This window comes from Kitasatospora sp. NPDC030952, from assembly GCF_055571335.1.
The window spans coordinates 110643-223743 of record NZ_JBVIFM010000009.1 but is presented as its reverse complement, the minus strand read 5'-3'; the positions used below and the strand labels follow the sequence as shown (position 1 = coordinate 223743).

The 113101-nt window shown below is 72.7% G+C and carries 103 protein-coding genes and 1 tRNA gene (2 of these 104 only partly in view); 37 read left to right on the top strand and 67 right to left on the bottom strand.

Annotation, left to right across the window (positions count from 1 at the left end):
• From sepX to ACZ47G_RS18405, 7 genes are all read right to left on the bottom strand, one after another.
• On the bottom strand, window positions 1-156 hold the start of the coding sequence (gene sepX, locus ACZ47G_RS18435) for a divisome protein SepX/GlpR (protein WP_465743856.1). It extends 858 nt beyond the left edge of the window; the window shows 156 of its 1014 coding nt (coding positions 1-156); it begins with the start codon at window positions 154-156; its stop codon lies off the left edge, out of view.
• 150 nt (window positions 157-306) lie between these two features.
• A complete protein-coding gene (locus ACZ47G_RS18430; RefSeq protein ID WP_380457173.1) occupies window positions 307-891 on the bottom strand; it encodes a GNAT family N-acetyltransferase in 585 nt (194 codons plus the stop codon).
• A 38-nt stretch (window positions 892-929) separates the two neighbouring features.
• Window positions 930-1463 carry a MogA/MoaB family molybdenum cofactor biosynthesis protein gene (locus ACZ47G_RS18425; protein WP_380457171.1) on the bottom strand — a complete coding sequence of 178 codons (534 nt, stop codon included), beginning with the start codon at window positions 1461-1463 and terminating at the stop codon, window positions 930-932.
• On the bottom strand, window positions 1460-1960 hold the full coding sequence (moaC, locus tag ACZ47G_RS18420; protein WP_465743853.1) for a cyclic pyranopterin monophosphate synthase MoaC: 501 nt from the start codon (window positions 1958-1960) through the stop codon (window positions 1460-1462). Before moaC ends, ACZ47G_RS18425 begins: the two co-directional genes overlap by 4 nt.
• A 178-nt stretch (window positions 1961-2138) precedes the next feature.
• A complete protein-coding gene (gene glp, locus ACZ47G_RS18415) occupies window positions 2139-3500 on the bottom strand; it encodes a molybdotransferase-like divisome protein Glp (RefSeq protein ID WP_465743851.1) in 1362 nt (453 codons plus the stop codon).
• 79 nt (window positions 3501-3579) lie between these two features.
• Window positions 3580-4500, bottom strand: coding sequence for a UTP--glucose-1-phosphate uridylyltransferase GalU (gene galU, locus ACZ47G_RS18410; RefSeq protein WP_465743849.1), 921 nt, complete (start codon window positions 4498-4500; stop codon window positions 3580-3582).
• A 51-nt stretch (window positions 4501-4551) separates the two neighbouring features.
• A complete protein-coding gene (locus tag ACZ47G_RS18405) occupies window positions 4552-5448 on the bottom strand; it encodes a GGDEF domain-containing protein (RefSeq protein WP_465743847.1) in 897 nt (298 codons plus the stop codon).
• A gap of 60 nt (window positions 5449-5508) precedes the next feature.
• Between ACZ47G_RS18405 and ACZ47G_RS18400 the strand changes: the two genes are divergently transcribed.
• A complete protein-coding gene (locus tag ACZ47G_RS18400; protein WP_465743845.1) occupies window positions 5509-6084 on the top strand; it encodes a 5-formyltetrahydrofolate cyclo-ligase in 576 nt (191 codons plus the stop codon).
• Between the two features lie 90 nt (window positions 6085-6174).
• On the opposite strand, the gene ACZ47G_RS18395 is transcribed toward ACZ47G_RS18400, so the two are convergent.
• Complete coding sequence (locus ACZ47G_RS18395) at window positions 6175-8895, bottom strand: penicillin acylase family protein (protein WP_465743843.1); 2721 nt, start codon at window positions 8893-8895, stop codon at window positions 6175-6177.
• 330 nt (window positions 8896-9225) lie between these two features.
• On the opposite strand from ACZ47G_RS18395, the gene ACZ47G_RS18390 reads away from it, so the two are divergent.
• The 4 genes from ACZ47G_RS18390 (at window position 9226) to mscL (ending at window position 13948) form a co-directional block, all read left to right on the top strand.
• Entirely contained in the window at window positions 9226-10716 is a 1491-nt protein-coding gene (locus ACZ47G_RS18390) for a potassium/proton antiporter (protein ID WP_465743841.1), read from the top strand.
• Between the two features lie 559 nt (window positions 10717-11275).
• Entirely contained in the window at window positions 11276-12535 is a 1260-nt protein-coding gene (locus tag ACZ47G_RS18385; RefSeq protein ID WP_465743985.1) for an MFS transporter, read from the top strand.
• 126 nt (window positions 12536-12661) lie between these two features.
• A complete protein-coding gene (locus ACZ47G_RS18380) occupies window positions 12662-12994 on the top strand; it encodes an FmdB family zinc ribbon protein (RefSeq protein ID WP_465743839.1) in 333 nt (110 codons plus the stop codon).
• A gap of 537 nt (window positions 12995-13531) precedes the next feature.
• Window positions 13532-13948 carry a large conductance mechanosensitive channel protein MscL gene (mscL, locus tag ACZ47G_RS18375; protein ID WP_465743837.1) on the top strand — a complete coding sequence of 139 codons (417 nt, stop codon included), beginning with the start codon at window positions 13532-13534 and terminating at the stop codon, window positions 13946-13948.
• 9 nt (window positions 13949-13957) lie between these two features.
• Here mscL and ACZ47G_RS18370 read toward each other — a convergent pair whose 3' ends face one another.
• On the bottom strand, window positions 13958-14272 hold the full coding sequence (locus ACZ47G_RS18370) for a hypothetical protein (RefSeq protein ID WP_465743835.1): 315 nt from the start codon (window positions 14270-14272) through the stop codon (window positions 13958-13960).
• 136 nt (window positions 14273-14408) lie between these two features.
• Window positions 14409-15395 (bottom strand): sigma-70 family RNA polymerase sigma factor, encoded by a 987-nt coding sequence (locus ACZ47G_RS18365; RefSeq protein ID WP_465743833.1) that lies wholly within the window; start codon window positions 15393-15395, stop codon window positions 14409-14411.
• A 426-nt stretch (window positions 15396-15821) separates the two neighbouring features.
• Between ACZ47G_RS18365 and ACZ47G_RS18360 the strand changes: the two genes are divergently transcribed.
• Entirely contained in the window at window positions 15822-16649 is an 828-nt protein-coding gene (locus tag ACZ47G_RS18360; protein ID WP_465743831.1) for a phosphatase PAP2 family protein, read from the top strand.
• A 64-nt stretch (window positions 16650-16713) separates the two neighbouring features.
• Here the strand turns inward: ACZ47G_RS18360 and ACZ47G_RS18355 are convergent, their stop codons facing one another.
• The 3 genes from ACZ47G_RS18355 to ACZ47G_RS18345 form a co-directional block, all read right to left on the bottom strand.
• Window positions 16714-16974: a hypothetical protein gene (locus tag ACZ47G_RS18355; protein ID WP_465743829.1), complete on the bottom strand. Its 261-nt coding sequence runs from the start codon at window positions 16972-16974 to the stop codon at window positions 16714-16716.
• A gap of 200 nt (window positions 16975-17174) precedes the next feature.
• Window positions 17175-17247: transfer RNA gene (locus ACZ47G_RS18350), tRNA-Arg, on the bottom strand.
• Window positions 17248-17388: 141 nt separating this feature from the next.
• On the bottom strand, window positions 17389-19767 hold the full coding sequence (locus ACZ47G_RS18345; protein WP_465743827.1) for a D-alanyl-D-alanine carboxypeptidase: 2379 nt from the start codon (window positions 19765-19767) through the stop codon (window positions 17389-17391).
• A gap of 297 nt (window positions 19768-20064) precedes the next feature.
• Between ACZ47G_RS18345 and ACZ47G_RS18340 the strand changes: the two genes are divergently transcribed.
• From ACZ47G_RS18340 to ACZ47G_RS18330, 3 genes are all read left to right on the top strand, one after another.
• Window positions 20065-20805 carry a GOLPH3/VPS74 family protein gene (locus tag ACZ47G_RS18340; RefSeq protein ID WP_380456948.1) on the top strand — a complete coding sequence of 247 codons (741 nt, stop codon included), beginning with the start codon at window positions 20065-20067 and terminating at the stop codon, window positions 20803-20805.
• A 581-nt stretch (window positions 20806-21386) separates the two neighbouring features.
• Window positions 21387-22250: a helix-turn-helix domain-containing protein gene (locus ACZ47G_RS18335; RefSeq protein WP_380456950.1), complete on the top strand. Its 864-nt coding sequence runs from the start codon at window positions 21387-21389 to the stop codon at window positions 22248-22250.
• Window positions 22247-22456, top strand: coding sequence for a DUF397 domain-containing protein (locus tag ACZ47G_RS18330; protein ID WP_380456952.1), 210 nt, complete (start codon window positions 22247-22249; stop codon window positions 22454-22456). Before ACZ47G_RS18335 ends, ACZ47G_RS18330 begins: the two co-directional genes overlap by 4 nt.
• Before the next feature lie 152 nt (window positions 22457-22608).
• Here the strand turns inward: ACZ47G_RS18330 and ACZ47G_RS18325 are convergent, their stop codons facing one another.
• Window positions 22609-23724 carry an ADP-ribosylglycohydrolase family protein gene (locus ACZ47G_RS18325; protein WP_380456954.1) on the bottom strand — a complete coding sequence of 372 codons (1116 nt, stop codon included), beginning with the start codon at window positions 23722-23724 and terminating at the stop codon, window positions 22609-22611.
• Between the two features lie 230 nt (window positions 23725-23954).
• Entirely contained in the window at window positions 23955-26543 is a 2589-nt protein-coding gene (locus ACZ47G_RS18320; RefSeq protein ID WP_465743823.1) for a bifunctional FO biosynthesis protein CofGH, read from the bottom strand.
• 182 nt (window positions 26544-26725) lie between these two features.
• Between ACZ47G_RS18320 and ACZ47G_RS18315 the strand changes: the two genes are divergently transcribed.
• Genes ACZ47G_RS18315 through ACZ47G_RS18305 form a run of 3 tightly spaced genes read left to right on the top strand, consistent with a single transcriptional unit; the run spans window position 26726 to window position 30032 of the window.
• The gene (locus ACZ47G_RS18315) at window positions 26726-28000 is read left to right on the top strand and encodes a LolA family protein (RefSeq protein WP_465743821.1); all 1275 of its coding nucleotides are present in this window, start codon (window positions 26726-26728) and stop codon (window positions 27998-28000) included.
• Window positions 28001-28003: 3 nt separating this feature from the next.
• A complete protein-coding gene (locus tag ACZ47G_RS18310) occupies window positions 28004-29086 on the top strand; it encodes an ABC transporter ATP-binding protein (RefSeq protein ID WP_465743819.1) in 1083 nt (360 codons plus the stop codon).
• Window positions 29073-30032 carry an ABC transporter permease gene (locus ACZ47G_RS18305; RefSeq protein ID WP_465743817.1) on the top strand — a complete coding sequence of 320 codons (960 nt, stop codon included), beginning with the start codon at window positions 29073-29075 and terminating at the stop codon, window positions 30030-30032. Before ACZ47G_RS18310 ends, ACZ47G_RS18305 begins: the two co-directional genes overlap by 14 nt.
• A 99-nt stretch (window positions 30033-30131) precedes the next feature.
• Here the strand turns inward: ACZ47G_RS18305 and rarD are convergent, their stop codons facing one another.
• Window positions 30132-31109, bottom strand: a complete 978-nt coding sequence (gene rarD / locus ACZ47G_RS18300) for an EamA family transporter RarD (RefSeq protein ID WP_465743815.1) — start codon at window positions 31107-31109, stop codon at window positions 30132-30134.
• Window positions 31110-31331: 222 nt separating this feature from the next.
• Window positions 31332-32180 carry an SDR family oxidoreductase gene (locus ACZ47G_RS18295; RefSeq protein WP_465743813.1) on the bottom strand — a complete coding sequence of 283 codons (849 nt, stop codon included), beginning with the start codon at window positions 32178-32180 and terminating at the stop codon, window positions 31332-31334.
• A 96-nt stretch (window positions 32181-32276) separates the two neighbouring features.
• Here ACZ47G_RS18295 and ACZ47G_RS18290 point away from each other — a divergent pair, with 96 nt between their 5' ends.
• A complete protein-coding gene (locus ACZ47G_RS18290) occupies window positions 32277-32675 on the top strand; it encodes a winged helix-turn-helix transcriptional regulator (protein ID WP_465743811.1) in 399 nt (132 codons plus the stop codon).
• Between the two features lie 53 nt (window positions 32676-32728).
• Here the strand turns inward: ACZ47G_RS18290 and ACZ47G_RS18285 are convergent, their stop codons facing one another.
• Window positions 32729-33496 carry a TetR/AcrR family transcriptional regulator gene (locus tag ACZ47G_RS18285; protein WP_380456970.1) on the bottom strand — a complete coding sequence of 256 codons (768 nt, stop codon included), beginning with the start codon at window positions 33494-33496 and terminating at the stop codon, window positions 32729-32731.
• Window positions 33497-33538: 42 nt separating this feature from the next.
• On the opposite strand from ACZ47G_RS18285, the gene ACZ47G_RS18280 reads away from it, so the two are divergent.
• Entirely contained in the window at window positions 33539-33730 is a 192-nt protein-coding gene (locus ACZ47G_RS18280) for a DUF6011 domain-containing protein (RefSeq protein WP_465743809.1), read from the top strand.
• A gap of 68 nt (window positions 33731-33798) precedes the next feature.
• Here ACZ47G_RS18280 and ACZ47G_RS18275 read toward each other — a convergent pair whose 3' ends face one another.
• Window positions 33799-35820, bottom strand: coding sequence for a tetratricopeptide repeat protein (locus ACZ47G_RS18275; protein WP_465743807.1), 2022 nt, complete (start codon window positions 35818-35820; stop codon window positions 33799-33801).
• 228 nt (window positions 35821-36048) lie between these two features.
• On the opposite strand from ACZ47G_RS18275, the gene ACZ47G_RS18270 reads away from it, so the two are divergent.
• The 3 genes from ACZ47G_RS18270 (at window position 36049) to ACZ47G_RS18260 (ending at window position 38386) form a co-directional block, all read left to right on the top strand.
• Entirely contained in the window at window positions 36049-36768 is a 720-nt protein-coding gene (locus ACZ47G_RS18270; RefSeq protein ID WP_465743805.1) for a chitinase, read from the top strand.
• Between the two features lie 256 nt (window positions 36769-37024).
• Window positions 37025-37573, top strand: coding sequence for a GNAT family N-acetyltransferase (locus ACZ47G_RS18265; RefSeq protein ID WP_465743803.1), 549 nt, complete (start codon window positions 37025-37027; stop codon window positions 37571-37573).
• Between the two features lie 93 nt (window positions 37574-37666).
• Window positions 37667-38386, top strand: coding sequence for a DsbA family oxidoreductase (locus ACZ47G_RS18260; protein ID WP_465743801.1), 720 nt, complete (start codon window positions 37667-37669; stop codon window positions 38384-38386).
• Between the two features lie 20 nt (window positions 38387-38406).
• Here ACZ47G_RS18260 and ACZ47G_RS18255 read toward each other — a convergent pair whose 3' ends face one another.
• The 6 genes from ACZ47G_RS18255 to ACZ47G_RS18230 form a co-directional block, all read right to left on the bottom strand.
• Window positions 38407-39522, bottom strand: a complete 1116-nt coding sequence (locus ACZ47G_RS18255) for an alpha/beta hydrolase (RefSeq protein ID WP_465743799.1) — start codon at window positions 39520-39522, stop codon at window positions 38407-38409.
• A gap of 138 nt (window positions 39523-39660) precedes the next feature.
• Window positions 39661-40887, bottom strand: a complete 1227-nt coding sequence (locus ACZ47G_RS18250; protein WP_465743797.1) for a serine hydrolase domain-containing protein — start codon at window positions 40885-40887, stop codon at window positions 39661-39663.
• A gap of 195 nt (window positions 40888-41082) precedes the next feature.
• Entirely contained in the window at window positions 41083-41532 is a 450-nt protein-coding gene (locus ACZ47G_RS18245; RefSeq protein WP_465743795.1) for a hypothetical protein, read from the bottom strand.
• Between the two features lie 12 nt (window positions 41533-41544).
• The gene (locus tag ACZ47G_RS18240) at window positions 41545-41838 is read right to left on the bottom strand and encodes a hypothetical protein (RefSeq protein ID WP_465743793.1); all 294 of its coding nucleotides are present in this window, start codon (window positions 41836-41838) and stop codon (window positions 41545-41547) included.
• Window positions 41839-41943: 105 nt separating this feature from the next.
• Window positions 41944-42189 (bottom strand): hypothetical protein, encoded by a 246-nt coding sequence (locus ACZ47G_RS18235; protein WP_465743791.1) that lies wholly within the window; start codon window positions 42187-42189, stop codon window positions 41944-41946.
• Window positions 42190-42203: 14 nt separating this feature from the next.
• Window positions 42204-42575, bottom strand: coding sequence for an ATP-binding protein (locus ACZ47G_RS18230; RefSeq protein ID WP_465743789.1), 372 nt, complete (start codon window positions 42573-42575; stop codon window positions 42204-42206).
• Window positions 42576-42761: 186 nt separating this feature from the next.
• Here ACZ47G_RS18230 and ACZ47G_RS18225 point away from each other — a divergent pair, with 186 nt between their 5' ends.
• The 3 genes from ACZ47G_RS18225 (at window position 42762) to ACZ47G_RS18215 (ending at window position 44442) form a co-directional block, all read left to right on the top strand.
• Complete coding sequence (locus tag ACZ47G_RS18225) at window positions 42762-43646, top strand: helix-turn-helix domain-containing protein (protein WP_465743787.1); 885 nt, start codon at window positions 42762-42764, stop codon at window positions 43644-43646.
• Window positions 43647-43656: 10 nt separating this feature from the next.
• Window positions 43657-43857, top strand: a complete 201-nt coding sequence (locus ACZ47G_RS18220; protein WP_465743785.1) for a DUF397 domain-containing protein — start codon at window positions 43657-43659, stop codon at window positions 43855-43857.
• 120 nt (window positions 43858-43977) lie between these two features.
• The gene (locus ACZ47G_RS18215) at window positions 43978-44442 is read left to right on the top strand and encodes a hypothetical protein (protein WP_465743783.1); all 465 of its coding nucleotides are present in this window, start codon (window positions 43978-43980) and stop codon (window positions 44440-44442) included.
• Window positions 44443-44463: 21 nt separating this feature from the next.
• Here the strand turns inward: ACZ47G_RS18215 and ACZ47G_RS18210 are convergent, their stop codons facing one another.
• On the bottom strand, window positions 44464-45885 hold the full coding sequence (locus tag ACZ47G_RS18210; protein ID WP_465743781.1) for an AfsR/SARP family transcriptional regulator: 1422 nt from the start codon (window positions 45883-45885) through the stop codon (window positions 44464-44466).
• Window positions 45886-46022: 137 nt separating this feature from the next.
• Here ACZ47G_RS18210 and ACZ47G_RS18205 point away from each other — a divergent pair, with 137 nt between their 5' ends.
• The 4 genes from ACZ47G_RS18205 (at window position 46023) to ACZ47G_RS18190 (ending at window position 51278) form a co-directional block, all read left to right on the top strand.
• Window positions 46023-48935, top strand: coding sequence for an AfsR/SARP family transcriptional regulator (locus ACZ47G_RS18205; protein ID WP_465743779.1), 2913 nt, complete (start codon window positions 46023-46025; stop codon window positions 48933-48935).
• Window positions 48936-49051: 116 nt separating this feature from the next.
• Window positions 49052-49501: a CAP domain-containing protein gene (locus ACZ47G_RS18200; protein WP_465743777.1), complete on the top strand. Its 450-nt coding sequence runs from the start codon at window positions 49052-49054 to the stop codon at window positions 49499-49501.
• A 91-nt stretch (window positions 49502-49592) separates the two neighbouring features.
• Window positions 49593-50375, top strand: a complete 783-nt coding sequence (locus ACZ47G_RS18195; RefSeq protein ID WP_465743775.1) for a GNAT family N-acetyltransferase — start codon at window positions 49593-49595, stop codon at window positions 50373-50375.
• Between the two features lie 207 nt (window positions 50376-50582).
• Window positions 50583-51278 carry a hypothetical protein gene (locus tag ACZ47G_RS18190; protein ID WP_465743773.1) on the top strand — a complete coding sequence of 232 codons (696 nt, stop codon included), beginning with the start codon at window positions 50583-50585 and terminating at the stop codon, window positions 51276-51278.
• Window positions 51279-51424: 146 nt separating this feature from the next.
• Here ACZ47G_RS18190 and ACZ47G_RS18185 read toward each other — a convergent pair whose 3' ends face one another.
• Complete coding sequence (locus tag ACZ47G_RS18185; RefSeq protein ID WP_465743771.1) at window positions 51425-52063, bottom strand: TetR/AcrR family transcriptional regulator; 639 nt, start codon at window positions 52061-52063, stop codon at window positions 51425-51427.
• A gap of 417 nt (window positions 52064-52480) precedes the next feature.
• On the opposite strand from ACZ47G_RS18185, the gene ACZ47G_RS18180 reads away from it, so the two are divergent.
• From ACZ47G_RS18180 to ACZ47G_RS18170, 3 genes are all read left to right on the top strand, one after another.
• Entirely contained in the window at window positions 52481-52831 is a 351-nt protein-coding gene (locus ACZ47G_RS18180) for a DUF6542 domain-containing protein (RefSeq protein ID WP_465743769.1), read from the top strand.
• A complete protein-coding gene (locus ACZ47G_RS18175) occupies window positions 52824-54479 on the top strand; it encodes an LCP family protein (protein ID WP_465743767.1) in 1656 nt (551 codons plus the stop codon). Before ACZ47G_RS18180 ends, ACZ47G_RS18175 begins: the two co-directional genes overlap by 8 nt.
• A gap of 143 nt (window positions 54480-54622) precedes the next feature.
• Window positions 54623-55015 carry a VOC family protein gene (locus ACZ47G_RS18170; protein WP_465743765.1) on the top strand — a complete coding sequence of 131 codons (393 nt, stop codon included), beginning with the start codon at window positions 54623-54625 and terminating at the stop codon, window positions 55013-55015.
• 67 nt (window positions 55016-55082) lie between these two features.
• Here ACZ47G_RS18170 and ACZ47G_RS18165 read toward each other — a convergent pair whose 3' ends face one another.
• From ACZ47G_RS18165 to ACZ47G_RS18070, 20 genes are all read right to left on the bottom strand, one after another.
• Window positions 55083-56162, bottom strand: coding sequence for a 2-oxoacid:ferredoxin oxidoreductase subunit beta (locus ACZ47G_RS18165; RefSeq protein ID WP_465743763.1), 1080 nt, complete (start codon window positions 56160-56162; stop codon window positions 55083-55085).
• The gene (locus ACZ47G_RS18160; RefSeq protein WP_465743761.1) at window positions 56159-58156 is read right to left on the bottom strand and encodes a 2-oxoacid:acceptor oxidoreductase subunit alpha; all 1998 of its coding nucleotides are present in this window, start codon (window positions 58154-58156) and stop codon (window positions 56159-56161) included. Before ACZ47G_RS18160 ends, ACZ47G_RS18165 begins: the two co-directional genes overlap by 4 nt.
• 252 nt (window positions 58157-58408) lie before the next feature.
• Window positions 58409-59071 (bottom strand): response regulator, encoded by a 663-nt coding sequence (locus ACZ47G_RS18155; protein ID WP_465743759.1) that lies wholly within the window; start codon window positions 59069-59071, stop codon window positions 58409-58411.
• Between the two features lie 168 nt (window positions 59072-59239).
• Window positions 59240-60250: a polyprenyl synthetase family protein gene (locus tag ACZ47G_RS18150; protein ID WP_465743757.1), complete on the bottom strand. Its 1011-nt coding sequence runs from the start codon at window positions 60248-60250 to the stop codon at window positions 59240-59242.
• A 348-nt stretch (window positions 60251-60598) separates the two neighbouring features.
• Window positions 60599-62236, bottom strand: coding sequence for an NADH-quinone oxidoreductase subunit NuoN (gene nuoN, locus ACZ47G_RS18145; RefSeq protein WP_465743755.1), 1638 nt, complete (start codon window positions 62234-62236; stop codon window positions 60599-60601).
• The gene (locus tag ACZ47G_RS18140; RefSeq protein ID WP_465743753.1) at window positions 62233-63852 is read right to left on the bottom strand and encodes an NADH-quinone oxidoreductase subunit M; all 1620 of its coding nucleotides are present in this window, start codon (window positions 63850-63852) and stop codon (window positions 62233-62235) included. The genes nuoN and ACZ47G_RS18140 overlap by 4 nt, the downstream gene beginning before the upstream one ends.
• A gap of 34 nt (window positions 63853-63886) precedes the next feature.
• Complete coding sequence (gene nuoL, locus ACZ47G_RS18135; protein WP_465743751.1) at window positions 63887-65782, bottom strand: NADH-quinone oxidoreductase subunit L; 1896 nt, start codon at window positions 65780-65782, stop codon at window positions 63887-63889.
• A gap of 14 nt (window positions 65783-65796) precedes the next feature.
• The gene (gene nuoK, locus ACZ47G_RS18130; protein WP_380457019.1) at window positions 65797-66096 is read right to left on the bottom strand and encodes an NADH-quinone oxidoreductase subunit NuoK; all 300 of its coding nucleotides are present in this window, start codon (window positions 66094-66096) and stop codon (window positions 65797-65799) included.
• Window positions 66093-66977, bottom strand: coding sequence for an NADH-quinone oxidoreductase subunit J (locus ACZ47G_RS18125; protein WP_465743983.1), 885 nt, complete (start codon window positions 66975-66977; stop codon window positions 66093-66095). The genes nuoK and ACZ47G_RS18125 overlap by 4 nt, the downstream gene beginning before the upstream one ends.
• Complete coding sequence (gene nuoI, locus ACZ47G_RS18120; RefSeq protein ID WP_380457021.1) at window positions 66977-67579, bottom strand: NADH-quinone oxidoreductase subunit NuoI; 603 nt, start codon at window positions 67577-67579, stop codon at window positions 66977-66979. The genes ACZ47G_RS18125 and nuoI overlap by 1 nt, the downstream gene beginning before the upstream one ends.
• Before the next feature lie 6 nt (window positions 67580-67585).
• Window positions 67586-68914, bottom strand: a complete 1329-nt coding sequence (nuoH, locus tag ACZ47G_RS18115) for an NADH-quinone oxidoreductase subunit NuoH (RefSeq protein ID WP_465743748.1) — start codon at window positions 68912-68914, stop codon at window positions 67586-67588.
• Window positions 68911-71403 (bottom strand): NADH-quinone oxidoreductase subunit G, encoded by a 2493-nt coding sequence (locus ACZ47G_RS18110; protein WP_465743981.1) that lies wholly within the window; start codon window positions 71401-71403, stop codon window positions 68911-68913. Before ACZ47G_RS18110 ends, nuoH begins: the two co-directional genes overlap by 4 nt.
• A gap of 23 nt (window positions 71404-71426) precedes the next feature.
• Window positions 71427-72788, bottom strand: a complete 1362-nt coding sequence (gene nuoF / locus ACZ47G_RS18105) for an NADH-quinone oxidoreductase subunit NuoF (protein ID WP_465743746.1) — start codon at window positions 72786-72788, stop codon at window positions 71427-71429.
• Window positions 72788-73624, bottom strand: coding sequence for an NADH-quinone oxidoreductase subunit NuoE (nuoE, locus tag ACZ47G_RS18100; RefSeq protein WP_465743744.1), 837 nt, complete (start codon window positions 73622-73624; stop codon window positions 72788-72790). Before nuoE ends, nuoF begins: the two co-directional genes overlap by 1 nt.
• Window positions 73621-74985 (bottom strand): NADH-quinone oxidoreductase subunit D, encoded by a 1365-nt coding sequence (locus ACZ47G_RS18095; RefSeq protein WP_465743742.1) that lies wholly within the window; start codon window positions 74983-74985, stop codon window positions 73621-73623. The genes nuoE and ACZ47G_RS18095 overlap by 4 nt, the downstream gene beginning before the upstream one ends.
• Window positions 74985-75698, bottom strand: coding sequence for an NADH-quinone oxidoreductase subunit C (locus ACZ47G_RS18090; protein ID WP_465743740.1), 714 nt, complete (start codon window positions 75696-75698; stop codon window positions 74985-74987). The genes ACZ47G_RS18095 and ACZ47G_RS18090 overlap by 1 nt, the downstream gene beginning before the upstream one ends.
• Window positions 75695-76249 carry a NuoB/complex I 20 kDa subunit family protein gene (locus tag ACZ47G_RS18085; protein WP_030286559.1) on the bottom strand — a complete coding sequence of 185 codons (555 nt, stop codon included), beginning with the start codon at window positions 76247-76249 and terminating at the stop codon, window positions 75695-75697. Before ACZ47G_RS18085 ends, ACZ47G_RS18090 begins: the two co-directional genes overlap by 4 nt.
• A 137-nt stretch (window positions 76250-76386) precedes the next feature.
• Complete coding sequence (locus tag ACZ47G_RS18080) at window positions 76387-76746, bottom strand: NADH-quinone oxidoreductase subunit A (protein WP_188306789.1); 360 nt, start codon at window positions 76744-76746, stop codon at window positions 76387-76389.
• 888 nt (window positions 76747-77634) lie between these two features.
• Window positions 77635-78330 carry a response regulator gene (locus ACZ47G_RS18075; protein ID WP_465743738.1) on the bottom strand — a complete coding sequence of 232 codons (696 nt, stop codon included), beginning with the start codon at window positions 78328-78330 and terminating at the stop codon, window positions 77635-77637.
• Window positions 78327-79448, bottom strand: coding sequence for a sensor histidine kinase (locus ACZ47G_RS18070; protein WP_465743736.1), 1122 nt, complete (start codon window positions 79446-79448; stop codon window positions 78327-78329). The genes ACZ47G_RS18075 and ACZ47G_RS18070 overlap by 4 nt, the downstream gene beginning before the upstream one ends.
• 200 nt (window positions 79449-79648) lie before the next feature.
• On the opposite strand from ACZ47G_RS18070, the gene ACZ47G_RS18065 reads away from it, so the two are divergent.
• Window positions 79649-80224 carry a hypothetical protein gene (locus ACZ47G_RS18065; protein ID WP_465743734.1) on the top strand — a complete coding sequence of 192 codons (576 nt, stop codon included), beginning with the start codon at window positions 79649-79651 and terminating at the stop codon, window positions 80222-80224.
• 13 nt (window positions 80225-80237) lie between these two features.
• Here ACZ47G_RS18065 and ACZ47G_RS18060 read toward each other — a convergent pair whose 3' ends face one another.
• Together ACZ47G_RS18060 and ACZ47G_RS18055 are read right to left on the bottom strand one after the other, a co-directional pair.
• Entirely contained in the window at window positions 80238-81203 is a 966-nt protein-coding gene (locus tag ACZ47G_RS18060; RefSeq protein WP_465743732.1) for a DMT family transporter, read from the bottom strand.
• Between the two features lie 176 nt (window positions 81204-81379).
• A complete protein-coding gene (locus tag ACZ47G_RS18055) occupies window positions 81380-82045 on the bottom strand; it encodes a CatB-related O-acetyltransferase (protein ID WP_465743730.1) in 666 nt (221 codons plus the stop codon).
• Between the two features lie 178 nt (window positions 82046-82223).
• On the opposite strand from ACZ47G_RS18055, the gene ACZ47G_RS18050 reads away from it, so the two are divergent.
• The 3 genes from ACZ47G_RS18050 to ACZ47G_RS18040 all read left to right on the top strand — a co-directional run bounded on the left by ACZ47G_RS18050 (window position 82224) and on the right by ACZ47G_RS18040 (window position 84360).
• Complete coding sequence (locus ACZ47G_RS18050; protein WP_465743728.1) at window positions 82224-82808, top strand: TetR/AcrR family transcriptional regulator; 585 nt, start codon at window positions 82224-82226, stop codon at window positions 82806-82808.
• Between the two features lie 222 nt (window positions 82809-83030).
• Complete coding sequence (locus ACZ47G_RS18045) at window positions 83031-83741, top strand: peptidylprolyl isomerase (protein ID WP_465743726.1); 711 nt, start codon at window positions 83031-83033, stop codon at window positions 83739-83741.
• A 130-nt stretch (window positions 83742-83871) separates the two neighbouring features.
• The gene (locus ACZ47G_RS18040) at window positions 83872-84360 is read left to right on the top strand and encodes a MazG-like family protein (protein WP_465743724.1); all 489 of its coding nucleotides are present in this window, start codon (window positions 83872-83874) and stop codon (window positions 84358-84360) included.
• A gap of 147 nt (window positions 84361-84507) precedes the next feature.
• Here ACZ47G_RS18040 and ACZ47G_RS18035 read toward each other — a convergent pair whose 3' ends face one another.
• The 7 genes from ACZ47G_RS18035 to ACZ47G_RS18005 all read right to left on the bottom strand — a co-directional run bounded on the left by ACZ47G_RS18035 (window position 84508) and on the right by ACZ47G_RS18005 (window position 92807).
• Window positions 84508-85797 carry a geranylgeranyl reductase family protein gene (locus ACZ47G_RS18035; protein WP_380455251.1) on the bottom strand — a complete coding sequence of 430 codons (1290 nt, stop codon included), beginning with the start codon at window positions 85795-85797 and terminating at the stop codon, window positions 84508-84510.
• A gap of 204 nt (window positions 85798-86001) precedes the next feature.
• On the bottom strand, window positions 86002-86697 hold the full coding sequence (locus tag ACZ47G_RS18030) for a demethylmenaquinone methyltransferase (protein ID WP_465743722.1): 696 nt from the start codon (window positions 86695-86697) through the stop codon (window positions 86002-86004).
• Window positions 86698-86815: 118 nt separating this feature from the next.
• Entirely contained in the window at window positions 86816-87403 is a 588-nt protein-coding gene (locus tag ACZ47G_RS18025) for a hypothetical protein (protein WP_465743720.1), read from the bottom strand.
• 261 nt (window positions 87404-87664) lie between these two features.
• A complete protein-coding gene (locus ACZ47G_RS18020) occupies window positions 87665-88393 on the bottom strand; it encodes an amidohydrolase family protein (RefSeq protein ID WP_465743718.1) in 729 nt (242 codons plus the stop codon).
• 19 nt (window positions 88394-88412) lie between these two features.
• On the bottom strand, window positions 88413-89633 hold the full coding sequence (gene mqnC, locus ACZ47G_RS18015; protein WP_380455152.1) for a cyclic dehypoxanthinyl futalosine synthase: 1221 nt from the start codon (window positions 89631-89633) through the stop codon (window positions 88413-88415).
• A gap of 175 nt (window positions 89634-89808) precedes the next feature.
• Window positions 89809-91563 (bottom strand): serine/threonine-protein kinase, encoded by a 1755-nt coding sequence (locus ACZ47G_RS18010; protein ID WP_465743715.1) that lies wholly within the window; start codon window positions 91561-91563, stop codon window positions 89809-89811.
• Window positions 91564-91895: 332 nt separating this feature from the next.
• Entirely contained in the window at window positions 91896-92807 is a 912-nt protein-coding gene (locus ACZ47G_RS18005) for a menaquinone biosynthetic enzyme MqnA/MqnD family protein (RefSeq protein ID WP_465743713.1), read from the bottom strand.
• A gap of 421 nt (window positions 92808-93228) precedes the next feature.
• Between ACZ47G_RS18005 and ACZ47G_RS18000 the strand changes: the two genes are divergently transcribed.
• On the top strand, window positions 93229-93432 hold the full coding sequence (locus ACZ47G_RS18000; RefSeq protein ID WP_030287184.1) for a cold-shock protein: 204 nt from the start codon (window positions 93229-93231) through the stop codon (window positions 93430-93432).
• Between the two features lie 296 nt (window positions 93433-93728).
• On the opposite strand, the gene ACZ47G_RS17995 is transcribed toward ACZ47G_RS18000, so the two are convergent.
• Window positions 93729-95054: a dicarboxylate/amino acid:cation symporter gene (locus tag ACZ47G_RS17995; protein WP_465743711.1), complete on the bottom strand. Its 1326-nt coding sequence runs from the start codon at window positions 95052-95054 to the stop codon at window positions 93729-93731.
• Between the two features lie 473 nt (window positions 95055-95527).
• On the opposite strand from ACZ47G_RS17995, the gene ACZ47G_RS17990 reads away from it, so the two are divergent.
• The gene (locus tag ACZ47G_RS17990; RefSeq protein WP_465743709.1) at window positions 95528-96736 is read left to right on the top strand and encodes an MFS transporter; all 1209 of its coding nucleotides are present in this window, start codon (window positions 95528-95530) and stop codon (window positions 96734-96736) included.
• A 104-nt stretch (window positions 96737-96840) separates the two neighbouring features.
• Here the strand turns inward: ACZ47G_RS17990 and ACZ47G_RS17985 are convergent, their stop codons facing one another.
• The 5 genes from ACZ47G_RS17985 to ACZ47G_RS17965 all read right to left on the bottom strand — a co-directional run bounded on the left by ACZ47G_RS17985 (window position 96841) and on the right by ACZ47G_RS17965 (window position 103930).
• Window positions 96841-100158, bottom strand: a complete 3318-nt coding sequence (locus ACZ47G_RS17985) for an SdrD B-like domain-containing protein (RefSeq protein WP_465743708.1) — start codon at window positions 100156-100158, stop codon at window positions 96841-96843.
• Window positions 100159-100295: 137 nt separating this feature from the next.
• Window positions 100296-101522, bottom strand: coding sequence for a LacI family DNA-binding transcriptional regulator (locus tag ACZ47G_RS17980; protein WP_465743707.1), 1227 nt, complete (start codon window positions 101520-101522; stop codon window positions 100296-100298).
• A 53-nt stretch (window positions 101523-101575) separates the two neighbouring features.
• A complete protein-coding gene (locus ACZ47G_RS17975) occupies window positions 101576-101920 on the bottom strand; it encodes a DUF4229 domain-containing protein (protein ID WP_465743706.1) in 345 nt (114 codons plus the stop codon).
• A gap of 101 nt (window positions 101921-102021) precedes the next feature.
• Entirely contained in the window at window positions 102022-102549 is a 528-nt protein-coding gene (locus tag ACZ47G_RS17970) for a GNAT family N-acetyltransferase (protein ID WP_465743705.1), read from the bottom strand.
• 52 nt (window positions 102550-102601) lie between these two features.
• Window positions 102602-103930: an MFS transporter gene (locus ACZ47G_RS17965; protein WP_465743703.1), complete on the bottom strand. Its 1329-nt coding sequence runs from the start codon at window positions 103928-103930 to the stop codon at window positions 102602-102604.
• 200 nt (window positions 103931-104130) lie between these two features.
• On the opposite strand from ACZ47G_RS17965, the gene ACZ47G_RS17960 reads away from it, so the two are divergent.
• Window positions 104131-105159: a GlxA family transcriptional regulator gene (locus ACZ47G_RS17960; RefSeq protein WP_465743701.1), complete on the top strand. Its 1029-nt coding sequence runs from the start codon at window positions 104131-104133 to the stop codon at window positions 105157-105159.
• A gap of 459 nt (window positions 105160-105618) precedes the next feature.
• Here ACZ47G_RS17960 and ACZ47G_RS17955 read toward each other — a convergent pair whose 3' ends face one another.
• On the bottom strand, window positions 105619-106092 hold the full coding sequence (locus ACZ47G_RS17955; RefSeq protein ID WP_465743699.1) for an ATP-binding protein: 474 nt from the start codon (window positions 106090-106092) through the stop codon (window positions 105619-105621).
• Window positions 106093-106714: 622 nt separating this feature from the next.
• On the opposite strand from ACZ47G_RS17955, the gene ACZ47G_RS17950 reads away from it, so the two are divergent.
• On the top strand, window positions 106715-107293 hold the full coding sequence (locus tag ACZ47G_RS17950; RefSeq protein ID WP_465743697.1) for a sigma-70 family RNA polymerase sigma factor: 579 nt from the start codon (window positions 106715-106717) through the stop codon (window positions 107291-107293).
• Window positions 107294-107330: 37 nt separating this feature from the next.
• Entirely contained in the window at window positions 107331-108518 is a 1188-nt protein-coding gene (locus ACZ47G_RS17945) for a zf-HC2 domain-containing protein (protein ID WP_465743695.1), read from the top strand.
• Between the two features lie 58 nt (window positions 108519-108576).
• Here the strand turns inward: ACZ47G_RS17945 and purU are convergent, their stop codons facing one another.
• Entirely contained in the window at window positions 108577-109443 is an 867-nt protein-coding gene (gene purU, locus ACZ47G_RS17940; protein ID WP_380455182.1) for a formyltetrahydrofolate deformylase, read from the bottom strand.
• Between the two features lie 128 nt (window positions 109444-109571).
• Window positions 109572-110006, bottom strand: coding sequence for an SCO4402 family protein (locus tag ACZ47G_RS17935; protein ID WP_380455184.1), 435 nt, complete (start codon window positions 110004-110006; stop codon window positions 109572-109574).
• A 257-nt stretch (window positions 110007-110263) separates the two neighbouring features.
• Here ACZ47G_RS17935 and ACZ47G_RS17930 point away from each other — a divergent pair, with 257 nt between their 5' ends.
• Window positions 110264-111565 carry an ABC transporter substrate-binding protein gene (locus tag ACZ47G_RS17930; RefSeq protein WP_465743692.1) on the top strand — a complete coding sequence of 434 codons (1302 nt, stop codon included), beginning with the start codon at window positions 110264-110266 and terminating at the stop codon, window positions 111563-111565.
• A gap of 70 nt (window positions 111566-111635) precedes the next feature.
• Here ACZ47G_RS17930 and ACZ47G_RS17925 read toward each other — a convergent pair whose 3' ends face one another.
• Window positions 111636-112832 (bottom strand): hypothetical protein, encoded by a 1197-nt coding sequence (locus ACZ47G_RS17925; RefSeq protein WP_465743690.1) that lies wholly within the window; start codon window positions 112830-112832, stop codon window positions 111636-111638.
• Window positions 112833-113004: 172 nt separating this feature from the next.
• Window positions 113005-113101, bottom strand: partial view of a transcriptional regulator gene (locus ACZ47G_RS17920; protein WP_465743688.1) — the end only. Its footprint extends 1280 nt past the window's final position; 97 of the gene's 1377 nt are visible here — the last part of the coding sequence; the start codon falls outside the window, past its right edge — the gene reads right to left on this strand; the stop codon is at window positions 113005-113007.

The following is a 113101-nucleotide window of genomic DNA, read 5'->3' as shown; positions in this document are numbered from 1 at the left end:
CAGCGCCGAACGCCCGGCCAGCAGGCGGATGGCGGTGCTGAAGCGTTCCGTCGGGCGCGCCTCGTTGAGTTCGTCCTGCCTGCGGAGCCACATCGGCACCAGATAGGCGGCCCAGGCCCCTACGATGACGGCGTAGATAAGGCCGCTACTGCTCACGATTCACACCGTACGGGCGCCGGGGAAGGCCTGGCAGCAATTTGGCGCGGCGTGTCGTGTGATCAAGCTGATTCTCCGACTATTTTGCCGGTGTTTGTGACGGTCCGCCACCGCGTCGATGCCATATCGATATTCTTTTCGAACATATATTCAATTACGCGGCTCGCGCCCCGAACTGATCGCCCGCCAGCGTTCCAGCATCCCCTCCGGAACCTCCTCGGCGGTCAGGACGTAGACCAAGTGGTCCCGCCAGTCCCCGTCGATGTGGAGATAGCGCGGGCGGATTCCCTCCGAGCGGAAGTCGAGCTTTTCCACCACCCGCCGGCTCGGCCCGTTCTCCGGGCGGATGCAGACCTCGATCCGGTGCAGTCCGAGGGTGTGGAAGCAGTAGTCCACCGCGAGCGCCACGGCCGTCGGCATGATGCCCCGGCCGGCCACCGCCTCGTCGATCCAGTAGCCGACGTTGGCCGAGCACATCGAGCCCCAGGTGATCCCGCCGACGGTCAACTGGCCGACCAGCTGGCCCTTGTAGAGCACCACGAAGGGCAGCATCCGGCCGGCCGAGGCCTCCCCGCGCAGGAACCGGACCATCTGCCGGTAGGTCGGCCGGGGCCCGGCCGCCTGGCCCGGCGGGCCGGGCGGCACGGTGGCCTCCCAGCGGCGCAGCCAGTCCCGGTTGCGCCGGCTCACCTCCTGCCAGTCGCGCTGGTCGCGGGCCCGGATCGGGCGCAGCACGACCTCCCCCTCGTGGAGCTCTACCGGCCAGCCGGCGTTCAGTGCGCTCTCCTAGATGCTGGAGCCCCGGAAGCTGGTGCGTCGGGCCGGGGGTGGTCCCCGCCGCCGAGCTGGTCGACGGCGTGGGCGAGCAGCGGCTCCAGCACGGCCAGGCCGTCCTTGACGCCGCCGGTCGAGCCCGGCAGGTTGACGATCAGGGTACGTCCGGCGAGCCCGGCGAGCCCGCGGGAGAGCGCCGCGGTCGGCACCTTGTCGCGGCCGTGGGCGCGGATGGCCTCGGGGATGCCGGGGATCTGCCGGTCGATCACCCGGGCGGTCATCTCGGGGGTGAGGTCCATCGGCGAGATGCCGGTGCCTCCGGTGGTCAGCACCACGTCGTACCCGGCGGCGACGGCCTCGCGCAGGACGGTCTCGACCGGCTCGCCGTCCGGGACGACCCGGGGGCCGTCGGCGGTGAAGCCCATCGCGGTCAGGCCGGCCACCAGCAGCGGGCCGCCCTTGTCCTCGTACACCCCGGCAGAGGCCCGGTTGGAGACGGTGACCGCGAGCGCCGTCATGCGCTGCGCCGTCATGCGCCGGCCTCCGGCGCGAACCAGTCGCCGCTCTTGCCGCCGGTCTTGCTGAGCACCCGGACGGACTCGATGCTCGCACCCTTGTCGACCGCCTTGACCATGTCGATCACGGTCAGCGCGGCGACCGTCACCGAGGTCAGCGCCTCCATCTCGACGCCGGTGCGGTCGGCGGTCCTCACGGTGGCGGTGATCTCGACCGCGCCGTCCACGACGGCGAGGTCGACCTTGACGCCGGAGACGGCGATCGGGTGGCAGAGCGGGATCAGGTCCGGGGTCCGCTTGGCGCCCATGATCCCGGCGATCCGGGCCACGGCGAGGGCGTCGCCCTTGGGCACGCCCTCACCGCGCAGCAGTTCCACGACCTTCGGGGAGACCTTGACCCGCCCGGCCGCGACGGCGGTGCGCGCGGTGGTGGCCTTCTCGGAGACGTCGACCATCCGGGCCGCGCCCTGCTCGTCGACGTGGGTGAGGCGGTCGCCGGGGTTCGGTGTCGTCACGGGTAACTCCAGGGGCGCGCAGGTCGAATACCGCGCTACCGTACCGCTCGGTCACCCGCCCGCTCGCCTCCGGGCGCCCTTGACCCGCCGCCGACGGTCGGCGCTCCGGCGCCCGTGCCGGGCGCTTCTCACCTTCGGCGGCGGCGCGCCCTTCGGCTCGGGCGGGTGCGCCGGCCGCTCAGGCGTCCAGCAGGACCACGTCGACCTCGCTGCCGGCCGGCAGCTCGGTGACCTCCTCGGGGACGGTGATCAGGCAGTTCGCCCGGGCCAGCGCGCCGACCAGGTGGGAGTCGGCGCCGCCCACCGGCTCGACCGTGCCGTCCGCGGCCGAGTAGCGGCCGCGCAGGAACTGCCGTCGCCCGGCCGGGGAGCGCAGCGCGGACGGGCAGAGCGCGCGCACCACCGGGCGGTGGACGTCGGCCGCGCCCAGCATGGTGCGGATCACCGGGCGGACGAAGAGTTCGAAGGAGATGTAGGCGCTCACCGGGTTGCCCGGCAGGGCGAGCAGCGGCACCCCGGCGCCGGCCCCGATCCGGCCGAAGCCCTGCGGCTTGCCGGGCTGCATCCGCAGCTTGCGGAACTCGACGTTGGCGGCTCCGCCGCGGGCCACGCCCCCGTAGGACTCGAAGACCTCCTTGACCACGTCGTACGCGCCGACGCTGACCCCGCCGCTGGTGACGATCAGGTCGGCCCGGCCGATCTGGTCCTCCAGGACGGCGCGCAGCCGGTCGGCGTCGTCCGGGACGGCGCCGACCCGGTAGGCGATGGCGCCGGCCTCCTGGGCGGCCGCGGTGAGGGTGAAGCTGTTGGAGTCGGCGATCTGCCCGGGCCCGATCGGCTCGCCGGGCTGGACCAGCTCGCTGCCGGTGGAGAGCACCACCACCCGGGGGCGCGGGCAGACCTTCACGGTGGCCCGGCCGATCGCGGCCAGCAGGCCGAGCTGGGCGGGACCGAGCCGGGTGCCCGCCGCCAGGACCATGGCGCCGGCCGCGACGTCGCTGCCGGCCCGGCGGATGTGCGCGCCCTCGGCGACCGGGCGCAGCACCCGGACCTCCTCGTCCGCCACCGGCGCGGTCATCGCGGCGGCGGCGACCCCGGTGCCGGTGCCGCCGTCGGTCCACTCGACCGGGGCGACGGCCTGGGCACCGGGCGGCAGCGGGGCGCCGGTCATGATCCGGGCGGCCTGGCCGGGGCCGACCTTCGGCAGTTCGCCCGCGCCGGCGGCGATGTCGCCGACCACGGTGAGCACCGAGGGGTAGGTCTCGGTGGCGCCCCGGGTGTCGGCGGTGCGGACGGCGTAGCCGTCCATCGAGCTGTTGTCGAAGGGCGGCAGGTCGCCGTCGGCGACCACGTCCTCCTCCAGCCGGCAGCCCTGGGCGTCGAGCAGCTGGAGCTCGATGGCGGGCAGCGGGCCGACGGCGGCCAGCACGTCGGCCCGGTGCTCGTCCACCGTCCAGAAGCGAGGAGCCGCCGGCGCCCGGTCCGCGGACCCGTCGCAGCAGGCTGCGGGGGTGGTGCTGTGCTCCGTGGACCCGGTCATCGGCGGCTCGCTCTCTGTGTCGTGGGCCTGTCCCATGGATTTTGTCGGATCAGGCAAGGATCCATGAGACAGGCACTCGTCAGTCCTGCAGCTCGGAGGCGACGAACTCCCGCAGCCAGGAGCGGAACTCCGGGCCCAGGTCCTCGCGCTCGGAGGCCAGTCGGACGATGGCGCGCAGGTAGTCGGCGCGGTCGCCGGTGTCGTAGCGGCGGCCCTTGAAGAGCACGCCGTGGACCTGGCCGCCGGCCTCGGCGTCGCGGTTGGTCAGCTCGCGCAGGGCGTCGGTGAGCTGGATCTCGCCGCCGCGGCCGGGCGGGGTCTCGCGCAGCACGTCGAAGACCAGCGGGTCGAGGACGTAGCGGCCGATGACGGCGTAGTTGGAGGGGGCCTCGCCCGGCTCGGGCTTCTCGACCAGGTCGGTCACCTGGAAGACGTCCTCGCCGAAGCCGTTGGCCTTGACGGCGGCGCAGCCGTAGAGGTGGATCTGGGAGGGGTCGACCTCCATGAGGGCGACGACCGAGCCGCCGAGCTCCTGCTGCACCTCGATCATGCGGGCGAGCAGCGGGTCGCGGGGGTCGATCAGGTCGTCGCCGAGCAGGACGGCGAAGGGCTGGCCGGCGACGTGCTGCTCCGCGACGGAGACGGCGTGGCCGAGGCCCTTGGGGTCGCCCTGGCGGACGTAGTGCATGTTGGCCAGCTCGACGGACTCGCGGACTCGGCGCAGCCGGTCCTCGTCGCCCTTGCGGACGAGCAGCTCCTCCAGCTCGTAGGCGCGGTCGAAGTGGTCCTCCAGCGCGCGCTTGTTACGGCCGGTGACCATCAGTATGTCGGACAGGCCCGCGGACGAGGCCTCCTCGACGACGTACTGGATGGCCGGCTTGTCCACGACGGGCAGCATCTCCTTCGGCGTCGCCTTGGTCGCCGGGAGGAAGCGGGTGCCCAGTCCGGCCGCGGGCACCACAGCCTTGGTCACCGGAATTCGGGGAGTGGTCGTCGTCATGCGTTTACCTTACTCAGGCACGTTTTCGCCCGGCCGAGCGCGTTCGGACGGCTAGGACAGCACGTCGCGGGGCACGGCCACGGTGGCGGGCGGATGGGAAGCGACCGGCTGGGCCGAGGGGCCCCCTCCGGTACAGGCCGACACACTACCCGGCTTTTCCGAACGGTCACGTTCGGCAGCCGGGGCGGGCCGCGGAGCGGAAGCAGGCTGCTCACGGGGCCGGCCCGGCCGGGGCGCGATCCGCCAGCAGTCGCCGCCGGACGCCCGCGCCGCGGCCAGCGCCGCGTCGGCGGAGCGCAGCAGGACGGCGGCGTGGGTGCCGTCCTCGGGCAGCACGGCGATGCCGACGGCGGCGGTCAAGCCGTTGCCCCGGGCCGGGCGGGGCGCCCGGGTGCCGGAGGACCAGTCGAGCAGCAGGTGCCGGCGGACCGACCAGACCAGCCGCTCGGCGACCTGCACGGCGCCGTCGGCCCCGGTGTCCGGCAGCACCACCAGGAACTCCTCGCCGCCGTAGCGGCCCAGGGTGTCCGCGCGGCGGATCTCCATCGCGAGCCGCTGGGCGAGGTCGCGCAGCACCGCGTTGCCGCGGGCGCGGCCGAGCTCGGCGGTGACGGCGTCGAAGCCGGCGATCGCCAGCAGCAGGACGGCCAGCGGGCGCGGGCCGTCGGCCTGGTCGGTGTGCTCGGCGCGGCGGGCCCGTTCGATCTCCCGGTCCAGGGTGAGCTGCAGGTGGCGGTAGTTCCAGACCCCGGTGAGCGGGTCGCAGGAGGCGGTGCGCTCCAGTTCGGCGCAGCGCTCCTCCAACTCGCCGATCCGCCCGGTGAGCCGCTCCCGGTCCTCGGCCGCCTCGGCCCGTTCCCGGCGGCCGCGCAGTCCGAGCACGGTGGCCCCGGCCAGTGCGGGGGCGCTCAGCGCGGCCAGGGCCTGGACCAGCAACGGGGTGGACAATCGGGGGCCCTTTCGCGTGTCAGGCTCTGCGCGTCACGGTTTTCGGACGCGGAGGATCCGGTGCACAACGAGAAGAGCGACCTGAGGACACGGCTGTTGACGCAGCGCCGCGCACTGACCGCCGAGGGGCGCGCGGAGGCGGCGGACGCGCTGGCCGGGCACGCCTGGGAGCTGGCGGCGCGCGGCAGCACGGTGGCCGCCTACGTCTCGGTGGGCGCGGAGCCCGGGACCAGGCCGCTGCTGGACGCGCTGCGGGAGGACGGCGTGCGGGTGCTGCTGCCGGTGCTGCTGCCCGACAACGACCTGGACTGGGCCGAGTACGCGGGGCCCGGGGCGCTGGCCCCGGCCGGGCGCGGGCTGCTGGAGCCGGTCGGGCCGCGGCTCGGGCCGGCGGCCGTCACGGGGGCCTCGATGGTGCTGCTGCCGGGCCTGGCGGTGGACCGGGGCGGGCGGCGGCTGGGCCGCGGCGGCGGCAGTTACGACCGGGTGCTGGCCCGGCTGGAGCGGGCCGGGGTGCGGCCGGTGCTGGCCGTGCTGCTGTACGAGCACGAGCTGCTGGAGCGGGTGCCGGCCGAGCCGCACGACCTGCCGGTGGACCTGGCGGTCACGCCCTCGGGGGTGCGGGCGCTCGGCTGATGCCGCTCGGCCGGGGGCGCTCGGCCGAACCGACGACGGCGGCCCGCCCCCGGTGCGGGGGCGGGCCGCCGTCGGCACGTCGTACGGGCGTCAGCCGGTGGTGAGCACCAGCTTGTGCTTGGTGGCCTTCTCGACCGCGTCCGGGGTGAACGCCCAGGTCAGCAGCTTGCCCTTGAGCCAGAGGTCGGTCTGGTCGTTGTAGTTCTGGTGGAAGGCGTGGCCGGAGGCGCCGCCGACGTTGACCCAGCGCGAGGAGTCCAGGTCGTTCAGGTCGACCACCATCCGCATCGACGGGATCCAGTCGACCTGGTAGCCGGCCGCCGCGTTCCAGCCCGCCGCGTCGACCGCCGCCGAGCCGCCGGAGAGGCGGTAGGGGCCGCGGTTGAGCAGCTTGTGGACGACGCCGGAGGCGATCGAGGAGTTGTCGGTGCCCATGGTCTGCTCGCGCAGCTCCAGCTTGTGCAGGCGGCCCCAGCTCCAGGTGGAGATGTCCTTGCCGAGCAGCGAGGTCAGGTCCTGGCGGGCGTTCTTCATGGCCTCCTTGAGGAGGTTGTCCAGGCCCTTCTGCTCCTTGTGCTGGGAGTCGATGTACGTCCACCACGAGCTGTCGGGCTTGTCCAGCTGGGCGCGCACCACCTCGGTCCAGCGGTCGCCGCCGTCCGGCTGGGCCTTGCCCGGGTCGCGGGTGCCACACTCGGTGACGATCTTGCTGGAGCTGTCCGGCTTGGTCGGGTCGTCCTGCTGGCGGACCAGCAGGCAGTTGTCCTTGGCGCGGATGTCGGCCGGGAACTTCTGCCCGAAGGCGAGGCTCAGCAGGTTGCGCCAGACGCCGTTGTAGTAGGCGGCGGCGGCCGAGTCGGCGTCCTGGTGGAAGTTCCAGTCCTTCAGCAGGTCCTGGGCCTCGCGCACGTACGGGTCGTCGATCTGCTGCTTGAGCAGCAGCGGGACCAGCGTCTTGGCCATGATGCTGGTGTTGTCCAGCTGCAGGGTCTGCATGTCGTCCGGCGAGATCTTGCCGTTGTTCTTGAGCAGGCCCTCGATCTGGTCGGTGATCTCCTTGGCCCGGGTGCCGTACTCCCAGTCCTTGGTGAGGGTGTACTTGTAGCCCGGGTCCACCACGGCCTGGTTGGCGGTGACGATGTAGCCGACGGCCGGGTTGAAGCTGTACGGCAGGGCGGTGAAGGGGACCGGGTCCGGCTTCCACTGGTAGGAGGAGTCCCAGCCCGGGGCCGGCATGGAGCCGTCGCCCTTGCCGCGCACCGGGATGACGCCCGGGGCCTGGTAACCGATGTTCTTGGCGTCGGCGTAGATCAGGTTCTGCGCGGGGACGGCGAAGTCCTTGGCGGCGGCGCGGAACTCGTCCCAGTTGCGGGCCTTGTCCAGCTCGAAGACGGCGTCCATGGTCTTGCCCGGGCTGAGCGCCGTCCACTGCAGGGCGACGCCGTAGCCGCCGGTGCCGCGGTCCGGTGCGGAGCTGCCGTTGGGGGCGTACTTGCCGACGTTCTGCTGCTCGGTGCTCACGTCGGAGATGAGCGGGGCGCCGGTCCGGGTGGTGCGGACGGTGATGGTGCGGTCCTCGCCGCCGGCGACCTTGATGGTCTCCTTGCGGAGGTCGAACTTCTCGTCCTTGCCGTCGACCTGGTAGGTCTCCGGGCCGGTGACCTTCTCCAGGTAGAGGTCGGTCACGTCGGCGCCCAGGTTGGTGAAGCCCCAGGCGATGTCCTTGTTGTGGCCGATCACCACGCCGGGCATGCCGGCGAAGGTGAAGCCGGAGACGTCGAACTGGCAGGCCGAGGAGACCGTCCGGCAGTGCAGGCCCATCTGGTACCAGACCGAGGGCAGGCCGGGGCCGAGGTGCGGGTCGTTGGCCAGCAGCGGCTTGCCGGTGGTGGTGTGCGAGCCGGCGACCACCCAGGAGTTGGAACCGATGCCCTGCCCGGGGCGGCCGAGCAGCTGCGGCATCGCGTCGATCCGGTCGGTGAGGCCCTGCATCAGCGCCTTGGTGGTGGCCGCGCCCTGGGTGGTGCCGCCGCCGGGGGCCGTACCGGGCTGGGTGGAGCCGTCCGCCGGGCGGTAGGTGTCGCCGCTGACGGTGCCGGTCTTCACGATCGTGCCGTTGCGCGAGTACGGGTAGTCCGGGTACAGCTCGGCGATCTTGTCCGGGCCGAAGTCCTGGGCCAGCAGCGAGCGGTCGATCTCCTCCTGGAGGTTCCCGGAGAGGTTCCAGGCCATCGCCTTGAGCCAGGCCACCGAGTCGACCGGGGTCCACTGCTCGGGCTGGTAGCCGCTGTTGACGGCGCCGAGCAGGGCGTACTCCAGCGAGGCCTTCTCGCCGCCGGGGTGCTCGCCGAGCCAGGCGTTCACGCCGTCCGAGTAGGCCTGGAGGTACTTCTTGCTCTCCGGCGAGAGCTTGGTGTCGTACTCCTTCTGCGCCACCTGGCGCCAGCCCATGGTGCGGATGAAGGAGTCGGTGTCGACCTGGCTGTCGCCGAACATCTCGGACAGTCGGCCCGCGGTGATGTGCCGTCGGACGTCCATCTCCCAGAACCGGTCCTGGGCCTGGACGTAGCCCTGGGCGCGGAACAGGTCCTCGGGGGTGTCCGCGTACAGCTGCGGGATGCCGTTGGCGTCCCGCTTGACGTCCACCGGCGCGCTCAGGCCCGCCACCTTGACCGTGCCGTCGACCTCCGGGAAGGAGGCGCGGACCGCGGTGACCCCGCGGTAGCCGCCGTAGCCGACGCCGGCCACCAGCAGCACGACCAGCACGATCACGATCAGACGGGCGCGCCGGAACTTCTTCGAGCGGGGCATCTGGGTCCTTGCGGTCCTGACTTCGGGGCGGGCGGGCGTGTCCGGGGCCTGGGGCCGGGACAGGGCACCACATTAGGCCGAGTCGGCGGAGGGCTGTGAACGGGGGACCGAGCTGGAGCCGATCAGGAGCCGGGCGGGGGCCAAACCGAGAGCCGAGCCAGGAGACAAGCTAAAGGTATGGCAAAATGTTAGACTGAGTAACGATCCGCAACAGGAGTATTGACGACTTCTTAGCGGTCCGGTGCCAGACAGCACCCGCCCTGTACCAACGGACCACCTTCAGCACCACCTGACACCCCGCCCGCCCATGCCTGCCCGAGGTGCCACTGCGTGAACGTCGCCCATCTGAACCAGCTCCTGCTCGAAGCCTCCGTGATCCTGCTCGTCGCGGTAGTCGCCGTCCGGTTCTCGACCCGATCAGGACTGCCCAGTCTGCTGATCTACCTCGGGATCGGCGTGGCACTGGGCCAGAACGGGATCGGCGTCACCTTCAACAACGCCGAACTGACCCAGGTGCTCGGCTACGCGGCACTCGTGGTGATCCTGGCCGAGGGCGGCCTCAAGACCAGCTGGCGCGAGGTCAGGCCGGCGATGCCGGCCGCCACCGTGCTGGCCACCGTCGGCGTCGGGGTCAGCGTCTTCGTCACCGCGGCCGGCGCGCACTGGCTGGTCGGCCTGGACTGGCGGACCTCGCTGCTGCTCGGCGCGATCGTCTCCTCCACCGACGCGGCGGCCGTCTTCTCGGTGCTGCGGATGGTCCCGCTGCCGCACCGGCTCACCGGCCTGCTGGAAGCCGAGTCCGGCTTCAACGACGCCCCCGTGGTCATCCTGGTCGTCGCCTTCGCCTCGGCCGGCGAGCTGGACTCCTGGTACGTGCTGCTCGGCACGATCGCCGCGGAGCTGGCGATCGGCGCGGCGGTCGGCCTGGCCGTCGGCAAGCTCGGCGCCTACGCGGTCAAGCACGTCGCGCTGCCCTCCTCGGGCCTCTACCCGATCGCCGTGGTGGCGCTCACCGTGCTCGCCTACGCCGGCGGCTCGCTGCTGCACGGCTCCGGCTTCCTCGCCGTCTACATCAGCGCGGTGATCCTCGGGAACTCCAAGCTCCCGCACGGACCGGCGGTGCGCGGCTTCGCCGACGGACTGGCCTGGATCGGGCAGATCGGCATGTTCGTGCTGCTCGGCCTGCTGGCCGCGCCCGAGAGCATGGGCGACGCGGTGGTCCCCGCGCTGGTGATAGGCGGGGTGCTGGTCTTCCTGGCCCGGCCGCTGTCCGTGGTGCTCACCCTGACCCCGTTCAAGGTGCCCGCCCGCGAACAGGCGCTGCTGAGCTGGGCCGGCCTGCGCGGGGCGGTGCCCATCGTGCTGGCCACCATCCCGGTGGTCTCCGGCGCGCACAGGGCCGAGGACGTGTTCAACATCGTCTTCATCCTGGTCGTCGTCTTCACCCTGCTCCAGGGCCCGACCCTGCCCTGGATGGCCAAGCGGCTGCGGATCGGCGAGGGCGCGATGGGACAGGACCTCGACATCGAGTCCGCGCCACTGGAGAAGCTGCACGGGCACCTGCTGTCGGTCGCGCTCTCGCCGACCTCGCGGATGTCCGGCGTGGAGATCAGCGAGCTGCGGCTGCCCAAGGGGGCGGCGGTCACCCTGGTCGTGCGGGAGGGGAACTCCTTCGTGCCGGACAAGACGACGATGCTGCGCGGCGGGGACGAGCTGCTGGTGGTCACCACCGACGAGGTCGGCGAGGCGGCCGAGCGGCGGCTGCGGGCCGTGGACAAGGGCGGCAAGCTGGCGGGGTGGCTGAACGGGCGGGGTGGCTGAACGGGCGGGGAGGAGCGCCTGGGACCGGGTGGCGTTCGCGGCTCGGGTGGCCCGTGTGGCCCTGCGGTCCGGGTACTGCGGGTGCTCGGGGCACTCCGGGTGCTCCGGGTGCTCCGAGTGGCCTGGGAGGCCTGCGCGGCCTGCGTGATCCGGGTGGTCTGGCGTTATCTACGCGCGTAACTGTATGCTGGTTCGACTACGCCGTATAACTACCGTTAGACCACCCCCAGCATCTGCCTGACGCAGAGTTGGCGCGACCGCTCGGCGGCCGCGGTCCGGCACCGGCCCACCAGGCCCGGCCGACCCGGTATCTACCCCGGTCGACGCGCGAGAGGACGACTCTCGGCGCCGTCGGGGCCACCCCATGCCCTGCCGCGCTACCAGGCAGCAGGAAGGACCGACCGTGACGGCCCGCCGAACGGTCGAGATCGCCGCGGACTCCGCTCCGGAGACCGCTCCGGGCACCACTCCGGACACCGCTCCGGGCACCACTCCGAACACCGCGAGCAGCACTGTCGACACCGCCGCCGAGGCACCCGCCAGGGTCGGGTACGGCGAGCTGCTGCGCACGCCCGGCGCCTGGACGTTCCTGTCCCCCGCCCTCGTCGCGCGACTGCCCTACGCGATGCTCAGCATGGGCATCCTGCTGCTCGTCACCCAGACCACCGGTTCGTACGGCACCGCCGGTACGGCCGTCGCGGTCGCCGCCGTCGCCCAGGCCCTGATCGGGCCGCAGACCGGCCGGCTGGCCGACCGGTACGGCCAGGCCGCGGTGCTGGTCCCGACGGTGCTGGTGCACGCGGTCTCGGTCGGAGTGCTGATCGCGCTGGCACTCGGCCACGCGCCGGCCTGGAGCGTCTACCTGGCCGCCGTCCCGGCCGGGGCGAGCGTGCCGCAGATCGGCGCGATGGTCCGGGCCCGCTGGGTCTCCACCTTCACCGGGGAGGGCGCCTCGCCCGCCGCCGGCGCCAAGGTGAGCACCGCCTTCGCCTTCGAGTCCGTGACGGACGAGTTCACCTTCGTGGTCGGCCCGATCCTGGCCGCCAACATCGCCGCCTTCGCCAGCCCGGCGGTCGCGCTGGTCGTCGAGGCCTCGCTGACCCTGGTCGGCGGTCTCGCCTTCGCGGCCCAGCGGCGCAGCGCCCCGGCCCGGATCCTCCCGCAGCCCGGGGTGCGGCGCGCCTCGGCGCTGGCCTCGCCCGGCGTCCGGCTGCTGGTCGGCGCCTTCCTCGGCGTCGGCGCGGTGTTCGGCGGCATGCAGGTGTCGGTCAACGCCTTCGCCGACTCGGTGGGGCAGCACGACTCCGGCGGCACGGTGTACGGGATCTTCGCGGGCGGCTCGATGCTGGCCGGTGTGCTGTACGGCGTGATCGCCTGGCGGCGGCCGGTGCAGCAGCGGATGGCCATGAGCTACACGATGCTGGTGCTGGGCTGCTCGGTGCTGTGGGCGATGCCCAATCTGGTCGCCCTGACGGTCGCCGGGCTGGTCTGCGGCCTGGCCATCGCCCCGACCCTGATCAGCGGCTACACCCTGGTCGAGACCCTGGTCGCGGACGGCGCCAAGACCGAGGCCTTCACCTGGCTGACCGGTGCGATCGGGCTGGGACTGGCGTTCGGCTCGATGGCGGCTGGCAAGCTGCTCGACGGCCACGGGCCCTCGGTCGGCTTCCTGGTGCCGGCCATCGGCGCCGGCCTGGGGCTGATCGCGCTGCTGTCGATGCGACACCTGCTGGTGGCCCCGGGCGGGCCGGGCCGGGTGGTGGCCTCGTCGGCCGAGCGCGGCAACGCGGCGCAGCTGGTCGGCGCGGCCAAGGGCTGAACGCGCGGTGGGCGGTGACGCGGTACCGGCTCATCTCACACCGGATTCGCTGGACTGATCCAACGGAATACCGCATCATTGACCATCGTTAGCACTCATCAGGCGAGAGTGCCAGGAGGAAGACAAGTGCCCACGTACCAGTACCAGTGCACCGAGTGCGGCAGCGGCCTGGAGGCGGTGCAGAAGTTCACCGACGAGGCGCTGACCACGTGCCCCAACTGCCAGGGACGGCTCCGCAAGGTCTTCTCGGCCGTGGGCGTCGTGTTCAAGGGCTCGGGCTTCTACCGGACCGACAGCCGCTCGTCCTCCAGCAGCGCGGTGGGCGCGGGTTCGTCCACCGGCTCTTCGACGTCCTCGACCTCGTCGTCGACCTCGGGTTCGGGCTCGGGCTCGTCCGGTTCGTCGAGCTCTTCCAGCTCGTCCAGCTCGTCGAGCAGCCCGGCTCCGGCCGCCGGCTGACCTCGGTCTCACGAGAAGGCCCGTCGGCCCCGCTTCGCGCGGGGGCGGCGGGCCTTTTCGCGTGCCATCGTCAACCTTCGAGGGTCGGATTAGCTCGTGTGAGTGTACGAAGTTATCCACAAGGGCGGGGTTTTCCACAGGCTGTGGGAATCGATTTCCCGGCCGTGGCGGGAACGCGCAGGGTAGGGGTCACCGAGCAAGACCCGACCGAGTCCGGAGGCCCTCCCCATGACGACCACGAGCCTGTCCTTCTCCCTCCCCCTGCCCGCACCCTCCGTGCCGCCCCGGCGGGAGGTGCCGAGCTTCCCGCCGATCCGGCGCGGGTGCGGCGGGTGGTACCGCTGGCGCCGGGCCGTCCGACGGCGGGGCGGGGTGCCCGCGCTGGTGCTGCTCGCGGTGGCCGCGGCGCTCGCCTCCGGGCCCCTGCGGGCCGGGCTGCCGCCGCCCTCGGGGGCCACGGTGGGCCGTACGGGTTGTCAATCCGGGCTCCCGGAAGATCACCCGTAACCCCGGAACGACTTCGTCGTTCGAGGCGGCATGAAAGGCTTCAAGGAATTCCTGCTGCGTGGAAATGTCGTCGAACTCGCCGTCGCCGTGGTCATCGGCGCGGCCTTCACCAACATCGTCAACGCCTTCGTCAAAGGCGTGATCAATCCGATCGTCGGCGTGTTCGGGACGAAGGACCTGGCGTCCTACAGTTCCTGCCTCAAGGGGCCCTGCGAGGTGAGCGCCACCGGTGAGGTCACGTCCGGAATCCTCATCCTGTGGGGGTCGGTGCTCAGCGCCGCCCTGCAGTTCCTGATCACCGCCGCCGTCGTCTACTTCGTCCTGATCGTGCCGATGAACCGGATGGCGGCCAGGCGCAAGAGCGTCGCCGAGGTGGCGGCCGAGGCCGAGGCCAAGGAGGTCCAACTGCTGACCGAGATCCGCGACGCGCTGGTCACGGCGCGTTAGAGCACGTTTTCAGTCCCCGTGGTGCGGCGGGCGCTGGTTCAGGTACCAGTCCAGCCCCCGCCCACCACTCTCCCCAGTGCCCGGGCGGTCGCCCCAGCCGGCGTCGGTGTCGTCCCGGGACTGCTGGTCCAGCGGGTCACGGAAGACCAGCCGGGCCTTGGCGGGGGTGGAGGTGGAGGTTGGGGTGGAGGCTGGGGTGGAGGTGGAGGGAGGGGAGGAGGGGGAGGGGGAGGGAGGGGCGGGGGTGCCCCGCTCGCCCCGCGTCCCGTCCCGGCCCTGTTCGCGTCCCGGTTCCTGTGCCTGCTCTTGTTCCTGCTCGCTCACCTTGTCCACTCCCCTACTCGCGGTCCGACCTGTCCTTTCAGCCTAGAAGCCTCGCGAGGCTCCCGATGACATGCGCCGGCCCGGGTGCGGAGCGCTCCGCACCCGGGCCCGGGCGGTCGACCTCGGCCGTCGATCGTCAGGCGGCTTCGAAGCCCGCGTGGTCGGCGATCTTCTTCAGTTCGGCCAGGGCGTGCTTCTCGATCTGCCGGATCCGCTCACGGGTGAGCCCGTGCTGCTTGCCCACCTCGGTGAGGGTGCGCTCGCGACCGTCCTCCATCCCGTAGCGGGAGCGGATGATCGAGGCGGTGCGGTCGTCCAGCCGCCCGATCAGGCCGTCCAGCTCCTCGCGGCGGAGCATGACCATCACGGCGTCCTCGGGGGACGTCGCCCCGGTGTCCTCCACCAGGTCGCCAAACTGGGTCTCGCCCTCGTCGTCGACGGACATGTTGAGGCTGACCGGGTCGCGCGCCCAGTCCAGCACGTCCTTGATCCGGGCCTCGGTGGTGTCCAGCTCGGCCGCGATCTCGGCCGGCTCGGCCTCCCGGCCCAGTTCCTTGGACTTCTCCCGCTGCACCCGGCGGATCCGGCCCAGCTCCTCGACCAGGTGCACGGGGAGCCGGATGGTGCGGGACTGATCGGCGATCGAGCGGGTGATCGCCTGGCGGATCCACCAGGTCGCGTAGGTGGAGAACTTGAAGCCCTTGGCGTAGTCGAACTTCTCGACGGCGCGCACCAGACCCGCGTTCCCCTCCTGGATGAGGTCCAGCAGGGGCAGGCCACTGCGCGGGTAACGCCGGGCGACCGCCACCACCAGGCGGAGGTTCGAGCGGATGAAGACGTCCTTGGCGCGCTCGGCGTCGGCGGCTATCGCCTCCAGCTCCTCGTGGGTGACGCCGTCGGGGAGGTGACCGTCGGGGCGCGCGCTCTCGTCCAGCAGGTGCTGGGCGTACACACCGGCCTCGATCCGCAGCGAGAGCTCGACCTCCTCGGCCGCATCGAGCAGGGGCGTCCTGGCGATCTCGTCGAGGTACATACCGACCAGGTCGCGGTCGGCCTCAAGGTTGGTCGGGCGGGCCGCGCGAGTCCGGTCGGCCCTGTCTCGAACGACGGCACGGGTGGCCATGCTTGCTCCCTTTGACTGGTGTTGCCGAGGTCTGCCTGCCTGCCCCCCAGGAGGGCAAGAAGTGCGGGCCCCTGGGGGCTCACACGTAACGATCCAACGAACAGATTCCGGACAACATTCCCAAGTCGTTCAGATTCTTCCCCGCTATGCAGTATCCTGCCGGTTTTCACCCCGGCCTTCGACAATCGGTGACCGATCGGGCACCTCCGGTGCCCGCGGACGACCGCTCCGAAAGCGGTTCTTCACCGTCCGCACACCCGAACGCCGCCCCTTGGTTGAACAGGCGGACGATCGCGGGCGTTCCCGCGCGCCCCCGATTCCCGCCCGCGCCCACCCCCCGGCGCACGCAGGCCCTCCGCACAAAAGATGCCGAATCGCTATCACTCCAGCTCCCGATCGGCACTGGACGCTGGGAAGGTGTCAGGCATGCACCTGACCAACAGCACGACTCCCGTCACCGTGCGTCACCGTCGTCTCCTCCGGGACGCGTCGCTCGCGCTGGGCTGTGCCGCGCTGTTCGGCCTCCTGGCGATGCTGGTGACGGGCCACTGGCACCCCCTGCGCGAGTTCGACCAGGACTGGATCGGCGGACTCCACAGCTACGCGAGGGAACACCGGATCTGGACCGCCGCGGTGCAGACCCTCTCCGACATCGGCGGCCCCGTCACAATGCGTTCACTGCTCGGCATCGCCGCCGCCTGGCTCTGGCTGATCGGCGCCCGGACGCTGGCCGGCTGGGTGGCCGCCCAGGCACTGGTCGGCTGGGGTGCCCAGTGGGCGCTCAAACTGGCCGTCGACCGGCAGCGACCCGCCTTCTCCGACCCGGTCTCCCACGCCGGCGGCCCGGCCTTCCCCTCCGGACACGCCATGGCCTCGGCGATCACCTGTGCCGTCCTGGTCGGCCTGGTCTGGTACCGGGTCGACCGCCGCGGCCGGACCGCCGCCTGTTCGGTGGCCGCCCTCACCGTGCTGACCATCGGCTGGACCAGGACGGCCCTCGGGGTGCACTGGCCCAGCGACGTGGTGGCGGGCTGGCTGGCCGCCGGCGCCGTACTGGGCGTCGTGACCGCCGTGATCGAACTCTGGCGGCCGGGCGCGCTGGCCCGGGACGTCCGACGGGTCAACTGGCGCACCAGGCCCAGGGTCCAGCGGGTCATCGTGCCGTCCGTCCGGGCGCCGCGGACCGACGAGCCTCTGGACGCCACCGAGTTCGACGGTCGCGGCGCCGACGGACCGCGAGGTAGCCGGAGTTGACGCCCCGGAACGCCGCAGGCCCCCCGCCGGAGCCGGCGGAGGGCCTGCGAGCGGGCGGTGGCGGTCAGCCCTTCGCGGGGATGGTCCGCACCGTGCGCCAGGCATAGCCGAGCAGGGCGGCGGTCAGCACCCGGAAGAGGGCGCCGGCCACCAGTTGGGCCTCCCAGAAGTAGCCGTTCGGCTGGTACGCCACCGACACCCCGCCGTCCGCGAGCCTGGTCAGCGAGGTCTGGTGCCCGTCCAGGACCGCGATCTGGTAATCGGTCACCCCGCGCCCGAAGGCCGCGGTGGTGGTGGGCGCGACCATGGTCGCCAGCTTCGGCATCACCAGGGTCAGCTGCCGCTTGCCGGCGCCACCGCGAGCGCGAAAGGGGATTCCGAATTCCGGCAGAGGTACCGGCCCGGTGCCGCCGGGCAAGGTCCCGGCGGGACGGGCGGGGTGGCGCGCGGGGTGGGAGGAGGGCGGGAATGCCGCAGGCCCTCCGTCCCGGGTGGGTGGAGGGCCTGTGAGCTGCGGTTCTGTTGTGCCCCAGACAGGAATCGAACCTGCGACACCGGCTTTAGGAGAGCCGTGCTCTATCCCCTGAGCTACTGAGGCGTGGCCGGTCGGTGACCAGGCCGTTCACAGCGTACCGGATCGGGGGTCGGCCGGGGGTGGCGGTCCGGGTGGCTGACGGGAGGGGAACGGAGGGGGAGCCGGGCGGGCCGGCTCCCCCTCCGGGGTTGCTGCGGGGAGGGGTCAGAGGAGGCGCAGCAGGCGGGACTGGATGGACGGCGGGTTGAGGTCGTTCTGGAGGGCGACCCGGACCTCGGTCTTGCCGTCGCCCGCGCCCACCCGCAGGGTGCCGACCTCCTTGCCGGCCTTCTCGTTGTGGTGCAGCGCGTACGGGTCCAGGGTGATCGTGCCGGTGACGCCGGGGAAGCCGGGCACCACGAGGTCGTTGGTCGCGACGACCGGGACCTTGCCGCCGAGCCCGTCGTCCACGCTGCCGACGACGTCGCCCTTCTTCACCAGGGTCTGGCCGGTCAGCCCGTTCTGCGCGGCCTGGATCTGCTTGCCGCTGACCTTGAGCACGGTGGGCAGGATGCCGTCGCCGGGGTTCGGGGAGGTGGCCTGCTGGCCCAGGGTGACGCCGAGGATCAGCCGCTTCACGCCGCCGATGTCCTTGTAGGCGGCCCACATCAGGCAGCCGCCGGCCGGGGTGCTGGAGCCGGTCTTGACGCCGATCACGCCGGTCTTCGGGTTGATCAGGTTGTTGGTGTTGGAGATCTTCGTGTTGTTGAAGTTGGTCTCCGGGGTGGCGACGATCTGCCGGAAGATGTCGTCCTGCATGACCTGCTCGGCCAGCTTCAGCTGGTCCTTCGCGGTGGACTTGGTGTCCGCGTTGAAGCCCGCCGGGTCGGCGTAGGTGGTGTTGGCCATGCCGAGCTTGGCCGCGGTGTCGTTCATCAGCTTGACGAACGCCTCCTCGGAGCCGGAGTGGTAGCGGGCGAGCAGCCGGGCCACGTTGTTGGCGGACGGCAGCATCAGCAGTTCCAGCGCCTGGTACTCGGTGAGCACCTGGCCCTCGGTGAGGGTCACCCGGGACTCGTCGCTGTTGCCGGACTCCTGCGCGGCCTGCTTGTCGACGACGATCTTCGGCCCGCTCTCCCCCTTCTTCAGCGGGAACTTCTGCAGCACCAGGTAGGCGTTCATCACCTTGGTGACGCTGGCGATCGAGGCCGGGGTCTCCTGGCCCGAGCTGCCGAGGTTGCCGACGCCGACCACCTCGGCGGCGGACTGGCCCTTGGCCGGCCAGGCGAGGTCGGGCTGGTCGCCGGCGAAGCTGAAGCTGCCCGGGGTCGTCATCCGCAGTTCCGGGTCCGGCAGCGGACGCAGCAGCTGGGCCACCACCACGGCACCGAGCACCACGGCCAGGAAGACCGTCCAGATGGTGACCCGCTTGAGCGCGCGCCGCAGCGGGGAGACCGGGCGGGCGTTGAGGGTGGCCAGCACCTCCATCGCCTCGGCCGTGTTCTCGGGCGAGGGCAGCGGCTGGGGCTCGGGCGTCGGCGGCTGGGTCGGCTGCGGAGGCTGCTGGGGCGGCAGCGGCTCGGGCCGGGGCAGCGGCGCGGGCGTGGGCACGGGGGCCGGGACCGGCTTCGGGGCCGGGGCGGGCGGCGGTTCGGGGCCCCGGGACGGCTCCGGTTCGGGGAGGGGCTTGGGCGTCGGCTTCGGGACGGGGACCGGCTCGGGCATCGGAGCGGGCACCGGCGGCTCGGGCACGGTGCCGGCGGCCGGGGCGCGCAGCGACTCGGGCTTCTCCAACTTCTCGGTCCGGCCCGGTTCCTGACCCGGCTGCCCGTTCTTGGTCAGGGGGACGGACGCGGATCCCGGCGCAGGCGCGGGCGCGGCGGGAGCGGCCCGCTCCGGCGCGTCGGCCTCCTCGGCCTCCTCCGCCTTGTCGGCGGCGCCGGCCGTGGCGGTGTCGGATGTGGAGGTGTCGGGTGTGGAGGAGTCGGGTGTGTCGGCCTTGTCGTCGGCCTTCTCCCCTTCCTCCTCCGCGGCCTTCCCGGCGACCTTCCCCGCGGCCTCGGCGGCGGGTTCCGCCTTCACCGCGGCCGTCCGCATGGCGAGACGCGGGTCGGCGACGGGCGGCCGTTCGGCGGCCTGCCGCTTCTCCGCGGCCTCGGGCGAGTCCTTCTTCTCCTCCGCCGGATCACCGGAACCAGCGTCGTCGGCGGGCTTCAGCAGCTCCTCCGGCAGCCGCAGCGCGGTGGTCTTGTTGTCCACCGGCAGCCGCAGCATCGTCGTCCGGCTGTCCACATCCCGGACACGGAGCTGTACGGTCGAGCCGCCCTTGACACCCGCCTTCGGCGCTTCGGCGGAGGCGTCGGCGGAGGCATCGGTGGAAGCGTCGGCGGGGGTCTCCGCGGAGGCTCCGGTCGACGCCTCGACAGTCGCCTCGACAGCCGCATCGGCAGCCGGCTCGGCCGACGACCCGGCGGGGCTCGCCGCCGGGCTCTCCCCGGCGGTGGCGCCGGCTGACGCCCCGCCAGCCGCCGGACCCGTCCGTTCGCGTTCGCGCCCCTGCTCCCGCTCGCCGTCCCTCAGCACCCTGTCGGGGGACTCGCCCACGTATCCCAGCCTCCTCAACGCCCGGCGGGGCATCGGCAGACCCGATTTCGGGAAGCCGAAGCCCCGCCCCGTGTACCTGTACAGTCTCCGCCACCGACGGCCGTCCAGCCGCGCACACCCCGCCCGACCGGCGCATATTGCCGTCGCAAGGCCGCAACGTGGTTTGTTCATGGGTCAGACGCCGGGCCTGTGGCCGCCGGTTCCGCGCCTTCACCGCAAGGTCACGATTCGGAGGCGTACTCGACAAGCCCGTGTGAGAGGCGTCACCCTGTCTCTCATCCACGCGGGGAGGCTTGGATGGGCAAGAGCCGCAGAACTGTTCCCGAGGAACTCTTGCTGCTCGCCTTGGACCCGACCACGGGTACCACGGCGCAGCCGCAGACCCTCGACCTCGGACTCGCCGGGGCGCAGCTCGTCGAGCTGTCCCTGGCCGGACGGATCGTACCGGAGGGCGACCGGATCGCCGTCGTGCTCGCACGGCCGACCGGCGACCCGACCCTGGACCACGCACTGGAACTGCTGCGCCGACGCGGCAGTCCGGTCCGCGCGGCGCACTGGATCGGCGGGCCCCGGCTGGGCCTTCGGCAGACGTACCTGGCACACCTGGAACGCTGCGGCATGGTCACGGCCGTGCCGGGGCAGATGTGCGGGGTGCTGCCGACGACCCGGTACCAGGCGTCCGACGACTGCACCAACGCCGCGATCAAGCAGCGGTTGGACACCGCGATCCGCACCGGCGTGCCGCCGGACCCGCGGACGGCCGCGCTCGCCGCCCTGGCCCACTCGGTGGGGCTGGGCAAGCACCTGTACCCGGGCAACGAGGGCCGGTCCTCGCGGTCGCGGCTGCGCGATCTGATCCGGTACGACCCGCTGGGCGGGATGGTCGCGCACGCCGTGATGGACGTGCAGAACGGCCTGCCGACACAGCAGAACCGTTCTTCCCAGGATTCCGGGGCCGGTTCCGGTCGCTCCGGCGCCCGGGCGACGGGCCGGGCTCCGGGCGGACGGGTCTCCGCTCCCCGGGTCGGGGTGCGCTGAGCCCGAACAGCCCGACAGCCTGAACAGTCCGACCGGTCCGAACAGTCCGAACAGCCTGAACAGTCCGACCGGTCCGAACAGTCCGAACAGTCCGATCGGTCCGATCGGTCCGATCGGTCCGACCGCACGACCGGTTCAACCGGCCCGACGAGCCCGACCGGCCCGACGGCGCACACCGCCCGGTTCACGCCCCTGGAGGGCACTGGACCACCGGCCGCACCACTGCGCACCATCCGAACCACCGGCATGACCCGGCATCACCGGCGCCACGAACGGCACCGAGGGGCGGTCGCCCCGCGACGCAAGTCGCCCGGCGACCGCCCCTCTGCCGTTCCCTGAGGCCCGTCGAGGCCCATCGCAACTACCGGTCCTAGTCGCCGAGCCGCATTACCACCCGGGGGCCATCGCTGTCTCACGGACGCGCTTTTCCGATGGTCTGTTCTACTGCGCTGCTGTGATTCCCCGGCGCCGACCTGGCCCAAGGTGACATGCTGCTCCAGTCAGGGGGGTTGGTCCCAATGTCCGAAGTGTCCCGAGGGCTGCCGTTCCAACGATCACCAGAGGTCCGGCCGGAGGTCGACGTGTCCGCGAACATCAATCCCACCGTGCGCCGCCGGCGTCTGGGCTCCGAGCTGCGCAAACTCCGCGAGGGTCTCGGGATGACGGCCGAGGAGGTGGCCGGCCGCCTGATGGTCTCCCAGTCGAAGATCAGCCGGCTGGAGAACGGCCGCCGCAGCATCAGCCAGCGTGATGTGCGCGACCTCTGCGACGTGTACAACGTGGCCGACGAGCAGATGCGCAACAGCCTGATGGAGATGGCCAAGGAGTCCCGCCAGCGCGGCTGGTGGCACGACTTCAACGACATGCCGACCCCCTACAGCGTCTACATCGGCCTGGAGGCCGAGGCCTCCTCGATCCGCGCCTACGAGTCCTCCTTCATCCCCGGGCTGCTGCAGACCGAGCACTACGCGCAGGCGGTGGTCGAGGGCACCCAGCCGGACACCGACGCGAACGCGGTGCAGCGCCGGGTGCAGGTGCGGATGAAGCGCCAGGAGCGCGTCCACGGCGACAACCAGCTCGGCAGCCTGTGGACCGTCATAGACGAGGCGGCGCTGCGCCGCGAGGTCGGCAGCCGCGAGATCATGGCCCGCCAGCTGCGGCAGATGCTGGAGCTCAGCCTGCGCCCGAACATCACCATCCAGGTGATCCCGTTCTCGCACGGAGCCCATCCCGGCATGACCGGGACATTCTCCCTGCTGGAGTTCCCGGAATCAGCCGATTCCACGGTTGTCTACTTCGAAGGTGTGACGAGCGATCTCTACCTGGAGAAGGAAGCCGATGTGCGCCGCTATACCGGTCTCTACGACTACCTGAGAGCGGCCGCGCTCGGTGTCGCGGAGAGCCGGTCGCTGATAGCCGACATCGAAAAGGGATACCACGAATGAGCACCCCCGCCGAGCACGGAGTCCGTTGGCGAAAGAGCAGTCACAGCGGAGGCCAGGGCGCCTGCGTGGAGATCGCCGGACCGGCTGCGGGAGCGGTCGCGGTCCGGGACTCCAAGGACCCGGCCGGCCCGCAGCTGCGCTTCTCCACCCAGGCCTGGAACGCGTTCGCGTCGGCCGCGGCGGCGGGGTCCTTCGGCGAGGTCTGACCCGACCGGTTCCGTGCTCGGCCCAGTTGCCCGTAGCGGTGTCCGTCGCCCCGAGCGGCGGACGACGCTACGGGCAACTTGCGTTACGGGCGGCTTGCATTACGGGCGGCTGCGTTCCGGGCGCCGCGCGCGGCTACGGCGGCGGGCCGGGTTCAGTGCGCCACCGGGTACCGGCCGGCCCAGTCGGCCCCCTCCGGGCTCCGCCGGTCGTGCAGTTCGGTGCCGTGCATCAGCTCCAGGGCGAAGTCGTCGGCGAGTTCGAGGATCGCGCCGCGCCCCTCCAGCCCCGCCACCAGGCCCGGCGGCAGCGCGGTGTCGCCGTGCAGCACCCCGAGCAGGTTGCCGCAGATCGCACCGGTGGAGTCGCTGTCCCCGGAGTGGTTGACGGCCAGCAGCAGGCCCGAGCGGACGTCGTGGGCGACCAGCGCGCAGTAGACCCCGATGGCCAGCGCCTCCTCGGCGACCCAGCCCTCCCCCAGCGCCTCGACCCGTTCGGCGGACGGCTCGCCGGCCCGCACCGCGTCCAACGCGGCCCGCAGCGCGTTGGTGGTCTCCTCGTGCGCCTGCCGCTCGGAGAGCAGGGCCAGCGCCAGGTGGACGCCCTCCTCCAGGGTGCCGCCGCGGGCGACCGCCTGGACGATCACCGCGAGCGCGCCCGCCGCGAGGTAGCCGGTGGGGTGGCCGTGGGTGAGCACCGAGCACTCCACCGCGAGCTGGAACACCAGGCCCGGCTCCCAGGTGGTGAGCAGCCCGAACGGCGCCGACCGCACCACCGTTCCGCAGCCCTTGGAGTGCGGGTTCTTGGGGTGTTCCAAGGTGCCGAGCCGCTCGCCGTCCGGCCCGGTGAGGCCGGTCAGGCAGCCCTGGCCGGGGGCGCGCTGGGCGTACAGCCACTCCTCGCGGCCGAGCCAGCCGAGGTCGGGGCGGCGCTCGTCCGGGCCCCAGTCGCGCTGGGTGGCGGCCCAGCGCAGGTACGCCAGGTGCAGGTCGGTGGGCGGGTGCCAGCTGCCGGTGTCGCGCCGGATGTGGGCGCGGATCAGGCCGTCCACGGTGAACAGGCTGAGCTGGGTGTCGTCCGTTATCGCGCCGGTGCGCCCGTACGCGGGGACGTAGCCGGTGACGCCCTGCGGGCCGTGCTGGGCCCGGATCTTCTCCAGGGGCTCGAACTCGACGCCCGCGCCGAGCGCGTCACCGATGGCACCGCCGAGCAGGCAGCCGCGGACCCGGCTGCGGAAGTCCTGCTGCTGGGCTCGTGACCACAGTGGCATCACGGCGGGGCGCCTTTCGTCGGGGTCGGGGCCGCACGCGGCACCACGGCGGCCGACGCGCCCTGGCACTGTACTTCGAAGGTTCGAACGGATCGACGGCATCCCTCGCTGTCCGGTGCCCTCGTCGTCCGGTGCCCTCGTTGTCCGGCGCCCCCGTCGTCCGGGGCCCTCGCTGTCCGGCGCCCCCGGGGCCCGGCCCGCCGGCGGTGCGGCGGACCGGGCAGGCGGCCTCAGTCGAGGACCGGCAGCAGTTCCGGCAGGTGCCCGTCCGAGGCCAGCGCCGCCGCCCGCCGCTCGGCCGGCACCTCGCCGTAGAGGGTGGTGCGCTGGCGGTGCGGGCGGCCGGCCGCCTCGGCGATCGCCTGGAGGTCGCGCACCGACTTGTAGCTGCCGTACGCCGAGCCGGCCATCCGCGAGATGGTCTCCTCCATCAGCGTGCCGCCGAGGTCGTTGGCGCCGGAGCGGAGCATCTCGGCGGCGCCCTCGGCGCCCAGCTTGACCCAGCTGGTCTGGATGTTGGGGATGTGCGGGTGCAGCAGCAGCCGGGCCATCGCGACCACCGCGCGGTTGTCCCGGGCGGTGGGGCCGGGGCGGGCGATGCCGGCCAGGTAGACCGGGGCGTTGGTGTGGATGAACGGGAGGGTGACGAACTCGGTGAACCCGCCGGTGCGTTGCTGGATCTGCGCGAGCAGCCGCAGGTGCCCGAGCCAGTGCGCGGGGGTGTCCACGTGCCCGTACATCATGGTGGAGGAGGAGCGGATGCCCAGTTCGTGGGCGGTGGTGACGACTTCGACCCAGGTCGCGGCGGGCAGCTTGCCCTTGGTGAGCACCCAGCGGACCTCGTCGTCGAGGATCTCGGCGGCGGTGCCGGGGATGGTGTCCAGGCCGGACTCCTTGGCCCGCTGGAGCCAGTCGCGGATCGACAGGCCCGTCCTGGTGGCGCCGTTGACCACCTCCATCGGGGAGAAGGCGTGCACGTGGATGCCGGGCACCCGTTCCTTCACCGCGCGGGCGATGTCGAAGTAGGCGGTGCCGGGCAGGTCCGGGTGGATGCCGCCCTGCATGCACACCTCGGTGGCGCCCACCTCCCAGGCCTGGGCGGCCCGTTCGGCGACCTGCTCCAGGGAGAGGGTGTAGGCGTCGGCGTCGGTGCGGCGCTGGGCGAAGGCGCAGAAGCGGCAGCCGGTGTAGCAGACGTTGGTGAAGTTGATGTTCCGGGTGACGCAGTAGGTGACGTCCTCGCCGACCGCCGCCCGGCGGACGTCGTCGGCGATCCGGCACAGGGCGTCCAGGGCCGGGCCGTCCGCGTGGAACAGGGCCAGCGCGTGGTCGTCGGTGAGCTTCTCCGGGTCGTCGGCGGCCACCGCGAGCGCCTCGCGGAGGTCCCCGGCGAGGCGCTCGGGCGCGCCCTTGGCCAGCACCTGTTCGCGCAGCACCTCCCAGTCGCCGTAGACGTCCTCGAAGTCGGCCCGGCGGTCGCCGGTGCGGCCCTCGGTGTCGACGGCGGTGTGCAGGTCGGTCCGGCCGTACGACTCCGGGAGGTCCTCGGGCTCCTGCCAGGGGTGGCCCTGGACGGTCGCGTCCGGGTTCGCCAGTCCGGTGGCCGGGTCGGCCAGCGCCCGGACGTGCGGCAGCACCCGCGGGTCCAGCCAGGGTTCGCCGCGCAGCACGTACTCGGGGTAGACGGCGAGGCGCTCGCGCAGGGCGAAGCCGGCCGCGGCGGAGCGTTCGGCGAGCCGGTCGATCTGCGGCCAGGGGCGCTCGGGGTTGACGTGGTCCGGGGTGAGCGGGGAGACGCCGCCCCAGTCGTCGATGCCGGCCGCGATCAGCCGCTCGTACTCGCCGTCGACCAGGTTGGGCGGCGCCTGGAGGCAGGCGGTCGGGCCGAGCAGGTGCCGGGCGACGGCCACCGTGGCGACCAGCTCGTCCAGTTCGGCGTCGGGCATGCCGCGCATCGCGGTGTCCGGCTTGGCGCGGAAGTTCTGCAGGATCAGTTCCTGGACGCCGTGGTAGGCCCGGGAGACCTTGCGCAGCGCGAACAGCGACTCGGCGCGCTCCTGGTACGTCTCGCCGATGCCGATCAGCAGGCCGCTGGTGAAGGGGACGGAGCTGCGGCCGGCGTCCTCCAACACCCGCAGCCGGACGGCCGGTTCCTTGTCCGGGGAGCCGTGGTGCGGGCCGCCGGGCTCGCTCCACAGCCGGGTGGCGGTGGTCTCCAGCATCATGCCCATCGAGGCGGAGACCGGCTTGAGCCGCTGGAAGTCCGTCCAGCTCAGCACCCCGGGGTTGAGGTGCGGGAGCAGGCCGGTCTCCTCCAGGATGCGGATGGACATCGCCCGGACGTAGGCGATGGTGTCGTCGTAGCCGTGCGCGTCCAGCCACTCGCGGGCCTCCGGCCAGCGGTCCTCGGGCTTGTCGCCGAGCGTGATCAGGGCTTCCTTGCAGCCGAGTTCGGCCCCGCGCCGGGCGACGTCCAGCACCTCGTCCGGGGACATGAACATCCCGTGCCCGGCCCGGCGGAGCTTGCCGGGGACGGTGACGAAGGTGCAGTAGTGGCACTTGTCGCGGCAGAGCCGGGTGAGCGGGATGAACACGCTCTTGGAGTAGGTGATGACGCCGGGCCGGCCGGCCGCCTCCAGGCCGGCGTCGCGCACCCGGGCGGCGCTCGCGCAGAGGTCCCGCAGGTCCTCGCCTCTGGCCTGGAGCAGCACGGCGGCCTCGGTGAGGTCGAGGGCGACGCCGTCCCTGGCGCGGCGCAGGGCGCGCCGCATCGCGTTCGCGGTCGGAGGGTTGCTTGCGGCCGTAGCGGTTCCGTCCATGGCGCGACCCTATGTCAGGGTCGTACGACGGGAGTACACGACCCTGAGGCCGTCTCAGGGTCGGCGTACCCCGTCAGGTTCACCTCGAAGTGCCCCCGCAGGGCGATGACGTGGCGGCGGCGGCGGCCTCTAATGGAGGGGCAGGGCCAAGCGCACATGTTCGAAGAGGAGTTGAGGACGCCATGACCAATGAGACGGCGGTGGACGACGCCATGGACGGCGGGGTCCGGTACCGCTCGCGGCGGCGCACCCTGGTGCGGGCCGGGGTACCGCTGGCGGTGGGGGCGGTGATCGCCGCCGGAGTCGGGCTGGTGCCGGCGCTGGCCGCCGACTCGCCACCGAACCTGCCGCAGCTGTCCGCCCAGCAGGTGGTGGCCAAGGCGCTGGGCTCCGACGCCCAGTCCCTGTCCGGGACGGTCTCCGTCGCCACCGACCTCGGCGTGCCCAGCCAGCTGCTGGGCGCGGCGGCGGGCGGGCTCGGCGCGGCGGCCGGCCACGGCGGCGGCCAGGGCCAGGGCGCGTCCGCGGACCCGCAGGCCAAGCTGCTCGGCCTGCTCGGCGGCGACCAGACGCTGCGGGTCGCGGTGGACGGCCCGGACCGCCAGCGGGTGGACCTGATGGAGAACATGGCGGGCTACACCCTGGTCCGCAACGGCGACCAGAGCTGGGCCTGGGACAGCTCGACCAACACCGCGCTGCACATGACCGGGCGCCCGGCCGGGCACGCGGAGGCCGGGAAGTCGCCGAAGGCGCCGCTCACCGGGGTGCCGACCACCCCGCAGGAGGCCGCCGAGCAGTTCCTGACCGGCAGCGCCGGCACCACCTCCGTCACCGTCGCCGGGACGGCCAACGTGGCCGGGCAGAAGGCCTACCAGCTGAGCGTCAAGCCGACCCAGTCCGGCTCGACCATCGCCGAGGTGCGGATCTCGGTCGCCGCCGACAACGGGGTGCCGCTGGCCGTGGTGGTGAAGTCCACCGACGGCTCCACCGTGCTGGACGTCCACTTCACCGACGTCTCCTTCGCCAAGCCGGCCGCCAAGACCTTCGACTTCACCGCGCCCAAGGGCGCCAAGGTGACGGAGAAGAAGGCGGACGACGCGGCCAAGGGCGCCGAGGCCGAGCACGCCAAGGGCCAGGGCGAGCAGGGCAAGGATGAGCAGGGCAAGGGCCACGACGGGGTGAAGGTGATCGGCGAGGGCTGGACGGCCGTCGTCTCCACCCAGCTGCCCGCCACCGTCGAGGCGCCCGACGCGGCGCCGAAGGCCGACGGCAAGAAGGGCAAGCCCCAGAGCCGGGCGATGAACCCGCAGGCCCTGGTGAAGTCGCTCGGCAAGCCGGTCGGCGGCGGCACCCTGATCAGCACCAAGGTCGTCAACGTGCTGCTCACCGACGACGGCCGGGTCTTCGCGGGCGCGGTGACCCTGCCGGTCCTCCAGCACGCCGCCGGGGTGAACTGACGGATGCCCGAGACTCCCGTAACGGGGGACGTTACGGAGTCGGCCGGGGGCTCGGGCGCGGCGTCGCGCCCGGCCCCCGTTCCGTCCCCGGCCTCCTCTCCCGGTTCCGCTCCCGGTTCCGCTCCCCGCTCCGCTCCCGGCTCCGCCGATGACGTGATCAGGACCCGCGGCCTGACCAAGCGCTTCCGCGGCGGCCAACTCGCCGTCGACGGCCTGGACCTGAGCGTGCCGCGCGGCTCCGTGTTCGGCTTCCTCGGCCCCAACGGCTCCGGCAAGACCACCACCATCCGGATGCTGATGGGCCTGATCGCCCCCACCTCCGGCGTGGCCACCGTGCTCGGCGAGTCGATGCCGCAGTCCGTCGCCGGCGTGCTGCCCCGGGTGGGCGCGCTGATCGAGGGTCCGGCGCTGTACGGCTTCCTGTCCGGCCGGGACAACCTGGTCCGCTTCGACGCCGCCGACCCGACCGCCGACCCGCGCACCCGTCGGCAGCGGGTCGAGACCGCGCTGGAGCGGGTCGGCCTGAGCGCCGCCGCGGGCAAGAAGGCCCGCGCCTACTCGCTCGGCATGAAGCAGCGCCTGGGCCTGGCCTCCGCACTGCTGCAGCCGCGCGAACTGCTGGTGCTGGACGAGCCGACCAACGGGCTGGACCCGCAGGGCATGCGGGAGATCCGGGCGCTGGTCCGGGAGGTCGCGGCGGAGGGCACCACGGTGTTCCTCTCCTCGCACCTGCTGGACGAGATCGAGCAGGTCTGCACCCACGCGGCGGTGATGTCCCGGGGCCGGCTGGTGGTGCAGGGCACCGTCGCCGAGCTGGCCGCCCGGGCGCAGGGCCGGCTGGTGGTCCGCACCCCCGACGTGGCGCAGGCCGCCGAGGTGCTGGCGGCCCACCAGGTGGGCGCGCTGGTGCCCGGCGAGGGCCGGGTGGACGGCGAGTTGGGCGCGAGCGGCGACGAGGCGCTGCCCAAGCTGTGCGCGGCGCTGGTCGAGGCCGGGGTCCGGGTGCACGGGTTCGGGCTGGAGCGGGGCACGTTGGAGGACGCCTTCGTGGCGCTGACCGGGGAGGGCTTCGATGTCGCAGGCTGAGGCTTCGCAGGCGGAGCCGTCGGAGGCGGAGCTGTCTCAGGCGGAGCCGTCTCAGGCAGACCTGCCGAAGGCCGGGCCGACGAAGGCCGGGCCGGTGCTGGTGACCGGTCGGCGGCCGCAGACCGCGTCCGGGTTCCTGGCGCTGTTCCGCAACGAACTGCACCTGACCTTCCGCCGGATGCGCACCAAGGTGCTGCTCGGCATCCTGGCGGTGCTGCCGATCCTGATCGGGGTGGTGGTCAAGCTCAACACCGACAGCCCGCGCGACGGCGGCGGTCCAAGCTTCATCGCGCAGACCACCCAGAACGGCCTGTTCCTGGTGTTCACCGCGCTGGCGGTGGCACTGCCGGTGTTCCTGCCGATGACGGTCGGCGTGGTCGCCGGGGACTCGGTGGCGGGCGAGGCGGCCACCGGGACGCTGCGCTACCTGCTGGTCGCCCCGGCCGGGCGGACCAGGCTGCTGGCCGCCAAGTTCACCGCCGGGCTGGTGTTCTGCCTGGCGGCGACGGCGGCGGTCGCGGTCACCGCGCTGGCGGCCGGCGCCACGCTGTTCCCGCTCGGCGAGGTCACGCTGATCTCCGGGGACAGCATCGGCTTCGCCGACGCGCTGCTGCGGGCGGTGCTGGTGGCCGGGGTGGTCGCGGCCTCGCTGGCCGGGCTGGTGGCGATCGGGCTGTTCGTCTCCACCCTCACCGGCAGCGGCATCGCGGCGATGGCGGCGACCGTCGGGCTGGTCATCACGGTGCAGATCCTGGACGCCTTCCCGCAGCTGGACGCGATCCGGCCGTTCCTGTTCACCCACTACTGGATGAGCTTCTCGGACCTGCTGCGCCAGCCGATGTACTGGGACGGCGTGTGGAAGGACCTCGGCCTCCAGGCCGCCTACGTCGCCGTGTTCGGCTCGGCGGCCTGGGCCCGGTTCACCAGCCGGGACATCAGCGCGTGACGGACGCCGGCGCGGACGCCGGGGTGAGCCGTCTCAGCGAGTGGCGGGCATCAGCGCGTGACGGGCATCAGCGCGTGACCGACGCCGGCGGGAGCCGCCTCAGCGCGTGACGGCTTCCCGGACGGCCTCGGCCGGGGCGGGCTGCGGCAGCGCCGCGGCCCGCCCGGCGCGGTCGGCCCGCACCTGGCGCAGCGCGTCCCAGGTGAGCAGCGCCAGCGCGGCCCACACCAGGGCGAAGCCGGCCCAGCGCGCCGGCGGCATCGACTCGTGGAACACCGCGACGCCGATCAGGAACTGGAACACCGGCGCCAGGTACTGCAGCAGGCCCAGCACGGTCAGCGGGACCCGGACGGCGGCCGCGCCGAAGAACAGCAGCGGGATCGCGGTGATCACCCCGCTGAGCATCAGCAGCCCGGAGTGGCCCCAGCCGTACGAGCCGGCCACCGTGTGCCCGAAGGTGCCGCGCCCGCTGACCTCCAGGTAGACGAGGTAGCCGAGGGCGAAGGGGAACATGAAGGCGCTCTCCGCGGCCAGGCTCTCCAGCCCGCTCAGCCCGACCTGCTTCTTCAGCAGGCCGTAGGTGGCGAAGGAGAGCGCCAGGGTGAGCGCGATCCAGGGCAGCTGTCCGAAGGCGGCGGTCAGCACCGCGACGGCGGCCGCGCCGATGCCGACGGCCGCCCACTGCACGCCGCGCAGCTTCTCCTTGAGCACCAGGACGCCGAAGCCGATGGTGACCAGGGGGTTGATGAAGTAGCCGAGGCTGGTCTCCACGACGTGGTCGTTGTTGACGGCCCAGATGTAGACGCCCCAGTTGACGGAGATCACCATGGCCGCGCCGGCGAGCATGGCGACCCGGCGGGGCTGGCGCAGCAGCGGGCGTATCCAGCCCCAGTGCCGCTGGGCGACCAGCATCAGCACCACCGCGACCAGGGACCAGACCATCCGGTTGGCGAGGATGTCGTCGGCGGCGCCGGGCTCCAGCAGCGGCCAGAACAGCGGGAACAGGCCCCAGATGCCGTAGGCCGCCATGCCGTACCAGAGGCCTCGGCCGTTGTCCTGCTGGGTTGTCTGTGGCATGGCCGAGTGCCCTCCCGCGCGCGCGAATATCGAGGTGACGGTAGCGGGCGGGAGGGCAGCCTGTCATCTCCGTTTCCGGATTTTGGTCATGACAGCGCTTGAATGCTGGACGGTTGCGGCGTCTTCGCTGGCCAGAGGGCGGTCAGACGGCAGTCAGACGACGGTCAGACGGCGGCCAGACGGTGGTCAGTCAAGCGGCGGACCGGCGGCCGACCGGCTGTCTCAGGCCCCGAGCGCGGTACGGACGGACTCCGCCAGCGGGACGGTCGGGCGGCCGATCAGCCGGGCCAGGTCGCCCGGGGTGCCGGCCAGCTCGCCGCGCGCGATGCCCGCGTCCACGTCGACCAGAGCCTCCGCGAAGCCCTGCGGCAGGCCCGCGCCGACCAGGACCTCCAGGTGCTCGGCCGGGGTCACGTCACGGTGGGCGACCGGCTTGCCGGAGGCCTGCGCCAGCTCCGCGGCGAGCTCGGGCAGGCTCCAGGCGGTGTCCCCGCTCAGCTCGTAGGCCTTGTTCTGCTCGCCACCGCGCAGCAGGACGGCGACCGCGGCGTCGGCGTAGTCCCGGCGCGGGGCGGTGGCCACCCGGCCGTCCCCGGCGCTGCCGAGCACCACACCGCGCTCGACCGTGCCGGCCGCGTCGCCCAGGTAGTTCTCGGTGTACCAGCCGTTGCGCAGGAAGGCGTACGGCAGCCCGGAGGCGAGGATCAGCTCCTCGGTCGCCCTGTGCTCGTCGGCCAGCCCGAAGGTGGCCGCGGCCGGGATGCTGGTGTAGGCGAGCAGGGCGACCCCGGCCGCCCGCGCGGCCTCGACGACGGCCCGGTGCTGGGGGATCCGGCGGCCGACCTCGCTGCCCGAGATCAGCAGCACCCGGTCGCCGGCGGCGAAGGCGCCCGCCAGGGTCTCCGGCCGGTCGTAGTCGACCACCCGGACGTCGACCCCGCGCGCGGCCAGGTCGGCGGCTTTCCCGGCGGAGCGGACGGCCACTGCCACCTCGCTCGCGGGGACGGCGGCCAGCAGGCCTTCGAGGACGAGACGGCCGAGCTGGCCGGTGGCTCCGGTGACGACGTACATGGGGTGCTCCTACTCCTGGTGGCTTCTGGCCTCGGAACTCACCCTAGGGGCTGCACTAACCTTTCGAAAGTACGCACTTCAAAGTAGGGTACTGACATGAAGGTAAGCACGATGGTTCCGGACGGGCTCCCGCCCGCGAACGTCTTCGACCGGATGTGCCCGTCCCGGGGCGTGCTGGAGCACGTCACCAGCCGCTGGGGCGTGCTCGTCCTCGGCGCGCTGCGCGAGCGCGGCTACCGGTTCAGCGAACTGCGGCGGCGGGTCTCGGGGGTCAGCGAGAAGATGCTCGCCCAGACCCTGCAGACGCTGGAGCGGGACGGCTTCGTGCTGCGCGAGGCGCACCCGGTGATCCCGCCCAGGGTCGACTACAGCCTCACCCCGCTCGGGCGGGAGGCGGCGGAGCTGGTCGCGGCGCTCGCGCACTGGTCGGAGCAGCGGGTGGCCTCCGTGGTCGCGGCCCGCGAGGAGTACGACGGGCGGGCCACCGCCTCCTGAGACGGCGGGCTGCTGCTCCCCGAGGCGGCGGGCTACAGCTTCCCGAGGCCGGGCTACTGCTTCCCGATCAGGGCCTCCAGGCCGTCCAGGACCCGGGCCAGCCCGAAGGCGTACGCGTGGTCCGGGCTGTACGCGCCGCCGTGCGCCTCCCCGGCGGCGGCCCCGACGCGGGCGGCGACGGGGTGGCGCTCGGGGTCGAAGACCCGGGCCAGCAGTTCGGCGTTGGCCTGCCACCACTGGGCGTCGGTCAGCGCGCTGTCCTGCTGGGCGGCCCGCTCGTCGGCGGCCATCCGGGCACAGGTCTGGACGAAGCCGAGCAGGTGGGTCAGCGCGGCGTCCAGTTCGACGTCCGGCAGGCCGGTGCCCTCCAGGGCGCGCAGCTCGTACTCGTACTTGGCCATCAGGCCGGGGCCCAGCGGCGGACGGCTGGTGGACACGGCCGCGACCCACGGATGGGCGCGGTACAGCTCCCGGTTGTCGTCGGCGACGGCGGTGGCCCGGGCCCGCCAGCCGTCGTCCGCCGGGGTGCTGCGGGGCATGGTGGCGTAGACCGTGTCCAGCATCAGGTCCAGGAGTTCGGCCTTGCCGGGCACGTAGGTGTAGAGCGCCATCGCGGACAGCCCCAGCTCCTGGGCGACCCGCCGCATGGTGACAGCGTCCACGCCCTCGGCGTCGGCCAGGGCGATCGCGACGGCGGCGATCTCGCCGGTCGAACGGGCCTGCCGGGGGCCGCGCCGGCCCGGCTTCTCCTCGGCGGTCAGCCCCCAGAGCAGGGCGAGGGTACGCGCCGGATCTCCTGCGCTGCTGCGGTCGGTGGCCATGCGGAGGATCCTCCCACGGCCGACGGCCGCTACCGTCTCCTCATGACCAGTCCTGAGCCACTGCCCGGCACGGACACCACCGAGGCGCTCCGCCCCCGGGTGACCTGCCGACGCTGCCACCGGCCGCTGCACGACCCGGAGTCGCGGATGCTGCGGCTGGGGCCGGAGTGCCGCGATCCGGCGGAGCGGGTCGCGCGGTTCGACGTGGAGCAGGAGACGCTGCCGGGGGTGTGACGCCGGACCGGAGCGTCACGAGCGGACGCCCGGAGCGGCGTGTCACGAGCGGACGCCGGACCGGAGCGTCACGAGCGGCCGAAGAGGCGGCGGAACAGGCCGGGGCGGGGTCGCCCCGGATCCCGCGCGGGCCCTTCGCCGGTCTCCTGGGCATCATCGGTGCCCTCAGTGCCGTCGGTGCCGTCGGTCCCGTCAGCGCCGTCAGCGCGGCCAGTGCCGTCAGTGCCGTCGGCGTCCGCCGGTCTCTCGGCGTCCCGGGCGTCCGCCTCCGCCAGCAGCTGCCGGGCGAGCGCGAGGTCGGCCGGCTCCGCCCACGGCGCGGCCAGCACCAGGGCGCAGTAGGAGCGGAGGATGGTCACCACCCGGCTGCGGCTCGCCCGGGCGCTGTAGTGCAGCCGCTGCCGCAGCAGGGCGGCGATGTCGGCGCGGGCGGCGGGGTGGGTCCAGCCGATCGTGACCAGGGCGAAGCCGGCCGCCTCGACCACCCAGTCCTCCGGCCCGAGCAGCAGGTCGCGCAGCACCCGGCGGCGCTCGGAACCCTCCCAGGGCTGGTCGGTGCGGTGGTGGGCGATGCCGAGGCAGGCGAAGGACTGCACGGCGCGCACCCACAGTTCGGGCTGGTGGGCGAGCAGCGCGCGGCCGAGGTCGTCCTCGCGGGGCGCCGGCGGGTGGACGAGCACGCCGAGCAGCTCGTCCAGCGGCAGCCCGGCCAGCCGGACGGCGTGGTCGTAGGCGGCGGGCACGGTCGGCCAGACGATCTCGGTGGTGGCGCGGACGAGTTCGGAGCTGGACGGGGCGGGCGCGGCGACGGCCGGGCGCGGGTCGGTGCCGTCCCAGGCCCAGATCCGGGTGGTCGGCTCGGTCAGCGGCAGCCGGGGGTCGGGCTCGCCGACGGACCGGTAGGACACCGTGGAGCGCGGCAGCGCGAGCCGGACGGCCAGCACCGAGCTGGGCGGCTCGACGGCGGAGGCGGTGCAGTCGATCTCGGTGCTGGACCCACTGCCGGTGCCCGTGCCCGTGCCCGTGCCGGTGCCGGCCGAACCGAGCACCCGGTGCAGCACGTTGACGGTCGCCTCGGTGGTGCCGGTGACCATGCCCAGCCAGGGCTCCCGGTGGCTGAGCCGCTCCAGCAGGTCCTGGGCGTACGCGTGGTCGGGGTGGTCGCGGTGGTGGTCGGCGAGGGCGAGCAGATGGGCGGCGTCACCGTCGACGGCGTGCCGCAGTCCGTGCCGGGCGGGGGCGGCCTTGGGGTGGTCGGGATCGACGGCGAGGACGCGCTCCAGCCAGGGCAGGCCCTCGGCGGGGCGGCCGAGGGTGCCGTACAACTCGGCGACGTCCACGGCGAGGTAGCCGTTGGAGTCGCCCTCCTCCGGGGCGGCCCGGGCGAGTTCGGCCTCCCAGACGGCGAGCGCCTCCTCGGGGCGGCCGTCGGCGCGCAGGGCGTTGCCGAGCATCACGGCGGGCAGGTAGCCGGGGGCCAGCCGGTGGGCCCGCTCGGCGAGTTCGACGGCGCGGGTGGTGGCGCCGAAGCGACGGGTCAGGCCGGAGGCCATCGCCAGCAGCAGCGGGTGCTCGGGGTGGCGGGCCACCACGGCCCGCAGGAAGCGCTCGAAGGGCCGTACGGTGTCGGCGAGTTCGGCGGGCAGCGGGTCGGGCAGCGCACCGGCGGCGCGGGCCACCGCCTGGGCGACGGCGTCCGGGTCGACCAGGGTGGGCAGGTCCTCGCGGGCGAGCCAGGCGGTGTGCGCCCAGGGGCGGGCCGGCTCGTACTGGATCGCCGAGGCGAGCAGGCTGACGGCGGTGTCCCAGTCCCCGGCGGCGGCCTCCACGTGGGCCCGGCAGACGACCGTGCCCAGGTAGACCTCGCCGTCCAGCGGGAACAGCTCGCGCGCCTTGGCGGGGCCGCCCGCGGCGGCGGACAACTCGGCCAGCGCCTCGTGGAGTTCGGGCAGCTGGGGGTCGGCGAGGATCGCGTCGGAGAGGTGGTCGGCGGCGTGGGTGAGGTCGCCGGAGTCGATCGCCAGCCGGGCGACGGCCACCTCTCCCTCCGCCGCCAGCCGCTCGTCGCCCCCGTCGTCGGTGTGCGCCATGCCCTGTCCCCCGGTCCGCTCTCGTGCCGTGCGCGGATGAGGCTATCCGGTGCGTATGACGGACGGATGATCACCCCGCAGTGGGCGCGACGACAACTACCCGGCTGGATAAGACCCGTACGAGTGGTTTGGACCTCGGTCCGGTTCGAGCCGGGGGCGGCGGCCACCACGATGGCTCCGGTGCTTCGAGAGCGAAGCACCCCCGCCCCTGATTTCCGACGAGGAACGATGAAGCTCTCCCGCACCCTCTCCGCCGCGGCCTCCGCCGCCGTCCTGAGCACCCTCGCCCTGACCGGCCCGACCGCCGCCCCGGCCTCCGCCGCGGGCTCCTTCGTGGTCAGCGAGGCCCAGTTCAACAAGATGTTCCCGAACCGGAATTCCTTCTACACGTACAAGGGCCTGACCGACGCCCTGGGCGCCTACCCGAAGTTCACCACCACCGGCGACGACGCCACCCGCAAGCGCGAGGCGGCCGCCTTCCTCGCCAACGTCAGCCACGAGACCGGCGGGCTCCGCTACGTCGTCGAGCAGAACACCGCCAACTACAGCCACTACTGCGACACCACCCAGCCCTACGGCTGTCCGGCCGGGCAGTCCGCGTACTACGGGCGCGGGCCGCTGCAGATCAGCTGGAACTTCAACTACAAGGCCGCGGGCGACGCCCTCCACCTCGACCTGCTGCACGACCCGTACAAGGTCGAGAAGGACCCGGCCGTCGCCTGGAAGACCGGCCTCTGGTTCTGGGACACCCAGCGGGGCGCCGGGACGATGACCCCGCACGACGCCATCGTCAACAACAAGGGCTTCGGCGAGACCATCCGCAGCATCAACGGCGACCTGGAGTGCAACGGCAAGAATCCGGACGAGCGCAACGACCGGATCAACCTGTTCAAGCAGTTCGTCGGCGTCCTGGGCACCAACGTGGGCGGCGGCAACATCTCCTGCTGAGCCGACCTCCGACGGCCTCCGACGGCCTCAGGCGGCCTCAGGCGGCACGCGCGGAGCGGGAAGTCGGCCCCGCCGACTTCCCGCTCCGTAACTCAGCCGATCGGGTGAACGGTGTCAGTCAAGCCCCGCCAGGACGGCGTCGGCGGGACCGGTGGACGCCGTCGGGGCGGAGCTGGAACGCTGGGCGGCGGGGGATCTCGCAGCGGCCTCGGCCCCGAAGCGGCAGGACGGCCGGAACGGCAGGACGGCAGGAGCGATGAGCGGTTCGATCGAGTGGGCCGGCGACCGGGTGACGTTCCGGCCCGCCGCCCCGGAGCACACCGGCGAGGTGCTGGACGTGCTGGACGAGGCGGCCGGGTGGCTGGGCGGGCGGGGCATCCGCCAGTGGCCACGCAGCTTCCCGCCCGAGTGGGTGGCCGACGCGATCGAGCGCGGCGAGACCTGGCTGGTGGACGTCGGGGACAAGACCGCCGGGACGGTCACCCTGGACTGGGCCGACGACCTCTGGGCGGACGTCGGCGGCGAGGCCGGCTACGTGCACCGGCTGGCCGTGCGCCGGTGGGCGCGCGGCCTGGGCGGCCTCGTCCTCGGCTGGGCCGAGGAGCGGGCCCGGCAGCGCGGGGTGGACGCGCTGCGGCTGGACTGCGTCGCCCACAACCGCTCGCTGCGCGACTACTACGAGGGGCGCGGCTTCGTGCACCGCGGCGACGCCCGCTGGCTCGGCCTCCCGGGGCAGTCGCCGGAGGACGTCCCGGTCCTCTGGATGAGCCGCTACGAGCGACCGGTCCCCGGCTCCCGCACCTGAATATTTCAGGACGAGAAATATTCAGGTGGAGACCGGCGTTCCGGTGACCGTCGGCGCGGACGGTCCGCGCGGGACCGGAAGGAGTACGGCGCCGTGCGCGTGGAGATCTGGAGCGACATCAACTGCCCGTGGTGCTACATCGGCAAGGCCCGGTTCGAGCAGGCCCTGGCGGTGTTCCCGCACCGCGACGAGGTGGAGGTCGTCCACCGCTCGTTCGAGCTGGACCCGCACGCGCCGCGCACGGCCCGCCCGGTGATCCCGCTGCTCGCCACGAAGTACGGGATGAGCCTGGAGCAGGCCGAGGCCGCGGAGGCCCGGATCGCCGAGAACGCGCGCGGCGAGGGCCTGCCCTACCTGGACGCCGGGCGGGACGCCGCGAACTCCTTCGACATGCACCGGCTGCTGCACTTCGCCAAGGAGCAGGGTCGCCAGGCCGAGCTGCTGGACGCGCTGTACCGGGCCAACTTCGCCGAGGAGCGCTCCGCCTTCGACACCGGCCGGCTGGCCGAGCTGGCCGTCGAGGCCGGGCTGGACGCCGCCGGGTCGGCCGCCGTGCTGGCCGACCCCGAGGCCTACGCGGCGGAGGTGCGCGAGGACGAGGAGACGGCCGCCGCCATGGGCGCGACGGGCGTGCCGTTCTTCGTCCTCGACCGGCGGCTCGGGGTCTCCGGCGCCCAGCCCGCGGAGACGTTCACCCGGGCGCTGGAGCAGGCCTGGGACAGCCGGGTGCCGGCGCCGCTGATCCCGCTGGCCGAAGGCGGGGGCGACGCGGAAGCCTGCGGCCCGGACGGCTGCGAACTGCCGCAGCGGTGACCGCCCTGGCCCGCCGGCCGTCAGCCCTTCCCGACGGTCTGGGTGAGCCAGGTGAACACCGACGGCACCAGCGGCTGCCAGGTGGAGGTCAGGTGCGGGCCGTTGACCTCCACCGGGGTGACGGTCGTCGGCGCCTTGGCGTTCTTCTGCAGCGCCAGGGCGTCCTCGTAGCCGTCGCCCTTCTTCCCGGTCGCGTACAGGGCGACGTTCGGCGGCGTCTGCGCGTGCTGGAGGAGGTAGACCGGGTTGGAGACCTCGCGCAGGTGCGGGTCCTTGGCGGTCAGCGAGTCCGGCTCGCCCGCCGGGTCGTTGTACCCGGACAGGCTCACGCCCGCGTGGTACCGGTTCGGGTGCCCCAGGGCCAGCCGGACGGCACAGTGCGCGCCCGCCGAGTAGCCGGCCACCGCCCACCGCTCCGGGCCGGGCTCGGCGCGGAAGTTGTCCAGCACCATCTGCGGCACGTCGCGCGCCAGCCAGGTCTCGGCGTTGACCTTGCCCGGCACGTCCGCGCAGCCGGTGTCCACGTGCCCGCCGAGCAGCACGACCCGCGGCGACACCAGGATGAACGGCGCGACCTGCCCGGACTTCATCAGCGGCGCCAGCTGCTTGGAGACGTTCATGCTGCCGAACCAGGCGCTGGACGAACCGGGGAAGCCCACCAGCAGCTCCACCACCGGGAACTTCTTGTCCTTGTAGGCCGGGTCGTCGTACTGCGGCGGCGTCCACACCAGCACCTCGCCGTCGACGCCGGACACCCGGCCCTTCAGCTGGGTCGTCTTCACGTCCTTCGGCACGGCGGGGTCGTCCACCGGCCCGAACTGCTGCGTCACCTTGGGCTGGTCCGGCGCGTTGGCCGCCGCCGTCGCGTCCGCCGGGGGCGGCACGGGCACGGCGCGGACGTGGCTGCCGGTGCCGAGCAGGTCGTCCCAACTGCCGTACAGCTGGTTGTCGTTGTTCACCACCACGAACACCAGCGTCACCGCCGTCAGCTGCGCGAAGGCCACCATCAGCAGCCGCGAGCCGAAGCGCAGCGCGCGCGGCCCGCGCACCCGGTTCCACAGGTACATCAGCAGCCCGATGGAGAGCGGGACGAGGAGGAGCGCGAGGACGAAGAACGGGGTGCCGGTGAGCTTCACACCAGCTGAAACGGGTAAGACGGGTGTTCGGTTGCACCTGAGCCGGGTCGGGGGCGGCGCGGGAAGTCGGCGGGGCCGACTTCCGGCGCCGGGCGACACGTGTCTTCCGGCGCCGGGCGACACGTGTCAGACACGCCCCTAGGAGAGGACGGCCCCGATCAGGCGGGCGCCCAGCGGTGTGGGGGCTCCGAAGTCCGAGCTCAGGTTGGAGACCGAGTACACGGCGCGGATCGACAGGTCGCGGCTGGCGAACATGCCGTTGGCGTAGCCGTCGTCGTGGCCGGTCTTGCCCCAGAGCACCGCTCCGTTCGGCAGCGTTACGGACATCAGACCGGCGCCGAAGCAGGCCATCTTGTCGCACGAGGTGCCGCCGACGAACGGGACGGGCTTGCCCGCGCCGTCCTCGGGCAGGGTGAACAGTTCGTTCTGCTGCGCGGCGGGCAGCAGGCGGCCCTGGAGCAGCGCGGTGATGAAGTGGTCCAGGTCGGACGGGGTGGAGATCATGTTGGACGGGGTGCCGCCCTGCTCGCTGACGTCCACCGCGTCGCCACTGCTGTCCGTCATGTAGCCGTGCAGGTAGGGCCGGGGCATCTCGGGGTCGTCCTCGGGCACCGTGGTCCGGTCGAGGTGCAGCGGCTCCAGGATGCGGTGGGTGACCTCCTCCTTGAAGGAGTGGCCGGTGATCCGCTCGATGAGCTCGCCCCCGATCCGGAAGGCGAGGGAGTTGTACTCCTGCTCGCTGCCGGGGGCGAAGTGCGGGCCGGGCCACGGGCGGTCGGTGGGGCGCAGGGTGTCCTGGACGACTTCGTCGAAGGTCCGGTAGGTGTAGCGGCCGGCGATCGTGTCGTCGACGCCGGTGTCGGGCTTGCCCTCGTCCACGTCCGGCAGACCGCTGGTGTAGTTGATCAGCTGGCGGACGGTGATCGGCTGGAAGGTGTCCGGGAGCAGACCGGGCAGGTAGCGCTGGACGGTCTGGCCGAGGTCGATCCGGCCCTCGGCCGCGAGCTGGAGGGTGACGGTGGTCTGGAAGACCTTGGAGATGCTGCCGGCGTGGAAGTGCGCGTCCTCCGGGATCTTGCGGCCGGTCTGGCTGTCGACGGTGGAGCCCTGCCACAACCGGCCCGGCTCGCCGACCCGGACGATCGCACCGGCGGCGCCATCGGTGGGCAGGGTCTGGATGGCGGCCTTCAGGGCTTCCGGGTTCAGTGGCGGGAAGGCGGTAGCGGCGGCGGAGTTCGGCCCGGGGTTCGGCCCGGAGTTCGGCCCGCTCGCGGCGAAGGCCTGGGCGCCGGATCCGGCCGTGACGCCGACGACGGCGGAGCAGGCCAGTGCGAGGGTAGCGGCACGGCGGACGAAGGGCTTCATGGCGGGGGCTCCGGTGGCTCGGCACGGCGGATCGATGACGTTGCGTCAATCCTGCTCAGCCGCAGTGCCGTCGGCCATCGGGAGCAGCCCCGGCCCGCCCCTGATCAACCCCGGACGTCATCTCGGGGTTACCCGGGAAGCCCGCGCGGCGGGAGCAGGACGTCGGACGGGCCGACTTCCCACTCCCGGGCGTCATCAGTCGTAGAAGAACTGCCGGAGATCCTCGACGGAGCCCGGCCCGAAGAGGAAGGCCTCCGCCCGGCCGACCTCGGCCACCGGCGGCGGGCCCTCCGTACGGAGGGCGTCGAGCCAGATCTCGCCCTGCTCCCCGACGGCGTAGACGGCGGACAACAGGGTCGCCATCCCGGCGGGCCGGGCCGGAGCCGCGCCCGCGACGGGCACCAGCTCCCAGCCGCCGGCCCGGGCGGCGAGCCGCAGTACGGCGGCCCAGCGGACGATCCGGGCGAGCCGGGCCCGCCAGGGGAGTTCACCGGCCGGGGGCGGACAGCCGACGGTCGCGGCGGCGATGTCGTCGATCGTCCGGCGTTCGGCGTCGGTGCGGATCCACCGACCCTCCTGGGAATCCTCGATGGCGGCGTGCCACCACTCCCAGGCGCCGTCCAGGCGGCGCGTGAACTCGTCCATGGGGCGAGGGTTTCACACCGGCGAGCGCGGGTGGAGTCGGGCGGCGGGCCAGGGGGCGTTGCGGCCGGCGGCCTCGCGGTAGGCGATGCGCTGGACGGCGAAGAGGAGGCGGTGGAGGTTGAGGGCGGCGTCGGAGTCGTCGGCGGCGAAGCCGAGGTGGAAGAGGAAGGTTTCCAGCTCGGGCCAGTCGAAGTCGTCGGGGACGGGCGGGGTGACGGGGGCACTGGCGGGGGTGAGGGAGTTGAACGCGGCGGCGACGGCGTAGTGCGCGGCGGCCAGGGCGTTCGCGAGGGCGGGGTCGGACATCTCAGGGCTCCTCTTCGTCGGGCCTTGCAACGTTGAGCGCGGTGATGACGCCCAGGGCGACGGTGGCCAGCGCCAGGGCGAGGAGGACGGCGAAGGCGGTGGCGATCAGGAACCGCACGGGGGCTCGCGGTAGCGGTCACGGTCGGCGTCGAGGAGGAGCGTGAGGAGGTTCAGGAGGGTCGAGGCCGGGGCCGTGTTGAAGCGGACGAGGATGCGGCCGTCGAGGGTCTGGTCGGTGGTGGCGGAGGGGAAGACCAGGCCGAACTTGCGGCCGCGCTCGTGGAGTTCGGCGAGGAGGGTGCGGATGTGGTCGTCGGTGTAGCCCCGGATCCGGGGATCGGTGGGCTGCATCGGCTTTCGGCGATTCACGCGTGGGGCCCCATTTCGAACCAAACGGCTTTGCCGTGCTTGCGGGGGTCGACGCCGTAGCGGTGGGTGAGGGCGCGGACCAGGTGGAGGCCTCGGCCGGAGGTGGCGAGCGGGTCGGCGGGGAGGCGAGGCTCGGGCGGGAGGACCGGGCTGTCGTCGCAGACCTGGACCCGGAGGCGGCCGCGCGGGGAGAGGGCGAAGGTGCAGAGCGGGGACGGGCTCCCCGCGTGCTCCCAGGCGTTGACGACGAGTTCGTGGAGGGCGAGCCCGGCGTCGTCGATGCGGGAGGGCGTCCACCCGGCGGAGGAGAGGAGGTCGCAGAGCTCCGTGCGGGCGGGGGCCCAGTCGGGAGGGTTGGAGGCACACATGAGTAACCCCGGGGGAGAGGAGGGGAGTCACTGACATTCCGTCATGTGACCGGTGCAACACTGAGAGTAGGGGCTTGGATGCCATCACTGCAATCGAACAAGCAACCATGCATATGCTGCCCTCGCATCGCGGTGGCGAGCAGCTCGACCCATACGGAAAACTGCACCGACGAGGAGGGGCCGGTAGTGGCTTACAAGGGACCGATCAGCCAGCGACAACGACGCTTCGGAGAGGAACTTCAGCGCCTACGCACGGCAGCAGGGCTGTCCGCGCCGGAGGCCGGCGCGCTTGTGGGCATGAAGGGACCGGCGGTGAGCCACACCGAGGCCGGTCGGATCACGCTCAACTCCGAACGCCTCAAGACCTGGCTCGACGCGTACGGATGTGCAGACTCGACCTACCGTGCGAAGCTCGCCGAGATGGGCCGGAGCACCGGAAAGGGCTGGTGGACCGACTTCGCGGACCGCGCGCCAACCTTGCTACTCGACCTCGCGGAGACAGAGCACAGCGCGGCCGCACTCGACAACTTCGAGACGTTCTTCATCCCCGGGCTTCTCCAGGTGCCCGCCTACATCGAGGCGATCTACAAAGACGCAAGCCGACACCGAGAGTTGGACGTCGCTGCTGAAATCGAGTTCCGGAAGCAACGGCAGCACATTCTCACAAACTTGCCACTGCGCCAGTTTCGATTCGTCATCCACGAGACAGCGTTGCGAATGCGATTCTCGGGCGATGCAGCCATGAGGGAACAGCTCGTTCATCTGCTGGAGATTTCAGAGCTTCCGAACGTCAGCATTCAGGTCTTGCCCTTCGCCGCTGCGCAGAAGCCCCCCTACACCAGCCAGTTCGTGCTGGTCGACCCCGGATCGCCGGAACTCTCCACGGTCGTCGTGGATCACCCAAGCCACACCGAGTATCTTGGCGACCAGCATTCGATCGAGACCTACCGGAGGACCTTCGACCAGCTGAGCGAGCTGGCCCTGCCTCCCGTCGACCAGTCGCTGACCACGCTTTCCTCGCGCGACTCGTGGGGACTCATTCGACACCTTCTCTACCTGCTGCAAACTTGAAAGGCATCCGATGTCCGAACTCCGTTGGCAAAAGTCATCGTTCAGTGGCTCGAACGAAGGCGGCAGCTGCGTTGAACTCGCAGCCGGAGCTGAGGACATCTGCCATCTCCGCGAGTCCGACGACCCCTCCCTCGTCATCACCACGACCACCGCCAAGCTCCGCGCCCTCCTCCTCGGGGCCAAGGCAGGCGAGTTCGACCACCTCACCTGAACCCGCCTGCCCCGTCCCGCCTCAACGTCCTGTTTATCTTTTGTCTACTGCCCTCGGCCATGATCCGTTCACCACAACTCGTACGAGAGGCAGCACGGGGACATGAAGACGATGCGGCGCATGACCATGGCGGCGACGGCGGGCGCCCTGGCGCTGGCCGGGACGATGACGGCGACGGGGACCGCCCAGGCGGACATCATCGTCAACCCCGACTACGCGCCCAGGACGATCCAGAACGCCCCCGTGACGCTCCTGCCCGGCCAGGCCATCGACACCGGCTACACCCGGTTGATCCTCCAGACCGACGGCAACCTCGTCGTCTACCGGACCGACAACCGCTACGACGCCAAGTGGGCCGCCCAGGGCAGCCAGGGCTGTGGCGCCCGGGCGGTCCTCCAGACCGACGGCAACTTCGTCGTCTACGGCGGCGACAACCGCGTCTGCTGGGCCAGCAACACCTTCAAGTCCCCCACCGACCAGGTCAAGCTGGAGGTCTGGGGCTTCGGCGGCGTCAAGATCGACTACCTCTCCCCGATCGCGCGCAGCTATTCCTACTCGGTCATCAGCAGCACCGACCCGTACTAGGAAGACCCCTCGGCCCGGCCCTCACCCCCGTTCGGCGAACCTGGTCACCAGGTCCGCCACCGACCACCAGGGCCGGGCCGCGAGCCGCGTCGCCGCCGTCCGCAGCAGGACGGGCAGGTGGCCACAGATCCCGGCCAGCTCCTCGACGGCGGCCGGCTCCCGGCCGATCCGCTCCACGCCCACGATCCGCGCCAGCAGCTCGTGGGCGTCGTGCGGTTCCAGCGCCCCGACCGTCAGCCGGACCGCGTCGCCGGGCAGGGCCCCCGGTTCCGCCCCCGTGACCACCGCCGCGCACCCGCTCGTCGCGGGCAGCAGCGGCCCGGGGTCGGCCACTCCGTCGAGCACCACCAGCACGCGCCGTCCGGCCAGTGCGGAGCGGTACCGCACGGACAGTTCCCCGACGGCGTCCGAACCCGCGGGCCGCTCCCCCAGGGCCCGCAGGAAGGCGGCCAGGACCGTGCCCGGCTCACCCCCGCTCGCGTACAACTGCCCGTCCGGGAAGGCGTCCTGGGCGGCGTGGGCGATGTGCACCGCCAGCGCCGACTTCCCGCTGCCCGCCGGACCGGACAGCCCCACCACCGGCGAGCCGCCGACCGCCCGCAGCGCCCGTTCCGCCTGTCCCGCCAGTCCGGCCCGCCCCACCAGGTCGGGGATGTCGGGCGGCAGTTGGCTCGGCCGGGGCAGCCGCCGCAGCGACACCGGGGCCTCCCCGCGCCGGATCCGGTCGGCCAGCTCCACGACCGCGACGGCCGGTTCCAGCCCCAGCTCCCGGTCCAGCCGCTCCCGCAACGCCCCGTACTCGGCCAGGGCCTCCGCCCTGCGGCCACAGCGGTGCAGCGCCAGCAGGTGCAGCCGGTGCACCTCCTCGTCCAGTGGGCACTCGGCGGCCAGCGTGCCCAGCTCCTCCAGCGCCTCGATGTGCCGCCCGAGCGCCAGGTCCAGGTCGTACCGCACCTTCCGCGCCGCCAGCCGCCCGGCCGCCAGCCGCTCCCGGGCCCGCTCCGCGAGCGGCCCCGGCACGCCGTCCAGCGCCCGGGCGCCCGCCCAGGCCCCGAGCGCCTCGCCCAGCAACTCCCACGCCCGCAGGGGCTCCTGGTGACGCAGCGCAACGGCCTCGGCCACCGCCGCCTCGTAGCGGAACAGGTCCACCGAGCCGCGCGGCACCGACAGCCGGTACCCGCCGGCCGCCGCGACCACCAGCCCGGGCGCGCCCAACGCCCGCCGCAGCCGGTGCACATGGGTGCCGATCTGGCCCACCGGATCCTTCGGCCAGCGCGCGTCGTCCTCCCCCCACACGCCCTCGACCAGCCGGTCCGTCGACACCAACTGCCCGGGCGCCAGCAGCAGCGCCGCCAGCACGGCCCGCTGCTGCGGTCGCCCGAGGTCGACCTCCACGCCCTCGCACCGGGCTCGCAGGGACCCCAGCACGCGGAATTCGAGCACCACTCCCCACCCCTCGGAATTCCGACGTCCGGTGCACAATCTGTGAGCAGAGCATACGAGGCCGGGAACGGGGGCGCCGCAATCCGGACGGAAGTGGCGAGATCCCGGCACGGGACGACTCATGGGGACGGGACGACATGGTGGACAAGGGGGGTTCCGGGCTGCGCTTCGCGCTGCTCGGCCCACTGCGGGCCTGGTACGGGACCGAGGAGGTGGAGCTCGGCCGCCCCCAGCAGCGCGCCGTGCTCGCCGTACTGCTGGACGCCGCCGGACGGACGGTGGCCACCTCGGTACTGATCGAGGGCGTGTGGGGCGGCACCCCGCCGGCCGACCCGCGCAAGGCCGTCCAGCTCGCCGTCTCCCGGCTGCGCGCCGCGCTCAAGCCGCACACCGGCGACGCCCCGGAACACATGCCGCTGCTGCGCGTCGGGGACGGCTACGCGCTCCGGCCGGTACCGACCGACGCCGACGAATGGCAGGCCCTGCTCGCCGAGGCCGAACGACTGCGCCGGGCGGACGCACCCCCGCAGGACGTCCGGGACATCCTGCACCGCGCCCAACGGCTCTGGGTCGGCGAGGCGCTCGCCGGGCTGCCCGGACGGCACGCCGAAGCCGTCCGGGCCCGACTCGCCGAACAGCGGATCTCGGCCAAGGAGACCCAGCTCGAACTCGACGCCGACCTCGGCGACCGCACCGACCTCATCGCCGAGGCCACCGCCCTCGCCCTGGAACACCCCGGCCGGCCCCGGCTCACCGCCGTCCTGATGCGCGCCCTCTACCGGGCCGGCCGCAAGGCCGAGGCACTCGCCGTCTACGAGGACGCCCGCCCGTACCTGCCCGCCGACGACCACGGCCCCGCCGAGCTCCAGCTGCGCATCCTGCGCGAGGACGCCGCCCTGCTGCCGCCGAAGGCCGACCCCGAGCCCGCCGCCGACCGCTGGCAGGCCCCCGACCAACTGCCCTCCGGCCTGCCCGACTTCACCGGCCGCGCCGAGGAACTCGACACCCTCGCGGAGCAGCTCGTCGGCGCCGGCGGGCGGGCCGTCATGATCTCCGCCCTGGACGGCATGGGCGGCGTCGGCAAGACCACCCTGGCCGTGCACCTCGCCCGGCAGGTCCGCGACCGCTTCCCCGACGGGCAGCTCTTCGCCGACCTGCGCGGCGCCGACCGCACCCCGCCCGACCCGGGCACCGTCCTGACCGGCTTCCTGCGCGCCCTCGGCATCGCCCCCGACGAGATCCCCAACGACACCGGCGAACGCAGCGCCCTCTACCGCTCGGCCCTGGCCGGGCGACGCGTCCTCGTCGTCCTCGACAACGCCGCCACCCGCGACCACGTCGAACCGCTGCTGCCCGGCGCGGCCGGCTGCGCCGTCCTGATCACCAGTCGGCTGCGGCTCACCGGCCTCTCCGGCGCCCACCACCTGCGACTGGACACCCTGCAGCCCACCGAGGCCCTCGACCTGCTCACCCGGATCGTCGGCGCCGAACGCGTCACCGCCGAACCGGAGGCCGCCGAGGAGGTCGTCCGGGCCTGCGGACTGCTGCCGCTCGCCGTCCGCATCGCCGCCTCCCGGCTCGCCGCCGACCCCGGCCTCACCCTCGCCGCCCTCGCCGAAGGACTGCGCCGGGAACACCGGCTCGCCGAACTCAGCGACGGCGAACGCACCGTGGAAGCCACCTTCGCCCTCTCCTACCACCGCCTCGGCCCGGAACTCGCCCGCGCGTTCCGCCTCCTCTCGCTGCCCGAAACCCCCGACCTGCCGCTGCCCTGCGCCGCCGCCCTGCTCGGCCGCACCGAGGACCAGGCCGACCAGCTCCTCGAAACCCTCGTCGACCTCAACCTGCTGCACTCCCCCCGCTTCGGCCGGTACGGCTTCCACGACCTCGTCCGCGACTACGCCCGCGGCCGGCTCGCCGCGGACGAACCCCCCGCCGAACACACCGCCGCCGCCGACCGGCTCACCGACTTCTGCCTGGCCACCGCCCGCAACGCCGACCGGGCCGCCCGCAAGGCGGAACCCGCCGAACTCAGCCTGCTCGGCGCGTCCGTGACCGCGACCGGCCGCCCGATCACCGACGGCGCCGAAGCCGTGCGCTGGATGCGCGACCAGGCCGAGGTGCACGCCGCCGCCATCGTGCTCAGCTGCGCCGACCCGGCCCTGCCGCTCGACCGGGCCGCCGAACTGGCCGACCGGATGGGCGCCGTGCTCTCCGAACGCGCCCAGACCGGCATCCTCGGCGACCTCGCCGGACGCATCGCCCAGGAGGCCGAGGCCCGCGGCGAGGACGGCCCGCTCGCCCTCGCCCGCTACCTGCGCGGCACCATGCTCTGGCACATCAACCGCTACGCCGAGTCCGAGCAGGAGATCCGCCGGGCCGTCGACCTCTGCACCGACCCGCGGACCGAAGGCGTGCTCGCCAAAGCCCTGATCAACCTCGGCGGCAACGCCCGGATCCAGGGCCGCTACGCCGAAGCCGCCGAACACGCCGGCCGCGCCGCCGAGCTGTTCCACCGGGTCGGCGCCCAACGGGCCGAGGGCAGCGCGCTCGGCGAGTTCGCCTTCAGCGCCGCCCACACCGGGCGCCTCGCCGAGGCCCGGGACGCCGCCGAACGCAGCGCCCGCCTGATGAGCGGCTCCGGACCGGTGTCCGCCGCGATCGGCCGCTACTACCTCGCCCGGGTGCTGCGGCTGTGCGGCGACCCGGAGGCCGCCCTCGCCGACGCGCTCGGCGCCCGGGACGAGTTCGCCGCCCTCCAGGTCACCGTGTTCGAAGCCGCCGCCGGAGACCTCGCCGCCCGCATCCACGCCGAGGCCGGGCGCTGGCTGCTCGCCGCGGACCTCGCCGAAGCCGTCCTGCCGCAGGCCCGCCGCACCAGCGCCGCCCTGGAGGCCGCCCTGCTGCGCACCCTCGGCACCGCCCTCACCGGCCTCGGCCGCCCGCGCCAGGCCCGCGCCTGCCTCACCGACGCCCTGGACGGCTACCGGCGGCTCGGCCTCGACGAGGACGCCGCGCAGGTCGAAGGGCAGCTGGCCGGCCTCGGCTGACCACCGGCTACGCGCGTTGACCGACTGTCTACCGCGGTCCGGGACCGTACTCCTCGTCCGGCCCCGGACCGCGCCGCCCGCGGCCCGGGGCGACACCCCGAGGAAAGGCGCGCCCCATGACCACACTCGTGCGCAACGGCCGGATCCTGACACCCGCGGCCGCGGCCTGGACCGCCACCGGCGGCGACTTCCGCACCGAGATGCTGACCTCCGCCAACTTCCGGCGCGTCCACGCCGGCGCCCGACTGCTCAACCTGGACGAACGGCTCAACACCGCCGCCCAGCGCCACGCCGACGACCTCGCCGCGCACGACCTCCTCCAGCACGACGGCACCGACGGCAGCACGCCCTGGCGCCGGATCCGGACGGCCGGCTTCGCCTTCCGCTTCGCCGCCGAGATCGCCGCGGCGGCCGACAGCGTGCCCGAGGCCATGCAGCGCTGGATGCACAGCCCGCAGCACCGCGACACCCTGCTCGACCCGCGCTTCAACCACCTCGGCATCGGCCGCGCACCCCGCCGGGGCGACACCCGGGGCCGCTACGTGCTGACCCTCGGCCAGGTCTGACCCGGCGCGGCCACCCTGCGGCCTGGTCCGTCCGTCCGTTCACCGACGGGCCAGGCCTAGGGATTGTCAGACCCGCCCTAAGCTCGACCCCGTGCCCCTCATCAGCCTGCACGACCGCGCCGCGCTCGCCGAACGGTTCCGCCCCGACCCGGCCCTGCACCTGTTCGAACTCGGCGACCTGGACGACACCCTCTGGCCCAACACCGCCTGGTACACCACCGATCCCGACCGAGGGCCGGTCGCCCTGCTCTACAGCGGCGGTGACACCCCCGTGCTGCTCGCCTTCGCCCGGCCCGCCGCCGTCCCCGCCCTGGAGGAACTGCTGGGCGCGCTGCGGCCGTTCCTGCCGCGCCGCTTCACCGCCGGGCTGCCGGACGGCGCCGAGCGGGCCCTCGCCCCGGACTACGGCGTCGAGCGGCGCACCCCGCTGCTGCGGATGATCCTCCCCGACCCGGGCCGGCTCCCCGCCGAACCCGCCCACCGGACCGAGCAGTTGACCCTCGCCGACCTGGACGCCCTGCACACCCTGCTGGCCGAGGCCTACCCCGAGTCCTGGTTCGACCGGCGACTGCTGGCGGCCGGCGGCTACGTCGGCGTCCGCGAGCACGGCCGGCTGGTGGCCGCAGCCGGGGTGCACGTCCACTCCCCCGCGCACCGGGTCGCCGTGCTCGGCAACGTGGTCACCCACCCCGACGCCCGCGGCCGCGGCCTGGCCCGCGCCTGCGTCACCGCGCTGGCCCGGCACCTCGCGCCGACCACCGACCACCTGGGCCTCAACGTCCGTACGGACAACGCCCCGGCGATCCACCTCTACCGGCGGCTGGGCTTCAGCACCGTCACGACGTACAACGAACTGGTGCTGCGGGCCGCTTAGCGCCTGCCCGGTGGATCGTCCGAGGTGGCAGGCGGTTCGGGTACCACTGATCACGACTCGGCATCCCTTGTCACGGACCCGCGCAGGACTCGTCACGGCAGCGTCAAGACCGCCCGGAAAGCGTGGCGTCCCGCACGGCCCCTGCGCTATGAACAATCCCACAGGAGGACCGTCGCGACGGCGGTCCGCAATAACGGGGGACGTCACGTGAAGACCATCCGCAACAGTCGCACCATGGCCCTGGCCGGCCTGGCCGTGGTCGGCGCGCTCACCATGACCGCCTGCAACGACGACGCCGCTTCGTCCGACAGCGCCACCACCCCGCCGGCCACCCAGGCGCCGGCCGCGCCGTCCGCCGCGCCGACCACCCCGGCCGCCCCCACCTCCGCGGCCGCGCCGACCGGCGGGGCGACGGGCGGCGCCACCGGCGGGGCCCCGGCCCAGGCCGGTCCGACCGCGGCGCCCGGCACCACGGTGAAGATCGGCCAGGCCGCCACCATCCCGTTCTCCTCGGGCAGCACCAAGGGCACCGTCTCGCTCACGGTCACCTCGATCGACAAGGGCGACCCGGCCGATCTCACCCCGCTGAAGCTGGGCGACAAGGCCGCGGGCATGGTGCCGTACTACGTCCGCTTCAACGTCACCAACACCGGCAGCACCGACCTGTCCTTCTCCAGCCTGACCCAGGTGAAGGGCACCCTGCCGGACGGCTCGGAGGCCTCCGAGGTGATGCTGATCGGCACCTTCGACAAGTGCCCGCACCCGTCCTTCCCGAAGGGCTTCACCAACGGGCAGTCGATCACCTCCTGCGTGCTGGCCCTGGCGCCGCAGGCGACCAAGGTGTCCGGCGCCGAGTACTGGGGCGAGCCGTACACCCTGGGCAAGGGCGTCAACTGGAAGTGACCCGCGTCTTGAGGTGACCGCGTCTTGAGGTGACCTTCGCGCGACGACCGGTGGGCGGGGCGGCCCGGTGCCGCCCCGCCCACCGGCGTGTGCCCGTCCGGCCTGCCCGACCCGCCCGGTCAGCCCGGTCAGCCCGGTCAGCCCGGTCAGCCCGCGGCCGGGCCGTGGATCGTCAGGAAGGCGTCCACGCCCTGCTCCGCGACCCGCCCGACCTCCGCCCCGGCCACCGGCAGCGCGCCCCAGAAGGAGCGTTCGGCCACGCCGTGGAAGGTCAGCAGGGTGAACTGCTCGGCGGCCAGCTCCGGGTCCCGCACGGCCAGCAGCCCGCGCTCGGTGAGCGCCGCGAAGCGCTCCGCGAGGTCGCGCTGGGAGGCCACCGGCCCGGCCTCCAGCCAGGCCTCCAGGACGTCCGCCGGGATGTTGGCCACCTCGGCGCGGATGGCCCGGCCGAGTGCCCCGTGCTCGCCCGCGGCGAGTACGGCGTTCGCGCGCTCGACCGCGAAGGCGACCAGGTCGCGCCGCAGGTCCAGCACCCGGTCGAGGTGCCGGGCCATCAACGCGCGGATCAGCTCGGTCAGTTCGGCCGAGTTCTGCAGCGCCACCGACAGGAAGAGGGTCTCCTTGTCGGCGAAGTGGTTGTAGACCGTGCGCTTGGACACCCCCGCCTCGGCCGCGATCGCGTCCATGCTGGCCCGGACGTAGCCCTCGCGCCCGAACACCGTGGTCGCGGCCCGGGTGATCGCCTTGCGCTTCTCCGGTCGTCCCGCTCCGCCCGTGGTCGCCACGACGTTCTCCTTCTCCGTCGGCACCCGCGCCGACCCTCTCAGAAACTGCCCGGTGTAGTGTCTGCAGGCCTGTTCACGAACGGACTTGCCACCGAACAGGCGTGCTCTATGCTGCGTACGATCTCTACACCTCTGTAGAGCAAATCCGAAAACGTGCCTGCCCCCGAGCAACAGCGGGAAACCGAGAACGGGAACCGGCCGGCCGACCACCAGCGTCCCGTACTGGCAGCGCCGTCACCGCTCTCCCACAGCAGACCCGGCGCGGCGCCGAGACGGCGCACCAGGCACGGGAACACCGGGGGTGAGTGAGTGGCGGGGCAGCGAGGACGGTCCTCCGACCAGGGATCACGGCGGCGGCCGGCGAGTCGGCCCGCCGGCCCCGCGCGCCCCTTCTCCGGCGGGCCCACCCTGCCCGCGGTGGCGGCCCTCGGACTCCCACTGGTCGGGGCGGTGGTCGACGAGCTCTCCGGGCCGGGCATGGGCCTGGTCTTCGCGCTCTGCGCGGCGCTCGGCACCGGCCTGGCGGCCGCGCTCTGCACCCACCGCGGCTGGTGGTGGGTGCTCGCCGCCTCGCCGGTGGTCGTGCTCGGCGTGACGGCGGCGGTCGAATTCTCGGCGAACAGTGAGAAGTACCAGGGCAACGGCCTGGCCACCGGCTCCGCCAAGTGGGTGGTGCACGGATTCCCCGTGATGGCGCAGGCCGCGGCGGCGGCCCTGCTGGTGATCGTGGTCCGGGTGGTCCGGGACCGGAGGAGGCGGCATGGCTGAGGACCGTGAGCAGCAGGACGGCGGCCGTACCGCCGGGCGCCGGGGCGCGAACCCGGCGCCCCGCAAGGGCTCCCCGCTGCTGATCGCGGGGCGGGTGGTGGCCGCCACCGTCGGCTTCGCGGTGTTCGCGGCGAGCGGGGTGGTCTGGTACGAGTACACCTCGCTCACCGACGGCATGACCACGTCCAACGCCATCGCGGAGACCAAGAAGGACGCCCCCAAGCACCTGGACAACTCGGTCAACCTGCTGCTGATCGGCCTGGACAGCCGCAAGGCGATGGACGGCTCCGACCTGCCCCCGCAGTTCGTCCAGGACGAGCTGCACGCCGGCCACAGCTCGGACATCGGCGGCTACAACACCAACTCGCTGATCCTGCTGCACATACCGGCCAACGGCGGCAAGGTGCAGGCGATCTCCATCCCGCGCGACGACTACGTCATGACCTACAACGGGGACGGCACCCAGCAGGGCATGCACAAGATCAAGGAGGCGTACGGGATCGCCAAGGACAAGGTGAACCCGGGCCTGGAGAAGAAGGGCCTCAAGGGCGCCGACCTGGAGAAGGCCGGCCGCGACGCCGGCCGCGCGGCCACCATCCGCACCGTCCAGACCTTCGTGAACCAGCCGGTGGACCACATCGCCGAGGTCAACCTGATGGGCTTCTACGACATCGCCAAGGCCGTCGAGCCGATCCAGGTCTGCCTGACCCACGACACCAAGGACCCGGCCATGGAGGGCCAGGGCTCCGGCGCCGACTTCAAGAAGGGCATCAACACCCTCAACGCCTCCCAGGCGCTCGCCTTCGTCCGCCAGCGCCACAACCTGGACGACGGCAAGGGCAACACCGGCGACTTCGCCCGCACCCACCGCCAGCAGGCCTTCATCTCCTCCGTCGTGCACAAGCTCAAGCAGGACGGCATCATCAGCGACCTGGGCAAGCTCAAGGACCTCTTCGGCGTCGTCCAGAAGGACCTGGTGATCGACAACGAGTGGAACGTCCTGGACTTCGCCCAACAGGCCCCGGCGCTCACCGGCGGCAACGTCGAGTTCAACACCCTGACCTTCGACGGCTTCGGCACCAAGAACGGCCAGGACGTCAACCTGGTCACCCCGTCGAAGATCCAGAAGGTGGTCAAGCAGCTGTTCGGCTACGCCGACGCGGCCGCGCCCGCCGCCCCGGCCGACGGCGCCACCGACGCCCCGGCCACCGACGCCCCCACCCCGACGCCGACCGCGACCACCCCGACCAAGGCCGCCTCCCCGACCACCGTCGACGTGTACAACGCCTCCTCGGCCGCCGGGGTCTCCTCCGGCAACGAGGCCAAGGCACTGGTCGCGATGGGCTTCAAGGAGGGCTCGACCGGCCCGGCCCGCACCAAGCAGAAGACCACCACGGTCACCTACGGCAAGGGCGGCAAGGACGCCGCCGACCAGGTCGCGGCCCGCTACGGCGTCACCGCCACCGAGTCCGCCACCACCGCCGCGGACCACGTGGTGGTCACCCTCGGCACCTCCTTCACCGGCGTCGCGGCCGACAAGCCCACCACCCCCGGCACCGCCCCCACCGGCGACCCGGCCGCCAACCTGCCCATGCAGGGCCCGGGCGTCGACGCCACCTCCGACGGCGGCATCCCCTGCGTCTTCTGACGCGACTGGCACCACTCCTGAGGGAGGTCCCCACCGGGGGCCTCCCTCGGGCCTTTCCGGGCGGACCCTTGGCGAGATTCTCCGTACTATGTATAGTGTACTTCGTACGGGATAACCGTGCGCCATGACGAGAGGGCTCCGCCATGCAGATCACCACCACCGTCGTCTCCCTGACCGTCGAGGACACCGCCGCCTCCGCCGCCTTCCTCCAGCGGCACTTCGGCTACACCGAGCAGATGTCCGCCGACGGCTTCGTCTCGCTCGGCCACCCGGGCGGCGGGGTCGACGTCGTCTACCTTCGCCGCGGCCTGGAGGTGCTGCCCGAGGACCAGCGGGACCGCACGGCGGACGGGGTGATCCTGGCCTTCACCGTCGAGGACGTCGCCGCGCAGGAGCGGCGGCTGCGCGAGGAGGGGGTGGAGATCACCATGGCGCTGCGCGAGGAGCCGTGGGGCGAGAAGCTGTTCCAGGTCGCCGACCCGAACGGGGTCGTGATCGAACTGGTCGAGTGGGTCGCCGCCGACAGCCGGCAGTAGGGGCCGGAACGTGCGTCGGCGCCCCCGCCCGGGAGGGGCGGGGGCGCCGAGGTGCGCAGCGGAGCGGTCAGTCCACCGTCCAGGTGTCGCCGCCCGCCAGCAGGGTCGCCAGGTCGCCCGGGCCGCGCTGGGCGACGGCGGTGGCCAGCTGGTCCCCCATCAGCTCGTCGTAGACCGGCCGGCGGACGTCCCGCAGCACGCCGATCGGCGTGTGGTGCAGGGTGTCCGCGTCGGCGATCCGGGAGAGCGCGAAGGCCGTCGCCGGGCCGGCCGCGTGGGCGTCGTGCACCAGGACGTCCGGCTCGTTCGCGGGCGTGACCGGCGCGACGAACAGTTCGCCGTCCGGGCCCCGGAAGACGCCGTTGGCCGCCTCCGCGCCGAACCGGATCGGCCGCCCGTGCTCCAGCCGGATCAGCGCCTCGTCCCGGGTGCCGGCGTCCTTGAGCACCTCGAAGGCGCCGTCGTTGAAGATGTTGCAGTTCTGGTAGATCTCCACCAGCGCGGTGCCCTCGTGCTCGGCCGCCGCCCGCAGCACCGACTGGAGGTGCTGGCGGTCCGAGTCGATGGTGCGGGCCACGAAGGAGGCCTCGGCGCCGATCGCCAGCGACAGCGGGTTGAACGGCGCGTCCAGCGAGCCCATCGGGGTGGACTTGGTGATCTTGCCGAGTTCGCTGGTCGGCGAGTACTGGCCCTTGGTGAGGCCGTAGATCCGGTTGTTGAACAGCAGGATCTTCAGATTGACGTTCCGCCGCAGGGCGTGGATCAGGTGGTTGCCGCCGATCGACAGCGCGTCGCCGTCCCCGGTCACCACCCACACGCTCAGGTCCCGCCGGGAGGAGGCCAGCCCGGTCGCGATCGCCGGCGCCCGCCCGTGGATCGAGTGCACCCCGTAGGTGTTCATGTAGTACGGGAAGCGCGAGGAGCAGCCGATGCCGGAGACGAACACCGTGTTCTCGCGCCGGATGCCGAGCTCCGGCATGAAGGACTGCACCGCCGCCAGGATCGCGTAGTCCCCGCAGCCGGGGCACCAGCGCACCTCCTGGTCGGTCTTGAAGTCCCGGGCGCTCTGCGGCCCTTCGGCCTTGGGCACCAGCTTCAGCGACGGGAAGCCACGCCCCTCGACGGTTCGCTCGCTCGGCTCACTCATCGGTGGTCCTCCTCGTCCAGGCTGCCGATCGCCGCCCACAGCACGTCCGCCAACTGCGCCGCCTTGAACGGCAGTCCGCGCACCTGGTTGTAGGACTCCGCGTCCACCAGGTACTTCGCCCGCAGCAGCAGCGCGAGCTGGCCCAGGTTCATCTCGGGCACGATGACCTTCTCGTAACTGCGCAGCACCGCACCCAGGTTGGCCGGGAACGGGTTGAGGTTGCGCAGGTGCGCCTGGGCGACCTCGCCGCCGTCCGCGCGCACCCGGCGCACCGCCGCCGTGATCGGGCCGTAGGTCGAGCCCCAGCCGAGCACCAGCACCCGGGCGTCGCCGGTCGGGTCGTCGACCTCCACCGGCTTGACGGTGATCCCGTCCACCTTGGCCTGCCGGGTGCGCACCATCAGGTCGTGGTTGGCCGGGTCGTAGGAGATGTTCCCGGTGCCGTCCTGCTTCTCGATGCCGCCGATCCGGTGCTCCAGCCCGGCCGTGCCGGGCACCGCCCAGGGCCGGGCCAGGGTGTGCGGGTCCCGCAGGTACGGCCAGAAGGCGCCGTCCTCGCGGTTCGGGGCGGTGGCGAACGCCGGGTCGATCTCCGGCAGTTCACCGACCTCCGGGATCCGCCAGGGCTCCGAGCCGTTCGCCAGGTAGCCGTCCGAGAGCAGGAACACCGGGGTGCGGTAGGTCACCGCGATCCGGGCCGCCTCCAGTGCCGCGTCGAAGCACTCGGCGGGCGTGGCCGGGGCGACGATCGGCACCGGTGCCTCGCCGTTGCGGCCGAACATCGCCTGCAGCAGGTCCGCCTGCTCGGTCTTGGTCGGCAGCCCGGTGGACGGGCCGCCGCGCTGGATGTCCACCACCAGCAGCGGCAGTTCCAGCGAGACCGCCAGGCCGATCGTCTCCGACTTGAGCGCCACGCCCGGCCCGGACGTGGTCGTCACGCCCAGCGCCCCGCCGAAGGCCGCGCCGAGCGCCGCGCCGATGCCGGCGATCTCGTCCTCGGCCTGGAAGGTGCGCACCCCGAAGTCCTTGTGCCGGCTCAGCTCGTGCAGGATGTCCGAGGCCGGGGTGATCGGGTACGAGCCCAGGTACAGCGGCAGACCGGAGCGCTGCGCGGCGGCGATCAGCCCGTAGGACAGCGCCAGGTTGCCGGAGATGTTGCGGTAGCGCCCGGCCGGGAGCCGGGCCGGCGGCACCTCGTAGGAGACCGCGAAGGACTCGGTGGTCTCGCCGAAGTTCCAGCCCGCCCGGAAGGCGCTGATGTTCGCCTCGGCGATCTGCGGCTTCTTGGCGAACTTGCCGCGCAGGAAGGTCTCGGTGCCGTGGGTGGGCCGGTGGTACATCCAGGACAGCAGCCCCAGGGCGAACATGTTCTTCGCCCGCTCGGCGTCCTTGCGGGCCAGCCCGCTGTCCTTGAGCGCCTCCAGGGTCAGCGCGGTGAGCGGCACCCGGTGCAGGTGGAAGCCGTCCAGCGAGCCGTCGCCGAGCGGGTCCGCGGCGTAACCCACCTTGGCCAGCGCCCGCTTGGTGAACTCGTCGGTGTTGACGATGATCTCCGCGCCGCGCGGCAGGTCCGGCAGGTTCGCCTTCAGGGCCGCCGGGTTCATCGCCACCAGCACGTTCGGGGCGTCGCCCGGGGTGAGGATGTCGTGGTCGGCGAAGTGCAGTTGGAAGGACGAGACGCCCGGCAGGGTGCCGGCGGGGGCCCGGATCTCGGCCGGGAAGTTCGGCAGCGTGGAGAGGTCGTTGCCGAACGCGGCCGTCTCCGAGGTGAAGCGGTCACCGGTGAGCTGCATGCCGTCACCGGAGTCGCCGGCGAACCTGATGATCACCCGGTCGAGTCTGCGGATGGGCTTGGCCCGCCGCTCCGGTGGGTCGTCCGGGGCGTGCGCGCCGACGGGCCCGGCCGCTCCGGGGTGTCCGGCACCGTCACCGGTACGACCCTCGTCGCCGTCCGATCCGTCCACTGCCTCTGACTGATCGACCTGACTGGTCACTGCCGCGGACCTCCTCGTGGGCACACCACCGCGGGCGCGGCCCCGTGCCCCGTCCGCCTGGTGCACCGCTCGCATCCTATGCGCGCGAACTCGGCCCAGGCCGGAACTCCGGCAGGTTTCACCCGCCCACGCCGGTACCTCTTCTCCCCACAACATCCGGCCGCCGGAGATCATTCCGCACACGCCCGAACGGCCCGCCGCCCGGGCCGCGGCGGGCCGGCCCGGGCGGCGGGCCTCAGGAGTCGGCGGGCCTCAGGAGTTGAGGTAGGTGAGCACCGCCAGCACCCGGCGGTGGTCCTCCGGGCTCTGCGCCAGACCGAGCTTGAGGAAGATGTTGCTGACGTGCTTCTCCACCGCCCCGTCCGAGACCACCAGCTGCTTGGCCACCGCCGCGTTGGTGCGCCCCTCCGCCATCGCCGCGAGCACCTCCCGCTCGCGCGGCGTGAGGTTGGCCAGGACGTCGCCCTTGCGGCTGCGGCTGAGCAACTGCTGCACCACCTCCGGGTCCAGCGCGGTGCCGCCGTCGGCGACCCGCACCACCGCGTCGGCGAACTCGCGCACCTCGGCGACCCGGTCCTTCAGCAGGTAGCCCACGCCCCGGGTGGAGCCGGCCAGCAGCTCGGAGGCGTACCGCTCCTCCACGAACTGCGACAGCACCAGCACGCCCAGCTGGGGGTAGCGCCCGCGCAGCTCGACGCAGGCGCGCAGGCCCTCGTCGGTGTGGGTCGGCGGCATCCGCACGTCCGAGACCACCACGTCCGGCAGGGCGTCGGTGGCCGCCAGGTCGTGGATGGTCTTCACCAGGGCGGCGCCGTCCCCGACCCCGGCCACGACTTCCAGGCCGCGGTCGGTGAGCAGCCGGGTCAGACCTTCCCGCAGCAGTACGGAGTCCTCGGCGATGACGACGCGACGCATGGTGACCTTCCGGGCAGGCGTGAGCTGACGGGTGCCAGTCTCCCCCATCCCGGCGGAGCGCCGGGGCGGTAGCGACGGATCGCCCCCGGCGTCAGCTCCCGGTGTCAGCCCGCGGCGTCAGCTCCTGGCGTCAGCTCCTGGCGTCACACGGTGCGGATGGCCACCGCGTCACATGGTGCGGATGGCCACCGCGTCGCACAGCCCGTCCAGGGCCGCCTTCGCCGCGCAGTCCGGCAGCGGGGCCAGCAGCGCCCGGGCCTCCTCGGCGTGCCGCAGGGTCTCCCGGCGGGCGCGCTCCAGCGCCGGGTGGGCGCGCAGCAGGCGCAGCGCCTCGGCGTGCAGGTCGTCGTCGGAGAGGTCCTGGGTGAGCAGTTCGCGCAGCCGGGTGTCGTCCGGGTCGGACGGGTCGGCGGGCATCTGCTCCAGCAGCAGGGTCGGCAGGGTCGGCACGCCCTCGCGCAGGTCGGTGCCGGGGGTCTTGCCGGACTCGTGGCCGTCGCTGGCGATGTCCAGCACGTCGTCGGCCAGCTGGAAGGCGATGCCGATCCGCTCGCCGAACTCGCCGAGGGTCTCCACCAGGTCCGGCGCGGCGCCGGCCATCAGCGCTCCTATCCGGCAGGAGACGGCGATCAGCGATCCGGTCTTGCCCGCGAGCACGTCCAGGTAGTGCAGCAGCGGGTCCATCTCCGGGCCGGGGCCGCGGGTCTCCAGGATCTGGCCGGTGACCAGCCGCTCGAAGGCCTCGGCCTGCATCCGCACCGCCTCCGGGCCGAGGTCGGCCAGCACCTGGGAGGCCCGGGAGAACAGGAAGTCGCCGGTCAGGATGGCCACCGAGTTGTCCCAGCGGGAGTTGGCGCTCTCCGCGCCGCGCCGCACCGGGGCCTCGTCCATCACGTCGTCGTGGTACAGCGTGGCCAGGTGGGTCAGCTCGACGACCACCGCGGCCGGCACCACGCCGGGCGCGCCCGGGTCGCCGAACTGGGCGGCCAGCAGCAGGAGCAGCGGACGGAAGCGCTTGCCGCCGGCCTCGATCAGGTGGCTGGCGGTGACGGTGATGAACGGGACGTCGCTCTTGACGGCCTCGGAGAGCGCCGCCTCCACCGCGTCCAGTCCGGCCTGGACGTCCCGGGTCAGGTCGCGGTCCTGCACGCTGAGCCCGAAGGGTCCCACGACGGTCACGAAGACCACTCCTCTGTCCCTGGTCGATCTAGCGGCCTGGTCCCTGAGTGCCGCCGCTGGCCATACAGGCAGGGTATCCGGTCACGAGTGGATCACTGCACGGGCGTGCGGATCCTGTCATGCCCGAACCGGAAGGCCTGGTCAGACGGGCTCCGCGGGCAAAGCGGCGGTGGGGGCGAATTCCACTGGAAACAACGGCTGGAGGTCGGCCCGGACTTCCGGGCCGACCTCCGGCAAACCGACCGGCGCCGACCGGCGCGCGCATCAGCGCACCGGTCGGCGCGTCGATCGGCGCGCCGATCGGCAGGCGAATCAGCCGGCGGATCGGTACGCGGATCAGGAGGCGGATCAGTAGGCGAACAGCGAGGCCTTGGACGCGAGGTCCAGGAAGTACTGCGGCAGCAGGCCCAGGCCCAGCGTGACCAGCACCCCCACCCCGATCGCGGTCGCCGTGAAGGCGCTCGGGATCGCCACCGTCGGGCCGCCCGGCTTCGGGTCGGAGAAGAACATCAGCACGATCACCCGGATGTAGAAGAACGCGGCCACCGCCGAACTCAGCACACCGACGATCACCAGCGGCGTCGCCCCGCCGGCCGCCGCCGCCTGGAACACCGCGAACTTCCCGGTGAAACCGGAGGTCAGCGGAATCCCGGCGAAGGCCAGCAGGAACAGCGCGAACACCGCCGCCACCAGCGGCGAGCGCCGCCCCAGCCCCGCCCAGCTGGACAGGTGGGTCGCCTCGCCCTTGGAGTCGCGCACCAGGGTGACCACGGCGAAGGCGCCGAGCGTCACGAAGGAGTACGCCGCCAGGTAGAACAGCACCGAGGACAGGCCCTGCTTGTTGACGGCGATCACCCCGGTCAGGATGAACCCGGCGTGCGCGACCGAGGAGTACGCCAGCAGCCGCTTGACGTCCTGCTGGGTCACCGCCAGCACCGCGCCCACCACCATGGTCAGGATCGCCACCCCCCACAGCACCGGTCGCCAGTCCAGCCGCAGGCCCGGGAAGGCCACGTAGAACAGCCGCAGGAACGCGCCGAACGCCGCCACCTTGGTGGCCGAGGCCATGAAGCCGGTCACCGGGGTCGGCGCGCCCTGGTAGACGTCCGGGGTCCAGGAGTGGAACGGCACCGCACCGACCTTGAACAGCAGGCCCACCGCCAGCATCGCCAGGCCGGTCAGCAGCAGCACGTCGCTGCGGGTGCTGCTCAGCAGCGCCGGGGTGGTCATCGCCTTGCCGGAGATGACGTCCGCGATGTCGCCGAGCTTCACGCTGCCGGCGTAGCCGTACAGCAGCGCCGTGCCGAACAGGAAGAACGCCGAGGCGAAGGCGCCCAGCAGGAAGTACTTGACCGCCGCCTCCTGGGAGAGCAGCCGGCGGCGCCTGGCCAGCGCGCAGAGCAGGTACAGCGGGAGGGAGAAGACCTCCAGCGCCACGAACATGGTCAGCAGGTCGTTGGCGGCCGGGAAGAGCAGCATCCCGCCGACCGCGAACATGGTCAGCGGGAAGACCTCGGTGGTGGTGAAGCCGGCCCGGACCGCGGCCCGCTCCTGCTCCCCGCCGGGGGTGGCGGCGGCCTGGGCGGCGAAGGCGTCGGCGGGCAGGCCGCCGGCCTTGGGCTCCAGCCTGCGCTCCGCGTAGGTGAGCACCGCCACCACGGCGACCAGCAGGATCACGCCCTGGAGGAACAGCGCCGGGCCGTCCAGTGCGACCGACTCCATGGCCAGCAGGTCGATCCGCGGCGCGCCGTGGCCCTGCGTGGCCAGCACCACCACGGCGGCGAAGGCGCCGGCCAGCGCGACCAGGGCGAGGGTGACCTGGGTCCAGTGCCGCAGCCGGCGCGGGACGAAGGCCTCGACCAGGACGCCGGCCACGGCGGCACCGAACACCACCAGCATCGGGGAGAGTTGGCCGTACTCGAGGTGCGGGGCCGGGATGCTCGGGGTGTTGCCGCCGGCGGCGGCGAGCACTGCGGTGGCACTCACTTCTGCTCACCTCCTGAGGTGGCGGCGACCGGGTGGGCCGGCGCCGGGTCGGTCCGGTGGACCTGCGAGAGCGTCGCGTCCACCGAGGGGTTCACCAGGTCGGTGAGCGGCTTGGGGTAGACGCCGAGCAGCACGGTCAGCGCCACCAGCGGTGCCACCACGGCGAGTTCGCGGACCTTGAGGTCGGGCATCGCGCGCACCCCCTCCTTCACCGGGCCGGTCATGGTGCGCTGGTACAGCAGCAGGGCGTACAGCGCGGCCAGCACGATGCCGAAGGTGGCGATGATCCCGATCACCGGGTAGCGGGTGAAGGTGCCCACCAGCACCAGGAACTCGCTGACGAACGGGGCCAGCCCGGGCAGTGACAGGGTGGCCAGGCTGCCGATCAGGAACGTCCCGGCGAGCACCGGGGCGACCTTCTGCACGCCGCCGTAGTCGGCGATCAGCCGCGAGCCGCGGCGGGAGATCAGGAAGCCGGCCACCAGCATCCACGCGGCGGTGGAGAGGCCGTGGTTGACCATGTAGAGCGTGGCACCGCTCTGCCCCTGGCTGGTCAGGGCGAAGATGCCCATGATGATGAAGCCGAAGTGCGAGATCGAGGCGTAGGCGACCAGCCGCTTGATGTCCTTCTGGCCGACCGCCAGCAGCGCGCCGTAGACGATCCCGATCAGCGACAGGACCAGGATCGCCGGGGCGAAGGTCTTCGAGGCGTCCGGGAACAGCCCGAGGCAGAAGCGCAGCATCGCGAAGGTGCCGACCTTGTCCACCACGGCGGTGATCAGCACGGCGGTGCCGGCCGTCGCCTCGCCCATCGCGTTCGGCAGCCAGGTGTGCAGCGGCCACAGCGGGGCCTTCACCGCGAAGGCGAAGAAGAAGCCCAGGAACAGCGCGTTCTGGGCGGTGCCGGACAGCTTCAGGCTGCCGTCGGCGATCGCGGTGGTGAGGGTCCGCAGGTCGAAGGTGCCCAGGCCCTGGTCCTGGGCGATCACGTACAGGCCGATCACGGCGGCCAGCATCACCAGGCCGCCGAGCAGGTTGTACAGCAGGAACTTGACGGCCGCGTAGGAGCGCTGGCGCGCCGACTCGGGGCCGCCGGCCCGGTCGCCGAAGCCGCCGATCAGGAAGTACATCGGGATCAGCATGGCTTCGAAGAACACGTAGAACAGGAAGACGTCGGTGGCGTAGAAGGAGACGATCACCATCGCCTCCACCGCCAGGATCAGGGCGAAGAAGGCCTGGGTGCGGCGCCGGTTCTCGAAGGTCCCGTCCGGTGCGGCGGGCCCGGGGTCGGCGTCGTGCCAGGAGGCCAGCATCACCATCGGCACCAGGACGGCCGTCAGCAGGGCCAGCACCGCGCCGATGCCGTCCACGCCGAGCGAGAAGGTGATGCCGAAGGAGCGGATCCAGCTGTACGACTCGGTCAGCTGGTAGCGGGCGCCGTGCGGGTCGAACCGCAGCGCCACCACGGCGGCCAGCACCAGGGTGACGGCCGAGACGCCCAGCGCGACGGCCTTGGTGGTGCGCCGCCGGGCCTCGTTCGAGCCGGCCGGCAGCGCGGCGGTCAGCACCGCACCGGCCGCCGGGACGGCGCAGGTGACGGTCAGCAGCGTGCTCATGCCCCGGCCCTCCTCGTGGAATCTGCGCGGTTCATCAGACGGACCTCATCAGGAGAGTCGAGGCGACCAGCACCAGCGTGCCGCCGAACATGGAGAGCGCGTACGAGCGGACGAAGCCGTTCTGGACCCGCCGCAGCCGGCCTGACAGGCCCCCGATGAGGGCGGCCAGGCCGTTGACGAAGCCGTCCAGGCCGCGGCTGTCGAAGTAGACCAGGGTCGCGGTGAGCGCCGAGCCCGGCCGCACCAGCACGGCGTGGTTGAAGTCGTCCTGCAGCAGGTCGCGGCGGGCGGCCCGGGTGAGCGGGGAGCCGACCGGCGGCACCACCGGGACGGGCGAGCGCCCGTACATCGCGTACGACAGGCCGACGCCGGCCAGCATGCAGACGGTGGTCAGCCCGGTGACGGTCCAGGTGCCGAGCGGGGAGTTGCCCTCGCTGTGGCCGGTGACCGGCTCCAGCCACTTCAGGAAGGAGCCGTGGAAGGCGAACAGTGCGCCCGCGAAGACGGAGCCGAAGGAGAGCAGGACCATCGGGATCACCATGGTCTTCGGCGACTCGTGCGGGTGCGGGAGGTTGCCCTCGTCGTCGGGCTGCCAGCGCTTCTCGCCGAAGAAGGTCAGCAGCATCACCCGGGTCATGTAGAACGCGGTGACGGCCGCGCCGACCAGCGCGCACAGGCCGAGGATCCAGCCCTCGGTGCCGCCCTTGGCGAAGGCCGCCTCGATGATCTTGTCCTTGGAGAAGAAGCCGGACAGGCCGGGGAAGCCGATGATGGCGAGGTAGCCGAGGCCGAAGGTGACGAAGGTCCACGGCATGGACCGCCACAGGCCGCCGTAGCGACGCATGTTCACCTCGTCGTCCATGCCGTGCATGACCGACCCGGCGCCGAGGAACAGCCCGGCCTTGAAGAAGCCGTGGGTCACCAGGTGCATGATCGCGAAGGCGTAGCCGATCGGGCCGAGCCCGGCCGCCATCACCATGTAGCCGATCTGCGACATGGTCGAACCGGCCAGCGCCTTCTTGATGTCGTCCTTGGCGCAACCGACGATCGCACCGAACAGCAGCGTCACCGCGCCGACCACCACCACGGCGGTCTGCGCGTCCGGCGCCAGGTCGAAGATCGCCGAGGAGCGGGTGATCAGGTAGACCCCGGCCGTCACCATGGTGGCCGCGTGGATCAGGGCCGAGACCGGGGTCGGGCCCTCCATCGCGTCCCCGAGCCAGGACTGCAGCGGCACCTGCGCCGACTTGCCGCAGGCGGCCAGCAGCAGCATCAGGCCGATCGCCGTCAGCTTGCCCTCGCTCGCCTGGTGCGCCCCGTCGAAGACCGGGGTGAAGGCGAAGGAGCCGAACTCGGCGAACATCAGCATGATCGCGATCGACAGGCCCATGTCGCCGACCCGGTTGACGATGAAGGCCTTCTTCGCCGCCGTCGCCGCGCTCGGCTTGTGCTGCCAGAAGCCGATCAGCAGGTACGAGGCGAGCCCCACGCCCTCCCAACCGGCGTACAGCAGCAGGTAGTTGTCCGCCACCACCAGCAGCAGCATGGCGGCCAGGAACAGGTTCAGGTACGCGAAGAAGCGGCGCCGGCGCTCGTCGTGCGCCATGTAGCCCACCGAGTACAGGTGGATCAGTGTGCCGACACCCGTGATCAGCAGCACGAAGGTCATCGACAACTGGTCGAGCCGGAACGAGACGTCGGCCTGGAAGGCGTTCACCGGCACCCAGCTGAACAGGTGCTTCGTCACCGCCCGATGCTCGGTGTCCCGGCCCAGCATGTCCGAGAACAGTGCCAGGCCGAAGCCGAACGAGAGCGCGGCGAGCGCGGTGGCCAGCCAGTGGCCGAACCGGTCGAGGGCCCGGCCGCCCAGGAGCAGCAGGGCGGCACCGGCCAGCGGGGCCGCCACCAGCAGCGGAATGAGAGAGTTCACCGAAGGTCCTCCGCCTACAGCTTCATCAGGTTGCTGTCGTCGACCGAAGCGGAGTGCCTGGTCCGGAAGATGGCGACGATGATGGCGAGGCCGACCACGACCTCCGCCGCCGCGACCACCATCGTGAAGAACGCGATGATCTGGCCGTCCAAGGTCCCGTGCAGCCGGGAGAAGGTCACCAGCGCCAGGTTCGAGGCGTTCAGCATCAGCTCCACGCACATGAACAGCACGATCGCGTTGCGCCGGATCAGCACCCCGGAGGCGCCGATGGTGAACAACAGGGCAGACAGATAGAGATAGTTGACCGGGTTCACTGAGCGTCCTCCTCGCCGGCCTCGTGGTTGGGCACCGGCTCCAGGGACTTGCGCGGAGCCGCCACCGCCGGCCGCTCCGAGGACGGACGGCCCAGCCAGTCCGCCGTGCTGTTCTCCAGCTCCGCCATCCGCTGGAGCATCGCCTGGCTGACGTCCCGCACCTGGCCGCGCTCGCGCAGCGTCGCCATCACCGAGTCCTCGGCGATCGTGCCGTCCGGCAGCAGCGCCGGGACGTCCACCGCGTTGTGCCGCGCGAACACGCCCGGGGCCGGCAGCGGCGGCACCTGGATGTTGTCCCGCACCCGCTGCTCCGCCAGCTCGCGCTGGGTCTTCGGCGCCTTCACGTGCTCCCGGTGGGTCAGCACCATCGCGCCGATCGCCGCGGTGATCAGCAGCGCGCCGGTGACCTCGAAGGCCCACACGTACCGGGTGAAGATCAGCCGGGCCAGACCCGGCACATTGCCCTCGGCGTTCGCCTCGGCCAGCCCGGTGAAGTGGCCCAGCCGCGCATGGGCGATCCCCGCGATCAGCAGCACCCCGAAGCCCAGCCCGCACAGCACCGCCGCGAACCGCTGGCCCTTCAACTGCTCCTTCAGGGAATCCTCGCCGGTCACGCCGACCAGCATCACCACGAACAGGAACAGCATCATGATCGCGCCGGTGTACACCACGATCTGCACCACGCCCAGGAACACCGCGCCCTGCGCCATGTAACAGACCGCCAGCGCCAGCATCGTCGCCGCCAGGCACAGCGCGCTGTGCACCGCCTTGCGCATCAGCAGCATGCCCAGCGCGCCACCGACCGCGATCACCGCGAGCACCCAGAACTGGACGGCCTCACCCGTGGAGGTCGTCCCGCTCGCCGCCGCCAGCTGTGCGATCACTGCCGCACCTCCTTGTCCCGGTCGGTGCGCTCCTGCTGGACCGTCCCCGGCGCCGCCGCGGTGATCTCGCCCCGGTAGTACGCGCCCTCGTCGGTGCCCGGGAAGATCTCGTGCGGGGTGTCCACCATGCCCTCGGACAGGCCCACCAGCAGCTGCTCCTTGGTGAAGATCAGGTCCTTGCGGGAGGAGTCGGCCAGCTCGTACTCATTGGTCATGGTCAGCGCCCTGGTCGGGCACGCCTCGATGCACAGCCCGCACAGGATGCAGCGGGCGTAGTTGATCTGGTACACCGCGCCGTAGCGCTCACCCGGCGAATAGCGCTCCTCGTCCCGGTTGTCCGCGCCCTCCACGTAGATCGCGTCGGCCGGGCAGGCCCACGCGCACAACTCGCAGCCGACGCACTTCTCCAGGCCGTCCGGATGCCGGTTCAGCTGGTGGCGGCCGTGGAAGCGCGGAGCGGTGGGCTTCTTCTGCTCCGGGTACTGCTCGGTGAGCCGCTTCTTGAACATGGCCTTGAAGGTCACGCCGAAGCCGGCGGCCGGACCGAGGATCGACGGCCGGTCGGCCCGCTCGGGCCGGCCCGTCTGGTCGGACGACATCGCGGATCAGCTCCCTTCGGAATGGTCGGCCCCGTTGAGGGCGTCCTGGAGTTGCTTCGGGGCGCGGCTCGGCCGGCGCGGCACCGGCGGAAGCACCTGACCGGGCAGCGGCGGCACCGGGTACCCGCCCGCCATCGGGTCGAACTCCGCGCTGGGGGGCGGCTGTTCTTCGACCGGCTGCTTCCTCAGGAAGTCCCGGACCAGCGCCAGCAGCAGGATCGCGCCGACCGGCGCCCCCACGTACAGCACCACCGAACCGGAGCCGTACCCCTCGTTGCGCAGCGCCCGCACGCTCGCGATCAGCACCAGCCAGACCAGCGAGACCGGGATCAGCACCTTCCAGCCCAGCTTCATGAACTGGTCGTAGCGCAGCCGGGGCAGGGTGCCGCGCAGCCAGATGAAGAAGAACAGCAGCAGCTGGATCTTCAGCGTGATCCACAGCATCGGCCACCAGCCGTGGTTGGCGCCCTCCCAGAACGTGGACACCGGCCACGGGGCCCGCCAGCCGCCCAGGAACAGGGTCGAGGCCACCGCCGAGACCGTCACCATGTTGACGTACTCGGCCAGCATGAACATCGCGAACTTCAGCGAGGAGTACTCGGTGTTGAAGCCGCCCACCAGCTCGCCCTCGGCCTCCGGGAGGTCGAACGGCGCCCGGTTGGTCTCACCGACCATCGCGATGATGTACACGATGAACGACACCGGCAGCAGCACCGCGAACCACCTCGGCTGCTGGTTCGCCACGATCTCCGAGGTCGACATCGACCCCGAGTAGATGAACACCGCCGCGAAGGACAGGCCCATCGCGATCTCGTAGCTGATCATCTGCGCGGACGAGCGCAGCCCGCCCAGCAGCGGGTACGTCGAACCCGACGACCACCCCGCCAGCACGATGCCGTAGATGCCCACCGAGGCCGTCGCCAGCACGTACAGCAGCGCCACCGGGAAGTCCGTCAGCTGCAGCGGCGTCCGGGTGCCGAAGATCGACACCTCGTTGCCGGGCGGACCGAACGGGATCACCGCGAAGGCCATGAACGCCGGGATCGCGCAGACGATCGGGGCCAGGATGTAGACCACCTTGTCCGCGCCCTTGACCACCAGGTCTTCCTTCAGCGCCAGCTTCACGCCGTCCGCCAGCGACTGCAGCAGACCCCACGGCCCGTGCCGGTTCGGCCCGATGCGCAACTGCATCCAGGCCACCACCTTGCGCTCCCAGACGATCGCGACCAGCACCGTCAGCAGCAGGAACGCGAAGCAGAACACCGCCTTCAACAGCACCAGCCACCACGGGTCCTGGCCGAAGAAGTGCAGCGTCTCGTACGGCTTCGGAGTCATCGGACCTCCCCTTCCCGGTCCCCGCCCCCGACGACGACCGGCGCGAGCTCCGCCGCCGCGATCGTCACCAGGTGGCCGACGGTCGTACCGAGCGCGCGGTGGGCGCCGCCCGGCGTGGAGTTGAGCGGGATCCAGACCGTGCGGTCCGGGATCGACTCGGTCACCTCCAGCGGCAGCGTCAGCGAACCGGCCGGACCGGTCAGCCGCAGCGCCCCCGCCGCACCGGCGTCGACCTCCTTCGCGGTGGCCGCCGACACCCGGGCCACCGCCCGGTGCCGCGTCCCCGCCAGATGCGGATCGCCGTCCTGCAGCGAGCCCTCGTCCAGCAGCATCCGCCAACCCGCCAGCACCGCCTGGCCGGTGGCCGGCCGCGGCAGCACCCCCGGGTGCGCCGCCGGATCCGCCGCACGGTCACCCCGCCACGGCTCGAAGCGGTCCAGCTCCAGCCGGGCCGCCCGCACGTCCGCCAGTCCCAGCCGGTGACCCAGCGCGTCCGCCAGCATCGCCAGCACCCGCAGGTCCGGCTGCAGATGACGGCCCATCTGCTGGTCCGGCTTCAGCGCGGCCTCGAACATCCGCACCCGGCCCTCCCAGTCCAGGAAGGTGCCCGCCTTCTCCGCCACCGCCGCCACCGGCAGCACCACGTCGGCCCGCTCGGTCACCGCCGACGGCCGCAGCTCCAGCGACACCACGAACGGCACCGCCGCCAGCGCCTCCCGAGCCAGCGCCGGATCCGGCAGGTCGTCCGGATCCACCCCGCCGACCAGCAGCGCGTCCAGATCGCCCCGCGCCGCCGCGGTCAGGATCTGACCGGTGTCCCGACCTGGACGCGACGGCAGCTCCGCCACCCCCCACACCGCGGCCGCCTCCGCCCGCGCCGCCGCGGCCGCCACCGGACGGCCGCCCGGCAGCAGCCCCGGCAGCGCACCCGCCTCCACCGCGCCGCGCTCCCCCGCCCGGCGCGGCACCCAGGCCAGCGCGGCCCCGGTCGCGTGCGCCAGCCGCAGCACCGCCGTCAACGCGCCCGGCACCGACGCCAGCCGCTCACCCGCCAGGATCACCGCGCCCGGCTGCCGCAACAGCTCCGCCGCCCGCCCGGCTTCGTCGTTCAACGGCTCGTCCGCCGCCAGCGCCGCGAACCACTCCGGCTCGGTGCCCGGAGCCGCCGGCAGCAGCGCACCGCGCAGCTTCGCCAGCCCCCGGGAGGCGAACGCCGCCACCGAGAACACCTTCAGGCCGCCCGCCCGGCTCGCACTTCCGCGGCTGGCTTTGCGCAGCCGCAGGAAGACGATCGGCGACTCCTCCTCCGGCTCCAGGCCCGCCAGCAGCACCACCGGAGCCTGCTCCAGCCGCTCGTAGCTCGGGCCCGTGCCGTCCACGTCGACCCCGCGCCCGGCGACCGCCGCGGCCAGGAAGTCCGCCTCCTCACCGCTGTGCGGCCGGGCCCGGAAGTCCACGTCATTGGTGCCCAGCACCACCCGGGCGAACTTCGCGTACGCGTACGCGTCCTCCACCGTCACCCGGCCGCCGGCCAGCACCCCCGTACGGGCCCCGCGCAGCCCCTGCGCCGCCCGGGCCAGCGCCTCCGGCCAGGACACCGGCACCAGCTCGCCGTCCACCCGCACCAGCGGGGCGGTCAGCCGGTCCCGCTGCTGGGCGTAGCGGAACGCGAACCGGCCCTTGTCGCAGTTCCACTCCTCGTTCACCGCCGGGTCCTCGCCCGCCAGCCTGCGCAGCACCTTGCCCCGCCGGTGGTCGGTGCGCTGGGCGCAGCCCGCCGCGCAGTGCTCGCACACGCTCGGCGAGGACACCAGGTCGAAGGGGCGCGAGCGGAAACGATAAGCCGCCGAGGTCAGGGCGCCCACCGGGCAGATCTGGATGGTGTTCCCGGAGAAGTACGACTCGAAGTCGTCCCCCTCCCCGGTGCCCACCTGCTGGAGCGCCCCGCGCTCCACCAGGTCGATGAACGGGTCCCCGGCGATCTGCTGGGAGAACCGGGTGCAGCGCGCGCACAGCACGCAGCGCTCCCGGTCCAGCAGCACCTGGCTGCTGATCGGCAGCGGCTTCGGGTAGGTGCGCTTCAGCCCCTCGAAGCGGGAGTCCGCGTCCCCCGTGGACATCGCCTGGTTCTGCAGCGGGCACTCGCCGCCCTTGTCGCAGACCGGGCAGTCCAGCGGGTGGTTGATCAGCAGCAGCTCCATCACGCCGCGCTGCGCCTTCTCGGCCACCGGCGAACTCACCTGGGTGCGCACCACCATGCCCTCGGCGACCGGGATGGTGCAGGAGGCGACCGGCTTGCGCTGGCCCTCGACCTCCACGATGCACTGCCGGCACGCGCCGGCCGGATCCAGCAGCGGATGGTCGCAGAAGCGCGGGATCTGGGTGCCGATCGTCTCGGCGGCCCGGATCACCAAGGTGCCCTTGGGGACCTTCACTTCGACGCCGTCGATGGTGAGCGTGACCAGTTCTACCGCGGCTCCGTCGTTCATGGAGGCGGTCGGTTCGGTGATCGTCACGCGTGCACCTCCCTCTCGGTGGCGGACTGGTGGCCGGGGCGGGGGCCGTCGGCCCAGACGGTGGAGGCGGCCGGGTCGAACGGGCAGCGGCGCTCGGCCAGGTGCTGCTCGTACTCGGCGCGGAAGTGCTGGAGCGAGGAGACGATCGGGCTCGCCGCGCCGTCGCCCAGCGCGCAGAAGGACTTGCCGTTGATGTTGTCGGCGATGTCGAGGAGCTTCTCCAGGTCACCCTCGACGCCGCCGCCCGCCTCGATCCGCTTCAGCAGCTGGACCAGCCAGTAGGTGCCCTCCCGGCAGGGGGTGCACTTGCCGCAGGACTCGTGGGCGTAGAACTCCGTCCAGCGGGTCACCGCCCGCACCACGCAGGTGGTCTCGTCGAAGACCTGCAGCGCCTTGGTGCCCAGCATCGAACCGGCAGCGCCGACGCCCTCGTAGTCCAGCGGGACGTCCAGGTGCTCGTCGGTGAACATCGGGGTGGAGGAACCGCCCGGCGTCCAGAACTTCAGCCGGTGCCCGGCCCGGACGCCGCCGCTGAGGTCCAGCAGCTGGCGCAGCGTGACGCCCAGCGGGGCCTCGTACTGGCCCGGGTTGGTGACGTGGCCGGAGAGCGAGTACAGCGTGAAGCCCGGGGACTTCTCGGTGCCCAGGCCCTTGAACCACTCCTTGCCCCGGGCCAGGATCGGCGGCACCGAGGCGATCGACTCGACGTTGTTGACCACCGTCGGGCAGGCGTACAGGCCGGCGATCGCCGGGAACGGGGGCCGCAGCCTCGGCTGGCCGCGCCGGCCCTCCAGCGAGTCCAGCAGCGCCGTCTCCTCGCCGCAGATGTACGCGCCGGCGCCGGCGTGCACGGTGATGTCCAGGTCCACCCCGGAGCCCAGGATGTTCCGGCCCAGCAGCCCCGCCTCGTACGCCTCGGCGACCGCCGCGTGCAGCCGGCGCAGCACCGGGACGACCTCGCCGCGCAGGTAGATGAAGGCGTGGTCGCAGCGGATCGCGTAGGAGGCGATCACCATGCCCTCGATCAGCGAGTGCGGGTTGGCGAACAGCAGCGGGATGTCCTTGCAGGTGCCCGGCTCGGACTCGTCCGCGTTGACCACCAGGTAGTGCGGCTTGCCGTCGTTCTGCGGGATGAACTGCCACTTCATCCCGGTGGGGAAGCCGGCGCCGCCGCGGCCGCGCAGCCCGGAGTCCTTGACCAGGGCGATCACGTCGTCCGGGGGCATCGCGAGGGCCGCCTTGAGGCCCTCGTAGCCGTGGTGGCGGCGGTAGGTGGCCAGCGTCCAGGGGCGGCTGTCGTCCCAGGAGTCGGACAGGACGGGGGTGAGCAGCTTCTCGGCCGGCTCTGCGGAGGTCATCACGCTTCGGTCCCTTCCTGGCCGGTGGCCTTGCCCTCTTGGCCGGGCTCGTCGTGCCGGGGCTCGCCGTGGCGGGGCTCGTCGTGACGGGCTTCGTCGTGGCGGGGCGCCTCGTGGCGGGGGGCGACCACCTTGGTGCCGCCGGTGCCGGGCAGGGCCTCGCCGCGGGCCAGCCGCAGGCCGGCCAGCGAGGGGGCGCCGCCGGCACCGGACTCGTCGTTGGCGCCGGGGCGCTCGTCCGGGAAACCGGCCAGGATCCGGGCGGTCTCCTTGAAGCCGCACAGCCGGGCGCCTCGGGTGGGCCGCACCTCGCGGCCGGCCCGCAGGTCGTCGACCAGCCGCCGGGCGCTCTGCGGGGTCTGGTCGTCGAAGAACTCCCAGTTGACCATCACCACGGGGGCGTAGTCGCAGGCGGCGTTGCACTCGATGTGCTCGATCGAGATCTCGCCGTCCTCGGTGGTCTCGTTGTTGCCGATGCCCAGGTGCTCCTGCAGCTCGGCGAAGATCTGGTCGCCGCCGAGCACCGCGCACAGGGTGTTGGTGCACACCCCGACGTGGTACTTCCCGGCCGGGCGCCGCCGGTACATCGTGTAGAAGGTGGCGACGGCGGTGACCTCCGCGGTGGTGAGGTCCAACTGCTCGGCGCAGAACCGGATCCCGGTCGGGCTGACGAAGCCCTCCTCGGCCTGCACCAGGTGCAGCAGCGGCAGCAGCGCCGAACGGGCCTGGGGGTAGCGGCCGATCAGCTCGGCGGCGTCCGCGGCCAGCCGGGCGCGCACCTCCTCCGGGTAGGGCGGGGCCGGCAGCGCCGGCAGTCCGAGTTCGACGTTGGTCACCGGTCCACGCCTCCCATCACCGGGTCGATCCCGGCCACCGCGACGATCACGTCGGCCACCTGGCCGCCCTCGCACATCGCCGCCATCGTCTGCAGATTGGTGAACGACGGATCCCGGAAGTGGACCCGGTACGGGCGCGTCCCGCCGTCGCTGACCACGTGCACGCCCAGCTCGCCCTTGGGCGACTCGACCGCCGCGTACGCCTGCCCCACCGGGACCCGGAAGCCCTCGGTGACCAGCTTGAAGTGGTGGATCAGCGCCTCCATCGAGGTGCCCATGATCTTGCGGATGTGGTCGAGCGAGTTGCCCATCCCGTCCGGGCCGACGGCCAGTTGGGCCGGCCAGGCGATCTTCTTGTCGGCCACCATCACCGGGCCCGGACGCAGCCGGTCCAGGCACTGCTCGACGATCCTCAGCGACTGCTTCATCTCCTCCAGGCGGATCAGGAAGCGGCCGTAGGAGTCGGCGGTGTCGGCGGTCGCAACCTCGAAGTCGTAGTCCTGGTAACCGCAGTACGGGTCGGTCTTGCGCAGGTCGTGCGGCAGGCCGGCGGCGCGCAGGATCGGGCCGGTGGCGCCGAGGGCCAGGCAGCCGGCCAGGTCCAGGAAGCCGACGTCGACCAGGCGGGCCTTGAACACCGGGTTGCCGGTGGCGAGTTTGTCGTACTCGTGCATCCGGGAGCGGAAGGTGCGCACCGCCTCCCGGATCTGGTCCACCGCGCCGGGCGGCAGGTCCTGGGCGAGGCCGCCGGGGCGCACGTACGCGTGGTTCATCCGCAGGCCGGTGACCAGCTCGAAGACGTCCAGGATCAGCTCGCGGTCCCGGAAGCCGTAGATCATCAGGGTGGTGGAGCCGATCTCCATGCCACCGGTGGCCAGACAGACCAGGTGCGAGGCGATCCGGTTGAGCTCCATCATCATCACCCGGATCACGCTCGCCCGTTCCGGGACGTCGTCGGTGATGCCGAGCAGCTTCTCCACCGCCAGGCAGTAGGCGGTCTCGTTGAACAGCGGGGTCAGGTAGTCCATGCGGGTCACGAAGGTGGTGCCCTGGACCCAGCTGCGGAACTCCATGTTCTTCTCGATGCCGGTGTGGAGGTAGCCGATGCCGCAGCGGGCCTCCTTCACCGTCTCGCCGTCGATCTCCAGGATCAGCCGCAACACCCCGTGGGTGGACGGGTGCTGGGGGCCCATGTTGACGATGACGCGCTCGTCGTCCGCCCGGCCGAGCGCCTCGACCACCTCGCCCCAGTCGCCGCCGGTGACGGTGAAGACCCGGCCCTCGGTGGTGTCGCGGGCCTGCGCCTCCTCGGTCCCGTCCTGGGACTGGGCCTGGGCGCCTTCGTAGTGCTGAGTGCTCATCAGCTGTACGACCTCCGCTGGTCGGGTGCCGGGATCTGGGCGCCCTTGTACTCGACGGGGATGCCGCCGAGCGGGTAGTCCTTGCGCTGCGGGTGGCCCAGCCAGTCGTCCGGCATCATGATCCGGGTGAGCGCCGGGTGGCCGTCGAAGACCAGGCCGAAGAAGTCGTAGGCCTCGCGCTCGTGCCAGTCGTTGGTCGGGTAGACGCTCACCACCGAGGGGATGCGCGGGTCGGCGTCCGGCGCGGTGACCTCCAGCCGGATCAGCCGGCCGTGGGTGATCGAACGCAGGTGGTAGACCGCGTGCAGCTCACGGCCCTTGTCGCCGGGGTAGTGCACGCCGCTGACGCCCAGGCACAGTTCGAAGCGCAGCGCCGGGTCGTCGCGCAGGATCCGCACCGCCTTCAGCAGGTGGGCGCGGTCGAGCTGGAAGGTCAGCTCGCCGCGGTCGACCACGGTCTTCTCGACGACCTCGGCCGGGTCCAGGCCCTGCTCCTCCAGGGCGCCCTCGAACTCGTCGGCGACCTCGTCGAACCAGCCGCCGTACGGGCGTTCACTCGGGCCGGGCAGCACGATCGGGGCGGCCAGACCGCCGAAGCCGGAGGTGTCGCCGGTGTCCTGGGCGCCGAACATGCCCTGGCGGCGGCCGACCACCTCGACCGGGATCTCGCGCACCGGCTGCTCGCGGCGGGTCTCGGGTACCTGCTCGTTCATCGCAGCTGCCCCCGCATCTCGCTGACCGGAGTGGCCTTGAGGGCGAGGGCCTCGCCGAGCTCCTCGGCCCGGCGCCGGTTCACGCCCAGCGGCTCGTGCTGGATCTTGTCGTGCAGCTTCAGGATGGCGTCCATCAGCATCTCCGGGCGGGGCGGGCAACCGGGCAGGTAGATGTCCACCGGCACGATGTGGTCGACGCCCTGGACGATCGCGTAGTTGTTGAACATCCCGCCGGAGGAGGCGCAGACGCCCATCGAGATGACCCACTTCGGGTTGGCCATCTGGTCGTACACCTGGCGCAGCACCGGGGCCATCTTCTGACTCACCCGGCCCGCCACGATCATCAGATCGGCCTGCCGGGGGGAGCCCCGGAAGACCTCCATCCCGAACCGGGCCAGGTCGTAACGGCCGGCACCGGTGGTCATCATCTCGATCGCGCAGCAGGCCAGACCGAAGGTGGCCGGGAAGAGTGACGCCTTGCGCACCCAACCGGCGGCCGTCTCCACGGTCGTGAGCAGAAAGCCGCTCGGCAGCTTCTCCTCGATTCCCATCAGATCCCTCTCAATGCCCTCAAGTCCTGTGGTACGTCCGGCGGTACGCCCGGGAGCGCCCGACGGCGCCCCGGGGAACGTCCGGCCCGTTCGAGCTTGTCCACTCGTTCACAAGGGGTGGCGGCACCGCCCCCGGCTCAGTCCCACTCCAGGCCGCCGCGGCGCCAGACGTAGGCGTACGCGACGAAGACGGTGGCGATGAACAGGAGCATCTCGACCAGCCCGAAGATCCCCAGGGAGTCGAAGGTCACCGCCCAGGGGTAGAGGAAGACGATCTCGATGTCGAAGACGATGAAGAGCATCGCCGTCAGGTAGTACTTGATCGGGAACCGACCGCCGCCCACGGGCTGCGGGGTCGGCTCGATGCCGCACTCGTACGCCTCCAACTTGGCCCGGTTGTAGCGCTTGGGGCCGGTGAGTGAGGCCATCACGACGGAACCGACCGCGAACGCCGCCGCGATGGCACCGAGTACGAGGATCGGCGCGTAGGCATTCATAGCCTCCGCTCCCTCCGTCCAGTCGTCCTTGACTGCAGATCGGAACCGGCGGGTCACGCTGTGGTGAACCCGCGTTCCAGTTCCCGGGATCCACCTCATGTGAGGCAGTTCACAAAGCCTGGAACGAGCGCATCCTATGCCCGGTGGCTTGTGATCTGCGACACGCAGTTCATCGTCATCTTTGTGATCTACGACACCATGTGAATGGTGGCGAATGTGAACATGCCCAGAGTTGTCAACGCAAAGGAGTCAAATGGTCACAAGCAGTCGCATTTATCTTTGAAGCGGCTGGTCAGGGGCGCGTTTCTATATCAACTATGCTCCGGGGATAGCAAATTTCTGGGCGCCATGTTGACGTGTTATAGGGGCTCACTCGGAGGGGTGGTGGGGGGATGAACGCTTGCTTGACCCTTTGTTCACAAGCGCGCGAACTCGTCGTGGGGGTCCCCCTCCCCCCTCCCCCCTCCCCTCCCCCACCCCGCCCGCCGCCCGCCGCCCGCCGCCCGCCGCCCGCCGCCCGCCGCCCGCCGCCCGCCGCCCGCCGCCCGCCGCCCGCCGCCCGCCGCCCGCGCCAGGGTTGCCCACCTGCCGCCGGTGTCACCTGCGCTGGGCCGGCCGGTCCCAGCGCGGAGCTGCTGCGCGCTCGCAGCCCCGGCGGCATGTGGGCCCCTGGGGGCCTGCCCTTCGCCCTCCTCCTCGCCCTCCGCCTCCGTGTCCGCGGCTCTGCCTCCCGTTGTGGGCAGGCCCAACTTCCCTTCCCGACGCGGCCCTCACATCTCGGGGCCCGCCTCCACCGCTGCCTCCTGCCCTGCCTTCCTCTCGTCCTTGGGCCCCGCCCTTGTGCGGGCCGCCTACGCTGTTCCGCTCTCGCCTGCGGATCAGGGCCGGTTACCGGTTACCGACTGCCTGTTCCCACACCCACGCCGCGACGCCCACCCGGTTGCGGGCGCCGAGCTTGCGCTGGATGTTGGCGAGATGGTTCTTCACCGTCCCCGGTGAGATGAAGAGCCCGGCGCCGATCTGGGCGTTGGTCGCTCCATCGGCCACCAGCTCAGCGATCTCCCTTTCTCGCTCGGTCAGTTCCTCCACCGGGCCGGCTATCAACGGACCCGGAGTGCCCGTCCCGATCGCGGGACCAGGCGTCGGGACGGAGCCTGACAGCGCCATGTGCTGCAACAGTCGGACGGTGACCTGCGGGCTGATCAACGCATCCCCGGCCATCGCCGCCCGAACGGCCTCGATCAGCAGTACCGGGCCCGAACGCTTCAGCAGGAAGCCAGCCGCACCGTTCCGCAAGGCCGTGTGCACGTACTCGTCCAGGTCGAAGGTGGTCACCACGATCACCTTGCATTGCCCAGCAAGTTGCCGGGTGACCTCCAGGCCGTCGAGTTTCGGCATCCGGATGTCCGCGAGCACCACGTCCGGCCGCAGCCTCTTCGCCTCTTCCACCGCCGCGGCACCGTTCGCCGCCTCGGCCACCACCACCATGTCCGGTTGGACGTCCAGGATCATCCGGAACGCGCTGCGGACGTCTGCCTGGTCATCGGCGACCAGGATCCGAATCGGCCCCGCACTGCTGCTCATCCGCTCTTCTCCCCTGCACCCGCGCTGGTCCTCATCAAGCCTCCCGGCTGCTCCCGGTCCTCCCGGCCTGCCAACGGCAACCTCGCCGTCACGCGCCAGGCCTCCTGCTCGTACGCGCCGGCCTCGAAGGTGCCGCCCAGTGCCTCCACTCGCGCGGCCAGCCCCGGCAGTCCGCTGCCACCGCCTCGACGGGGGCGGCCGGTCGGCCCCGGCGCCCGGCCGTCGTTCGTCACGGTCAGCTCCAGCCATCCGCCGACGCGGCGTGCCCGGACCTCGATCCGATGGGCGTCCTGAGCGTGCCGGCGGACGTTGGTCAGTGCCTCGACCACGATCCGGTGGACAGTCCCGCCCACTTCCCTCGGTACCGGGTGGTCCGGCAGCTCCAGCCGGACTTCCGCACCGCCCGAGGTCGTGAACCGCTCGGCCACCTCGGCGAGTTCCGAAAGTCCCGGCTGCGGGCTGCGCCCGCTCTCCTCCTCCGTGCGCAGCAGCTGGACCGTCCGGTCCAGCGATGCCAGAGCCCGCTGACCGGCCTGCTCTATCCGTTCGAACAGGGCGACGGCTCGGGCCGGGTCCACCGAGGCCAGGTAGGCGCCCGCCTGGGCCTGAGCGACCATCCCGCTCACGTCGTGTGCCACGAAGTCGTGGAGGTCGTGGGCCAGTTCGAGTCGCTGCGCGCGCCTCGCCTCGACCACCGCCTGCTTGCGCCCTTCGTCCAGGCCTCGTAGGTAGAGCCCGATCAGGACCGTCGGCAGCGACAGCATCGAGCCGAACCCGAAGACCGTGAGCATGTCCCCCGGACCTTCGACGAACGCGAACCGCGTCAGCCACAGGGCGACCGCTCCGCACGCCGTCCAGGCCGCCGCGGCGCACCGCGGGCCATCCTCGGCGCGCAGGCTGATGACCACCGACAGCAGCAGGGCGGCCAGTTCGATCAGGCCCAGCAGCCCGGCCCAGCGGTCCCCCTCCAGCCAGCGGCCAAGGAACCAGACGGTGACCGTGACCGCGATCGACGCAACCCCGAGGGCCGTGGTCATGGCCGCCACCCCGTAGCGCGATCGCGCCAGCCAGGCCGGCAGCGCCAGGACAAGGACCACCCCGGCCAGGACCTGAGTCATCGTCACCACCTCCTCGACTCTTCGACTGCCGTCACACTACGACGGCGCCCGAGCGGCACACCTGTGCCGATCGGCATATTTCAAAGGCCGGTTGAGCAGGAGGAACAGCCCGATCGGCATCTGCCGCGAGCCCTGGTGGACCTCCAGTCTTGAGACATCGCACCGGCCACGGAGGTCGGAGCCGAAGGGAGTCCACCACCATGTCGAAGCTCATGATCAACCCCCGCAGCACCGCGCGCCGGCCGGCCGGCGCTCTCTCCGTCGTCCCGCCCGCGCCGCGCTGGGTCCAGCTCGCCGCCAAGGCCGCCGTCCTCACCACCGTCCCCTCGGGGCTGTGGCGGATCGCCTTCGGATTCGGCATCCCGGTCGGCTTCACCGGCGCGACGGCCGCGGCGTACGCCGCCCACCAGCCGGGCTGGGGCACGGTCTACTGCGTGGCGCTGAGCAGCCTGGCCGAAGCCCTGGCCTTTCTGACCGTCGGCCTGGTGCGTCCCTGGGGGCAGGTGCTTCCGCGCCGGATCCCGCTGATAGGCGGCCGTCGGATTCCGCCCCTCGCCGTGATCGTCCCGGCCCTGCTGGGATCGGTGGTGCTCACACTCCTCGGCCTGGAGGGGCTGTTCGGCCGCTGGGCCCACAACCTGGCCGAGCCGGACTCGCCGCATGGCGTCGCGGCCGTCGTGATGACGCTCGCCTACCTGCCCCTGGTCGCCTGGGGCCCGCTGCTGGGCGCGGTCACCGCCGACTACGCCCGCCGGACGCTGCGACGGCGCCGATGACCAGAGCGACGGGTCACACCGGAGTGGGCTCCGGGCTCGCCCCCTCCGTATCGGGCGACTTCTCGCCCTCTCCGCTGGCCGGGCGCGGCGCGGGGGCGGTGCGCCGGCCCCATTCGGTCGCGACCAGTACCAGGGCTCCGCCGACCAGGGCGAGCGGGCCCATCCGGTTCCCGGCGAGGGTGATGCCGAAGACGGCGGCCCACAGCGGTTCGGTGCCGAGCAGCAGGCTCACCCGGGACGGGGAGGTGGCCCGGACAGCCCACATTTGGACGAAGAAGGCGAACAGGGTGCAGAACAAGGACAGGTGCAGCAGCCAGGCCCACTGGCCGGCTCCGTACGAGAGGGCGACGCTCCACGGAGTGGGCCCGACGGCCAGTGCGACGATCGTGAACACGGCGGTGGCAACCGCGAGTTGGACCCAGGTGACGGCGAGCATGTCGGTGTTGCGGACGGCCCGGGTGCGGGCCATGGCGAGGACGTACGCCGAGCGGACCAGGGCGGCGCCCAGCACCAGCACGTCACCGAGCGTCGGAGGGCGCAGCCCGCCGTCGCCGGTGAGCAGGGCGACGCCGAGGACGGCCAGCCCGGCAGCCGCGAGGAAGGCGCGCGGTGGTGCGGTGCGGCCCAGGGCGCTCTCGCCGAGCGGGGTGAGCACCATGGCGAGGCTGATGATCAGTCCGGCGTTGGTGGCAGAGGTGTGGACGGCGCCGTAGGTCTCCAGCAGGAAGATCCCGCTGAGGACCAGGCCCAGTGCGGCGCCGCCGAGCCACTCGGCGCGGCTCAGCTTCCGCAGGGCCCGCCAGGCGACCAGGCCGAGCGGCGGCAGCACCAGCCCGAAGCGCAGGACGAGCATTGCCACGACCGTCCCCGGCTCGGCCACCCGCTGGACGGCGAGGAAGCTCGACCCCCACACCACTGCCACGAGCAGGACCGGCAGATCACGAAGAACCGATGAGGACGAGGACGGGGAGGCAGACATGAGGAAGATCCCTCCGAGCGAACGGAACCGGCGGGTGCGAGGACCGTACGGCGTCGGACGGACCCAAGGGCTGGGCGTGTGGCTCAGCGGTGGACGGGGTGAGGGATGGAGCAAAGGTGCGCCATCTTCGCGCACCGGCCCGCCGGTGATCAATGCCCCTGCCCGGTGCCGACGGGTCAGGAGGCGAGCACGCCGTTCGTCTCGGCGATGGCCTCGATGTCGGCTGGGGTGCCGGACATGATGGCTCGGACGTGCTCGGTGACGAGTTCGATCGGCCAGTCCCACCAGGCGGCCCGGAGCAGGCGTCCGATGTCGGCGTCGTCGAAGCGGCGCCGGATCGGGCGGGCGGGGTTGCCGCCGACGATCGTGTAGGGATCGACGTCGGCGGTGACCACCGCACCAGCCGCGATGATCGCTCCGTCGCCGATCCGGACTCCGGGCAGGACGGTGGCTCCGAATCCGAACCAGACGTCGTTGCCGACCACGGTGTCGCCACGACTGGGCAGGCCCGTGACGATGTCGAGGGTCTGCGCGGTCCAGCTACCGCCGAACATCGTGAAGGGGAAGGTGGAGACGCCGATGGCGGGGTGGGCGGCCCCGGCCATCAGGAAGCGGGTTCCGGTGGCGATCGCGCAGTACCTGCCGATCACCAGCCGCTCGGGGCCGTAGGCGTAAAGGACGTTGCGTTCCTCGAAGCGGGTGGCTCCGTCGGGGTCGTCGAAATAGGTGAACTCGCCGACCTCGATCCTCGGATCGGTGACGAGCGGGCGCAGCAGGACCACCCGGTCGTGGCCGGCGAGCGGGTGGAGGACGGTCGGGTCAGGGATGGCGTGGGCGGTCAAGCGAGCTCCTCTCGTAATGCGACGGAAGTCGCATTACGATGAGCATGACAGAACCACCACCCCACAGCAAGCACTAATGCGACTGGAGTCGACTTTGAGCGAGGCCGCCCACCCTGATCAGCAACCCCGCACACCGACCCCGCGCCCGGGCGGCCGAAGCGCCCGGGTCCGTGCGGACGTGGTCGCCGCCACGCTCGCCGAGGTCACGGAGAAGGGCTACGACGGACTCACCGCTGAGGCGGTCGCAGCACGCTCCGGTGTCCACAAGGCCACCCTCTATCGGCGGTGGGGCGGGATTGACGGCCTGATCGCGGATGCCCTGACCGCCTCCGCCGACCGGCCCTGGCCCCTGCCCGACACCGGAGACCTCCAGCAGGACCTCCGCCGGATCACCCAGGAGGTGTTCAGCGTCTTCACCGACCCCGAACGGGGCCCCACGCCCACCGCGCTGATCTCCGCCGCCCAGCGCTCCGACACCGGCGCGACCGCCCTGCGCGACTTCTTCGCGGCCCGCCACCGCCAGGCCGCCGAAGTGGCCGAACGGGCGGTCACTCGGGGCGAGTTGCCCATCGGGACGGACGGCGCCGAGGTGGTCCGGGCCGCCACCGCCCCGCTCTACTACCGACTGTTCGTCACCGGTGAACCCCTGGACGCCCGCACCGCCGAACGAGCCGCCGACGCCGCCGCCCTGGCCGCCCGCGCCGGGCTGTTCACCTCCACCCCGCCGAACCCCGACGCCACCCCGAACATCCCCACCCCGTAGGGCCCGCACCCCGCCCCGCACCCCGCCCCGAGCCTCACCCCAAGGCCCACCCGGCGCCGCAGCCCGAGGCCCGGCGACCGCCGGATTCCCGATCACACCCACCCCCCCCGGGCCCGACAACCCCTCACGCACCCTTACACGCCCTCACGCACCCTCAAGCCATAGGAGCCCCGACCGCCCCAACCCCTACCGGAGACCCACCCGGCCGTGGATGATGCCTCCATGACAACCATGCCGTCCACCACCCCCCGGAAGGCCCGTCACATGAAGCGCAAGCACTGGGCGCTGGTCGCCGCCGCCACCGTCCTCCCGCTCGCGGCGAGCACCGGCACGGCCGTCGCAGCCCCCTCCGCCACCACCACCGCCCAGAGCGCGGCCTGCACCTACACACCGGCCGCCCCGGCCGACAACTTCAAGGGCATCCCGGTCTTCGACGCGCAGAAGGCCGCCAGCCCCTACCACGCGACCGTGCGGACCAACCAGGGCCCGATCACCTTCGAGGCACTGACCGACAAGGCACCCTGCACCACCTTCTCGTTCCGATTCCTCGCCGAGCACGACTACTTCGACCGCAGCCACTGCCACCGCCTCACCACCCAGCGGATCTACGTCCTGCAGTGCGGCGACCCGACCGGGACGGGCAGCGGCGGTCCGGGCTACTCCTTCCCGGACGAGAACCTGACCGGCGCCACCTACCCGGCCGGCACCGTGGCGATGGCCAACGCCGGTCCGAACACCAACGGCAGCCAGTTCTTCATCGTCTGGAAGGACACCAAGCTCTCCCCCGCCTACACCCCGTTCGGCCGGGTCACGGCCGGCCTGGACGTCCTGCAGAAGATCGCCGCCACCGGCGAGGACGACCAGAACGGCCCCGGCGACGGCTACCCCAACGTCCCCGTGAACATCCGCCATGTGAAGATCAGCAAGCACTGACCTCGGGGCGGGCCCACCCTGGCGGTCGACCGGCCCAAGCGGCGGACGGGCCCGGCGAACCGGCCGGCCCGCCCCCGTCGCCGCTCCCGTACGGTGGCAGCACCACCGACACCGCAGGGAGCAGCACCGCATGGACAGCCGGATCTGGGAAAGCGTCGACCACCTGGTCGCATGGCTGGACGAGCACAGTACCCAGTCGCCGCAGGAGGAGCGCCTGCTGCGGCTCCTCAAGCTCTCCGAGGAGATCGGCGAGGTCGGCGCGGCGGTGATCGGGGCGACCGGTCAGAACCCGCGCAAGGGTGTCACCCACACCTGGGAGGACGTCCAGCACGAGCTCTGCGACGTCATCTTCAGCGCCCTCGTCGCCCTCCGCACGCTCACCCCCGACGCGGCCCGGGTGTTCACCGAGCGCCTCGCCTACGTCGAGCAGCGCTCCGCCGACTCCCGCTCGACCGACTCCCGCTCGACCGACTCCCGCTCGACCGACTCCCGGCCAGCCACCTCGAGCGCGGCCGCCTCCGACCCCGCCGCCTCCCGCGACACAGTGGAGCGGAAGGCAGCCCCGGAGGCCACACCGAAGACCGAACCGGCGGCACAACAAGCACCCGAGGCCCGCTAGGCGCCGCCCGGCGCGCCCGAGGCCCCCGACGCCTCCGTCGCTGCCCGGCGCCACCGGCGCCAAGCACCGCTCCCGCCAGGCGCCAAGTACCGCCCCCCGCCCCCGCCCGACGTCAGCGCCCCCGCGCCCCCGCCCCCGCCCCCGGCGTCACGCGTTGGGCGCGACCTTCGCCAGCCCGTTGATCAGACGGTCCATCGCGTCGCCGCCCTGCGGGTCGGTGAGGTTGGCGAGGAGCTTGAGGGTGAAGCGCATCAGCAGCGGCCGGGGCAGGCCGTGCTGGGCGGCGAGCTGCATCACCTTGGGGTTGCCGATGAGCTTCACGAAGGCGCGGCCGAGCGTGTAGTAGCCGCCGTACACGTCCTTGAGGATGCGCGGGTAGGCGTGCAGGGCGCGCTCGCGGCCGCCCTCGGTGACGCGGGCGTGGGCCTGGACGATGACGCCGGCGGCGATCTGGCCGGATTCCATCGCGTAGGCGATGCCCTCGCCGTTGAACGGGTTGACCATGCCGCCCGCGTCGCCGACGAGCAGCAGGCCGCGGGTGTAGTGCGGCTGCCGGTTGAAGGCCATCGGCAGGGCGGCGCCGCGGATCGGTTCGGTCATGTTCTCGGGGGTGTAGCCCCACTCGGCCGGCATGCCGGCGCACCAGGCCTTGAGTACCTCGCGCCAGTCGAGTTCGCCGAACGCGGGCGAGGAGTTGAGGATGCCGAGGCCGACGTTGGAGGTACCGTCGCCCATGCCGAACACCCAGCCGTAGCCGGGCAGCAGCTTGCGCTGGCCGTCGCGGGTGTCCCACAGCTCCAGCCAGGACTCCAGGTAGTCGTCGTCGTGGCGCGGCGAGTTGAAGTAGGTGCGGTAGGCGACGCCCATCGGGCGGTCCTCGCGGCGGTGCAGGCCCATGGCGAGGGAGAGCCGGGTGGAGTTGCCGTCGGCGGCGACCACCAGCGGGGCCCGGAAGGTGACGGGGCGCTTCTCCTCGCCGAGCTTGGCGGTGACGCCGACGATCCGGCCGGTGCGGTCGTCCAGGACCGGCCCGCTGACGTTGCAGCGCTCGTAGAGCCGGGCGCCGGCCTTCTCGGCCTGACGGGCGAGCAGTTCGTCGAAGTCGGCGCGCTTGCGGACCAGGCCGTAGTCGGGGAAGGAGGCCAGCTCGGGCCAGTCCAGCTCCAGCCGGACGCCGCCGCCGATGATGCGCAGGCCCTTGTTGTGCAGCCAGCCGTTCTCGGTGGAGACGTCGATGCCCATGTCCACCAACTGCTTGGTGGCACGCGGGGTGAGGCCGTCGCCGCAGACCTTCTCGCGCGGGAAGGCGGTCTTCTCCAGCAGCAGCACGTCCAGCCCGGCCTGGGCGAGGTAGTAGGCGGTCGTGGCGCCGGCCGGGCCCGCGCCGACCACGATGACGTCGGCGGTGCTCTCGACCGTGCTGTCCGGCTTCGTCAGATCGGCTGCGGTCTCGGACACGTGGACACACTCCTGGAGCTGCGGCGGGGGATGGCGGCTTTTGTCTCCGGCAGTCTAGTTCCGCTCACGCCGCCGGAAGCCCCCGCGGCCCGTCCTGGAACCGCCGCCCGCCGACCAGGACCCGCCCCCGCCGCACCACACCGCTACGCCGTTACGCCACTACTCCGCTACACCACTACGCCGCTACGCCTGCTTGTACCCGCGGTGCAGCGCGACGATCCCGCCGGTCAGGTTCCGCCAGGCGACCTTCGACCAGCCGCTCTCCTGCATCCGGGCGGCCAGCGCGGGCTGGTCCGGCCAGACCCGGATGGACTCGGCGAGGTAGACGTACGCGTCGGGGTTGCTGCTGACGGCGGTGGCGACCGGGGGCAGGGCGCGCATCAGGTACTCGGTGTAGACCGTCCGGAACGGCGTCCAGGTCGGCGTGGAGAACTCGCAGATCACCAGCTTGCCGCCGGGCTTGGTGACCCGGTGCATCTCGCGCAGCGCCGCGTCGGTCTCCTGGACGTTGCGCAGCGCGAAGGAGATCGTCACCGAGTCGAAGGTGTCGTCCGCGAACGGCAGTCGGGTGGCGTCGCCGGCCGTGAGCGGCAGCTCGGGGTGGCGGCGCTTGCCCTCGGTGAGCATGCCGACCGAGAAGTCGCACGGGACGACCTTGGCCCCGGCCTCGGTGAAGGGCAGCGAGGAGGTGCCGGTGCCGGCCCCGAGGTCGAGCACGAGGTCCCCCGGTCCGGCGGACACCGCCTCGGCCACCGCCCGGCGCCAGGCGCGGGCCTGGCCGAGGGAGAGCACGTCGTTGGTGAGGTCGTACTTGGCCGCGACGTCGTCGAACATGGCGGCGACTTCGTGCGGCTGCTTGTCCAGGGAGGCTCGGGTCACGCCCCCATTGTTCACCCTGGGACGAACACCCCGACCAACGGGGCACACCAACGGGGCACACCAGCCGACCCCCAGGGCGTGTCTTCACGCGCCTAGGACACGCGCCTAGGACCCGCGCCTAGTGCGTCCCCCGGCGGCCGCCCGCCCGGCGCCGGCGTCGCGAGCGCTTGCCCTGGGTTATCGCGGGCATCCCCTCGGCCAGCGCCCCGGTGGCCATGGCGAGGTTGGCGGCGAGCCGGCCCTGCCCGGTGCGGACCGCGACGGCCCGCCGGTGGCGCCGGATGCGCAGCACGCAGATCACGAAGAGCACGACGGCGACCGGCACGCTGAACCGGGCCAGGCCGACGCCGACCGGCTGGGGGTAGGTGTCGCCGCAGATCCGCACCGCCCCGGGGTCGTCGGCGGCGTGTTCCAGGCACACCGCGTCGCCGACCTTGGCGCCGTCGGAGAGTGGCAGCGCGGCTGCGGTGTGCGGCTGGCCGCTGACCTTGTAGCTGACGGCGCTGTACGTGCCGCCGCCGGTCGGCAGTTGGGTGACGACGCCCTCGACTCTCACCGGGTGGGCCGCGATCCGGTCGGCCTGGTCGGCCTGGCGCCAACCGAGCAGGCACATCCCGACGGCCAGCACGGCGCTGAGCACGGCGGCGAGGTACCAACCACGGCCCAACCGCGGGGAGCGCGGCGGGGGGACGGTCGCGGTTCGCATGGTTCCTGTCCTGGCTTGCCTCCGGGGCCTGGGACACGGCCCCGCCGCCCGCGGGTACGGGTGGTGGTGTGGTGAGGGTACGGAGTGAGCTGTCCGGGATCGTATCCGCTGGCGGGCCCTCAGGTCACGGCGAAGGGGCAATCATCGCCCTGAGCGGGCACGGCAGTTCGGGTGCACACGAAGGAATTCCCGTACGTGGCAAGGCAATCCGCCTACTGATGAGTACGTCACACCGGGCCGGTCGCCGGCCCCGGCCGGGCCTCACCTCCGCCGGTACACCAACCGTCCGCCCAGCACGGTCGCCAGGCACCCGCCGGACGCCGGCTCCACACCGGCCGCGCCAGGAACCGCAGCCGCAGCCGAAGCCGCAGCCACCCCCACCCCCGCGCTCACCGGGAACGCCGGGAACACCGCGAAGTCCGCCCGCCCGCCGGCCGCCACCCGCCCGTGCACGGCCCGCATCAACGGCAGCACAGCCAGCGGATCCAGCACAGCCGAAGGCTCCGGCACAGCCAAAGGCTTCGGCACGGCCAACGGATCCAGCACAACCAGCGGCTCCGGCAACGCCACCACCCCCGACCGCGCCACCGCCGTCCGCACCGAGGCCCGTTCGAACGGCCCGGCCACCGCCGTCACCCCGAACCCGAGCATCCGCTGCAGCCCGCGCCGCGCGCTGGCCCCGTACCGGGTCTCGTCCGTGCAGCCCACCAGCCCGTCCGCGACCGGTTCGACGCCGATCTCCTCCCGCGGGTCCGGGTGGTAGTCCCGCTCCAGCAGCCGCTGCCCCCAGGGGTTGCGCAGCCCGGGTGTGAGCACGGCGGTGCCCCAGTCCCGGACCCGCGCCGCCGGGTGGGCCGCCGCCAGTTCCGGGTACGGCCCGACGGCCTCGACCAGCTCGCCGCGCACCACCACCGCCCCGTCGGCGAAGGACGGGGCGGTGGGGTCGGCCGGGTCGGGCAGCAGGAACGCCGCCCGGTGGAGGGTCAGCACGGTGGCCGGGGCGCCGGACTCAGTTGTCCAGGATCTTCAGCTCGGGGTGCGCGGTGCCGCCCTCGATGGCCGTGGAGGCGATGTGGGAGGCGACCCGCGCGTCGACCGGGTCGTTCGCCGGGTCGTCCAGCACCCGCAGGTGCTCGTACGTGGTGGAGCGCTGGGCCGGGACGCGGTCGGCGGCGCGGATGAGGTGGATCAGCTCGGTCAGGTTGGAGCGGTGCTTGGCACCGGCCGCCGAGACGACGTTCTCCTCCAGCATCACCGAGCCGAGGTCGTCCGCGCCGTAGTGCAGCGACAGCTGGCCGGCCTCCTTGCCGGTGGTGAGCCAGGAGCCCTGGATGTGGGCGACGTTGTCGAGGAACAGCCGGGCGATCGCGATCATCCGCAGGTACTCGAAGACGGTGGCCTGGGTCGAGCCCTTGAGGTGGTTGTTCTGCGGCTGGTAGGTGTACGGGATGAAGGCGCGGAAGCCGCCGGTGCGGTCCTGCACGTCGCGGATCATCCGCAGGTGCTCGATCCGCTCGGCGTTGGTCTCGCCGGTGCCCATCAGCATGGTGGAGGTGGACTCCACGCCGAGGCCGTGCGCGGCCTCCATGATCTCCAGCCAGCGCTCGCCGGACTCCTTGAGCGGGGCGATCGCCTTGCGCGGCCGCTCCGGCAGCAGTTCGGCGCCGGCGCCGGCGAAGGAGTCCAGGCCCGCCTTGTGGATCCGGGTGATGGCCTCCTCGATGGAGACGCCCGAGATCCGGGACATGTGCTCGACCTCGGAGGCGCCCAGCGAGTGGATCACCAGCTGGGGGAAGTCCGCCTTGATCGCCGAGAACGCGCGCTCGTAGTACTCCACGCCGTAGTCCGGGTGGTGGCCGCCCTGGAACATGATCTGGGTGCCGCCCAGCTCGACCGTCTCGGCGCAGCGGCGCAGGATCTCGTCGAGCTCGCGGGACCAGCCCTTGTCGCTCTTCGGCGGCACGTAGAAGGCGCAGAACTTGCACGCCGTCACGCACACGTTGGTGTAGTTGATGTTGCGCTCGATGATGTACGTCGCGATGTGCTCGGTACCCGCGTAGCGGCGGCGGCGCACCGCGTCGGCGGCGGAGCCGAGCGCGTGCAGCGGCGCGGAACGGTAGAGCTCCAGCGCCTCCTCCGGGGTGATCCGGCCGCCTGCGGCGGCCCGGTCGAGCACGGCCTGCAGGTCGGTGCTGGACGCATCGAGGGTGGTCGCTGCGAGCTCGGTCACCTGGCGGCCTTCTCTCTCTCAAGTGCTACTCGGGTACGGCCGAACCAGCCTACGCCAGGCGTTTCGGGCGCCCGCGTCAGCCCGCTGAACTGCACCTCGACCCCGCCCGCCCGCCTGACCGACGCCCCCACCTCACCCGCCCCCATCTCACCGCGCCCACCTCACCGCGCCCACCTCACCCGCCCGCGCCGCCGACCCGGCGCAGCGTGCCGGCCGGGTTGCCGGCGGCCGGGTCGGCGGAGGTGAAGCGGATCGTCCCGTCGGACTGCAGGGTGAGCGTCTCCGCGTTCGAGCCGCCGGTGCAGGCGCCGGGAATCGAGGAGCGCACCAGCCGGGACTGGAACACCAGCGTGCTGCCGGAGACGGACTTGAGCGTCCAGGCGCCCTCGCAGCTGATCGAGATCAGCCCGGAGAGGGCGTTGCGGCTGGTGGTGGCCTCCTGACCGAGCGCCGCCTGGTGGACGGTGATCGTGGTGGTGCCGCCGGGCAGCCCCTTGTCGGTGACCATGTCCCCGCTCCAGGTGCCCAGGAACGCCGCCGGCACCGCGTCGCCCCCGCCCGTCCCGGGCACCGGGGAGACTCCCGACGGCGACCCGGCCGCAGAGCCGGACGGCGACGCAGAAGCGGATGCGGACGCGGAAGCGGACGGCCCGTCCGGCACGAAGGCCCCGGGCGACGCGATGGCCTCACTCGGGTCGATGGACGGGACCGGCCCGACGGAGGGCATCGACACCACCGGATCGGGCCGCTGGCTCATCGCGTACAGCCCGTACCCCACGCCCCCGATCAGGGCGACCGCCAGCGCCACCGCCCCCGCGGTCACGGCCCGTCGACGCCGCCGCCGGGCGGTCTCCGGGTACGCCGGCGGTACGGGCGGGTAGCCGTACGGCGGCCGCGAGCCCGACCCCTGCCCGTCACCAGAGCCCCCCGAACCCCCCGAGTCCCCGAAGTCCCCGAAGTCCCCCAGGTTCCCCGAGCCCTCCGAGCCCTCCGAGCCCCCCGAGTACGCCGAGTCGTCCCCCGCCTCCCCCTCCAGGTCCAGCAGCTCCACCGCACTGCGCCCCACCCCCGCCGCCAGCGCCGGCGGCAGCCAGTCGCCCCGCGCGAGCCGGCCGCCGGCCGCGCCGTCCGGGTCCAGCCAGCCGGTCAGCTGTTGCGGGGTGGGCCGGGCGGCCGGGTCCTTGGCCAGGCAGCGGAGGACGACGGCCCGCAGCGCGTCGGGCACCCCGCTGACGTCCGGTTCCTCGTGCAGCACCCGGTAGAGCAGGACGGCCGCGCTGACCCCTTCACCGAAGGGGTGCACGCCGGTGGCGGCGAAGGCCAGGACGGCGCCGAGCGAGAAGACGTCCCCGGGCGGTCCGGCCGGCTGCCCGTTCGCCTGCTCGGGCGACATGAAGCCGGGCGAGCCCACCACATACCCCGAACGGGTGAAACCGCTGGTGGCGTCGAGGGCCCGGGCGATCCCGAAGTCGATCAGCCGGGGCCCGTCCAGGGTGAGCAGCACGTTGGAGGGCTTGACGTCGCGGTGCACCAGGCCGAGCCCGTGCACATGGGTGAGCGCTCCGGCGAGCCCGACGCCGAGGGCGCGGACGGCGGCCTCCGGCAGCGGGCCGTGGTCCTGGACGGCGGCGGCGAGCGCGGGGCCGGCGACGTAGCCGGTGGCGACCCAGGGCGGCTCGCCCTCGGTGTCGGCGTCCAGGACGGGTGCGGTCCAGGCGCCGCCGACCCGTCGGGCGGCGGCCACCTCCTGGCGGAACCTGGCCCGGAACTCGGTGTCGTCGGCGAGTTCCGTCCGCACCACCTTGACGGCGACGGCGCGCCCGCCGGCCGTCCGGGCGAGGTAGACCCGGCCCATCCCGCCCGAGCCCAGCCGCCGCAGCAGCCGGTAGGCGCCCACCCGGCGCGGATCGTCCGGTCCCAGTGCCCGCATGCCCCGCACGCTCCCCTCGCACGCGCCCGCGCGGCCCGGGCGGGTGCCCGGCCGCTACGCCGCTCCCGAGCCGCACCCCGCGCAGCACCCCGCCGGACGCGCCTCGGGAGCAGACCGTACCGGGCCGGACCGGCCCCCTGCCCGGCCCCACCCGACCCGGCACCCGGCCCCGCGTAGAAGCCCCCGCCCCGTGCGAAGGCATCCGCCCCACGCAAAGGCACCCGGCCCCACGCGATAGCCCTCGTCCCGCCCGGCCCCGCCCGGCGCGAAAGCCCCGCCCGGCGCGAAAGCCCGCCCAGCGCGAAAGCCCGCCCGGCGGGAAAGCCCCTGCCCTACGGTCCGACCGGCAACTCCGCCGGCTCCAGCAGCCGCACCGTCACATCCGGCGCGAACCCGCTGTCGTGCGCCACCCGGCGGGCGAACTCGGCGACCCCGGCGAGCTGCCGCCCGCCGAGCGAGAAGTCCAGCGCCTCGCTGAAGTACCGCTCCAGCACGTCCGCCCCGAAGGCCTCCCATCGGGCGGCCTGTTCGGCGACCTTGGCGGCCTCCACCAGCGACAGGTCGCGGGACTCCAGGAAGGCCCGGTGGACGGCCGCGGTCAGCTCGGGGCGGCGCTCGGCGAACTCGCGGCGCACGGCCCAGACCGCGAAGACGAACGGCAGGCCGGTCCACTCCTTCCACATCTCGCCGAGGTCGTGGACGGTCAGCCCGAGGTCTTCGGCCTGTCCGAGGTAGGCGCGCAGCGCCGGGTCGCCGATCAGGACGGCGGCGTCGGCCTCGGCGAGCATCGCGCTGAGGTCGGGCGGGCAGCTGAAGTAGTCGGGGCGGACGCCTTCGCGCTCCTCCAGGAGCAGCCGGGCGAGCCGGACGGAGGTGCGGCTGGTGGAGCCGAGGGCGACCCGGCGGCCGTCGAGGTCGGCGAGCGGCACCTTGCTGACGATCAGGCAGGACATCACCGGGCCGTCGCTGCCGACGGCGATGTCGGGCAGGACGAGCAGGTCGTCGGCGTTGCGCAGGTACTCCACGCAGGTGATCGGCCCGATGTCGAGGGAGCCGCCGACGAGCTGGTCGCTCAGCTTCTCCGGGGTGTCCTTGGTGAGGTCGAGGTCGAGCAGATTGCCGGTTCTGGCGAGGCCCCAGTAGAGGGGGACGCAGTTCAGGAACTGAATATGGCCGACCCTGGGCCTGACCGGGGTGTTCTCCTGGAGTTCGAGCTCCCGCGTTTGTCCGTCCGGTGCTGCCACTGCGCCGCTCCCTTGCTGTTCGTGCGCTTCCCCGCAGCGTATGCCCGGTGTTCGCGGGGGCTCGCACCGGCCACCCGACACGCGCGCCGAGGCCTGCCGTCCGCTCCGGTGCGCGCCCCCAACACGCCTTCCTGCGCCCGTTCCCAGCCCACTCCGGGCCCCGCTCCGGGGGCTCACGACACGCGCTGTCCGGAGGGCGAGTGACCTCTGGTCGTCACAGCGACCGCATGCTAGCGTTGCCCTCAGTTGCAGTTTGATTCCCCTTGCAGTACTTGAAGCCTGCGGAGCATGTAACCGCAGGCTTTTTGTAATTTTTCAGCAATATCGAAAAACTTCGGACTCGTCCGGAGGCAGGGCGATCAGCGCAGCGGACCGGGGACCACACGGTGTGGCCCCCGACACGCATCGCAAGGAGAACGGCATGGCTCAGGGAACCGTCAAGTGGTTCAACGCTGAGAAGGGCTTCGGCTTCATCGCCCAGGAGGGCGGCGGCCCCGACGTCTTCGTCCACTACTCCGCCATCAATGCGAACGGCTTCCGTTCGCTGGAGGAGAACCAGGCGGTCACCTTCGACGTCACCCAGGGTCCGAAGGGCCCGCAGGCGGAGAACGTCACCGCCGTCTGACCATCCTCTGATGTTCTGATCGCTCGGGACCCCAACGGGTCCGCCGGCGGCTCCCGACAGCCGTCACCATGAGCACAAGAGCAGCACCCAAGGGGGCCTGCCCATCACGGGCGGGCCCCCTGCCTTTTCGGGCCGCGCCCTGAGCGCCGGACCCTGAGCGCTGTGCCCTGAGCGCTGTGCCCTGAGCGCTGTGCCCCGGGAGCCGGCCCCTGCAGCCGCTCCCGAACAGCACCGGGGAACGCCGGAGGGCCCTCCCCCGTCACCGGGGAAGGGCCCTCACGCATGTCCGTCCGGAATCAGGCCGCTGCCGGGACGGCGGCCTTCGGCGCGTCCTCCTCGTACAGGTCCCCGGAGGGGTTGTTGTACGCGGCCACGTCCAGGATCCGCTCCCGCGCCGCGACCACGACCGGCACGACCACCTGGCCGGCCACATTGGTGGCGGTGCGCATCATGTCCAGGATCGGGTCGATGGCCAGCAGCAGGCCGACGCCCTCCAGCGGCAGGCCCAGGGTGGACAGCGTCAGCGTCAGCATGATGATCGCGCCGGTGAGACCGGCGGTCGCGGCCGAGCCGACGACCGAGACGAAGGCGATCAGGATGTAGTCCTTGATGCCCAGTTCGATGTTGTAGACCTGGGCGACGAAGATCGCGGCGACGGCCGGGTAGATCGAGGCGCAGCCGTCCATCTTGGTGGTGGCGGCGAACGGCACCGAGAACGACGCGTACTCGCTCGGGACGCCGAGGCGCTCGGTGACGCGGCGGGTGACCGGCAGGGTGCCGACCGAGGAGCGCGAGACGAAGGCCAGCTGGATGGCGGGCCAGGCGCCCTTGAAGAAGTGCACCGGGTTGAGGCCCGCGGCGAAGCGCAGCACCAGCGAGTAGACGACGAACAGCACCAGCGCGCAGCCGACGTAGATGTCGAGGGTCAGCGTGGCGAAGGGCTTGAGCAGGTCCCAGCCGTACTTGGCGACGGACTTGCCGATCAGGCCGAGGGTGCCGAGCGGGGAGAGCCGGATGACCCACCACAGGGCGGTCTGGGTCAGCTCCAGCACGGACTCGCTGATCTTGAGGACCGGCTCGGCCTTGGCGCCGAGCTTGATGATCGCGGCGCCGACCACGACCGCCATGAAGACGATCTGCAGCACGTTCACCTTGACGAAGGCGTCGACGATGTTGGTCGGGAAGATCCCGGTCAGGAAGTCGATCCAGGTGCCCTTGGAGTCGAGCGCCTTGAGGCCCTCGGTCTTCAGGTTGGTGCCCTGGCCGGGGTTGGTCAGCAGGCCCAGGCCCAAGCCGATGCCGACCGCGATCAGCGAGGTGATCATGAACCAGAGCAGCGTGCGGGTGGCCAGGCGGGCCGCGTTGGTGACGTTGCGCAGGTTGGCGACGCTCACCACGATCGCGGTGAACACCAGCGGCGGCACGGCCAGCTTGAGCAGCTGGACGAAGATCTTGCCGATGGTCTCCAGGGTGGTGGCCAGCCAGGAGATGTCGGCGGCACGGGCCAGGTAGCCGAGGCCGATGCCGAACACGAGGCCGGCGACGATCTGCACCCAGAACGGCGTCTTGCGGATGCGGGTGAGCACGGACGGCGACGAGGTCGCCTCGGGCGCTGTGGACATGGGGGTGCGACTCCGGGGGAGGGCGTTGCTGACGGTGGGGGTGGAGCGGAGGAGGCGGCACGGCGCGGAGCCGGACGGGAGAGGTCACCGACCCCGTTTCAGGGACGTGCCGCCGCGATACAGCTCATGGCTTCACAGCTCATGGCGCGACAACGGCGCGGGCTGTCCACAGCACCGGTCAGAGCACCAGGGCGGGCGGCGCCGGGCAGCTGGCCCGGGCCGTGCATCCGCAGTGCTTCTGAAGTGGTCACGGCCGACACGTTAGCAGCAAAGGTTTGAGATGTTCAAAGTACTTGTTTGAGATCAGGCCACTCCGGACCCGCATCCCGGAGTGGGACAGGGGTGAGATCCGGACACGAACGAGACTGACACGCCATCAGGTCCACCTCCCGGTCGGATTGACCGACCGGCAGTTATACGTATAACTTTGACAGCGCCCCGCCCTCCCCTGCCCTGACCGGAGAAGACCACCGATGGGCTACCTCGCCCTGCTCCGCGCCCCGCACGTCACCCGACTCCTGCTCGGCACCCTGCTCGGCCGCCTGCCCGCCGGTATGACCGCCCTGGTGATCGCCCTCGCCCTGCGCGAGGCCGGCGTCCCCTACGGCCGGATCGGCCTGGCCACCTCCGTCTACGCGCTCGCCGCCGCCGTCGGCGGCCCGGTGCTCGGCCGGATCGTCGACCGCACCGGCCAGCCGCGCGTCCTGCTCGCCTCCGCCGTGGTGGCCGGCGGCGGGTACGCCCTGCTCGCCCTCGCCCCCGGTTCCGCGCTCGCCGCCCCCCTGGGCGCCGCCGTCGCCGGCCTGGCGATGCCCCCGCTGGAACCCTGCCTGCGCTCGCTCTGGCCGGACGTCGTCGACGAGGACCAGCTCGACACCGCGTACGCCTTCGACTCCGCCTCCCAACAGATCCTCTACGTCGCCGGACCGCTGGCCGTCGCCGGCATCGCCGGACTCTTCAGCCCGGTCGCCGCGCTCTGGGTGGCCGCCGGACTCGGCCTGGCCGGCGCGCTGGTCGTGGCGACCGCGGCGCCCGCCCGGACCTGGCGCGCCCCCGCCCGCGAGCAGTCCGCCGGACTCCTCGGCCCGCTGCGCTCCCCCGGCCTGGTGCTGCTGCTGATCGGACTGGCCGGGGCCGGCTGGGCGGTCGGCGCCCAGAACGTGCTGTTCATCGCCTACGCCGAGCAGCACTCCGGCACGCTGCCCGGCGGCGGGGGGACCCTGCTGGCGCTGGCCGCGCTCGGCGGACTGCTCGGCGCGCTGGCCTACGGCATGGTCGACTGGCGGCAGAGCACCGCGACCCGCACCTGGATGATGGCCCTCGCGATGGCCGCCTCCTACCTGCCGCTGGTCACGCTGCCCGGCCCGTACCCGATGGCCGCGCTGGCCTTCCTCTCCGGCATCCTGCTCGCCCCGCTGCTGGCCGCCGCCTTCGTCCTGGTCGCCGAACTGGCCCCGACCGGGACGGTCACCGAGGCCTTCGCCTGGCTGGTCACCCTGTTCGCCACCGGCAACTCGCTCGGCTACGCCGTCTCCGGCCACCTCGCCGAGGGCTCGCTGCGCTCGGTCGCGGTCTGCGCGGCGGGCGGGATCGCGCTCGGCGCACTGGTGCTGTTCGGCGCCCGGCGCTGGTTCCGCGGCGCACCGGTCGCGCCGCTCGCCGAGCCCGTCCCAGTGGGCTGACCGCCCACCCCCACAGACGACTGCGCCCGCCGGGGTCTGGCCGGCGGGCGCAGTCATGTCCTTCCACTCATCGGGAGCGATCGCCGGAGCGATCGCCGGAGCGATCAGCTGTGGCGGCCCCGACGGCCCCAGGCGATCACGGTGAACAGCACACCGCTGCCCAGCACACCGGCCGCCAGCAGCACCGGCACCAGCCCGGACCCACCGGTGCCCGGCAGCTCACCGCCCCCGTGGCTCCGGGACGGCGACGGGCTGTGCGTCGGGCTGTGCGTCGGGCGCGGCGACGGGCTGTGCGTCGGGCTCGGCGAGGGCCACCCGGACGACGTCGGGGACGGCGACGACGTGGGCGAGGGCGAACTCGTCGGAGACGGCGACGACGTCGGCGAAGGGGACGACGTCGGCGAAGGCGAAGGCGAAGGTGACGGAGAAGGCGACCCCGCCAGCACCAGCCCCATGTCCAGGTTCAGGTCCCGCTGCCCGCCCGACAGCCGCACCGTCTGGGTGGTCCCCGTGGCCGGGTCGGCGTCCGAGTCCAGCGCCGGGTCCGTCCCGGCGTGCCGCACGGTGACCTTGGCCCCGGACGGAATGGTCGTCAGGTCGAAGCGCACCGCGTACTCCCCGTCCGGCAGCTTGTCGAACAGGTAGTGCCCGGTGGCGTCGGTGACCGTCGTGACCGGCTTGCCCATCTTGTCGCGGACCGGCTGCCCGGCGCCGTCCAGCAGTTCGACCCGTACGCCCGGCACGCCGGCCTCGCCGGGCTGCTGGATGCCGCTGCCGTCGCGGTCGGCCCAGACGAGGTCGCCGAGCGCGTTGTTCGGCGGGACGGGCACCTGGACGCCGACGCCGACCTTGGCGGGTTCGGCGGGCAGCAGCGGGCTGCCGCTGGAGTCGGTGGCGGTGTAGGCGAAGCTGTTCCAGGCGAAGTCGGCGTTGCCGGCGTCCACCGAGGCGACCATCGGCCAGGTCAGGGTGAAGAGGGCGCCGGGCGCCAGGGTGCCGGGTCGGCGGACCCGGAACCAGGTGGTGGTGCCGGGGCCGGGGAAGGTGCTGCTCCACCGGGCGTTGGCGTCGCACGGACCGGGCACCGTGATGGCTCCGGTGAGGCACGGGGTGGGCGAGGTGGTGTACTCGATCACCACGGTCGGGTCGCTGGAGGTCAGCGGCTGGGTGAGCGAGGGCGTCCAGGCGGAGCCGCGCTGGATGTCGGGCCGCAGCACGTAGGAGTCGCCCGGGGTGGGCAGCTTGTCGTACGCGATGAACTCGGTGACCGGGTCGGGCGAGTCGTTGCGGACGGTCAGCCGGTAGGAGATGCCGCCGCCGGGGGTGGTGGTGCCGGTGGTGGCGTAGTCCTTGTCGAGGTCGCCCTTGACCTCCTTGAAGGACCGCAGCACGGCCGGGACCTGCACCTCGACCTGCGAGGAGGCGTGGCACACGGTCTCGGTGGTGTTGCCGTCGCCGTTGAGGTCGAGGGTGTCCGGCACGCCGCTGTCGGTGCCGAAGTAGGAGCAGCGGACGGGGGCGGTGGCGCCCTCGGTGGTGACGTACACATCGTTGGTGAGGGTGCCGGGCTGGGCGCTTCCGGCGACCTGGGCGTCGATCAGGGTGCGGTACGCCTTGCCGTCGTTCTGGTACATCATGTCGGGCGCACCGGCCGGCCAGGTCATCTTGAGCAGCTGGCGGCCGTCGGGGCCGGGCAGCACCTGGACGGATTGGGGGGCGACGGAATCCGGGTAGGCCGGGTTGCGGCGGGCGCTGCCGTCGACGTAGACCAGGCCGGGCGGCAGCAGGTCGTAGAGGACGAGCGGGGTGTCGAGGGTGCGGCCGGTGCGGTTGTACGGGACCACCTCGAAGGTGGCGGTGCCGCCGGGGGCGAGGACGGCGCCGGCGGTGGTGGTCTTGGCGGCGCCGAGGTTGACGGCGGCGGTGACGGTGGTGTCGGCACAGGCGGCGGCCGCGGAGGTGTCGCCGGCCGCGTCGGTGCCGGTGACGTCCACGCAGTTGTGCAGCGGGGTGGGCGCTGGGCGGCCGTCGTGGCCGGGGGTGACGACCTGGGCGTGGACCTGAACGGCGTCGCCGGGGCTCCAGCCGGTCGGGATCGGGCCGTTCCACTCGAAGCGCAGCCCGTCCAGCCAGCGGCCGGCCGGGATGCCGATCACGTCGTAGTCGGGGTTGCCGGCGCCGGTGGCGAAGGTGATCCAGCCGGGCCTGGAGCCGTTGAACGGTTTGGTGGGGGTGAAGGTCTGCCAGGTCGGGTCGCCGTTCAGCCGGTACTGCAGGGTGAGGACGATGCTGGTGGGGGTCCACGTCGACCACTGGACGGCCTGGGGGCTCAGCCAGTCGTAGAGGCCGGGGGTGGTGCCCGAGCCGGGGTCGGTCATCACCAGGCTGGTGGCGGGCCCGGCGGCGTTGCCGGGACGCATTCCGAAGGAGGCGATGTCGCCGGAGACGACCTGGTTCCACCAGACCTTGGAGGCGGTGACCTGGATGCCCGTGGCGGGCGGCTGGAAGGTCGGGGTCTGCGCGGTGTCGGTGGACAGGTCGCGCATCGGCTCGGGGCCGAGCGGGTCGCCCTGCAGGACCACGGAGTTGGTGGAGGTGGTGCCGCTGGGGAAGGGCGGGTCGGGGTAGTTGACGACCAGGACGCCGGGGATGCGGCAGCCGGCCTGGCCGTTGCCGGCCCGGAACTCTCCGATGTCGTAGATCCAGCGGTCCGGGTCGGCCGGATCCTGGGTCCAGCCGGGCGAGCGCCCGGTGTCGACGACCGCACCGGGCGGCAGGGTGTCGACCAGCCGGGCGGCGTCCAGGTCGACGTTGGGGACGCCGGCGGTGGAGCAGGCACTGAACTGGTAGGTGACCGAGCGGCCGTCCTGGCTGCTGGTCTGGACGCCCTTGGTGACCTTGTAGTCGGGCTGGACGTGCGCGGTGGTGGAGGCGGAGCCGGTTTCCGGGCGCTCGCCGTCGGCGGTCAGGGTGGCCGAGTTGACGGTCCGGGTGTTGTTCGGGGTGGTGAAGTTCGGGAACTTGAGGACGACCTTGACGGTCGCGGTGGTCCCGGGGGTGAGGGTGAGCAGCTTGATGTCGAGGGCGCCGGCGACGGTGCCCGCGGCCGGGACGGTGGAGCCGGCCACGTCGACGGTGCTGGCGTCCGGGACCCAGCCGACGAACTCCATCCCGGTGGGCAGTGAGTCGGTGATGTGCCCGTTGGTGCAGTCGCTCACCGAGCAGGTGTAGCGCAGGGTGTAGGTGACGTTCTCACCGGGCACCACGGCGGCCTTGTCGACCGTCTTGGTGAAGGTGACGGCGGCCTCGGCGGGCGGGGCGGTGAGGGTTCCGGTGAGCAGGGTGCCCGCGAACAGGCCGAAGGCGGTGGCCAGTCGGGCAGCTCTGGACAGGCGTGGGGATCGTGGTCGGGGCGTCCGCATAGGCGGAATCTCACCGTCCGCTTAAATGCCCGAGGCCACGGCGCGAGAGGAAACGATCCGGATTCACCTGATCGGATTAATACGAACGGGCACCCCATCGGACACCGGCCCGCCGGGGCCCGCTCGCCGAAGGCCCGTCAGTCCGAGCTCGGAGTCGGGTCCGAAGCAGGAGCCGGGTCCGAAGCAGGGGCCGGGTCCGAAGCAGGAGCCGGGTCCGAAGCAGGGGCAGGGGCTGGGGCAGGGGCCGTCGAGGAGCGCCGCACCAGCGAGGTGGCCAGCGGCGCGAGCGGCTCCACCGGCTCCCCGCGCAGCAGTCCGGCGAGCGCGGCCGCCCCCGCCCGGCCCAGCTCCTCGCCGGGCAGGTCGACGGTGGTCAGCGGCGGGGCGAGCAGTCCGGAGACGGCGATGTTGTCCATGCCGACCACCGACAGGTCGTCCGGCACCCGCAACCCCCGCTCGGCGGCGGCCTGGTAGACGCCGGAGGCGACCACGTCGTCGTCGCAGATCACCGCGCGCGGACGGTCCGCCCGCTCCAGCAGCTCCCCCGCCACGATCCGCGCGGCCGTATAGCCCTCGTTCAGGCTCACACCCAACTCCACGACCTCCAGCCCGAGTTCGCGGACGGCCTGCTCGAAGGCGGCCTGCCGGACCCGGAAGGTGTACGCGGCGTGGGTGGAGCGCAGGTGCCCGATCCGGCGGTGCCCGAGGGCGGCCAGGTGCTCGACGGCCGCCCGCATCCCGCCGGCCACGTCGAGTTCGACGGTCGGGCGGGCCCGGTCGGTGCCGGGGTCGGCGTCCAGGAAGACGGCGGGGGTGTCCGGCGGCAGCTCGCCCAGCTGGCTGTCGTCCGGGGAGCAGATCAGCAGACCGTCGAAACGGCCCGCGGTGGCGGCCTCGGCGAGGGTGGCGCTGCCCCAGCCGGAGCTGACCACGACCGCCAGCCCGTGCCGGCCGGCCTCGTGATGGACGCCCTCCAGCACCCGGCCGAAGAACGGGCCCTGGAGGTTCGGCACGGCCAGCATGATCATCCCGCTGCGGCCCAGCCGCAGCTGCCGGCCGGCCGCCTGCGGGCGGTAGCCGAGGCTGCGGGCCGCCTCGCGGACCCGCGCCCTGGTCGCCTCGGAGACCCGGCGGCCCGCCTCCGCCCCGGAGAACACCAGCGAGACGGTGGCCTGGGAGACCCCGGCGAGCCGGGCCACGTCCCGCCCGGTGGGCCGGCGCACGGGGGTCGGCCACGTCCCGGCGGGCCGCTCGGCCCCGGCGCCGGTCCCGGCCTCGGCACCGGCACCGGCACCGGCACCGGCACCGGACTCGACGTCCGGGCGGGGGCGCGGCTCAGCGGGCACGGCGGGCTCAGCGGGCACGGCGGGCTCAGCGGGCACGGCGGGCTCAGCGGGCACGCGGGTTGCGCCCGGGATCAGTTCTGCCGGGAGGCGGCCGCGCGGACGGCGTCGTCCACGGCGTCCTCCTCGGCGTTCTGCGCGGCGATCCGCTCGGCGGTACGGTTGCGCATCCCGGCGACCTTGCTGTTGATCTGGGAGGACATCTCGTCGCGCTGCTTGCTCAGCAGCACGTAGCTGAGCGGCGCGGAGGCGATCGCGGCCAGCAGGACCAGGAAGATCACCCCGGCCTCACCACTCACCGGGATGATCCCGAAGTGCCCGAGCAGCAGGGCCACCAGCAGGCAGCCGAGGAAGATGCTGGCCCGCATGGAGGTGTAGCGGAGCGTGGCGTGCGACTTCTGCGGGCCGTTGCTGCTCACTGGGACACATCCTTCTGGTCGAGCCGGGGCGGGTCTTCCAGTCAAGCATGCCTGACACCCGGCGCGGGCCAGGGGGCACCGGTCGCCTCCCCGGGGCGGGATCAGCGCAGGTCGAGCCACATGGTGATGTCGTCGCGGTCGTCCCCGGGGGCGACCCGGATCGCGGCCGGCACCCGGCCGACCTCGCGGTAGCCGCAGCGCTCGTAGAAGCGCTCCAGGCCCAGGCCGCCGCGGGCGGTGAGCCGCAGTGACTCCAGGCCCCAGGCGCGGGCCACCCGCTCGGCCTCGGCGAGCAGTTCGGCTCCGTACCCGAGGCCCTGGAAGTCGGGGTGCACCATGACCCGCTTGAGCAGCCGCCAGTGCTCCATCGGCTCGAACCGCATCGACGCGAAGAACAGCACCCCGACCAGCCGGCCGGTCGCGCCGTCGTGCGCGACCAGCAGCCGGTCGGGGCCGTCCGGGGCGAGCCCGGCGAACTGCTCGTCGGCGGTGTCCCAGACCTCGTCCTCGGTGACCGGGGCCACGAAGCCGACCGCGCCGCCGGCGTTGGTCACGTCCGTCCAGAGCCGCACCACCGCGCTGCGCAGGTCGGGGTCGGGCTTCGGGTCGAGGGTGAAGGTGAGCGCCATGAAGCGGAGCCTAACCCTCCGCTCGGACACCGCCCCGAGAACACCGGGAGCCTCAGGGCAGGGCGGGCACCGCCCGGTCCGTCGGCCGTCCGGTGCGCAGCGCCAGGCAGAGCCCGACCGCGACCGCGCACAGCGCGCCGGCGCCGTACCAGGTGAGGTCGTAGTTGCCGAGCGCGTCGCGGGCCAGGCCGGCCAGCCCGGCGACCACGGCGGCGCCGATCTGGTGGGCGGCGAGCACCCAGCCGAAGACGATCGGGGCGTCGTCGCCGAAGTGCCGGCGGCACAGGGCGACGGTCGGCGGCACGGTGGCCACCCAGTCCAGGCCGTAGAAGATGACGAAGGCGAGGATCGGCGGCTGCAGCGAGCCGGCCAGCAGCTGGGGCAGCAGGAGCAGCGAGAGGCCGCGCAGCCCGTAGTAGACGGTGAGCAGCAGCCGGGAGTCGACCCGGTCGGTGAGCCACCCGCTGAACACGGTGCCGACCACGTCGAACAGGCCGATCAGGGCGAGCAGGCTCGCGGCGGTGGTGACGGGCATGCCGTGGTCGTGCGCGGCCGGGATGAAGTGGGTGCCGACCAGGCCGGCGGTGGTGGCGCCGCAGATCGCGAAGGAGCTCGCCAGCAGCCAGAACGGCCGGGTGCGGGCGGCGTCGCGCAGCACCCGCAGCGTGCGGGCCAGGGCGCGGGCGTCCCGCACCGGCGCGGGCGGGGCCTCGGTGGCGCCGTACGGGAGCAGGCCGAGGTCGGCGGGGCGCTCGCGCATCAGCAGCAGGACGGGCACCGCGACGGCGCTGGCGGCGAGCGAGACCACCACCACGGCCGAGCGCCAGCCGTGCTGTTCGACCAGCCAGGCGCCGACCGGCAGGAAGACCAGGTTCCCGGCGGCGCCGGCGGCGGTGAGCACCCCGGTGACCAGACCCTGGCGGGCCTGGAACCAGCGGCCGGTGATGGTGGTGGCGAACGCCCCGGCCATCGAGCCGCTGCCGAGGCCGACCAGCACGCCCCAGCAGAGGACCAGTTGCCAGGGCTGGCGCATCAGCATGGTGAGGCCGGCGCCGACCGAGATGGTGAGCAGCGCGCAGACCACCACCAGGCGCACGCCGAAACGGTCCATCAGGGCGGCGGCGAAGGGGGCGGTGAGGCCGTAGAGGGTCAGGTTGACGGAGGTGGCGCTGGAGATCGTCGCGAGCGACCAGCCGAACTCGTTGTGCAGGGCGTCCATCATCAGGCTGGGCGTGGAGCGGAAGCCGGCCGAGCCGAGCAGGACGAGCAGGGCGACGGCGGCCACCACCCAGGCGTAGTGCACCCGGGGGCGCCGGCCGGGGCCGGGTATCGAGGTGGCGGGGGGCGTCGTGGAGGCGGCGAGGGCACTGCGTTCGGTCACATGGACGAGTCTCCCGAGCGGGCGCGGCCCGGACGAGTGGCCCGAATGACAGCTTTCGCAAGGATCGGGCCACGCCCGGCGCGTACCCTGGCCCGGACCCGCCCCGCGGGGAACCACCGGGGACCGCCGGGACCACCAGGGGAACCACCGGGGGCCGTTGGGGAACCACCGGGGATGGATCGGAAACGGGAAGGAACGGCATGGCGCACCTGGTCGCGGTACTCGCCCTGGAGGGCGTGATCGCCTTCGAACTCGGCATCCCCGCAAGGATCTTCGGCAACGCCCGGGACGATGCCGGCCGGCCGCTCTACCGGGTGGCCACCTGCACCCTGGACGGCGGGCCGGTCGCCACCAGCGCCGACTTCCGGATCACCGTCGACCACGGGCCCGAACTGCTGGAGCGGGCCGACACGGTGGTGGTCCCGGCCTCCCACGACGCCGCCCCGGACGACGTGGACGCCGCCTTCACCCCCGAACTGGCCGCCGCACTGGGGCGGATCCGGCCCGGCGCCCGGCTGATGTCGATCTGCACCGGCTCCTTCCTGCTGGCCTCGGCCGGCCTGCTGGACGGCCGCCCGGCCACCACCCACTGGCGCTACACCGAGCGCTTCGCCCGGGCGTTCCCGAAGGTCCTGCTGGATCCGGACGTGCTCTACACCGACGACGGCGACGTCCTCACCTCCGGCGGGGTGGCCGCCGGGGTGGACCTGTGCCTGCACGTGGTGCGCCGCGACCACGGCAGCGCGGTGGCCAACGCGGTGGCCCGCAACTGCCTGGTGCCGCCGTGGCGCGACGGCGGCCAGAAGCAGTACGTGGAGGCGCCGAGCCCGGTGGACGCCGGGGGCTCCGGCACCGCCGCCGTACGCGCCTGGGCGCTGGAGCACCTGGACGGCCCGCTGCCGCTGAGCCGGCTCGCCGACCGGGCGGGGATGAGCGTACGGACCTTCACCCGGCGCTTCCGCGAGGAGACCGGCGCCAGCCCCGGCCGGTGGATCACCACCCAGCGCACCGAGCGGGCGCGGCAGTTGCTGGAGCGCACCGATCTGAGCATCGACCAGGTCGCCCGGGAGTCCGGTTTCGGAACGGCCGCCTCGCTGCGGCTGCAGCTGCGCGACCGGCTGGACGTGGCACCGTCCACCTACCGGCGTACCTTCCGGACCACCCCGGCGCAGGCCGGCCCCCAGGAGCGGAACCCGGCCCGGTCCCGCGTCCCGGCCGAAGGCGGGTGAAGCCGAGTGAGGGCAGGTGAAGGCGGGTGAAGCCGAGTGAGGGCCGGTGAGGGCAGGTGACGGCGGGTGAACCCGAGTGAATCCTGGGAAGGGCGGGCCGCTGGCCGGAATTCGCCCCAACCGCGGCGGCGCACCGGACGGCGGCCGACCGCGTACGCGCCGAGCGCAGCGTGGCGGGCCGCCGTCCGAGCGCGGCGCACGGGCCCTGAACCCGCGCCACGGCCTCCGCACTCGCCGAGGAGTGGGCCGCGCCCGGCAGTCCACGATCCCCCCTGCTGACGCGATCCCCCTGGACAGCAGCACCGTGGCGGCGGACGGACGTCCCCTCGGCGTCCCCTCGCAACGGGAGCCGCACCCAAGCGTGATCAGTCGGATACGTCACGTCAATGGGTAGTCCGAAATTCGGAATGGTTGCGTCAGCTTTCGGCCGGTGATCGACACCGGCCGTGCCGGAAGCCGCTATTGCGCCAGAGCCGCCCAGTCCACCCCGGCCAGCGGATCCGCCGGGCGGGCCTCGGCGCCGATCTCGCACCAGACCCGCTTGCCCGAGCCGTCCGGGTACCAGCCCCAGCGCTCGCAGAGCAGCTCGACCAGCTCCAGGCCGCGCCCGTTGGTGGCGTCCTCGTCCGCGCCGGCGTGCCGGGGGGCCGGGGCGGCCTGGCTGGCGTCGGCCACCTCGACCCGCAGCGGGCCGGGCGGACCGGCCGGCGCCGCGCCCTCGGCCACCGGCAGACAGAGTCTCAGCACGGCCGGACAGCCGGTGTGCACCACGGCGTTGGTGACCAGCTCCGAGACCACCAGCACCACCGTCTCGGCCATCGGCGCGTCCGGGTCCACCCCGTGGTTCAGCAGCCGCGAGCGCACCCACCGGCGGGCCCGGCCGACCTCGGCGGGGTCCGCCTGCACCGCAAGCTGTACCTGAAGAACCTGCACCGCTCCACCACCCGCACTCGCAGTTCGGCCAACGTCCCGATCGGGCCGGATCAGCCGGCCGGCGGGGCCCTCGCACTTCGCCCGGTGCCACCCGGCTCGCCCGGGCGTTCGCCGACCCGTTCGCCCGCGCCACTCGCCCGCGTCAACTCGTCGGTCGCGCACCGGCCACGACACGAATACGCCTCAGGATGGGTGGGCGGACGGACCGCAGCAAGCGCTTCGGGCATATTCCGGCGATCGGGGGACAGGGCAGTGCATACTGTCCCGCTCACTCTCGCGAGCCTCGCACCGGTACTCGTCCGGCCCGGGCCGACGCCGGTCCCGCGGGGCGTGTCGGACACGCCCTGGGCGGGAACCTACCGCCGGACACCCCCGTCGCCCCGCCCGCCACTCGCGAACCACCCGTGCGACATATGTCCAGCGGTTCTCGAACAGCGCCATCGGCGGACCGTCCCGCCACAGGACGAGCCCCTCCGGTGCCGGTCCGCCGTCCGCCCGCCCGGCATCACGGGTCCGAACCACGAGGCGGGGTTCCGTTCTTGGCGGATTCCCCTCCGCCGCCGACCGGCCAGGGGATACCGTTGGGTAACGCCAACGAGCCGGGCAGGAGGGTTGGTTCTCGATGGCCACCCCGGACCGGATCCCGCGTTGGGACGAGCAGTTGCAGCGACGCCTCGCCCGCGGCGAGGAGACCGCGCTCGGCGAACTCTACGACCGGCTCGCCCCGATGGTGCACGGCCTGGCCGGGCGGATACTCGCCGACCAGGCGGCCGCCGCCCAGCTCACCCGGGAGGTCTTCGCCCACGTCTGGGAGCACCCGGAGGACTTCGACCCCGCCCAGGGCTCGCTGCGCTCCTGGCTCGGCTCGCTCACCCACCGCCGCGCGGTCGAACGGCTGCGGGCCCGGCGCGCCGCCGGACCGGGCGCGGGTCGGGGCACCGGCGCGGGCGAGGAGGAGATCCGCGCCGTGGCCACCGCCGCGCGGATGCAGTACGTGGTCGACTCCCTGCCCCAACCCCTGCGTGAGACCATCGCGGTGACGTACTACGACGGCCGCACCTACCAGGAGACGGCCCGGCTGCTCGGCATCAGCGAGCAGGCCGCCAAGCAGCGGATGCGGCTCGGACTGGAGCTGCTGGCCACCGAACTGGCCGACGAACGCGCCCGCCAGGAGCACACCGACGGGGACGGGGGCAGGTGAGCGTGCGCGAGCGAATCGTCGAGAGGTGCGCGGGCGGATGAGCGAGGAACGGCACGACGCCCTGCGCTCGCTGCTCGGCGCGTGGTCCCTCGGTGCCTGCCCGCCGCGCGAGGCCGCCGAGTTGGAGCAGCACCTGCCGGACTGTCCGGAGTGTGCCGAGGAGGCGGCCCGGCTGCGCGAGGCGGCGGGCTGGCTCTCCCTGGACGAGCCGCTGGACCAGCCGGGTTCGCTGCGCCGACAGGTGCTGGACTGGTGCCTGGCCCGCCGCCCGGCGGACCTGCCCGTCCCCGCCTGGGGGATGCCGTACACCGCGGAGACCGCCAAGCTCGACGCGCTGCTGCGCGACCTCGGTCCGGAGGAGTGGCAGGAGGTGGCCGAACTGCCGTGGTACGGCGGCACCGAGCGGCTGCACCCGGCCGAGGTGCTGGGCCGGCTGACCGCGGTGGACGGCTTCCTGGCGCTCGCCCTCGGCCTGCCCGACCCGGTGCCGGCCGCCCCCGTGGTCGGGCCCGGGCCGGCCGTGGAGCGGCGGGTGCCACCGCAGGAGGCCTTCGTCCCGGCGCCGCGGGTGCCACGGGTGCCGCCGCAGGGCGGACCGTACGCGGCGGTCGGCGCGCGCACCGCCCGGCTGCTCGCCGACCAGGCCGGTCTGCCGCCGCAGTCGGTGCGGGCGCGCTGGCGCCAGCAGACCCACGACCTGGTGCGCAGCGCCGCGCTGGCCCCGCAGGGCAGCACCCCGGTCGACCTCGGCTTCGCGGTGCTGCCGCTGCGCGACGCCTTCGTGGACCGCGCCCTGGAGTGCTTCGTGCACGGGGAGGACGTGGCCCGCGCGGTCGCCTACCCGTACGCCCCGCCGTCGCCGCAGCACCTGCGGCAGATGGTGGAGTTGGTGGTGCGGCTGCTGCCGCGGGCGCTGGCCGGGCTGCGCGCGGCGCACCCGGAGCCGGCCGGGGTGCCGGACGCTCCCGTGGCCGCCCCGGGCGGCCGGCGGCTGCGGCTGGTGGTGGACGGTCCGGCGGCCGGCGAGTGGCTGGTGCCGCTGGACGGCGGGCCGACGGGGGCTCCTGGCGGGGAGCCGGTGGCCTCGATGGTGCTGGACGGCCTGGAGCTGTGCCAGTTGGCGGCCGCGCACCGCGACCCGGACCGGCTGCCGGTGGGCGAGCACGGTGACCGCGCCGCAGTGCGCGAGGTGCTGCACGCGCTGCCGCTGCTTTCCCGGCGCTGACGACCGCACGGCTTCCGCCGCAACGCGACGGCCGCGGCCGGGCCGCGGGCTGCGGGCCTCAGCCGAAGACGACCGTCCGGGTGCCGTCGAGCAGCACCCGGTGCTCGCTGTGCCATTTGACCGCGCGGGCCAGCGCCTGGCACTCGACGTCCCGGCCGAGCGCGACCAGCTGGTCCGGGCTGACGTCGTGGGTGACCCGCGCCACCTCCTGCTCGATGATCGGGCCCTCGTCGAGGTCGGCGGTGACGTAGTGCGCGGTGGCGCCGATCAGCTTCACGCCGCGGGCGTGCGCCTGGTGGTAGGGCTTGGCGCCCTTGAAGCTCGGCAGGAAGGAGTGGTGGATGTTGATCACGCGGCCGGACAGCTCGGTGCACAGCCGGTCGGAGAGCACCTGCATGTAGCGGGCCAGCACGACCAGTTCGACGTTCTCCTTCTCGACCAGGTCGAGCAGCTGCCGCTCGGCGTCGGCCTTGGTGTCCCGGGTGACCGGGATGTGGTGGAAGGGGACGCCGTAGCTCTCGGTGAGGTCCCGCAGGTCGGTGTGGTTGGAGACCACCGCGGCGATCTCCACCGGCAGGGCGCCGATCCTGGTGCGGTAGAGCAGGTCGTTCAGGCAGTGCCCGAACTTGCTGACCATGAGGACGATCCGCATCCGCTGCTCGGTCGGGTGGATCTGCCAGTCCATCCCGAAGGAGGCGCCGATCGCGGCGAAGCTGGCCCGCAGCTTGTCGGCGGTGACCGGCTCGGGGGCGGAGAAGTGCACCCGCATGAAGAACAGTCCGGTGTCCCCGTCGCCGAACTGCTGGCTGTCGATGATGTTGCAGCCGGTCATGAAGAGGTAGCTGGAGACAGCGTGGACGATGCCCTGCTTGTCGGGGCAGGACAGCGTGAGGACGTACTGGGCGCTGGCCGGCTGCTGTTCCACTGCGGGTATCCCGTTCTGAGCTCGTACGAATGCGTCACGCGCGTGCGTGAATGGTCCAGCGTGTCACATCGTGGACGGTCGCCGCCCCGCTGCCCGTACTGCGGGACGGCGCCGACCGGCGGGCGGCCTCAGACCTGGGTCAGGATGCGCAGCACGTCCAGCGACCTGGGGGTCGCGTCCGGGTCGTCCCCGTCGCCGGTGGCCAGGGCGACGTGGGCCTCGCGGGCGGCCCGGACGGTCTCCGGCCAGCCGGGGTGGCCGAGGTAGGCGGAGGCCGGGGCGTCGGCGCCGACCTCGTGCAGCAGCTGCACCGCGCGCAGCACCGCGACGTCGACCAGGGCGGCCTCGGCGGAGTCGCGGAACATGGTGCCCACGTACTTCTCGGCGGACCAGCGGTCCAGCCAGGTGTCCTCGACGAGCCGGTAGACGGCGTCGGTGACGTCCCCGTAGCCCTCCCGGCCGGTCAGCCAGGCCTCGTGCTGGAAACCGGGGTCGGACAGCATGTGCAGCGCCGAGCGCAGTCGGGCTCGCCAGCGCCACCAGGGCAGGTCGTTGAGCGGCATGCCGCCCATCGTGCTGGAGCGGTGGCCCGGACGAGAAGGGTTTCGGGCGGACCGGTGCGAAGAATCTGTGCTGGCGGACATGGTGAACGATCGTACGTTCCCCGTCTGTTCGTGCTCCACTCGCGATCTACACGCGTACCGACCCGGATTTCGGCGGCCGTTTGCCGGGCGTTCGCATTTCCGCCCTCTCGGCTTGCGGCTCCGGGGCTTGGCTTGTCCCCCGGTGCGCCGGATGGCGCCCCAGAGAGGGAAGACCGATGACCAGCCGAAGGGACTCCTCCCGGGCCCGGCCCACGATCAGCGGACGCCGCCCGCGGCGCCCGATCGCCGCCGCGGTGACCGCCGCGGTGCTGTTCCCCACCCTCTTCTCGGCCTCCGCGTGCGGCGGACCGGCCGATGCCTCCACCAACGCCGACGACCTGACCGTGATGACCTGGTCGCCGTCCGGCACCGGCTCCGCGGACCGCCCCGGCATGACCGCGCTCGCCGAGTCGATCGGCCGCGACGTCAACGTCAAGGGCGGGTTGAGCGGTCACCGGCTGCACGTGATCACGTGCAACGAGCACAACACCGCGGACGGCGCCAAGGCCTGCGCCCAGCAGGCGGTGGACGCCAAGGCGGTCGCCGTGCTCGGCTCCTACAGCCAGTGGGGCGACGCCTTCATGCCGGTGCTGGAGCGCGCCGGCATCCCGCTGATCGGCGGGTACGGCCTGTCCCAGCCCGAGTTCTCCAGCCCGCTGTCCTACCCGGTGGACGGCGGCATGCCCGCGCTGATCGCCGGCAGCGGCCGCCAGTTGGTCGACGCCGGCTGCAAGGCCGTCTCGCTGATCCGCCCGGACACCCCGGCCGGCGACAACCTGCTCGGCTACCTGGGCAACGCGCTCAAGCCGGCCGGGATCAAGCTGCTGGACGTCAAGGCGCCCGAGCAGTCCTCGGACTACAGCCAGGTGGTCCGCAAGGCGATCGGCAAGGACGAGCCGGGCAACTGCGTCACCAGCGCCCTGGCCGCCGAGCCGACGGGCAACCTGCTGGACGCCTACCGGCGGCAGAACGCGAGGAACACCCGGATCGCCTCGGTGATCGGCAGCGTCCAGCAGTCGGTGGTCGACTCCACCGGCGGCGACTCCGGCCCGCTGGCCGGCGCGTTCGTCACCAGCTGGTACCCGCCGGAGTCGGCCAAGACCTGGGACGGGCTGCGCGCGGTGGTGCGCGCCCAGGCCACCGACGGGCACAGCATCGACGTCTCCGACCCGGGCGTGCAGACCACCTGGGTCGCCTACGAGGTGTTCCGGGTGGTCACCGAGAAGCTGGCGGCGGCCGGCAAGCCGGTCACCGCGAAGACCATCGCCGCCCTGCTGGACAGCGGTGAGGGCATCGACGTCGGGCTCACCCCGCCGCTGAACTGGGGCACCACCAACATGCTGCCGAGCACCGAGTCCCCGCGGCTGGTGAACACCTGGGTCACCTACCAGGTGGTCAGGACCGGCCGGATGACGCTGCAGCAGCCGGGCTTCGTGGACGTCCGCTGGGTGCTCACCGGGGCCCGTTCCCCGAGCTGACCGGACAGACCCTAGGGGCGGGCCCGGCGCGGGCCCGCCCTTCCACCCTGCTAGAGGCCCTTCCGCACCGCTAGAGGTCGCCGTCGCCGCGGCTGGGAAGCCCGGTCTGGGTGGCGATCGCGTTCCACAGGGTGGAGGCCTGCTTCTTGGCGGTGGTCGCCGTGCCGCTCGCCTGCACCGCGTTCTTGTAGTGCTGGTTGCCGGTGTCCGGCTTCTTCGGGTCGCAGGAGGCCTGGGCGTCGGTCGCCCAGGCCGCGTACTCGTCGTCGGCCTGGGCCGAGGCCGTCCAGGCGGCGTTGAGCTGCTCGACCAGCTGCTGGGCGCCGGGCAGCTTGTCGGTCTTCAGCTGGCCGAGCTTGGTCTGCAGCTCGCGCCGCTTGCCGGCCGCGCCGGACAGCGCCTGCTGCGAGTCGGGCAGCTTGTCGCACTTCTGCACCGAGGCGACCGCGGAGACCACGGCGCTGCGGCTGTCGCCGGCGGTGCCCAGCAGGTCGGACAGCGGCTGGGCCTGGGCCTTGACCTCCGGGTCGACCGCCGCGCCGGAGCCGCTCGCGCTCGCCCCGCCGGGGGCGCTGCTGCCGGTGGCGGCGACCGGGGCGGTCTTCTGGTCGGACTTGGTGGTGGTGTCGTCGCCGTTCATCAGCACGGCGACCAGCACGCCGGCCGCCGCGAAGCCGGCCACCACGCCGCCGATGACCAGCTTGTTGGACGAACGGCCGCCGCGGCCCGAGCGGCCCGCCTGGGTGGCGTCCCGCTCCGGCCCGTAGCCGTCCTGCTGCCCGTAGCCGTCCTGCTGGGGGTAGCCGTCCTGGGCGTAGCCGCCCTGCTGGGGGTACCCGTGGCCCGGGTAGCCCGGCTGCTGCTGCGGCACGGCCTGCGGGTAGCCCTGGTGCCCCTGGTAGCCGGGCGCGGCCTGCGGCGGGACGCCGTAGCCGGGCTGGGGCGCGGGGTAGCCGCCCTGTGGGTCGCCGGCCGGGTACGGCGGCAGGTGCTGGGTCTCCGGGGCGGCCTCGGCCTGCGGCGGGACGCCGTAACCGGACTGCGGCGCGGCGCCCCACGGGGGCTGTTGGGCGGGCAGGGCCTGGGTCGGCAGCGCGTGCGCGCCCTCGCCCAGGTACTCGGGCTGCCCGGACGGCTGGCCCACCGGCGGCACGGCCGTGGGGCCCTGCGGCTGGCCCGGCTGGCCCTGGGGCTGGCCGGGCTCGGGGCGGAACAGGTCGTCCAGGTTGAAGTCACCCGAGTTGGGATACGAGCGGCGCTGACTCAACGCGATTCCTCACCTGTGCAGGACCGCGCACTGGCGGCGGACCACATCTCGTCGGTTCTTGGGAGCATCACAGTTCCTTGGACGTCGCGCCCACGCTACCGGTTCGCCTCACCGGGTGACCACGTGGGCGGGACAATCCCACACGCTCCCTGCACAGACGATCGGACGGTCCTCAGGCCGCCTCCGCGTCCGCCCTGGCGTGGAACTCGCGCACCACCCGCTGTTCCCGGTAGGGCTCCAGCCGGCGCCGGAACTCGTCCAGGTACTCC

Excerpts from the sequence above, each read along its gene's own strand:
- ACZ47G_RS18425 (WP_380457171.1), bottom strand. The coding sequence starts at position 1,463 with ATGACGGCGCAGCGCATGACGGCGCTCGCGGTCACCGTCTCCAACCGG.
- glp (WP_465743851.1), bottom strand. The coding sequence starts at position 3,500 with ATGACCGGGTCCACGGAGCACAGCACCACCCCCGCAGCCTGCTGCGAC.
- galU (WP_465743849.1), bottom strand. The coding sequence starts at position 4,500 with ATGACGACGACCACTCCCCGAATTCCGGTGACCAAGGCTGTGGTGCCC.
- ACZ47G_RS18395 (WP_465743843.1), bottom strand. The coding sequence starts at position 8,895 with ATGCCCCGCTCGAAGAAGTTCCGGCGCGCCCGTCTGATCGTGATCGTG.
- mscL (WP_465743837.1), top strand. The coding sequence starts at position 13,532 with ATGAAAGGCTTCAAGGAATTCCTGCTGCGTGGAAATGTCGTCGAACTC.
- ACZ47G_RS18365 (WP_465743833.1), bottom strand. The coding sequence starts at position 15,395 with ATGGCCACCCGTGCCGTCGTTCGAGACAGGGCCGACCGGACTCGCGCG.
- ACZ47G_RS18360 (WP_465743831.1), top strand. The coding sequence starts at position 15,822 with ATGCACCTGACCAACAGCACGACTCCCGTCACCGTGCGTCACCGTCGT.
- ACZ47G_RS18355 (WP_465743829.1), bottom strand. The coding sequence starts at position 16,974 with ATGCCGAAGCTGGCGACCATGGTCGCGCCCACCACCACCGCGGCCTTC.
- ACZ47G_RS18340 (WP_380456948.1), top strand. The coding sequence starts at position 20,065 with ATGGGCAAGAGCCGCAGAACTGTTCCCGAGGAACTCTTGCTGCTCGCC.
- ACZ47G_RS18330 (WP_380456952.1), top strand. The coding sequence starts at position 22,247 with ATGAGCACCCCCGCCGAGCACGGAGTCCGTTGGCGAAAGAGCAGTCAC.
- ACZ47G_RS18325 (WP_380456954.1), bottom strand. The coding sequence starts at position 23,724 with ATGCCACTGTGGTCACGAGCCCAGCAGCAGGACTTCCGCAGCCGGGTC.
- ACZ47G_RS18320 (WP_465743823.1), bottom strand. The coding sequence starts at position 26,543 with ATGGACGGAACCGCTACGGCCGCAAGCAACCCTCCGACCGCGAACGCG.
- ACZ47G_RS18315 (WP_465743821.1), top strand. The coding sequence starts at position 26,726 with ATGACCAATGAGACGGCGGTGGACGACGCCATGGACGGCGGGGTCCGG.
- ACZ47G_RS18310 (WP_465743819.1), top strand. The coding sequence starts at position 28,004 with ATGCCCGAGACTCCCGTAACGGGGGACGTTACGGAGTCGGCCGGGGGC.
- ACZ47G_RS18305 (WP_465743817.1), top strand. The coding sequence starts at position 29,073 with ATGTCGCAGGCTGAGGCTTCGCAGGCGGAGCCGTCGGAGGCGGAGCTG.
- rarD (WP_465743815.1), bottom strand. The coding sequence starts at position 31,109 with ATGCCACAGACAACCCAGCAGGACAACGGCCGAGGCCTCTGGTACGGC.
- ACZ47G_RS18295 (WP_465743813.1), bottom strand. The coding sequence starts at position 32,180 with ATGTACGTCGTCACCGGAGCCACCGGCCAGCTCGGCCGTCTCGTCCTC.
- ACZ47G_RS18290 (WP_465743811.1), top strand. The coding sequence starts at position 32,277 with ATGAAGGTAAGCACGATGGTTCCGGACGGGCTCCCGCCCGCGAACGTC.
- ACZ47G_RS18285 (WP_380456970.1), bottom strand. The coding sequence starts at position 33,496 with ATGGCCACCGACCGCAGCAGCGCAGGAGATCCGGCGCGTACCCTCGCC.
- ACZ47G_RS18280 (WP_465743809.1), top strand. The coding sequence starts at position 33,539 with ATGACCAGTCCTGAGCCACTGCCCGGCACGGACACCACCGAGGCGCTC.
- ACZ47G_RS18275 (WP_465743807.1), bottom strand. The coding sequence starts at position 35,820 with ATGGCGCACACCGACGACGGGGGCGACGAGCGGCTGGCGGCGGAGGGA.
- ACZ47G_RS18270 (WP_465743805.1), top strand. The coding sequence starts at position 36,049 with ATGAAGCTCTCCCGCACCCTCTCCGCCGCGGCCTCCGCCGCCGTCCTG.
- ACZ47G_RS18265 (WP_465743803.1), top strand. The coding sequence starts at position 37,025 with ATGAGCGGTTCGATCGAGTGGGCCGGCGACCGGGTGACGTTCCGGCCC.
- ACZ47G_RS18250 (WP_465743797.1), bottom strand. The coding sequence starts at position 40,887 with ATGAAGCCCTTCGTCCGCCGTGCCGCTACCCTCGCACTGGCCTGCTCC.
- ACZ47G_RS18245 (WP_465743795.1), bottom strand. The coding sequence starts at position 41,532 with ATGGACGAGTTCACGCGCCGCCTGGACGGCGCCTGGGAGTGGTGGCAC.
- ACZ47G_RS18240 (WP_465743793.1), bottom strand. The coding sequence starts at position 41,838 with ATGTCCGACCCCGCCCTCGCGAACGCCCTGGCCGCCGCGCACTACGCC.
- ACZ47G_RS18235 (WP_465743791.1), bottom strand. The coding sequence starts at position 42,189 with ATGCAGCCCACCGATCCCCGGATCCGGGGCTACACCGACGACCACATC.
- ACZ47G_RS18230 (WP_465743789.1), bottom strand. The coding sequence starts at position 42,575 with ATGTGTGCCTCCAACCCTCCCGACTGGGCCCCCGCCCGCACGGAGCTC.
- ACZ47G_RS18220 (WP_465743785.1), top strand. The coding sequence starts at position 43,657 with ATGTCCGAACTCCGTTGGCAAAAGTCATCGTTCAGTGGCTCGAACGAA.
- ACZ47G_RS18215 (WP_465743783.1), top strand. The coding sequence starts at position 43,978 with ATGACCATGGCGGCGACGGCGGGCGCCCTGGCGCTGGCCGGGACGATG.
- ACZ47G_RS18205 (WP_465743779.1), top strand. The coding sequence starts at position 46,023 with ATGGTGGACAAGGGGGGTTCCGGGCTGCGCTTCGCGCTGCTCGGCCCA.
- ACZ47G_RS18200 (WP_465743777.1), top strand. The coding sequence starts at position 49,052 with ATGACCACACTCGTGCGCAACGGCCGGATCCTGACACCCGCGGCCGCG.
- ACZ47G_RS18175 (WP_465743767.1), top strand. The coding sequence starts at position 52,824 with ATGGCTGAGGACCGTGAGCAGCAGGACGGCGGCCGTACCGCCGGGCGC.
- ACZ47G_RS18170 (WP_465743765.1), top strand. The coding sequence starts at position 54,623 with ATGCAGATCACCACCACCGTCGTCTCCCTGACCGTCGAGGACACCGCC.
- ACZ47G_RS18165 (WP_465743763.1), bottom strand. The coding sequence starts at position 56,162 with ATGAGTGAGCCGAGCGAGCGAACCGTCGAGGGGCGTGGCTTCCCGTCG.
- ACZ47G_RS18155 (WP_465743759.1), bottom strand. The coding sequence starts at position 59,071 with ATGCGTCGCGTCGTCATCGCCGAGGACTCCGTACTGCTGCGGGAAGGT.
- ACZ47G_RS18140 (WP_465743753.1), bottom strand. The coding sequence starts at position 63,852 with ATGAGCACGCTGCTGACCGTCACCTGCGCCGTCCCGGCGGCCGGTGCG.
- nuoI (WP_380457021.1), bottom strand. The coding sequence starts at position 67,579 with ATGTCGTCCGACCAGACGGGCCGGCCCGAGCGGGCCGACCGGCCGTCG.
- nuoH (WP_465743748.1), bottom strand. The coding sequence starts at position 68,914 with ATGACTCCGAAGCCGTACGAGACGCTGCACTTCTTCGGCCAGGACCCG.
- ACZ47G_RS18110 (WP_465743981.1), bottom strand. The coding sequence starts at position 71,403 with ATGAACGACGGAGCCGCGGTAGAACTGGTCACGCTCACCATCGACGGC.
- nuoF (WP_465743746.1), bottom strand. The coding sequence starts at position 72,788 with ATGACCTCCGCAGAGCCGGCCGAGAAGCTGCTCACCCCCGTCCTGTCC.
- ACZ47G_RS18095 (WP_465743742.1), bottom strand. The coding sequence starts at position 74,985 with ATGAGCACTCAGCACTACGAAGGCGCCCAGGCCCAGTCCCAGGACGGG.
- ACZ47G_RS18090 (WP_465743740.1), bottom strand. The coding sequence starts at position 75,698 with ATGAACGAGCAGGTACCCGAGACCCGCCGCGAGCAGCCGGTGCGCGAG.
- ACZ47G_RS18085 (WP_030286559.1), bottom strand. The coding sequence starts at position 76,249 with ATGGGAATCGAGGAGAAGCTGCCGAGCGGCTTTCTGCTCACGACCGTG.
- ACZ47G_RS18080 (WP_188306789.1), bottom strand. The coding sequence starts at position 76,746 with ATGAATGCCTACGCGCCGATCCTCGTACTCGGTGCCATCGCGGCGGCG.
- ACZ47G_RS18075 (WP_465743738.1), bottom strand. The coding sequence starts at position 78,330 with ATGAGCAGCAGTGCGGGGCCGATTCGGATCCTGGTCGCCGATGACCAG.
- ACZ47G_RS18070 (WP_465743736.1), bottom strand. The coding sequence starts at position 79,448 with ATGACTCAGGTCCTGGCCGGGGTGGTCCTTGTCCTGGCGCTGCCGGCC.
- ACZ47G_RS18065 (WP_465743734.1), top strand. The coding sequence starts at position 79,649 with ATGTCGAAGCTCATGATCAACCCCCGCAGCACCGCGCGCCGGCCGGCC.
- ACZ47G_RS18060 (WP_465743732.1), bottom strand. The coding sequence starts at position 81,203 with ATGTCTGCCTCCCCGTCCTCGTCCTCATCGGTTCTTCGTGATCTGCCG.
- ACZ47G_RS18045 (WP_465743726.1), top strand. The coding sequence starts at position 83,031 with ATGACAACCATGCCGTCCACCACCCCCCGGAAGGCCCGTCACATGAAG.
- ACZ47G_RS18040 (WP_465743724.1), top strand. The coding sequence starts at position 83,872 with ATGGACAGCCGGATCTGGGAAAGCGTCGACCACCTGGTCGCATGGCTG.
- ACZ47G_RS18025 (WP_465743720.1), bottom strand. The coding sequence starts at position 87,403 with ATGCGAACCGCGACCGTCCCCCCGCCGCGCTCCCCGCGGTTGGGCCGT.
- ACZ47G_RS18010 (WP_465743715.1), bottom strand. The coding sequence starts at position 91,563 with ATGCGGGCACTGGGACCGGACGATCCGCGCCGGGTGGGCGCCTACCGG.
- ACZ47G_RS18000 (WP_030287184.1), top strand. The coding sequence starts at position 93,229 with ATGGCTCAGGGAACCGTCAAGTGGTTCAACGCTGAGAAGGGCTTCGGC.
- ACZ47G_RS17995 (WP_465743711.1), bottom strand. The coding sequence starts at position 95,054 with ATGTCCACAGCGCCCGAGGCGACCTCGTCGCCGTCCGTGCTCACCCGC.
- ACZ47G_RS17990 (WP_465743709.1), top strand. The coding sequence starts at position 95,528 with ATGGGCTACCTCGCCCTGCTCCGCGCCCCGCACGTCACCCGACTCCTG.
- ACZ47G_RS17985 (WP_465743708.1), bottom strand. The coding sequence starts at position 100,158 with ATGCGGACGCCCCGACCACGATCCCCACGCCTGTCCAGAGCTGCCCGA.
- ACZ47G_RS17970 (WP_465743705.1), bottom strand. The coding sequence starts at position 102,549 with ATGGCGCTCACCTTCACCCTCGACCCGAAGCCCGACCCCGACCTGCGC.
- ACZ47G_RS17960 (WP_465743701.1), top strand. The coding sequence starts at position 104,131 with ATGGCGCACCTGGTCGCGGTACTCGCCCTGGAGGGCGTGATCGCCTTC.
- ACZ47G_RS17950 (WP_465743697.1), top strand. The coding sequence starts at position 106,715 with ATGGCCACCCCGGACCGGATCCCGCGTTGGGACGAGCAGTTGCAGCGA.
- ACZ47G_RS17945 (WP_465743695.1), top strand. The coding sequence starts at position 107,331 with ATGAGCGAGGAACGGCACGACGCCCTGCGCTCGCTGCTCGGCGCGTGG.
- ACZ47G_RS17935 (WP_380455184.1), bottom strand. The coding sequence starts at position 110,006 with ATGCCGCTCAACGACCTGCCCTGGTGGCGCTGGCGAGCCCGACTGCGC.
- ACZ47G_RS17930 (WP_465743692.1), top strand. The coding sequence starts at position 110,264 with ATGACCAGCCGAAGGGACTCCTCCCGGGCCCGGCCCACGATCAGCGGA.